The 112,625-nt window shown below is 63.6% G+C and carries 107 protein-coding genes (2 of these 107 only partly in view); 70 read left to right on the forward strand and 37 right to left on the reverse strand.

Features of this window, described 5'->3' with window-relative positions; genetic code table 11:
• The 6 genes from infC to ihfA all read left to right on the forward strand — a co-directional run.
• Window positions 1-526 carry the 3' portion of a translation initiation factor IF-3 gene (gene infC, locus A9O65_RS12320; protein WP_073292051.1) on the forward strand. It extends 14 nt beyond the left edge of the window, so the window shows 526 of its 540 coding nt (coding positions 15-540); the start codon falls outside the window, past its left edge; its stop codon occupies window positions 524-526.
• Between the two features lie 85 nt (window positions 527-611).
• Window positions 612-806, forward strand: coding sequence for a 50S ribosomal protein L35 (rpmI, locus tag A9O65_RS12325; RefSeq protein ID WP_016854829.1), 195 nt, complete (start codon window positions 612-614; stop codon window positions 804-806).
• Between the two features lie 36 nt (window positions 807-842).
• Complete coding sequence (gene rplT / locus A9O65_RS12330) at window positions 843-1,196, forward strand: 50S ribosomal protein L20 (protein WP_013332273.1); 354 nt, start codon at window positions 843-845, stop codon at window positions 1,194-1,196.
• A 173-nt stretch (window positions 1,197-1,369) separates the two neighbouring features.
• A complete protein-coding gene (gene pheS / locus A9O65_RS12335) occupies window positions 1,370-2,389 on the forward strand; it encodes a phenylalanine--tRNA ligase subunit alpha (protein ID WP_064702251.1) in 1,020 nt (339 codons plus the stop codon).
• Window positions 2,390-2,534: 145 nt separating this feature from the next.
• Window positions 2,535-4,913 (forward strand): phenylalanine--tRNA ligase subunit beta, encoded by a 2,379-nt coding sequence (pheT, locus tag A9O65_RS12340; protein ID WP_064702252.1) that lies wholly within the window; start codon window positions 2,535-2,537, stop codon window positions 4,911-4,913.
• Between the two features lie 62 nt (window positions 4,914-4,975).
• Entirely contained in the window at window positions 4,976-5,278 is a 303-nt protein-coding gene (gene ihfA / locus A9O65_RS12345) for an integration host factor subunit alpha (protein ID WP_064698640.1), read from the forward strand.
• A 78-nt stretch (window positions 5,279-5,356) separates the two neighbouring features.
• On the opposite strand, the gene A9O65_RS12350 is transcribed toward ihfA, so the two are convergent.
• A complete protein-coding gene (locus A9O65_RS12350; protein WP_064698399.1) occupies window positions 5,357-5,563 on the reverse strand; it encodes a DUF2788 domain-containing protein in 207 nt (68 codons plus the stop codon).
• A gap of 128 nt (window positions 5,564-5,691) precedes the next feature.
• On the opposite strand from A9O65_RS12350, the gene A9O65_RS12355 reads away from it, so the two are divergent.
• Together A9O65_RS12355 and A9O65_RS12360 are read left to right on the forward strand one after the other, a co-directional pair.
• Window positions 5,692-6,156: a flavodoxin domain-containing protein gene (locus A9O65_RS12355; protein ID WP_064698400.1), complete on the forward strand. Its 465-nt coding sequence runs from the start codon at window positions 5,692-5,694 to the stop codon at window positions 6,154-6,156.
• Window positions 6,157-6,158: 2 nt separating this feature from the next.
• A complete protein-coding gene (locus tag A9O65_RS12360) occupies window positions 6,159-6,530 on the forward strand; it encodes a hypothetical protein (RefSeq protein WP_064698401.1) in 372 nt (123 codons plus the stop codon).
• Between the two features lie 142 nt (window positions 6,531-6,672).
• Here the strand turns inward: A9O65_RS12360 and ppnN are convergent, their stop codons facing one another.
• Entirely contained in the window at window positions 6,673-8,034 is a 1,362-nt protein-coding gene (ppnN, locus tag A9O65_RS12365) for a nucleotide 5'-monophosphate nucleosidase PpnN (RefSeq protein WP_064702360.1), read from the reverse strand.
• A 182-nt stretch (window positions 8,035-8,216) separates the two neighbouring features.
• Here ppnN and A9O65_RS12370 point away from each other — a divergent pair, with 182 nt between their 5' ends.
• On the forward strand, window positions 8,217-9,161 hold the full coding sequence (locus A9O65_RS12370; protein WP_064698642.1) for a LysR family transcriptional regulator: 945 nt from the start codon (window positions 8,217-8,219) through the stop codon (window positions 9,159-9,161).
• Between the two features lie 75 nt (window positions 9,162-9,236).
• On the opposite strand, the gene gcvP is transcribed toward A9O65_RS12370, so the two are convergent.
• Both gcvP and gcvH read right to left on the reverse strand, forming a co-directional pair.
• The gene (gcvP, locus tag A9O65_RS12375) at window positions 9,237-12,131 is read right to left on the reverse strand and encodes an aminomethyl-transferring glycine dehydrogenase (RefSeq protein ID WP_064698402.1); all 2,895 of its coding nucleotides are present in this window, start codon (window positions 12,129-12,131) and stop codon (window positions 9,237-9,239) included.
• Between the two features lie 144 nt (window positions 12,132-12,275).
• Window positions 12,276-12,668, reverse strand: coding sequence for a glycine cleavage system protein GcvH (gcvH, locus tag A9O65_RS12380; protein WP_064698403.1), 393 nt, complete (start codon window positions 12,666-12,668; stop codon window positions 12,276-12,278).
• Between the two features lie 607 nt (window positions 12,669-13,275).
• On the opposite strand from gcvH, the gene A9O65_RS12385 reads away from it, so the two are divergent.
• On the forward strand, window positions 13,276-14,652 hold the full coding sequence (locus A9O65_RS12385; protein WP_064702253.1) for an alanine/glycine:cation symporter family protein: 1,377 nt from the start codon (window positions 13,276-13,278) through the stop codon (window positions 14,650-14,652).
• A 69-nt stretch (window positions 14,653-14,721) separates the two neighbouring features.
• Window positions 14,722-15,831 carry a glycine cleavage system aminomethyltransferase GcvT gene (gcvT, locus tag A9O65_RS12390; RefSeq protein ID WP_064702254.1) on the forward strand — a complete coding sequence of 370 codons (1,110 nt, stop codon included), beginning with the start codon at window positions 14,722-14,724 and terminating at the stop codon, window positions 15,829-15,831.
• Between the two features lie 104 nt (window positions 15,832-15,935).
• Here the strand turns inward: gcvT and A9O65_RS12395 are convergent, their stop codons facing one another.
• From A9O65_RS12395 to A9O65_RS12425, 7 genes are all read right to left on the reverse strand, one after another.
• Complete coding sequence (locus A9O65_RS12395; protein ID WP_064702255.1) at window positions 15,936-16,556, reverse strand: alpha-ketoglutarate-dependent dioxygenase AlkB family protein; 621 nt, start codon at window positions 16,554-16,556, stop codon at window positions 15,936-15,938.
• A gap of 24 nt (window positions 16,557-16,580) precedes the next feature.
• Window positions 16,581-17,123, reverse strand: coding sequence for a phosphatase PAP2 family protein (locus A9O65_RS12400; protein ID WP_064698407.1), 543 nt, complete (start codon window positions 17,121-17,123; stop codon window positions 16,581-16,583).
• Window positions 17,095-18,252, reverse strand: coding sequence for a glycosyltransferase family 4 protein (locus A9O65_RS12405; RefSeq protein WP_064698408.1), 1,158 nt, complete (start codon window positions 18,250-18,252; stop codon window positions 17,095-17,097). The genes A9O65_RS12400 and A9O65_RS12405 overlap by 29 nt, the downstream gene beginning before the upstream one ends.
• 106 nt (window positions 18,253-18,358) lie before the next feature.
• Window positions 18,359-19,270: a murein hydrolase activator EnvC family protein gene (locus tag A9O65_RS12410; protein ID WP_082919922.1), complete on the reverse strand. Its 912-nt coding sequence runs from the start codon at window positions 19,268-19,270 to the stop codon at window positions 18,359-18,361.
• A complete protein-coding gene (gene yihG / locus A9O65_RS12415; protein ID WP_064698409.1) occupies window positions 19,219-20,088 on the reverse strand; it encodes a 1-acylglycerol-3-phosphate O-acyltransferase, YihG family in 870 nt (289 codons plus the stop codon). The genes A9O65_RS12410 and yihG overlap by 52 nt, the downstream gene beginning before the upstream one ends.
• Window positions 20,089-20,174: 86 nt before the next feature.
• Window positions 20,175-22,124: an acetoacetate--CoA ligase gene (locus A9O65_RS12420; RefSeq protein WP_064702256.1), complete on the reverse strand. Its 1,950-nt coding sequence runs from the start codon at window positions 22,122-22,124 to the stop codon at window positions 20,175-20,177.
• A 100-nt stretch (window positions 22,125-22,224) separates the two neighbouring features.
• Window positions 22,225-23,139, reverse strand: a complete 915-nt coding sequence (locus A9O65_RS12425) for a LysR family transcriptional regulator (protein WP_064698411.1) — start codon at window positions 23,137-23,139, stop codon at window positions 22,225-22,227.
• A 159-nt stretch (window positions 23,140-23,298) separates the two neighbouring features.
• Between A9O65_RS12425 and A9O65_RS12430 the strand changes: the two genes are divergently transcribed.
• Both A9O65_RS12430 and A9O65_RS12435 read left to right on the forward strand, forming a co-directional pair.
• Window positions 23,299-24,000: a CoA transferase subunit A gene (locus tag A9O65_RS12430; protein WP_064698412.1), complete on the forward strand. Its 702-nt coding sequence runs from the start codon at window positions 23,299-23,301 to the stop codon at window positions 23,998-24,000.
• 147 nt (window positions 24,001-24,147) lie between these two features.
• Complete coding sequence (locus A9O65_RS12435) at window positions 24,148-24,810, forward strand: CoA transferase subunit B (RefSeq protein WP_064702257.1); 663 nt, start codon at window positions 24,148-24,150, stop codon at window positions 24,808-24,810.
• Between the two features lie 190 nt (window positions 24,811-25,000).
• On the opposite strand, the gene A9O65_RS12440 is transcribed toward A9O65_RS12435, so the two are convergent.
• From A9O65_RS12440 to A9O65_RS12450, 3 genes are all read right to left on the reverse strand, one after another.
• Entirely contained in the window at window positions 25,001-25,765 is a 765-nt protein-coding gene (locus A9O65_RS12440; RefSeq protein ID WP_064702258.1) for a VOC family protein, read from the reverse strand.
• 293 nt (window positions 25,766-26,058) lie between these two features.
• Window positions 26,059-26,331 (reverse strand): GrxA family glutaredoxin, encoded by a 273-nt coding sequence (locus A9O65_RS12445; RefSeq protein ID WP_064702259.1) that lies wholly within the window; start codon window positions 26,329-26,331, stop codon window positions 26,059-26,061.
• Between the two features lie 146 nt (window positions 26,332-26,477).
• On the reverse strand, window positions 26,478-27,299 hold the full coding sequence (locus A9O65_RS12450) for an inositol monophosphatase family protein (protein ID WP_064702260.1): 822 nt from the start codon (window positions 27,297-27,299) through the stop codon (window positions 26,478-26,480).
• 153 nt (window positions 27,300-27,452) lie between these two features.
• Between A9O65_RS12450 and A9O65_RS12455 the strand changes: the two genes are divergently transcribed.
• Entirely contained in the window at window positions 27,453-28,223 is a 771-nt protein-coding gene (locus tag A9O65_RS12455; protein WP_064698417.1) for a 3-hydroxybutyrate dehydrogenase, read from the forward strand.
• Between the two features lie 5 nt (window positions 28,224-28,228).
• Window positions 28,229-28,990, forward strand: coding sequence for a TatD family hydrolase (locus A9O65_RS12460; RefSeq protein WP_064702261.1), 762 nt, complete (start codon window positions 28,229-28,231; stop codon window positions 28,988-28,990).
• A 33-nt stretch (window positions 28,991-29,023) separates the two neighbouring features.
• Here the strand turns inward: A9O65_RS12460 and ygfZ are convergent, their stop codons facing one another.
• Entirely contained in the window at window positions 29,024-30,085 is a 1,062-nt protein-coding gene (gene ygfZ, locus A9O65_RS12465) for a CAF17-like 4Fe-4S cluster assembly/insertion protein YgfZ (protein WP_254783086.1), read from the reverse strand.
• Window positions 30,086-30,218: 133 nt separating this feature from the next.
• On the opposite strand from ygfZ, the gene A9O65_RS12470 reads away from it, so the two are divergent.
• The 6 genes from A9O65_RS12470 to A9O65_RS12495 all read left to right on the forward strand — a co-directional run bounded on the left by A9O65_RS12470 (window position 30,219) and on the right by A9O65_RS12495 (window position 37,144).
• Complete coding sequence (locus A9O65_RS12470) at window positions 30,219-30,416, forward strand: hypothetical protein (protein ID WP_064698419.1); 198 nt, start codon at window positions 30,219-30,221, stop codon at window positions 30,414-30,416.
• Window positions 30,417-30,821, forward strand: a complete 405-nt coding sequence (locus tag A9O65_RS12475; protein ID WP_064702262.1) for an OsmC family protein — start codon at window positions 30,417-30,419, stop codon at window positions 30,819-30,821.
• A gap of 42 nt (window positions 30,822-30,863) precedes the next feature.
• Window positions 30,864-32,885, forward strand: a complete 2,022-nt coding sequence (gene uvrB / locus A9O65_RS12480; protein WP_064698421.1) for an excinuclease ABC subunit UvrB — start codon at window positions 30,864-30,866, stop codon at window positions 32,883-32,885.
• Window positions 32,886-33,070: 185 nt separating this feature from the next.
• On the forward strand, window positions 33,071-34,576 hold the full coding sequence (locus A9O65_RS12485; protein ID WP_064702263.1) for a fumarate hydratase: 1,506 nt from the start codon (window positions 33,071-33,073) through the stop codon (window positions 34,574-34,576).
• Between the two features lie 129 nt (window positions 34,577-34,705).
• Window positions 34,706-36,124 (forward strand): cardiolipin synthase, encoded by a 1,419-nt coding sequence (gene cls, locus A9O65_RS12490; protein ID WP_064702362.1) that lies wholly within the window; start codon window positions 34,706-34,708, stop codon window positions 36,122-36,124.
• A gap of 102 nt (window positions 36,125-36,226) precedes the next feature.
• Entirely contained in the window at window positions 36,227-37,144 is a 918-nt protein-coding gene (locus A9O65_RS12495; RefSeq protein ID WP_064698423.1) for a LysR substrate-binding domain-containing protein, read from the forward strand.
• Between the two features lie 32 nt (window positions 37,145-37,176).
• Here A9O65_RS12495 and A9O65_RS12500 read toward each other — a convergent pair whose 3' ends face one another.
• Window positions 37,177-38,271, reverse strand: coding sequence for a bifunctional nicotinamide-nucleotide adenylyltransferase/Nudix hydroxylase (locus tag A9O65_RS12500; RefSeq protein ID WP_064698424.1), 1,095 nt, complete (start codon window positions 38,269-38,271; stop codon window positions 37,177-37,179).
• 142 nt (window positions 38,272-38,413) lie between these two features.
• Here A9O65_RS12500 and A9O65_RS12505 point away from each other — a divergent pair, with 142 nt between their 5' ends.
• Window positions 38,414-39,493: a YihY/virulence factor BrkB family protein gene (locus tag A9O65_RS12505; protein WP_244534407.1), complete on the forward strand. Its 1,080-nt coding sequence runs from the start codon at window positions 38,414-38,416 to the stop codon at window positions 39,491-39,493.
• Between the two features lie 13 nt (window positions 39,494-39,506).
• Here A9O65_RS12505 and A9O65_RS12510 read toward each other — a convergent pair whose 3' ends face one another.
• Window positions 39,507-40,544: a Glu/Leu/Phe/Val family dehydrogenase gene (locus tag A9O65_RS12510; RefSeq protein ID WP_064702264.1), complete on the reverse strand. Its 1,038-nt coding sequence runs from the start codon at window positions 40,542-40,544 to the stop codon at window positions 39,507-39,509.
• Between the two features lie 175 nt (window positions 40,545-40,719).
• Here A9O65_RS12510 and A9O65_RS12515 point away from each other — a divergent pair, with 175 nt between their 5' ends.
• Window positions 40,720-40,992 carry an acylphosphatase gene (locus A9O65_RS12515; protein WP_064698426.1) on the forward strand — a complete coding sequence of 91 codons (273 nt, stop codon included), beginning with the start codon at window positions 40,720-40,722 and terminating at the stop codon, window positions 40,990-40,992.
• Between the two features lie 53 nt (window positions 40,993-41,045).
• On the opposite strand, the gene A9O65_RS12520 is transcribed toward A9O65_RS12515, so the two are convergent.
• The 3 genes from A9O65_RS12520 to A9O65_RS12530 form a co-directional block, all read right to left on the reverse strand.
• On the reverse strand, window positions 41,046-41,987 hold the full coding sequence (locus tag A9O65_RS12520; RefSeq protein WP_064702265.1) for a nucleoside hydrolase: 942 nt from the start codon (window positions 41,985-41,987) through the stop codon (window positions 41,046-41,048).
• A gap of 176 nt (window positions 41,988-42,163) precedes the next feature.
• Window positions 42,164-43,063 carry a ribokinase gene (locus A9O65_RS12525; RefSeq protein WP_064698428.1) on the reverse strand — a complete coding sequence of 300 codons (900 nt, stop codon included), beginning with the start codon at window positions 43,061-43,063 and terminating at the stop codon, window positions 42,164-42,166.
• A 247-nt stretch (window positions 43,064-43,310) separates the two neighbouring features.
• On the reverse strand, window positions 43,311-44,243 hold the full coding sequence (locus A9O65_RS12530; protein WP_064702266.1) for a D-2-hydroxyacid dehydrogenase: 933 nt from the start codon (window positions 44,241-44,243) through the stop codon (window positions 43,311-43,313).
• A 272-nt stretch (window positions 44,244-44,515) separates the two neighbouring features.
• Here A9O65_RS12530 and A9O65_RS12535 point away from each other — a divergent pair, with 272 nt between their 5' ends.
• The 13 genes from A9O65_RS12535 (at window position 44,516) to A9O65_RS12595 (ending at window position 55,603) form a co-directional block, all read left to right on the forward strand.
• Entirely contained in the window at window positions 44,516-44,776 is a 261-nt protein-coding gene (locus A9O65_RS12535; protein ID WP_064698647.1) for an FmdB family zinc ribbon protein, read from the forward strand.
• A gap of 56 nt (window positions 44,777-44,832) precedes the next feature.
• On the forward strand, window positions 44,833-46,614 hold the full coding sequence (aspS, locus tag A9O65_RS12540; protein WP_064698430.1) for an aspartate--tRNA ligase: 1,782 nt from the start codon (window positions 44,833-44,835) through the stop codon (window positions 46,612-46,614).
• Window positions 46,615-46,715: 101 nt separating this feature from the next.
• Window positions 46,716-47,474 (forward strand): YebC/PmpR family DNA-binding transcriptional regulator, encoded by a 759-nt coding sequence (locus tag A9O65_RS12545; RefSeq protein ID WP_064702267.1) that lies wholly within the window; start codon window positions 46,716-46,718, stop codon window positions 47,472-47,474.
• 18 nt (window positions 47,475-47,492) lie between these two features.
• A complete protein-coding gene (gene ruvC / locus A9O65_RS12550; protein WP_064698432.1) occupies window positions 47,493-48,035 on the forward strand; it encodes a crossover junction endodeoxyribonuclease RuvC in 543 nt (180 codons plus the stop codon).
• Window positions 48,036-48,168: 133 nt separating this feature from the next.
• A complete protein-coding gene (gene ruvA / locus A9O65_RS12555; protein ID WP_064702268.1) occupies window positions 48,169-48,780 on the forward strand; it encodes a Holliday junction branch migration protein RuvA in 612 nt (203 codons plus the stop codon).
• A gap of 128 nt (window positions 48,781-48,908) precedes the next feature.
• On the forward strand, window positions 48,909-49,931 hold the full coding sequence (gene ruvB / locus A9O65_RS12560) for a Holliday junction branch migration DNA helicase RuvB (protein WP_064698434.1): 1,023 nt from the start codon (window positions 48,909-48,911) through the stop codon (window positions 49,929-49,931).
• Window positions 49,932-49,956: 25 nt separating this feature from the next.
• Window positions 49,957-50,646, forward strand: coding sequence for a protein TolQ (tolQ, locus tag A9O65_RS12565; protein ID WP_064698648.1), 690 nt, complete (start codon window positions 49,957-49,959; stop codon window positions 50,644-50,646).
• A 12-nt stretch (window positions 50,647-50,658) separates the two neighbouring features.
• Window positions 50,659-51,099 carry a protein TolR gene (gene tolR / locus A9O65_RS12570; protein ID WP_064702269.1) on the forward strand — a complete coding sequence of 147 codons (441 nt, stop codon included), beginning with the start codon at window positions 50,659-50,661 and terminating at the stop codon, window positions 51,097-51,099.
• A 9-nt stretch (window positions 51,100-51,108) separates the two neighbouring features.
• Complete coding sequence (gene tolA / locus A9O65_RS12575; RefSeq protein WP_064702270.1) at window positions 51,109-52,083, forward strand: cell envelope integrity protein TolA; 975 nt, start codon at window positions 51,109-51,111, stop codon at window positions 52,081-52,083.
• The gene (tolB, locus tag A9O65_RS12580) at window positions 52,083-53,372 is read left to right on the forward strand and encodes a Tol-Pal system beta propeller repeat protein TolB (protein ID WP_064702271.1); all 1,290 of its coding nucleotides are present in this window, start codon (window positions 52,083-52,085) and stop codon (window positions 53,370-53,372) included. Before tolA ends, tolB begins: the two co-directional genes overlap by 1 nt.
• A gap of 28 nt (window positions 53,373-53,400) precedes the next feature.
• Window positions 53,401-53,940 carry a peptidoglycan-associated lipoprotein Pal gene (pal, locus tag A9O65_RS12585; RefSeq protein ID WP_064702272.1) on the forward strand — a complete coding sequence of 180 codons (540 nt, stop codon included), beginning with the start codon at window positions 53,401-53,403 and terminating at the stop codon, window positions 53,938-53,940.
• Window positions 53,941-54,023: 83 nt separating this feature from the next.
• Window positions 54,024-54,821, forward strand: a complete 798-nt coding sequence (gene ybgF, locus A9O65_RS12590; RefSeq protein WP_064702273.1) for a tol-pal system protein YbgF — start codon at window positions 54,024-54,026, stop codon at window positions 54,819-54,821.
• Window positions 54,822-54,841: 20 nt separating this feature from the next.
• Window positions 54,842-55,603 carry a YciK family oxidoreductase gene (locus A9O65_RS12595; RefSeq protein WP_064702363.1) on the forward strand — a complete coding sequence of 254 codons (762 nt, stop codon included), beginning with the start codon at window positions 54,842-54,844 and terminating at the stop codon, window positions 55,601-55,603.
• Between the two features lie 57 nt (window positions 55,604-55,660).
• Here the strand turns inward: A9O65_RS12595 and A9O65_RS12600 are convergent, their stop codons facing one another.
• Complete coding sequence (locus A9O65_RS12600; RefSeq protein WP_064702274.1) at window positions 55,661-56,341, reverse strand: HAD-IA family hydrolase; 681 nt, start codon at window positions 56,339-56,341, stop codon at window positions 55,661-55,663.
• A complete protein-coding gene (gene ubiG / locus A9O65_RS12605; RefSeq protein ID WP_175473445.1) occupies window positions 56,341-57,066 on the reverse strand; it encodes a bifunctional 2-polyprenyl-6-hydroxyphenol methylase/3-demethylubiquinol 3-O-methyltransferase UbiG in 726 nt (241 codons plus the stop codon). Before ubiG ends, A9O65_RS12600 begins: the two co-directional genes overlap by 1 nt.
• A 146-nt stretch (window positions 57,067-57,212) precedes the next feature.
• Between ubiG and galU the strand changes: the two genes are divergently transcribed.
• Together galU and A9O65_RS12615 are read left to right on the forward strand one after the other, a co-directional pair.
• Window positions 57,213-58,106 carry a UTP--glucose-1-phosphate uridylyltransferase GalU gene (gene galU, locus A9O65_RS12610; RefSeq protein ID WP_064702276.1) on the forward strand — a complete coding sequence of 298 codons (894 nt, stop codon included), beginning with the start codon at window positions 57,213-57,215 and terminating at the stop codon, window positions 58,104-58,106.
• Window positions 58,107-58,109: 3 nt separating this feature from the next.
• Complete coding sequence (locus A9O65_RS12615; protein WP_064702277.1) at window positions 58,110-59,408, forward strand: UDP binding domain-containing protein; 1,299 nt, start codon at window positions 58,110-58,112, stop codon at window positions 59,406-59,408.
• Between the two features lie 177 nt (window positions 59,409-59,585).
• On the opposite strand, the gene A9O65_RS12620 is transcribed toward A9O65_RS12615, so the two are convergent.
• Window positions 59,586-60,167 (reverse strand): superoxide dismutase, encoded by a 582-nt coding sequence (locus A9O65_RS12620; RefSeq protein ID WP_064702278.1) that lies wholly within the window; start codon window positions 60,165-60,167, stop codon window positions 59,586-59,588.
• 273 nt (window positions 60,168-60,440) lie between these two features.
• Here A9O65_RS12620 and A9O65_RS12625 point away from each other — a divergent pair, with 273 nt between their 5' ends.
• The 4 genes from A9O65_RS12625 to msrA are packed head-to-tail and all read left to right on the forward strand — an operon-like array spanning window position 60,441 to window position 67,803.
• Window positions 60,441-61,229 (forward strand): hypothetical protein, encoded by a 789-nt coding sequence (locus A9O65_RS12625; RefSeq protein WP_064702279.1) that lies wholly within the window; start codon window positions 60,441-60,443, stop codon window positions 61,227-61,229.
• Between the two features lie 33 nt (window positions 61,230-61,262).
• A complete protein-coding gene (gene tamA / locus A9O65_RS12630; protein WP_064698446.1) occupies window positions 61,263-63,119 on the forward strand; it encodes an autotransporter assembly complex protein TamA in 1,857 nt (618 codons plus the stop codon).
• A gap of 11 nt (window positions 63,120-63,130) precedes the next feature.
• Window positions 63,131-67,147 (forward strand): autotransporter assembly complex protein TamB, encoded by a 4,017-nt coding sequence (tamB, locus tag A9O65_RS12635; protein WP_064702280.1) that lies wholly within the window; start codon window positions 63,131-63,133, stop codon window positions 67,145-67,147.
• Between the two features lie 41 nt (window positions 67,148-67,188).
• Window positions 67,189-67,803, forward strand: coding sequence for a peptide-methionine (S)-S-oxide reductase MsrA (msrA, locus tag A9O65_RS12640; protein WP_064702281.1), 615 nt, complete (start codon window positions 67,189-67,191; stop codon window positions 67,801-67,803).
• Here msrA and A9O65_RS12645 read toward each other — a convergent pair.
• The 8 genes from A9O65_RS12645 to can all read right to left on the reverse strand — a co-directional run bounded on the left by A9O65_RS12645 (window position 67,784) and on the right by can (window position 76,472).
• Entirely contained in the window at window positions 67,784-68,809 is a 1,026-nt protein-coding gene (locus A9O65_RS12645) for a hydrolase (RefSeq protein WP_064702282.1), read from the reverse strand. The two genes, msrA and A9O65_RS12645, sit on opposite strands and share 20 nt — an antisense overlap.
• Entirely contained in the window at window positions 68,806-69,735 is a 930-nt protein-coding gene (locus A9O65_RS12650) for a LysR family transcriptional regulator (protein ID WP_064698450.1), read from the reverse strand. Before A9O65_RS12650 ends, A9O65_RS12645 begins: the two co-directional genes overlap by 4 nt.
• A gap of 154 nt (window positions 69,736-69,889) precedes the next feature.
• A complete protein-coding gene (locus tag A9O65_RS12655; protein WP_064698451.1) occupies window positions 69,890-70,936 on the reverse strand; it encodes an ABC transporter ATP-binding protein in 1,047 nt (348 codons plus the stop codon).
• On the reverse strand, window positions 70,933-71,955 hold the full coding sequence (locus A9O65_RS12660; RefSeq protein WP_064698452.1) for an ABC transporter ATP-binding protein: 1,023 nt from the start codon (window positions 71,953-71,955) through the stop codon (window positions 70,933-70,935). Before A9O65_RS12660 ends, A9O65_RS12655 begins: the two co-directional genes overlap by 4 nt.
• Before the next feature lie 5 nt (window positions 71,956-71,960).
• On the reverse strand, window positions 71,961-72,902 hold the full coding sequence (locus A9O65_RS12665; RefSeq protein ID WP_064702283.1) for an ABC transporter permease: 942 nt from the start codon (window positions 72,900-72,902) through the stop codon (window positions 71,961-71,963).
• Window positions 72,899-73,945, reverse strand: coding sequence for an ABC transporter permease (locus A9O65_RS12670; protein ID WP_064698454.1), 1,047 nt, complete (start codon window positions 73,943-73,945; stop codon window positions 72,899-72,901). The genes A9O65_RS12665 and A9O65_RS12670 overlap by 4 nt, the downstream gene beginning before the upstream one ends.
• 129 nt (window positions 73,946-74,074) lie before the next feature.
• Window positions 74,075-75,652 carry an ABC transporter substrate-binding protein gene (locus A9O65_RS12675; RefSeq protein WP_064702364.1) on the reverse strand — a complete coding sequence of 526 codons (1,578 nt, stop codon included), beginning with the start codon at window positions 75,650-75,652 and terminating at the stop codon, window positions 74,075-74,077.
• A gap of 166 nt (window positions 75,653-75,818) precedes the next feature.
• Window positions 75,819-76,472 (reverse strand): carbonate dehydratase, encoded by a 654-nt coding sequence (gene can, locus A9O65_RS12680; RefSeq protein ID WP_064698455.1) that lies wholly within the window; start codon window positions 76,470-76,472, stop codon window positions 75,819-75,821.
• 161 nt (window positions 76,473-76,633) lie between these two features.
• On the opposite strand from can, the gene gorA reads away from it, so the two are divergent.
• The 5 genes from gorA to A9O65_RS12705 all read left to right on the forward strand — a co-directional run bounded on the left by gorA (window position 76,634) and on the right by A9O65_RS12705 (window position 81,839).
• Window positions 76,634-77,995 (forward strand): glutathione-disulfide reductase, encoded by a 1,362-nt coding sequence (gene gorA / locus A9O65_RS12685; protein WP_254783085.1) that lies wholly within the window; start codon window positions 76,634-76,636, stop codon window positions 77,993-77,995.
• Between the two features lie 261 nt (window positions 77,996-78,256).
• Window positions 78,257-78,835 carry a diaminobutyrate acetyltransferase gene (ectA, locus tag A9O65_RS12690; protein WP_013332344.1) on the forward strand — a complete coding sequence of 193 codons (579 nt, stop codon included), beginning with the start codon at window positions 78,257-78,259 and terminating at the stop codon, window positions 78,833-78,835.
• 82 nt (window positions 78,836-78,917) lie between these two features.
• Window positions 78,918-80,183, forward strand: coding sequence for a diaminobutyrate--2-oxoglutarate transaminase (ectB, locus tag A9O65_RS12695; RefSeq protein ID WP_064698457.1), 1,266 nt, complete (start codon window positions 78,918-78,920; stop codon window positions 80,181-80,183).
• Between the two features lie 94 nt (window positions 80,184-80,277).
• Window positions 80,278-80,691 carry an ectoine synthase gene (locus tag A9O65_RS12700; protein WP_013332346.1) on the forward strand — a complete coding sequence of 138 codons (414 nt, stop codon included), beginning with the start codon at window positions 80,278-80,280 and terminating at the stop codon, window positions 80,689-80,691.
• A 137-nt stretch (window positions 80,692-80,828) separates the two neighbouring features.
• A complete protein-coding gene (locus A9O65_RS12705; protein ID WP_064702285.1) occupies window positions 80,829-81,839 on the forward strand; it encodes an AraC family transcriptional regulator in 1,011 nt (336 codons plus the stop codon).
• A gap of 27 nt (window positions 81,840-81,866) precedes the next feature.
• Here the strand turns inward: A9O65_RS12705 and A9O65_RS12710 are convergent, their stop codons facing one another.
• Entirely contained in the window at window positions 81,867-82,763 is an 897-nt protein-coding gene (locus A9O65_RS12710) for a LysR family transcriptional regulator (RefSeq protein WP_064698651.1), read from the reverse strand.
• Between the two features lie 111 nt (window positions 82,764-82,874).
• On the opposite strand from A9O65_RS12710, the gene A9O65_RS12715 reads away from it, so the two are divergent.
• From A9O65_RS12715 to yidD, 10 genes are all read left to right on the forward strand, one after another.
• Complete coding sequence (locus tag A9O65_RS12715) at window positions 82,875-84,068, forward strand: MFS transporter (protein ID WP_064702286.1); 1,194 nt, start codon at window positions 82,875-82,877, stop codon at window positions 84,066-84,068.
• 108 nt (window positions 84,069-84,176) lie between these two features.
• Window positions 84,177-85,385 (forward strand): DNA glycosylase AlkZ-like family protein, encoded by a 1,209-nt coding sequence (locus A9O65_RS12720; protein WP_064702287.1) that lies wholly within the window; start codon window positions 84,177-84,179, stop codon window positions 85,383-85,385.
• Between the two features lie 53 nt (window positions 85,386-85,438).
• Entirely contained in the window at window positions 85,439-85,852 is a 414-nt protein-coding gene (locus A9O65_RS17375) for a DUF1090 domain-containing protein (protein WP_064702288.1), read from the forward strand.
• Between the two features lie 251 nt (window positions 85,853-86,103).
• Window positions 86,104-87,282, forward strand: coding sequence for an MFS transporter (locus tag A9O65_RS12730; protein WP_064702289.1), 1,179 nt, complete (start codon window positions 86,104-86,106; stop codon window positions 87,280-87,282).
• Window positions 87,283-87,599: 317 nt separating this feature from the next.
• Window positions 87,600-88,337 (forward strand): ATP-dependent zinc protease family protein, encoded by a 738-nt coding sequence (locus tag A9O65_RS12735; protein ID WP_439951527.1) that lies wholly within the window; start codon window positions 87,600-87,602, stop codon window positions 88,335-88,337.
• A 41-nt stretch (window positions 88,338-88,378) separates the two neighbouring features.
• Window positions 88,379-89,890 carry an inactive transglutaminase family protein gene (locus A9O65_RS12740; protein WP_064702291.1) on the forward strand — a complete coding sequence of 504 codons (1,512 nt, stop codon included), beginning with the start codon at window positions 88,379-88,381 and terminating at the stop codon, window positions 89,888-89,890.
• Between the two features lie 4 nt (window positions 89,891-89,894).
• On the forward strand, window positions 89,895-90,869 hold the full coding sequence (locus A9O65_RS12745; RefSeq protein ID WP_064698466.1) for an alpha-L-glutamate ligase-like protein: 975 nt from the start codon (window positions 89,895-89,897) through the stop codon (window positions 90,867-90,869).
• Window positions 90,870-90,948: 79 nt separating this feature from the next.
• A complete protein-coding gene (locus A9O65_RS12750) occupies window positions 90,949-91,401 on the forward strand; it encodes a Fur family transcriptional regulator (RefSeq protein ID WP_064698652.1) in 453 nt (150 codons plus the stop codon).
• Window positions 91,402-91,415: 14 nt separating this feature from the next.
• Window positions 91,416-91,865, forward strand: coding sequence for a phosphoribosyl-AMP cyclohydrolase (hisI, locus tag A9O65_RS12755; protein WP_064702292.1), 450 nt, complete (start codon window positions 91,416-91,418; stop codon window positions 91,863-91,865).
• A gap of 8 nt (window positions 91,866-91,873) precedes the next feature.
• Window positions 91,874-92,179, forward strand: coding sequence for a membrane protein insertion efficiency factor YidD (gene yidD, locus A9O65_RS12760; protein ID WP_064698468.1), 306 nt, complete (start codon window positions 91,874-91,876; stop codon window positions 92,177-92,179).
• 99 nt (window positions 92,180-92,278) lie between these two features.
• On the opposite strand, the gene A9O65_RS12765 is transcribed toward yidD, so the two are convergent.
• Together A9O65_RS12765 and A9O65_RS12770 are read right to left on the reverse strand one after the other, a co-directional pair.
• The gene (locus A9O65_RS12765) at window positions 92,279-92,704 is read right to left on the reverse strand and encodes a SufE family protein (protein WP_064698469.1); all 426 of its coding nucleotides are present in this window, start codon (window positions 92,702-92,704) and stop codon (window positions 92,279-92,281) included.
• 28 nt (window positions 92,705-92,732) lie between these two features.
• Window positions 92,733-93,893, reverse strand: a complete 1,161-nt coding sequence (locus A9O65_RS12770; protein WP_254783089.1) for a tyrosine-type recombinase/integrase — start codon at window positions 93,891-93,893, stop codon at window positions 92,733-92,735.
• 312 nt (window positions 93,894-94,205) lie between these two features.
• Between A9O65_RS12770 and A9O65_RS12775 the strand changes: the two genes are divergently transcribed.
• Window positions 94,206-95,249, forward strand: coding sequence for a DNA-binding protein (locus A9O65_RS12775; RefSeq protein WP_064698470.1), 1,044 nt, complete (start codon window positions 94,206-94,208; stop codon window positions 95,247-95,249).
• 289 nt (window positions 95,250-95,538) lie between these two features.
• Here the strand turns inward: A9O65_RS12775 and nfuA are convergent, their stop codons facing one another.
• A complete protein-coding gene (gene nfuA, locus A9O65_RS12780; RefSeq protein WP_064702293.1) occupies window positions 95,539-96,129 on the reverse strand; it encodes a Fe-S biogenesis protein NfuA in 591 nt (196 codons plus the stop codon).
• 298 nt (window positions 96,130-96,427) lie between these two features.
• On the opposite strand from nfuA, the gene metH reads away from it, so the two are divergent.
• The 4 genes from metH to A9O65_RS12800 all read left to right on the forward strand — a co-directional run bounded on the left by metH (window position 96,428) and on the right by A9O65_RS12800 (window position 103,832).
• Entirely contained in the window at window positions 96,428-100,129 is a 3,702-nt protein-coding gene (gene metH, locus A9O65_RS12785) for a methionine synthase (RefSeq protein WP_064702294.1), read from the forward strand.
• A 1-nt stretch (window position 100,130) separates the two neighbouring features.
• On the forward strand, window positions 100,131-101,510 hold the full coding sequence (locus tag A9O65_RS12790; protein WP_082920175.1) for an MATE family efflux transporter: 1,380 nt from the start codon (window positions 100,131-100,133) through the stop codon (window positions 101,508-101,510).
• Window positions 101,511-101,674: 164 nt separating this feature from the next.
• Window positions 101,675-103,327 carry a nitrite/sulfite reductase gene (locus A9O65_RS12795; protein WP_064702296.1) on the forward strand — a complete coding sequence of 551 codons (1,653 nt, stop codon included), beginning with the start codon at window positions 101,675-101,677 and terminating at the stop codon, window positions 103,325-103,327.
• Window positions 103,320-103,832 (forward strand): DUF934 domain-containing protein, encoded by a 513-nt coding sequence (locus A9O65_RS12800; RefSeq protein ID WP_064698474.1) that lies wholly within the window; start codon window positions 103,320-103,322, stop codon window positions 103,830-103,832. Before A9O65_RS12795 ends, A9O65_RS12800 begins: the two co-directional genes overlap by 8 nt.
• A 120-nt stretch (window positions 103,833-103,952) precedes the next feature.
• On the opposite strand, the gene smrA is transcribed toward A9O65_RS12800, so the two are convergent.
• Window positions 103,953-104,546 carry a DNA endonuclease SmrA gene (gene smrA, locus A9O65_RS12805; protein WP_064702297.1) on the reverse strand — a complete coding sequence of 198 codons (594 nt, stop codon included), beginning with the start codon at window positions 104,544-104,546 and terminating at the stop codon, window positions 103,953-103,955.
• 200 nt (window positions 104,547-104,746) lie between these two features.
• Here smrA and A9O65_RS12810 point away from each other — a divergent pair, with 200 nt between their 5' ends.
• The 6 genes from A9O65_RS12810 (at window position 104,747) to pdxH (ending at window position 107,995) form a co-directional block, all read left to right on the forward strand.
• Window positions 104,747-105,175: a gamma-glutamylcyclotransferase family protein gene (locus tag A9O65_RS12810; RefSeq protein ID WP_064698476.1), complete on the forward strand. Its 429-nt coding sequence runs from the start codon at window positions 104,747-104,749 to the stop codon at window positions 105,173-105,175.
• A 139-nt stretch (window positions 105,176-105,314) separates the two neighbouring features.
• Entirely contained in the window at window positions 105,315-105,776 is a 462-nt protein-coding gene (locus tag A9O65_RS12815; protein WP_064698477.1) for an MgtC/SapB family protein, read from the forward strand.
• Window positions 105,777-105,861: 85 nt separating this feature from the next.
• Window positions 105,862-106,203 carry an arsenate reductase family protein gene (locus tag A9O65_RS12820; RefSeq protein WP_064698478.1) on the forward strand — a complete coding sequence of 114 codons (342 nt, stop codon included), beginning with the start codon at window positions 105,862-105,864 and terminating at the stop codon, window positions 106,201-106,203.
• 35 nt (window positions 106,204-106,238) lie between these two features.
• Window positions 106,239-106,859, forward strand: a complete 621-nt coding sequence (gene wrbA, locus A9O65_RS12825) for an NAD(P)H:quinone oxidoreductase (protein ID WP_064698479.1) — start codon at window positions 106,239-106,241, stop codon at window positions 106,857-106,859.
• Window positions 106,856-107,251 (forward strand): DUF2069 domain-containing protein, encoded by a 396-nt coding sequence (locus tag A9O65_RS12830; protein ID WP_064698480.1) that lies wholly within the window; start codon window positions 106,856-106,858, stop codon window positions 107,249-107,251. The genes wrbA and A9O65_RS12830 overlap by 4 nt, the downstream gene beginning before the upstream one ends.
• Before the next feature lie 102 nt (window positions 107,252-107,353).
• Window positions 107,354-107,995, forward strand: coding sequence for a pyridoxamine 5'-phosphate oxidase (gene pdxH, locus A9O65_RS12835; protein ID WP_064698481.1), 642 nt, complete (start codon window positions 107,354-107,356; stop codon window positions 107,993-107,995).
• A 54-nt stretch (window positions 107,996-108,049) separates the two neighbouring features.
• On the opposite strand, the gene A9O65_RS12840 is transcribed toward pdxH, so the two are convergent.
• The gene (locus A9O65_RS12840) at window positions 108,050-110,797 is read right to left on the reverse strand and encodes a bifunctional acetate--CoA ligase family protein/GNAT family N-acetyltransferase (protein ID WP_064698482.1); all 2,748 of its coding nucleotides are present in this window, start codon (window positions 110,795-110,797) and stop codon (window positions 108,050-108,052) included.
• A 117-nt stretch (window positions 110,798-110,914) separates the two neighbouring features.
• On the opposite strand from A9O65_RS12840, the gene A9O65_RS12845 reads away from it, so the two are divergent.
• Window positions 110,915-111,847 (forward strand): histone deacetylase family protein, encoded by a 933-nt coding sequence (locus tag A9O65_RS12845; RefSeq protein WP_064702298.1) that lies wholly within the window; start codon window positions 110,915-110,917, stop codon window positions 111,845-111,847.
• 152 nt (window positions 111,848-111,999) lie between these two features.
• On the forward strand, window positions 112,000-112,625 hold the 5' portion of the coding sequence (locus A9O65_RS12850; RefSeq protein ID WP_064698484.1) for a helix-turn-helix domain-containing protein. Its footprint extends 7 nt past the window's final position; only the first 626 of its 633 coding nucleotides appear in the window; the start codon lies at window positions 112,000-112,002; its stop codon lies beyond the right edge, outside the window.

Consider the following 112,625-nt stretch of genomic DNA (forward strand, 5'->3'; position numbering starts at 1 on the left):
CCCCAGAGGACGCCCGCAGGAAAAGCGTCCCCCGATGAACGAGAAAATTACCGATGAGCAGGTGCGCCTGATCGACAGCGATGGCGAGCAGCTGGGCATCATGGCCACTCGCGATGCGCTGGAGCGTGCCGAGGCGGCCGGTATGGATCTCGTGCAGATTTCCAATGCCGATCCGATCGTCTGCAAGATCATGGATTACGGCAAGTTCGTCTTCGAACAGAAGAAGCAGAAGGCGGCACAGAAGAAGAAGCAGAAGCAGATCCAGGTCAAGGAAGTCAAGTTCCGGCCTGGCACCGACGAGGGTGACTATCAGGTCAAGATGAAGAACCTGACACGATTCCTCGAAGGTGGCGACAAGGGCAAGGTCACGTTGCGCTTCCGCGGTCGCGAGATGGCCCACCAGGACATCGGTCGCAAGCTGATGGAGCGCATCGCCGCCGATCTCGAGGAGATCGGTACTGTCGAATCCTTCCCCAAGATGGAAGGGCGTCAGATGATCATGATTATTGCCCCCAAGAAGAAGTGATCCGGCGGCCGGTCAAACGGGTGGCGGGCGTGATGCCCGCCATCGGCCCCGGGTTTTCTCAAAAACCTCGAGCGGAGTTCAACTCATGCCGAAGATCAAGAGCAACAGCGGCGCTGCCAAGCGCTTCAAGAAGACGGCCAACGGCTTCAAGCACAAGCAGTCGTTCCGTAGTCACATCCTGACCAAGAAGTCCACCAAGCGTAAGCGTCAGCTGCGTGGTATGAAGCAGATCCACGACGCCGACAAGCAGCTCGTGCAGCGTATGCTGCCGAACCTGTAACCCTTGGTCGCAATTCTTCAACGTCAGGAGTAAGCCATGACTCGTGTCAAGCGTGGTGTCGTCGCACGTCGCCGTCACAAGAAAATCCTCAAGCAGGCCAAGGGCTACTACGGTGCCCGTTCGCGCGTCTTTCGCGTGGCCAAGCAAGCCGTCATCAAGGCCGGTCAGTACGCCTATCGTGACCGTCGCCAGCGCAAGCGTCAGTTCCGCGCTCTGTGGATCCAGCGCATCAACGCCGGTGCCCGTCAGCATGGCCTGTCCTACAGCCGCTTCGTCGGCGGCCTGAAGAAGGCCGGGATCGAAATCGATCGCAAGGTGCTGGCCGATCTGGCCGTCAACGAGAAGGCAGCGTTTGCCGCTATCGTCGAGAAGGCCAAGGCTGCCCAGTAAAGGGGATCGAGAGGGTGCGGCGTCAGCCTGGCGCGACCGCCGCCCCGATGATCGTCGCAGGGGAAGAGCAGCCGCTCTTCCCCTGTTTTTTTGACACCCGGTCGCGTCGGCGATGCCCGCACAGCGGGATATCGGTCGGCGATGGCGGGACCAAGAATTCGGAGCATCAACGGATGGACCACCTTCCCACTCTGGTCGCCGAGGCTCGCGATGCCATCCAGGCCGCCGACAGCATGGCCGCCCTGGATGAGCTGCGTGTGCGCTATCTCGGGAAGAAGGGCGAGATCACCGCGCTGCTCAAGGGCCTGGGTCAGCTACCGGCGGACGAGCGCCCGGCCGCGGGGGAGCGTATCAACCAGGCCAAGCAGACATTGGCCGCCGAGCTCGACGAGCGCAAGCAAGCGCTCGAGAAGGCTGACCTCGAAGCCCGGCTGGCCGCGGAAACACTGGATGTCACGCTGCCCGGGCGAGGCCAGCCCAGCGGTGGCCTGCATCCGGTGACCCGGACCCTGGAGCGCATCGAGAGCCTGTTCACTCATGTTGGCTTCGATGTGGCGGTCGGGCCCGAGATCGAGGACGACTATCATAACTTCGAGGCGCTCAACATCCCTGCCCATCATCCGGCGCGGGGGATGGCCGATACCTTCTACTTCGATGCCACTCGGCTGCTGCGTACTCACACCTCCCCGGTGCAGGTGCGCACCATGAAGAGCACTGAGCCGCCGATTCGCATCGTCTGCCCGGGGCGCGTCTACCGCAGCGATTCCGACCTGACGCATACCCCGATGTTCCACCAGGTGGAGGGCCTGCTGGTCGATGAGGACGTGCGGTTTTCCGACTTGAAGGGCACGATTCAGGACTTCCTGCATGCCTTCTTCGAGCGCGACGATCTGGCCGTGCGGTTTCGCCCGTCCTATTTTCCCTTCACCGAGCCCTCGGCGGAGGTCGATATCCAGTGCGTGATGTGTGACGGGGGCGGCTGCCGAGTCTGTTCCCAGAGCGGCTGGCTGGAAGTCATGGGGTGCGGCATGGTGCATCCGGAAGTGTTCCATCACTCCGGCATCGACAGCGAACGCTATACGGGCTTTGCCTTTGGCATGGGGGCTGAGCGTCTGGCCATGCTGCGCTATGGCGTCAACGATCTGCGACTGTTCTTCGATAACGACCTGCGCTTCCTGCAGCAGTTCGCCTGATTGTCACCAGTACACACAGCCAGGGAGCATCGTCGTCAGGCTTGATACACAGGGGAGGGGGCAGCGCTCCGCGTAGGCCTGTCGACGGCCCGTCTCCGTGTCGCCGATGGCGATGCTCCCAGAGAGCACAGCGATAGGATTTGTCATGAAATTTTCCGAACAGTGGCTGCGTGAATGGGTTTCTCCGGCGTTGGCGACTCAAGCGTTGGCCGATCAGATCACCATGGCCGGCCTCGAGGTCGACGGCATCGAGCCTGTGGCGGCAGCTTTTGAAGGCGTGGTGGTCGCCGAGGTGGTCGAGCGGGCAAGACACCCCGATGCCGACAAGCTCAACGTCTGCCAGGTCGACGATGGCACTGAACGGCTGCAGGTCGTCTGCGGCGCTCCCAATGTCGAGGCCGGGCAGAAGGTGGCGTTCGCTCGGGTCGGCGCCGTGCTGCCCGGCGACTTCAAGATCAAGAAGGCCAAGCTGCGCGGTGTCGAGTCCCGCGGCATGATCTGCTCCGCCTCCGAGCTGGGACTGGAGGAGGAGTCCTCCGACGGTATCCTGGTATTGCCCGCGGAGGCACCGGTCGGCGAGGACTTCCGCGCCTACATGACGCTCGATGACAGCACCATCGAAGTGGACCTGACTCCCAACCGGGGGGATTGCCTGAGCATCCAGGGCATGGCGCGAGAGGTCGGCGTGCTCAACCGCCTCCCGGTCGAGGGACCGGGCATCGCGCCGGTGACGCCCGTGCACGATGACACCTTCCCGGTGCGTGTCGAGGACGCCGAAGGCTGCCCGCGTTATCTGGGGCGGGTGATCAAGGGCGTCAACGTCACGGCCGAGACGCCGCTATGGATGGTCGAGCGCCTGCGCCGCAGTGGTATCCGCTCCATCGATCCGGTGGTCGATGTTACCAACTACGTCATGCTCGAGCTGGGCCAACCCTTGCACGCCTTCGATCGGGCCAATCTCGATGGTGCCGTGATCGTGCGGCGTGCCCGCCAGGGCGAGCAACTGGTGCTGCTCGACGGGCAGGCCATCACGCTGAACGACGATACCCTGATCATTGCCGACGAGCGGGGCCCCTTGGCCATTGCCGGTGTCATGGGGGGAGAGCAGTCGGGCGTGAGCGCCGAGACACGTGACATCTTCCTCGAGGCGGCTCACTTCTCGCCCCTGGCAGTAGCAGGCCAGGCTCGCACCTACGGGCTGCACACCGATGCCTCGCACCGTTTCGAGCGTGGCGTCGATCCCGAGCTGGCCCGGGAGGCCGCCGAGCGCGCCACGACCCTGTTGCTGCAGATCACCGGCGGCGAAGCGGGGCCGTTGGTCGAAGTCGCCGACGCGTCGCGACTGCCTGGCGATCGGGAGGTGGTGCTGCGACGCGCGCGGCTGGATCAGGCCCTGGACAAGGTGTTGCCTGCCGAGGAAGTCAGCGAAATCCTCGAGCGCCTGGGCATGGTCGTCGAGACCAGCGACGAAGGCTGGCGAGCCAGGGTGCCGAGCTGGCGTTTCGACATTGCCATCGAGGAAGACCTCATCGAAGAGGTGGCGCGCATTCATGGCTACAACAAGCTGCCGGCGCGGCATCCTCGTGCCCATCTTGGCCCGCGTCCGGATCACGAAGCGCGTACACCGCTGGCCGCATTGCGCCACCGGATGGTCTCGCGAGGTTACTTCGAGGCGGTGACCTACAGTTTCGTGGCGCCGGAGTTGCAGGAGACCTTGTTGCCCGATGCCGTGTCACCGGTGTTGGCCAATCCTATCTCCAGCGACCTGTCGGTGATGCGTGCCAGCCTTTTCCCGGGCCTGGTGCGTGCCCTGGAGCACAACCTGAATCGCCAGCAGACTCGCGTCCGGCTGTTCGAGACGGGCCTGGTGTTCCGCGGAGAGCTCGATGACCTCGATCAGGTGCCGATGCTCGGCGCGCTGGTCTGCGGTAGCCGCGAGCCCGAAGGTTGGAGTGGCGGCAAGGAGAAGGTGGACTTCTTCGATCTCAAGGGGGATCTCGAAAGCTTGATCGAGATGGGCGGCGAGGCGGATGTCTGGCGCTTCGAACCCGGTGAACATCCTGCCTTGCATCCCGGTCAATGCGCCCGGGTGATGTACCGCGGGCAGGAAGCCGGGTGGATCGGTACGCTGCACCCGGCGGTGCGTGCTCGCCTCGGTCTCAAGGTCGATGCGTTGCTCTTCGAGGTTCGCCTGGATGCCCTGACCCATGGCCGCATACCGGCATTCCAGCCCTTGTCTCGTTTCCCCGAGGTGCGGCGTGACCTGGCCTTCCTGGTCGATGCCGAGCAGCCGGTGCAGGCCTTGCTGGATACCCTCCGGGCTCAGGCGGGGGAATGGCTGGTCGAGGCGCACCTGTTCGATGTCTATCAGGGCAAGGGCGTGCCGGAAGGGCGAAAGAGCGTCGCATTGGGCTTGACCTGGCAGCATCCTTCGCGCACGCTAAATGACGATGAAATCAATCAGTTGGTCGATGCCATCGTCGAGGAATCGCGTCTGCACCTGGGGGCCGAGTTACGCGCATGAAGGCCTCGGAGCGACACCTGGAGCAAGGGCTGGCTCGACCACCACAGCGTGAGGAAAGCGACATGGGGGCGTTGACCAAGGCCGAACTGGCCGAACACCTGCACGCCGAGCTTGGCCTCTCCAAGCGCGAGGCCAAGTCCATGGTGGAGTCCTTCTTCGAGGAGATACGCGGCTGCTTGCGCGAGAACGAGCAGGTCAAGCTGTCCGGGTTCGGCAATTTCGACCTTCGCGACAAGCGCGAGCGACCGGGACGCAATCCCAAGACGGGGGAGGAGATTCCGATTTCCGCTCGTCGGGTCGTGACCTTTCGTCCCGGCCAGAAGCTCAAGTCGCAGGTCGAGGCCTATACCGGCGACAAGAGCTGAATCGGCGCCACGGCACTGAGCGAGCCACGAGCGACGCCGCCACTTCCAGGAGAAGTGGCGGCGTCGTCATGTGTGTGGCTACAAGGCGCCGTTTTCCAGCGACCAGGTGATCACCACCTTGATCAGGTAAGCCAGCATACCGGCACCGAGTACCACGAATAGCATGATGGTGCCGAAGCGGCCCGCCCCGGACTTTCGGGCCAGATCCCAGATGACAAAACCCATGAACAGCATCAGACCACCGATCATGATGGGCGTGATCCAGGTCTCGAAGGCGTTCTGCATGTCGGCTCCTTGGCGTCGATGGCCCGGTAGTTTACGCGATCACCGGCGCCCGGGCATGGCGGCCAGCGTGCGGCATCCCGGCGCACATGTTACTATCCAACTGAATTTTTTAAGGCAAAATCCGCGACATGCCCATGCTCAAGATCTTTGTAGGAACCGTATACGGCGGCGCACTGGACGTGGCCGAACAGGTCGCGCCCCTATTCGAACAGGCTGGCTATGAGGTGTCGATCTTCGATCAGCCGACATTGGATGACCTGATCGGCTCGCCGACGGATCTGGCACTGTTCTGTACCTCGACCACCGGCAGTGGCGATTATCCGGGCAACCTCGTTGCCTTCGTGCGCGAGCTGGAAGCGAAAAGCCCGGGGCTCGTCGGTCTGAAGTACGGCATGATCGCCATGGGCGACAGCTCCTACGTGGACTCCTTCTGCGGCGCCGGTCGCAGTCTCGATGAGGTGCTGCAAGGGCAGGGCGCCGAGCGTCTCGGCGAGCGCCTCGAGGTGGATGCCATGGAAACCTTCATGCCCGACGACGCTGCCTTGCCCTGGGTCGACGAGTGGATCGAGTCCCAGCAACTCAAGGTGGCCTGAGCATGGCGGCTTCGCCTGAGCGTTGCAGCCTGCTGGTGGGGCTACTGATTCTGATGGTGGTCAGCGTGCCACGTTACCTGGCCGGTGGCCATGATACCCATCTGGCCTTGATGGCGATCGGTGGTGTCGCCGTGGCATCGTTGGCCGTCTTCCAGTGGTGGCGATTGTCTGCGGCGTTGCGTGCCGAGCTGCCCGGCCTGATGCGGCGCCTCGTGATTTGCCTGGTGGTCGGCCTGTTGGTCATGGGCATCTGGCATGCATTGTTCGGTGCCTGGAGTGGCTGGCCGCTGCTGGTGTCGCATGGTGCCACCCTGGGGTTGCTGCTGCATGCCTTGGGGTTGTGGTGGAAGCCAGCCCCGGAGAGGAAGAAGTAAGACGCGACTGATGCCGCTGGGAGGTAGAAGACAGCGGCTGACGCCGCTGGAAGAGTGAAGAACGGCGCAAAGCGCCTTAAGAGGGGGGAACTCCCTTGACGCCCCGAGCGCTGGGGCTAGCCTGCTCTTCACTCTTCACTCTTCACCCGAGGGTATAGCAGGGCACGTATTCGCCGGCGAGTTTCATGCGTCCCTGGGCGACAAAGGAGGTCAACAAATCGTCCAGGCGCGCCATCAACTGGGGCTCCGCGCTGAGGCGGAAGGGGCCATGAGCCTCGATGAGACGAATGCCTCGTTCCTTGACGTTGCCGGCGACGATGCCGGAAAAGGCCCGTCGCAGGTTGGCGGCCAGCTCATGCACCGGCTGCTGTCGATGCAAGGCCAGGGCCCCCATGGTCTCGTGATTGGGGTCGAAGGGTTCCTGGAAGTCTCGAGCCACGGTGAGCCGCCAGTTGAAGTAGAAGGCATCCTGTCTGGCACGCCGGTACTCGCCGACGTTGTCGATTCCCTTGCGCATGACGCGGGCGACCTCGACCGGATCGTCGATGATGATGCGGTACAGGTCGCGTACCGACTCGCCAAGGGTATAGACTAGGAATTCGTCGATGCGCTTGAAGTAATCGGCGGAACCGGCGGGACCGGTGAGGATGACCGGCAGTTCCATGTCGCTGTTGTCCGGATGGAGCAGAATGCCGAGAAGGTAGAGGATTTCCTCTGCCGTGCCGACCCCGCCGGGGAAGACGATGATGCCGTGACCCAGACGGACGAAGGCTTCCAGGCGCTTCTCGATGTCGGGCATCACCACTAGTTCGTTGACGATGGGGTTGGGCGCCTCGGCAGCGATGATGCCGGGTTCGGAAACGCCGAGGTAGCGACCCTCGCTGCGACGCTGCTTGGCGTGGGCAACGTTGGCTCCCTTCATCGGCCCCTTCATGGCGCCTGGACCGCAGCCGGTGCAGATGTCGAGCTCGCGCAGCCCCAGGTGGTAGCCCACGTGCTTGGTGTAGTCGTACTCTTCACGGGAGATGGAGTGACCGCCCCAGCACACCACCATGCTCGGGTCGCGGCTGGGCTTGAGGGTGCCGGCCTTGCGCAGAATATGGAAGACGGCGTTGGTGGTGCCTTCGGCGCTGTTCAGGTCGAAGCGGCGATGCGTCTGGATCTCGTTGTAGACATAGACGATGTCGCGCAGCACCGAGGAGAGGTGCTCCCGAATGCCGCGAATCATGCGGCCATCGACGAATGCCTCGGCGGGCGCGTTGGTGAGTTTCAGACGCACGCCACGGTCCTGCTGGATGACTTCGATGTCGAAATCCGGATAGGTCTCCATCAACGCTAGGCCGTCGTCGGTGGGATTCCCGGAGTTGAGGACCGCCAGGGCGCAGCTGCGCAGTAGCTCGTGCAAGCCGCTGCGTGAAGTATCGTGCAGACGGTTGACTTCCTGCTGGGAGAGTATTTCCAGGCTGCCTTCCGGCGAGATGGTGCTGGAGATGGTATCGGCCATTCGGGGCGTCCGTGTCGCGGTGATGATGAGCGGGAGTGTCTCCCGGGCCTTGCCTGTCGCGGCAACGCCGATCTGGATGTCATCGATGCTATCACGGCCTCGCGAGACGCGCAGCGCTGCGGCCGTGTCCGCCAACTGATAGAATGAAACCGCCTGTTTCCCGTACAGCGATGCGACGCGCCATGTTCAACGCCCAATACTTTCGCACTTTCATCACCCTGGTCGAGACTGGCAGTTTCACTCGGACGGCGCGTCGCCTGGAAATGACCCAGCCTGGCGTCAGCCAGCATGTCCGCAAGCTCGAGCAGTATCTCGGGCGCTCTCTGCTCGAGCGGCAGGGTCGGCGCTTCGCGCTGACCGAAGCAGGGCGGCGTGCCTACGACTACGCGCTCAAGCTGTTCGCCGAGCATGAGCAGTTCCGCCATTCCCTGGATGACGAGAGCCTCGACAGCGGCGAATGCCGGTTGGCGTCGCCCGGGAGTGTCGGCTTGATGCTCTACCCCTTCATCCTTGGTCAACAGCAGATGCATACCGGGTTGACGGTCAGTTACAGCTTTGCCTTCAATCACGAGATCGTCAGCGATGTGCTCACCGGGCGTCATGACCTGGGGATCGTCACTGAAGCTGTGCGGCATCCCGAAGTGGACTGCGAGGTCTGGCACCAGGAGCCACTGTGCCTGGTGGTGCCGGCGGATTTTGCCGGGACCGGGCTGGCGGATCTGATGGGCATCGGCTTCATCAGCTACTCGGACGGCGTCAACCATGCCGATGTCCTGTTGCGCCGCAATTTCCCGGATGAGTTCCGCTCCATGAGTCACTTCCCGCGGCAGGGCTTTACCAATGAGGTGAGCATGGTGCTGGATGCCGTGGCGCGTGGCCTGGGCTTCACCGTGGTGTCGCGTCTGGTGCTCGAGACCTCGCCCTGGCAGCGCCAGGTCAAGGAGCTATCCTTGCCGCAACCGGTGCATGAGACCCTGCATCTGGTAACCCGGCGAGGCAGTCGCATGCCGCGACGCTATACCCGGCTGCTGGATGCCTTTCGTGACCACCGGCGCCACGAGCGCTATGGGCATGGGGAGCCTTCCATGGAGGTCGGTGCCAGAGAAGGCGGCGGGGAAGCGGACTGACGACGGCAGCGAGATCCCCAAAACCAAAATGACGACGCCCCGCCATCGAGCGGGGCGTCGTGTCATGGGAACGTCTCAATCCCGGTAGGCGTCGATGCTCGGACAGGAACAGATCAGCTGTCGATCGCCCTGGACATTGTCGACCCGGTTGACGGCCGGCCAGTATTTGGCCGCCTTGACGGCCTGGGAAGGGAAGGCGCCGATTTCGCGAGAATAGGGACGTTCCCAGGCATCGTCCATCAGATCGGCCATGGTGTGCGGCGCTCTGACCAGAGGGTTGTTGTCCGCCGGCCATTCGCCGGATTCGACGCGGGCGATTTCTTCGCGAATGCTGATCATGGCATCGCAGAAGCGATCCAGCTCATAGCGCGATTCCGACTCGGTGGGTTCGATCATCAGGGTGCCGGGCACCGGGAAGGACATGGTCGGCGCATGGAAGCCGTAGTCCATCAGTCGCTTGGCGATGTCCTCTTCACCGATACCGGAGGCGGCCTTGAGCGGGCGGACGTCGAGGATGCACTCGTGGGCCACGGTGCCGTTGGACCCCTTGTAGAGAACCGGGTAGTGCTCGCCGAGGCGACGGGCGATGTAGTTGGCACCGAGAATGGCCAGCTCGGTGGCCTCGCGCAGCCCGCGGGCGCCCATCATCTTGATGTAGGCCCACGAGATGGGCAGGATCGAGGCGCTGCCGAAGGGGGCCGCCGCCACCGCACCGGCGCCGGCCTCGACGCCTTCCAACGGGCGGACGCTGTGATTGGGAACGTACGGGGCCAGGTGCGCCTTGACGCCGATTGGCCCCATGCCCGGGCCGCCTCCACCGTGCGGGATGCAGAATGTCTTGTGCAGGTTGAGGTGGGATACGTCGCCGCCGAAGTCGCCGGGCCGTGCAAGGCCTACCTGGGCATTCATGTTGGCGCCGTCGATGTAGACCTGGCCGCCGTGCTCGTGAACGATCTCGCAGGCCTCGCGCACTCCTTCCTCGAAGACGCCGTGGGTGGAAGGGTAGGTGAGCATGATGGCCGAGAGATTGTCGCTGTGTGCCTCGGACTTGGCGCGCAGATCGGCCAGGTCGATATTGCCATCCGCGTCGCACTCGACCACCACGACCTTCATGTGGGCCATGGCGGCCGAGGCCGGGTTGGTGCCATGGGCCGAGCTGGGGATCAGGCAGACATTCCGGTGGCCCTCGCCCTGGGCCGCCTGGTAGCGGCGGATGGCCACCAGGCCGGCATATTCGCCCTGAGCGCCGGAATTGGGCTGCATGGCGATGTGGTCGTAACCGGTGATCTCTTCGAGGAAGGCGGCCAGCTCGTCGATGATCTGCTTGTAGCCGGCCACCTGGTCTTTGGGCGCGAAGGGGTGGATGCGTGCCAGCTCGGGCCAGGTGATGGGCATCATCTCGGCGGTGGCGTTGAGCTTCATGGTGCACGAGCCCAACGGAATCATGGCATGTGCCAGTGACAGATCCTTGTTTTCCAGGCGCTTGAGGTAGCGCAGCATCTCGGTTTCGCTGTGGTAGCGCTGGAACGTCGGGTGAGTGAGGAAGTCGGAATCACGCTGGCAGGCCTCGGGAATGCCGCTGGTGCCCGCGGCGACGATCTCGGCGTCGAGAACCGAGACGGAAAGGCCGTGTTCCTCGCCGAGCAGCACATCGAAAAGCTGGGCCACATCGTGGGCGGTGGTGGTCTGGTCGAGGCTCAGGCCGACATCGCCACCCTCGAAATAGCGCAGGTTGACGTCCTGGGCCATGGCGCGACCATGGATCTTGCCGGCATCCACGCCGGTCAGGCGCAGGGTGTCGAACCAGCTGTCATTGGCCAGGCTGACTCCGGCACGGCGCAGTCCTTCGGCCAGGATGGTGGTCAGCCGGTGAATCCGGCCGGCGATGGTGCGCAGCCCCTCGGCACCGTGGTAGACGGCATAGAAGCCGGCGATGTTGGCCAGCAGTGCCTGGGCGGTACAGATGTTCGAGGTGGCCTTCTCGCGACGAATGTGCTGCTCGCGGGTCTGCATCGCCATGCGCAGGGCGGTCTGGCCCCGTTCGTCCCGGGAGACGCCGATGATACGGCCCGGAATCGAGCGCTTGAGCTTGTCCGAGGTGGCGAAGAAGGCGGCGTGGGGGCCGCCGAAGCCCATGGGCACGCCGAAGCGCTGGGCCGACCCGACCACCATGTCGGCGCCGAGCGCTCCCGGCTCCTTGAGCAGCACCAACGACATGATGTCTGCGGCCACGCAGGTCATGATGCCCTTTTCCTTGGCAGCGCTCAGCAGGGGAGCGAGATCGCGGACGCGGCCACTGTCGCCGGGATACTGTAGCAGGGCGCCGAAGGCATCGTGATCGGCCAACTGCTCGGCGGGCGCGACGATCAGCTCGAAACCGAAGTAGTGGGCCCGGGTGCGGACCACATCCAGCGTCTGCGGGAAGACATCCTCGGCGACGAAGAAGGCATTGGTCTTGGCTTTCTTGTTGGCGCGCCGGCAGAGCGCCATGGCTTCGGCAGCGGCGGTGGCCTCGTCGAGCAGAGAGGCATTGGCCAGGCTCATGCCGGTGAGGTCCATGATCATCTGCTGGAAGTTCAGCAGGCCTTCCAAGCGCCCCTGGGATATCTCCGGCTGATAAGGCGTGTAGGCAGTGTACCAGCCGGGATTCTCGAGCACGTTGCGCTGGATCACGGCCGGCAGCAGGGTGTCGTAATACCCTTGGCCAATATAGCTCTTGGCCACGCGGTTCTGTCGGGCCAGTCGATAGAGGTAGTCCAGCGCTTCGGCTTCGCTGCGCGGCGGATCCAGGGCCAGTTCCCGCCCGAGGCGGATGCCCGCCGGGACGGTGCGATCGATGAGACTGCCCATGCCGTCCATATCCAGCGTTTCCAGCATGGCGGCCACATCCTCGGCATCGGGGCCATTGTGGCGCTGGAGGAAGGCATCGTGGTTGGCCAGATCGGCCAGGCGGCGTTTGTCGAAAGCCATGACATACCTACTGTGACGTGGTGGCACCGGGTGCCGGATACGAAAGGAAGGGCGGAGCTCTGCCTGAAAAACGCCTGCGCTCAAGGGCGATTCGGCTTGTCAGGCAAGGTCAGGCCCGACCTCGGAGGGCCGGGCCTGGTGGCGTCACTCCTCGGCGTCGGCGATGGCCTGGTAGGCCTCGGCGTCGAGCAGATCGTCCAGGTCGGTACCATCCTCGAGGCGCACCTTCATGATCCAGGCATCCTCGTAAGGGGATTCGTTGATGGATTCGGGAGCATCTTCCAGCGACTCGTTGACCTCGATCACTTCCCCGGAGACCGGTGCATACAGGTCCGAGGCCGCCTTGACCGATTCGACCACGCCGAACTCGTCGCCCTTGGCAAGTGAGGCGCCGACTTCGGGCAATTCGACGAACACGACATCACCCAGGGATTGCTGGGCGTGGTCGGTGATACCGATGGTCACCGTCCCGTCGCCGTTATCCTGAATCCACTCGTGGCTCTCGGCATAGCGCAGATTGGGGGGGATGGAGCTCATGATGTTTTCCTATACGAAAAAGTTTTTCTGAGTTGGGTGAAATCCTAACGCCATCGAGACCGTTTGGCGAGTCCGGATGGCATCGATCTCCACGTTGCGTGGGGTATGCCCATCCCCATCTTAGAAAACCCCCGCGAAAATGCCCATGGCTACCGCTGCTCGAGGGAGGTTAATGGGTGGTTTCGATATGCGCCCCGCTGCGTGATGCCTTTCCAGCTTTCCAGGAAAGGTGGCTCATACCGGGGAGCGCAGGAGGGAGAGCTCGCGATGGGGACGGTCGGCCATACGGCGAACCGGGGCGCTGGCAAGTCAAGATGGGAGTTCAGGTGGTTTTCTTATAGGAAATTTATTTCGTAGACTGTCGATCGCTGGGGCCGGTCGACGCCATGATGGCGTCTCGCTCCGATGTGTTCGAATCGAGCGCTTCGGCGGGTCGGTGACTATACGTTGTCCTGCGGGGAGGAGAAATCCCGAGATTTTCCAATAGGAGACTGGAGCGCCAACGGAAGGATTCGCTATGGTACGGCTGTTCGTATCATCGCGGTCCAGGCCGCTCATGAACATCATGCACGTTGGTGCATAACAAGAAAACTGAGGGAGACGAAACGTGGAAACCTTGACCAATATACTGACGGCGATCGAAGGCGTCGTCTGGGGCCCCTTGATGCTGGTGCTGTTGCTGGGGGTAGGCCTCTATCTGCAGCTCGGCCTCAAGCTGCTGCCCATCCGCAAGTTGGGCATGGGCTTTCGGCTGTTGTGGGGTGGTCGCCGGACAGCGGCAGGCGACGAGGAGGACGGCGAGGTATCACCCTTCAACGCACTGATGACATCGCTGTCGGCGACCATCGGGACCGGTAACATCGCCGGGGTTGCAACGGCCATCTTCCTGGGGGGGCCCGGTGCGGTCTTCTGGATGTGGATCACGGCCCTGGTCGGCATGGCGACCAAGTTCTCCGAGGCAGTCCTGGCGGTGCGCTATCGCCAGGTCGACGAGGCCGGGGAGCATGTCGGTGGCCCGATGTACTATATCCGCAACGGACTCGGCAAGAAGTGGGCCTGGCTCGGCGGGCTCTTCGCCCTGTTCGGTGCGGTGGCCGCCTTCGGCATCGGTAACACCGTACAGTCCAACTCCGTGGCCGATGGCCTCGGCGAGTCGATTGGCCTGCCGCATTGGGTGACCGGCCTGGTGATCATGGTGCTGGCCGGTGCGGTCATCCTCGGTGGCATCAAGCGCATCGCCAAGGTGGCGGGAAAGCTGGTGCCGGTGATGGCGGTGGCGTACATCGTCTGTGGTCTGCTGGTGCTGATCATCAATGCCGATCAGATCGGCTCGGCCCTGGGCATGATCTTCACCCACGCCTTCACTCCGATTTCCGCTGCGGGCGGCTTTGCCGGTGCGGCGGTCGCCAAAGCCATCCAGTTCGGTGTGGCGCGCGGGGTGTTCTCCAACGAGGCGGGGCTCGGCAGTGCGCCCATCGCTCACGCCGCCGCCCAGACCAAGAACCCGGTGCGCCAAGGCCTGATCGCCATGCTGGGGACCTTCATCGATACCATCGTGGTCTGCTCCATCACGGCCCTGGCGATCCTCACCACTGCCTGGACGTCGGGGGAAACCGGTGCGGCGCTGACCTCCCTGTCGTTCGAGGCCGCCCTCCCGGGCATCGGGCAGTACGTGGTGTCTTTTGCCCTGGCGGTGTTTGCCTTCACGACCACCCTGGGCTGGGCATTCTACGGCGAGAAGTGCTTCGAGTACCTGTTCGGCGTGGGTGCCATCAAGTTCTACCGGGTGGTCTACATCCTGGCGATCTTTGCCGGGGCCGTGTTGCCGTTGAACTTCGTGTGGCTGCTGGCCAGCGTCTTCAACGCCATGATGGCGATCCCCAACCTGGTCGCCCTGGCACTGTTGTCGCCGGTGGTCTTCAAGCTGACGAAGGACTACTTCGGCGGCAAGGAAGTGCTGCCCGGCGAGGATCTCGACAAGTAGACCGTGGAGATATGGCCGGCTTCATGCCGGCCATTCACGATCGATTTCATGGGAAAGGTTAGCGAACCGATGAGCGAACAACACAAGACGCCACTTTTCGATCTGCATGTGGAGCTCGGGGCACGAATGGTGCCTTTTGCGGGGTATTCGATGCCCGTGCAGTACACGCTTGGCGTCAAGAAGGAACACGAGCATACCCGTCGGGCCTGCGGACTGTTCGACGTCTCCCACATGGGGCAGGTGCTGTTGCGTGGACCGAAGCCGGCCGAGGCGCTGGAGACGCTGGTGCCGGCAGATCTGGTCGGACTGCCTGTCGGCCGACAGCGTTATGGACTGTTCACGGCGGAAAGTGGCGGTATTCTCGACGATCTGATGATCGTCAATGCCGGTGATCACCTTTACCTGGTGGTGAACGCTGCCTGCAAGGAGCAGGATATCGCTCATCTGCGCCGAGGCTTGCCCGATCACGAAATCGAGGTGCTGGACCGTGGTCTGCTGGCATTGCAAGGGCCTGAAGCGGCGGCGGTGATGCAGCGCTTGTGCCCCGAGGCTTGTGAGCTGGTGTTCATGCAGCATGGCCGCTTCACCATCGAAGGCATCGAGGTATGGATCAGTCGCAGCGGCTATACCGGTGAGGACGGTTTCGAGATATCCGTGCCTGCCGAGCAGACCGAAGCTCTGGCACGACGTCTGCTGGATGAGGAGGAAGTCGAGGCGATCGGCCTGGGGGCACGTGACTCCCTGCGTCTCGAGGCTGGCTTGTGTCTCTATGGTCACGATATCGATACGACGACGACCCCGGTGGAAGGCGGCCTGATATGGGCCATCGGCAAGCCGCGTCGTCGTGATGGAGAGCGCCCGGGTGGATTCCCCGGCGCCGATCTCATCCTGCATCAGGTGGCCGAGAAGGACCACCAGCGCAAACGCGTTGGCCTGCTGGGGGAAGGGCGTGCCCCGGTCCGGGAAGGCGTCGAGCTGTATGATGGCGAAGGCAACGCGATCGGCAGCGTCTGTTCCGGTGGTTTCGGTCCCAGCATTGGGCGTCCGGTGGCCATGGGCTATGTGACCGTCGATCAGTCGGCCATCGACACCGTCGTCTATGCCGAGGTGCGTGGCAAGCGTCTGCCGATGACGGTGACCAAGCTGCCCTTCGTGCAGCCCGGCTATCATCGCGGCTGACTTTATACCGTTATCTATCTGCTGGCTTCTGAAACGTAAAACGGCCACCTTCGAGGGTGGCCGTTTTTCCTGCTCGGTCTTGTCATGGCGCTTTTGGCATGCCTTTAGTCGTTGCGGGAAAGGATCCACCGGAAGGTCAGGCTGATCCGTCGTCCAGGGTACCGCCTGGTGGGCAGGCTGTGTTCGAGTCGGGACTGCACGCCGGCGCCCATCAGCAACAGGCTGTCGTGGGGCTGATCGACGTTGAAGGCGGGGGCGTGCCGATCCTTCCAGCGGAAACGCAGAGGACGATTCATGCCCAGGCTCACGGCGGCGATCACGGGGGCTTCGCCGAGTTCCGGTTCGTTGTCGCTGTGCCATCCCATGCGCTCACTGCCATCGGCGTAACGGTTGAGCAGCACACTGTTGAAGCGAGCCTCGATGCCGACGGCGTCCAGACGCGACTGAACGATATCGCGGACCCTGAGTACCTCGGGGTGCCAGGGGACCGGCGTGAAGTCCCGACCCGAGTAGCGATAGCCGGCATCGCCCATCCAGACCTGCAGGCGGGGAATCGGGTGTTCGCGCCCATAGAGCTTGAGGGTCGGACGCTGCCAGTCGAGCTCGGCATCGAGACGATGCAGGACCGTCGTGGCGTCGGGATCGCCCAGCAGCGTCGTATAACGGATCAGCGGCGGCGTCTCCAGAAGGACCTCGCCGCCGCTGCCATGGGCAAGGAGTGACATGCCTTCAGCATGCCATGCCACTGCCTAGCCGGCCAACTGCAGGCTGCCCAGCGCAAAGGCATAGCCGATGGCCGCACCCGCGATGACATCGCTGATGTAGTGCAGTCCGAGCCCGACGCGTGACATGGCGATCAACAGCACGATCGGCAGCAACCAGGGCGCGAGCCAGGGCGTATGCATGGCGGTCAGCGTCAGGAACATCACGGCATGCATGGTGTGGCCGCTGGGAAAGCTGTAGCGGTCCCGGGCGGGTTCATTGCAGATGATGGTATGGAAGGTAATGAACGGCCGTTCACGACACAGCCGGGTCTTGACCAGCCGATAGAAGGCAATGGCGACCAGGGCCGTGACGGTGTACTGCACCATCAGGTGCCAGCCTGCCGCGCCCCGGTGCAGCAAGGGTTGCAACAGGATCAGGCCGACCCAGAGAGGCCAGTCTCCGGCTCGGCTGGCCAGCCGCAAGGTAGCCAGCCAGCGCCGGTAGATGCTGAATCCGGCCATCCATTGGCAGAGCTGCCATTCGAGCAGATCGAGCCGTTCAAACACGGCAGGGATGCGTGGTTTCATCGGACACCTCCCGAGCGAGGTTCAGTGCGGCGAGGAAGTCGTCGGTGATGGCGGGCCAGCGGTACTGCAATGCCCGCTCGCGAGCCGCTCGGCCCAGCCGGCCGTAACGCGCCGGCTGCTGGCTGAGGGTAACGGCGGCGTCACGGAAGCCGTCTTCGTCGCCGACGGGCAGGCTGACGCCGTTGATGTCGTCGTCGATCAACTCGGCCCCGGCAGCATGGCGGAAGGCGACGACAGCCAGGCCACTGGCCATGGCCTCGAGCACCACATTGCCCCAGGTTTCGGAAATCGACGGGAAGATAAAGATGTCGGCGCTGGCGTAGTGGCGTGCCAGGCCCTGAGGATCGATGAAGCCGGTGAAGCGCACATCCGGCAGGGCCTTTTCCAGACTGCTTTTGCCGGGGCCATCGCCGACCACCACGATGCTCATTTCGGGGCGGGCCGCCAGCATGGCGGCGAAGGTGTCGCGGAGCAGGTCGAGATTCTTCTCCGGTGCCAGCCGGCCGACGTAGAGCGCCACAGGGCGGTGTTCGTCACCGTCCCAGCTCGCTCTCAGCTCAGGGCTGCGATGCGCTGGCGAGAACGTCTCGCCGTCGATGCCGCGGGCCATGACGCGCACATTCTCGAATCCCTTCGACGTCAGCTCCTCGGCCTGTCGATGGGTGGGTACCAGGGTGCCGGCACAGCGATTGTGGAAATGTCGCAGGCGCCGGGTGACCAACGGCGACAGCCAGGCGATGCCATAGTCGCGGCAGTAATGGTCGAAGTTGGTGTGCCAGCCGCTGACCACGGGAATCTCGAGACGTTCGGCGGCACGCAGCGCCGACCAGCCCAGAGGTCCTTCGGTGGCCACGTAGATGACATCGGGACGCTCCGTTGCCCAGAATCGTTGCAGGCGACGACCCGCCGGCAGGCCTAGACGGACTTCGCGATAGCCGGGCATCGAGAACCCTTTGACCTGCAGTTCGGCACTCATGCCGTCGGCGCCGTGCGCCTGGCCGGCCGGGCGAGGGCGTACCAGCTGCAGGGTAAAACCCCGTTGCAACAGTTCGGTACTCAGTTGCTTCAGGGTATGGGCGACACCGTTGATATCCGGTGACCAGGTTTCGCTGACCAGGCAGATGCGCATGTCGATCCTCGTGCCATCCGGCGCCGGAATGGCGCCGTTTGACACAGACCGTGCCCGGTGTGGATGACAACCGGGCGACAGCACTGTGAAGAGACGATGACACCGACTAGCGCAGGACGTCCAAGGGATCCATCGGCTTGCCGCCATGGCGCATGTCGAACAGAAGCTCGTGGCGGCCGTTCGCGGTTTGGCCCACGACACACAGAGGCGTGCCGCGCTTCACGCGTTGTCCGCTGTCGACGAGAAGGCGCGAGCAGCGAGCATAGACGCTTTGCAGGTTGTCCGGATGATGGACGATGACGACCTGGCCGAGCTGGCGCATGCTGTCGGCGAAACGCACCTGGCCGTCGGCCACGGCCTTGGCGCGGGCTCCCTGGTCGGTGGTGAGCAGCATCGGTTGCAGGGTGCCGTGGGCGTCCTTGCCGAAACGCCTTGCCACGTCGTAATCATCGAGCGGCCAAGGCCAGCCCTTGGCATCAGCGGGCATGGTGCCAGGGTCGGGCAGGCGAGCCGGAGGCGTCGATGCCGAGCTGCTGCTGGCCGATGAGCCGCCGCCGAGCGGCACCTGGATCAGGTGACCGACCTTGAGGTCAGTGGGGGTGACATCGGGGTTCGCCGCGACCACCTGGCTGGGGTCGGCGCCGAAGCGCCGGGCCACGGAGGTGAAGGTGTCGCCGGGACGTATCTGGTAGCGGTACGGGCCTCCGGAGGGGGCGCGTTCCTGCCGGCTGGGCACCAGGATGCGCTGGCCGACGGCGAGACCTCGGGGCTCGATGCCGGGATTGAAGCGCTGCAGCCTGATCAGCGGAACCTCTGCGCGGCGAGCGATGGCGCCGAGGGTATCGCCACGGCGGATGGAGACCCAACTGCCGGCGATTCCTGCCGGCTCTCCGCTGGCGGCATCACGGGAAGTGCCAGGTGTCGAAGACTGGCTGGCACAACCGGTCAGCAGCGCGAACAGGAATATCAGAGCGAGTCGAGGGAGGCATCCTTTGCCTGCCACAGGGCGTTCAGCCATGAGTGGAAGCGTTCCTTGTAGTTCGGGTCCTGATGATAGTTGCCGTCTCGCATCCAGGCGGGGACTTGCAGATGGCGTGCCCGGAGGTGAATGAGCCCCTCCTGGCCGCACAGGAATCGCCAGAAATGCGGGGCGGGGGTGTCGTAGCTCAAGGTGACATCGAGGATGCCGCCGAGTCGGTCGCCGAGCAATCCGACGACCTGGGCGATACCGCCTGCCCGGGGTGGCAACAGGTGCCGATAAGGGCTCTGGCGAGCGGCGTGCTTGGCGGGCGTGAAGCGAGTGCCCTCGACGAAGTTGTAGATGGCGATGGGACGTTCGCGGGCATGGCGGCACATGCGCTCGGTAGCTTCCTGGTCGCGGCGCGCGAGATGCGGGTTGCGCTCGCGCTGTTCCCGGGTCAGGCGCCGGAGCATGGGAAATTCCAGGGCCCAGAAGGCGAGACCGACGACGGGGATCCAGATCAGCTGACGCTTGACGAAGAAGTGCGGCATGGGAATGCGCCGATGCAGGACCAACAGCAGCACGAAGATGTCGGTCCAGCTACGATGGTTGGAGAGCACCAGCCACCAGTCATCGCGACTCAGATTGTCGGGCAGTTCCAGGTCCAGGCGCGGTGACAGCCAGTGGCGCATCCACCAGAGGTTGATGTCCAGCCACCAGCGGGCGATGGCATTGAGCCCCGAGAGCACCCGGCGGCGCAGGGGGCGTCCCGGGGTGACGAGCTTGAGCAGGGTGAGCGCGATCAGCGGCACCGCCCAGAACAGGGTGTTGAGTGTCAGCAGCAGCAGGCTGACGATCCCTTTCAGGGTCGACATGCCGGTTTCCTCCATGATCGTCATCAGCCCGCAATGCTAATGGAGAATGTACCCGCTCGCCAGGCGCCATGGCCGAGCTGCGGGAATCATTCACGCAATTCGGGAAGATCCTCGAACAGTGACAATGCCTCGGGGTTGGCCAGGGCCTCGCGATTCTTCACCGGGCGGCCGTGTACCACGTTGCGCACTGCCAGCTCGACGAGCTTGCCCGAGAGAGTCCGGGGTAGATCCTCGACCTGAATGATGCGTGCCGGTACGTGGCGAGGCGTGGTGTTGGCACGAATGGTGGTCTTGATCTCGTCGCGCAGGGCATCATCGAGGCGCAGGCCCGACTTCAGCCGCACGAACAGCACCACGCGGACATCGTCCCCCCAGTCCTGGCCGATGCACAGGGATTCCAGCACGCCCTCGACCTTCTCGACCTGGCGATAGATCTCGGCGGTGCCGATCCTGACGCCGCCAGGATTGAGAACGGCATCGGAGCGACCGTGGATGATCAGGCCATCCTCGGGGGTGATCTCGGCGTAGTCGCCATGGGCCCAGATGCCGGGGAAGGTGGCGAAATAGGCATCGTGATAGCGTTCGCCGTCGGGATCATTCCAGAAGCCGATCGGCATCGACGGGAAGGGGCGGGTGCAGACGAGCTCGCCCTTCTCGCCGCGCAGTGGCCGGCCATCGTCGTCGAAGACCTCCACGGCCATGCCTAGGCCCCGGCATTGCAGTTGGCCTCGGTAGACGGGGCGGATCGGGCATCCCAGGGCGAAGCAGGAGACAATATCGGTACCACCGGAGATCGAGGCCAGCAGCAGGTCGTCCTTGATGTCACGGTAGACATAGTCGAAGGATTCGTGGGACAGCGCCGAGCCGGTGGAAAGGATCGCGCGCAGGGCGGCGAGATCGTGATCCTTGCCAGGGACGAGGCCTTCCTTCTCGCAGGCGGCCAGATAGCGGGCACTGGTGCCGAACACCGTGATGCCCTCGCGCTCGGCGATACGCCACAGGACCTCGGCATCAGGGGCAAAGGCGGCGCCGTCGAACAGCACCAGGGTCGCGCCGCTGGCCAGTCCGGAAACCAGCCAGTTCCACATCATCCAGCCGCAGGTGGTGTAGTAGAAGAGGGTGTCCGAGGCATCGAGGTCCGTGTGCAGGCGGTGCTCCTTGAGGTGCTGGAGCAAGGTGCCTCCGGCGCTGTGAACGATGCACTTGGGTGTGCCGGTGGTGCCCGACGAATAGAGAATATAGAGCGGGTGATCGAAGGGCTGGGCGCGGAAGTCGATTTCCTCGGCCCCGTTGTCGAGATAGTCGTCCCAGGCGACCGCCCCGGGAATTGCGTCCAGAACCGGCGCGTCATCGAGGAAGGGAAACACCACCAGGGTGTCGAGCCCATCGAGGGCGCGGGCGATCTCGGCCAGCCGGGGGCGAGTGTCGATGGGCTTGCCGTTCCAGGTGTAGCCGTCGGCGGCGATCAGCACCTTGGGGGTGATCTGGCCGAACCGGTCGAGAACGCCCTGGAAGCCGAAGTCCGGCGAGCAGGAAGACCACACGGCGCCGAGGCTGGTGGTTGCCAGCATGGCAATCACTGCGTGCTCACTGTTGGGGACGAAGCCGGCAACCCGGTCGCCCGGCTCGACGCCGTCGTCACGCAGCGCCCGGGCCAGCCTGGCCACGTGCCGGTAGAGTTCGGCATGGCTCAGCTCGCGACGGCGCCCGCGCTCGTCGTGGACGATCAGGGCCGGCGCCTCGTCTCGGCGGCGCAGCAGGTTGGCGGCGAAGTTGAGCCGGGCCTCGGGGAACCAGCGGGCGCCCGGCATAGCATCGGGCGATTCGAGCACCGGTTCGCCGCGGTGTTCGGCGACGATCTCGAAGGTGTCCCACAGCAAGGACCAGAAGCGCTCGGGGTATTCGATGCTCCAGGCATGGAGGTCGGCGTAGTCATGGAGCTGCGCGCCATGCTTGGCTTCGATGTGGCGCATCAGCGCCGCCATTTGGGTGGCGGCGGTCGTCTCGGGGGAGGGTTGCCAGAGTGGGGCCGTCATCTCGTTCCTCTCTCAAGGGCTCGGGCGTCACCGGTTTCCTTCAGCCTAGCAGCCCGAGGTCGTGGATCCTTCGTTGTTCATCGCGGGCCTGCGACCTGGTTCAGCACTGCAGCCTGGGCGTTTGCAGTGTCGGTGGCTCGACGCCATCGCGCAGCACATCCCGCAGTGCCTGGGCGGCCACCGAGAGCTCGCCGGTCTTCGGTGAGAGCACACCGACCGTGCGTTCGATGATCGGAGAGTGCAGCGGCAGGCAGCGTGCGCCAAGCTCGTGCATCTGGTCGATGCATAGCGATGGCACGGCGCTCACTCCCAGGCCATCGGCGACCATGCGTCCCACCGTGGTCAGCTGGTGGCTCTCGAAGGTCACGGCCAATGAAATGCCATCCTCATGGAGACGCCGCTCAAGCATGCGCCGCACCATGGAAGGACGTTGCAGCGTGATGAAGTCCTGCGTCAATAGCCGGTCCCAGTCGAGACTGTTCTGGTCGGCGAGGGGCGAGTCGGCAGGTACCACGGCGACGAAACGGTCCGTGAACAGCGGATCGACCCGTAGTGTGTCGCTGGCTTCGGGCTCGAAGGCGATCCCCAGTTCGACACGCCCCTGGCGCACCATGTCGATGACGTCCTCGTTGATCACGTCGTGCACGGTGACGTTGATGCCGGGATGACGTCGGCGAAAGCTGGCCAGCAACGCGGGGAGCTGGTTGCCGGCAAACGAAGGCATGGCCGCCACGGCAACGCTGCCGAGTCGCAGCGTGAAGCGCTGGCGCAGGATTTCCTCGGTATTGTCCCAGTCGGCCAGCAGGCGCTTGGCCAGGGGCAGCAAGGACTCGCCCTCGGGGGTCAGGCGCACGCTACGGGTACTACGGTTGAGCAGGCGCCCACCGAGGGTGTCCTCGAGCCCCTTGATGGTCAGGCTGAGTGCTGGCTGCGAGAGATGCAGGCGTTCACAGGCCTGAGTGAAGCTGAGGGTCTGGGCGACGGCGAGAAAGGCTCGAAGCTGCTTGACGGTCATGGCGAACGATTCATGGCGACTCAATTTATTTGTTTTTACAAAAAACCGATAAGAAAAACAAACTTAACAAATAGATGGCCTGCCCCTGACACTGCAGGACAAGGTCCCGTCATGGTGGGGCGATGACAACAATTTCCTGGCAATCACTGAGGCATCGATATGGCCGGATTCGACAAGCGTGTGGATTCCTATGAGGCGGCAATGGCCGGCCTCGAGAGCGGCATGACCGTGATCGCCGGTGGCTTCGGGCTGTGCGGTATCCCCGAGAACCTGATCAATGAAATCAAGCGGCGTGGCGTCAAGGAGCTGACCGTCTATTCCAACAACTGCGGCGTCGATGGCTTCGGCCTTGGTGTCCTGCTGGAAGACAGGCAGATCCGTACCATCCATGCCTCCTACGTGGGCGAGAATGCGCTTTTCGAACAACAGATGTTGGAAGGCGAGATCGAGGTAGTGCTCACGCCTCAAGGGACCCTGGCCGAGAAGATGCGCGCCGGGGGAGCGGGGATCCCCGCCTTCTATACCGCCACCGGCTATGGCACGCCGATCGGCGAGGGCAAGGAGGTGCGCGAGTTCAACGGACGTCCCTGCATTCTCGAGGAATCCGTGGTCGGCGACTTCGCCATCGTCAAGGGCTGGAAGGCCGACCGGTACGGCAATGTCGTCTACCGTGACACTGCCCAGAACTTCAATCCCCTGGCGGCGACTGCCGGGCGTGTCACCGTGGTCGAGGTGGAAGAGATCGTCGAGCCTGGTGAGCTGCGTCCCGACCAGATCCATACGCCGGGGATCTATGTCGACCGGATCATCCAGGGCACCTTCGAGAAGCGTATCGAGAAGCGCACCGTGCACGAAAGCTGAGCGTTTTTCTCCGTCTTCCGGACATCCGCCGTGTAGCACGAGAGGGCGTCGGTAGCGCCCAGGGAGGGGGCGTAGCGCCTCCTCGTAGATCTGCCCCGGCATTGGCCCGACGGCGTTGTTCCCTTACAAGATACAAGAGGCATCAAGATGGCACTGACTCGCGAACAGATGGCAAGGCGCGTGGCGCGCGAACTCGAGGACGGTTTCTACGTCAACCTGGGCATCGGTATCCCGACCCTGGTGGCCAACTATGTCCCCGACGACATCGATGTGATGTTGCAGTCCGAGAATGGCCTGCTCGGCATGGGGCGCTTTCCCACCGAGGAGGAACTCGACCCGGACATGATCAATGCCGGCAAGCAGACCGTCACCGCCCGGCCCGGTGCGGCGATCTTCTCATCGGCAGAGTCCTTCGCGATGATTCGCGGCGGGCATGTCGATCTCACCGTGCTTGGTGCCTTCGAGGTCGACCAGTACGGCAACATCGCCTCCTGGATGATTCCCGGCAAGCTGATCAAGGGCATGGGCGGCGCCATGGATCTGGTGGCCGGGGCCGAGAACATCATCTGCACCATGACCCATGCGTCCAAGCACGGTGAATCGAAGCTGCTCGAGCAGTGCACCCTGCCGCTGACCGGTGCCGGTTGCATCAACCGTGTGCTCACCGACCTGGCCTACCTGGAGATCGAGAATGGCGCCTTCGTGCTCAAGGAGCGTGCACCAGGCGTCAGCGTCGATGAGATTCAGGAGAAGACCGCTGGCCGCCTGGTCGTGCCCGAACATGTGCCGGAGATGACGTTCGTCGATTGAGGGAGCGGCGGACTGGTTCCGTTTCGGGGTCTCGGTGATGCGGCTGCCGAAAATCTGACCATTTCGAGTCGGGGGTGGTCGGCAGGCCGCCTGGGCGACATTTTACCGAGCCGATTCACAGTGTTATCCACAGAAATTGTGGATGGCCATGTTGCATTGCACTGACGTCGGAACGGGTGGTCATGCCGCGTCACCCCAGCTCGCAGCGTGTATGGTGCGGCAGCAGGAGTTCGGCGCAGCGCTCCTGATTGGCGTTGACCCGCTTCTGCACCAGCGCCAGCCCCCCGAGAGGAACGCGATGGAGGTCGCCATCGGCGAAGGGCAGGCGTTGAGAGTGAGTCGCGTAGAAGCGATAGTCGAGCAAGGGCGAGACGGGAAAGACGCCGTGCTGGCGATCGGCATCGCCGAAGAAGCCAGCCTGGTGCAACTGGGCGTCGAGGCGGTCGATGTCGTCGCCGATATCGTGGCAATCGAAGCCCGTGTGGTGGACGCGTGTTCCCATGACAGCGAGCCAGCCTGCCAGTGGGTGGGCCTGTGCCAGGGCCTGATAGTCGTCCCAGCTCGGCATGGGCCAGGGACGCCCTCCACAGGGTAGCGTCAGGCTGGGTCTCGCCTCGGCGCGGTCGACGAGTCGGCGCAGACGTTCCCGAGGGCCACGCGACAGGGTGCCCAGTTGCAGTTCGGCGAGAACCAGCGAGGGGGCCTGGTGATCGGCCGTGGCCAGCAGGGTGACCAGCAGGCCGCGATCCGCCATGGCATAGCGGTGGCGAGGCTGGTAGCCATGTGTCGCCAGCCGGGGCAGGAGTGCGTCCATCTCCCAGGGGCCGTGACTGAGCGTGAGCAGTGTCAGGTATTCCACCCGTGTCGTGACTGGCCAGAGACGGAGTCCGCCGATGTCAGGCTGGTGGTGAACATAATCCAGCCACAATTGCTGGATAAACGCTTCCCGTTGCATCCTTGATCCTTAATGCCGACGCCCTGTGCCGCTCGGAAAGCGCTGCGAGTCGCTCCGTCTTCCATGACGGCCGCGTTACGGGCGGCGTGGTCGGGGTCCGCTGCCGAATTCCCGCGAAACGCCGAGGCGCTTTCCTGTGCTCGAATATGAAGATTGTAAACGGCTTCGGTGTGGGCGGATTCAACGAGAGAGAAGGTTGCGCTCGGAGAGGGCCGGGCGCTCGGGGATGGCAACCAACGAAAAAACCGCCCGAGGGCGGTTTTGGCAGGACGTCCGAGATGCCGATGAACGACTCACTGGGTCGCGGTGGGTAGCAGCCCCTGTTCGGCAACGTACTGGTCGAATTCGGTGAAACCGCCGATGTGCGTCTGGTCGGCGAAGATCTGTGGCACCGTCTCCACCGGCTTGCCGATGGTCTTTTCCATGTCGGCCTTGGTGATGCCTTCCTCGTGGATATCCACGTAGCGGAAGCCCTCGATGGCGCCGGCGCTTTCCAGTCTCTCGGCGAGTTCCTTGGCGCGGACGCAGAACGGGCAGGCGGGGCGGCCGAAGATGACGACGAACATCAGCAGTCTCCTTGCATCGTGGGATGCATGAATGGAATGGGGTGGAGGAATCGGGCGACATTGTGACCGAGCCGCCACCGTTTGGCCAATAGCCAACGCCGAACGACCATCATTGGACCAGGCTATCAGGCGTTACCAGTCAGGCGTTACCAAGAGGAGAGCTCACTGGCATCGGCGCGTCGCAGCAGCTCGCTCAGCTCGTCATGCAGGCCAGGACTGCTGACCAGCAGGTTCTCGCCGTAGAGGTCTTCGGGAATGCCTCCCGGGCCGGGATACAGGTGACCGGTGCGGGCGCCGGCTTCCCGGGCGATCAAGAGGCCGGCGGCGAAGTCCCAGGGCGAGACGCTCTCGTAGTAGGCATCCAGTCGCCCGCAGGCGACATCGCAGAGGTCGAGGGCGGCCGCACCATTGCGACGAATGTCCTGGCAATGCGTCAACACGGCCATCAGGCGGCGCATCAAGGGCGGGCGGCTATCGCGCCGGTAGGGGAAGCCGGTGCCCACCAGGGCGCGCGAGAGTTGTGACGTCTGGCTGGCCTGGATCGGCTCGCCGTTGCGCCAGGCGCCCTGGCCGGCGAGGGCCGTGTAGGTCTCGTCGAGGAAGGGCGCATGGACCACTCCGAGACGCAGGTGTCCTCCGCTCGCCCAGCCAATAGAGACCGCTACGTGACGGAGCCCGTGCGCGAAATTGACGGTACCGTCGATGGGGTCGACCACCCATAATGCCTGGGGCGCCTCCAGGGCCTCGCGATCCGGCGCCAGCTCCTCGCTGAGGCGATGTTCGTCGGGGAAGTCCGTCTGGAGCCGTTTACTGATGTAGGTATCCACCTCGACGTCGGCATCGGTCACCAGTTCCTGACCATCCTTGTAGCGCTGGCCGAAATCCTGTCCCGTTCGTGCGTCGCGGATCATGCGTCCAGCTTGTCGGGCGATGTCCTCGGCGATCTCCAGTCGTTGCTCGGGGGTCATGATGGCTCCTCGGCATGAGTGTCTCGTGGCATTCAGTGTCCTGTATCACAGCCTGGCTGTCGAATGTCGATGACCGGCGTGATAGGCAGGACAACGCGCTTTGCCCTATGCTGATGGCGTTTCCTTTTCGCATTACAGCATGAGGAGTCACGCATGAATGCCAATGCCGCCACGCCCCGCGTCGCCCTGGTCACCGGTACCAGCAGTGGTATCGGAGAGGCGGTGGTCCGCCACTTCTGCGAGCTGGGGCATCAGGTCCTGGCCGTGGACTTCAATCCGGCCGGCGAGGAGGTCGCCGAACGTGCCGGCGCCGCCTTTCACCAGGCTGACCTCACGGATGGCGATGCCTGCCGGGCGGCGGTACAAGACGCGATCCGGCGCTTCGGCCGTCTCGATATCCTGGTCAACAATGCCGGCATCCAGCATGTCTCGCCCATCGAGACCTTTCCGGAAGAGAAGTGGCGCCACATCATCGACCTGATGTTGACGGCTCCCTTCCTGCTGACCCAGGCCGCCTGGCCTTCCATGCGGGAAAATGGCTGGGGACGCATCGTCAACATTGCCTCGGTGCATGCTCAGGTCGCTTCACCCGGCAAGGCGGCCTATGTCAGTGCCAAGCATGGCATGATCGGCTTGACCAGAACGGCCGCTCTCGAGGGAGGCGAACAGGGAATTACCGCCAACGCGCTCTGCCCGGCCTACGTCAAGACGCCGCTGGTCGACAACCAGATCGCCGACCAGGCGCGGATGCATGGCATGGAGGAGCAGGAGGTCATCGAGCAGGTCATGCTCAAGAACGCCGCCGTGAAGCGGTTGATCGACCCCGATGAGGTCGCCTCGCTGGTCGGCTACCTGGCGTCCGACGCCGCCGGTGCCGTTACGGGAGCGAGCTGGAACATCGATCTTGGCTGGACGGCCCAGTAATTCCCATGCTCATCGACGCGCATTGTCATCTGGACTTCCCCGAGTTCGATGTCGACCGTGACGATGTGCTGGCGCGGGCCAGGTCGTCAGGCGTCGAGCGCTTCGTGGTGCCGGGTACGACGCGGGTTCGGTGGCGCGAGGTGCTCACACTCGGCGATCGCGATGGCATTGCGGTATGTCTCGGGCTGCATCCCTGCTTCCTGGATCGGCACGCCGAGACCGACGTCGAGGCGCTGGAGGAGGCGCTCGAGGCCAATCCCACCGTCGTGGCATTGGGCGAGTGCGGTATCGACGCGCGCTTTGCCGATACCCTGAAGGCACAATGGCGGTTGTTCGATGCTCAGGTGCGACTGGCTCGACAGCGACATCTGCCCTTGGTCATTCACTGCGTGCGGGCCAATGACCAAGTAGCCAAGCGCCTGCGCCAACTGGCGCCACCGGCCGGCGGGTTGATCCATGCCTTCGCCGGCTCTCCCGAGCAGGCTCTGGCCTTTCGCAGACTGGGATTCGTCGTGGGCCTGGGCGGCGCGGTAACGCATGAACGGGCCAGTCGGCTGCGTCGCGCCGTGGCATCGCTGGACGATGATGGCTATGTACTGGAAACCGACAGCCCCGACATGCCGCTCGCCGGCCATCGAGGCGAACGCAACGAACCCGCGAGGGTGGTGGAGGTAGGCCGGGTGGTGGCCGAATTGCGTGATCAGCCATTCACCCGGGTGGCGACAAACAGTTCGGCTACGGCGACCCGGCTATTCGGCCTGGAATGAGGAGGTCCGCTGCGTTCAGGAACGCACGGAAACTCAGCGCTTCTCCGCCAATTGCTCCGGATCGAGGCGCTCGAGAGGGTAGGGGAGCTTGAGAAGCTTGAGCTGCTGTCCGGCCACGCTCAAGGCCCCGTTGGGCTCCCGGGTACTCATCACCGCCAGGATCTCGGCCTGGCCATAGGCATCCAGTTCGGCACTGAGTACCTCGCCAAGCCGCTTGTCGGCAGCGTCCAGAATGGCGCTGCCGGGCTCGGGCCGGTGACCGCCCTCGAGCTGGGCACGCATCAGGCGCTTCTTGACCTGACCGCGGAAGTGCGCCCGGGCGACGACTTCCTGGCCGGTGTAGCAGCCTTTCTTGAAACTGATGCCTCCCAGGGCTTCCCAGTTGATCATCTGTGGCAGATAGCTATCGCGCTGGCTGGCATCGAGCCAGACCAGGCCGGCCTGGATGTCGTGAAGCCGCCATGTGGCGCTATCGACCGGCGTGACCTGGGCGGCCAGTTGCCCCCAGACCGCCTCGGCGTCTGCCGTCGGTAGACAGAGCAGCATGCGTGGCACCGGGCCGGGTTGCCCCACGACCTGATGGTCGCCTCGATCGACCTGCCGCCAGGGGGGCGGAGGCGTCACGTCCAGCAGGGCTTCGGCCACGGCGGGCGCCTCGTGGCCGAACAGGCCGATCAGGGCAAGATCGTCGCGGGGCGTCAGCTCGACTCGATAGAAGGGGGCGAACTTGGCGAGGTGCTCGGACAGGGAGGCGACCAGCTCGTGATGCGTCAACAGGCGATAGTGGCCCGGTGCCACGCGCCATACCTGGACGTTGGCCAGGACGCGTCCCTTGGGGGTGCAGAAGCACCCCAGCGGCGCGAACTCGCCATCCACCAGGGAGAGCTGGGCGCTGGTCTGCCCCTGTAGGAAGCGTTCGGCGCCGTCGCCGACGACATCGAGGATGCCGAGGTGGACGAGCGGGGTCATTACAGGACCTTCCAGAGCCCGGCGAGCCGGCTCGGAGGTGTCGAAGACGACATCTGTACCGTCTTCGAGGTGACCGCCGGTTCGAGCGATCCAGTCGTTCATGTCGGGATCCTTGTCATCTGCCATGCGCGGCGTTCTTAAAAGGTACGCATGAAAGACATGCGGGCGAGGCGGCGGTAATGCAAGTGTCGCGGGCCAGCCAAGCGGGCGTCGTGCTAGACTCGAAGACCAATGTTCTAAGGTCAATGGAGCCGGATACATGGCGCAGTTGTCGCTGGGGTTCAAGGGCGTCGAGAACGCCGATCAGGTCAATCGCATCACCACTGCCCTGATGATGCTGGATGGCGTCGAGAGTGTCGAGGTGGGGCGACACGGTGCCGATGTGGATGGCAATGTGCGTCGTCAGGCCGTGATCGAGGCCATCCAGTCGCTAGGGCTGGGAATCGAGGTGTCCTGAATGAGCATATGTCTCCGCAGCGAGCGGAATGGCCGGTTACGCGAGCGGGCCACCATCGACGGATTCGAGGATCTGCTCGTCGGTGTGCCCGAGGCATTTGGTGGCGATGGCCAGGCGCCGGATCCTCACGATTATTTCGACCTTTCGCTGGGTGCCTGCAAGGCCATCACCGCCCGGATGTACGCGCAGCGCAAGGGGTGGCCTCTGGAAGGCGTCGAGGTGACGGTCAAGCGCGATGAACGCGACGAGGCGCGGGGTGTCTATCGCCTCGAGGTGGTCATGAGCTTTCATGGCGATCTGGACGAAGCGCAGCGGGAGCGACTCGAGGACATCAGCGACAAGTGCCCGATCCACCGCCTGATGACAACGTCCGACGTCGAGATCACGACGCGTCGTTCGGTATAGCCGGATATCCCGGTCGGAGAGTCAATACTGCAGGGAGAACCGATGAGCAAGCCGTTTCGTCTGGAATCGAAGTTCGAGCCCGCCGGGGATCAGCCCGCGGCCATCGATGGCCTGGTCAAGGGGCTCGAGGCCGGCCTGGCCCACCAGACGCTGCTCGGCGTGACCGGGTCGGGCAAGACCTTCACCATGGCCAACGTCGTCGAGCGACTGCAGCGCCCGACCATCGTCATGGCGCCGAACAAGACCCTGGCCGCCCAGCTCTATGGCGAGTTCAAGGCGTTCTTTCCCGAGAATGCCGTCGAATATTTCGTTTCCTACTACGACTATTATCAGCCCGAGGCCTATGTGCCTTCCTCGGATACCTTCATCGAGAAGGATGCCTCGATCAACGATCACATCGAGCAGATGCGGCTTTCCGCCACCAAGGCGTTGCTCGAGCGCCGCGATGCGTTGATCGTGGTCTCGGTCTCGGCGATCTATGGCCTCGGCGACCCCGACCAGTATCTGAAGATGCGCCTGCACTTCAATCGCGGCGAGCTCATCGACCAGCGTGCCTTCCTGCGGCGACTGGCCGAGCTGCAATACACCCGCAACGACCTGGACTTCAAGCGGGGGACCTACCGGGTACGCGGCGATGTCATCGACATCTTCCCGGCCGATGCCGAGGACGAGGCGGTACGGGTCGAGTTGTTCGACGACGAGATCGACCAGATCAGCCTGTTCGACCCGCTGACCGGTGAGGTCCGGGGCAAGGTGCCACGTATGACGATCTATCCCAAGACGCATTATGTGACGCCGCGCGAAACCATCATGGGGGCCATCGACTCGATCAAGGAGGAGCTGGCGGAGCGGCTGGCCTGGATGCGACAACACGACAAGCTGGTCGAAGCGCAGCGACTGGAGCAGCGTTCGCTCTATGACATCGAGATGATGCTGGAGCTTGGTTACTGCAACGGCATCGAGAACTATTCCCGCTATCTCTCGGGGCGGGCGCCCGGCGAGCCGCCGCCCACCTTCTTCGATTACCTGCCTGCGGATGCCCTGCTGTTCATCGACGAGTCCCACGTCAGCATTCCCCAGGTTGGGGGCATGTACAAGGGCGACCGTTCACGCAAGGAAACGCTGGTGGAATACGGCTTCCGGCTACCCTCGGCGCTGGACAATCGCCCCATGACATTCCAGGAGTGGGAGCGCATCTGCCCCCAGGCCGTGTTCGTCTCGGCCACGCCGGGCCCCTACGAGGCTGAGCACGCCGGGCAGGTCGTCGAACAGGTGGTGCGTCCTACCGGGCTTCTCGACCCCGAGATCGAAGTGCGTCCGGCCTCCACCCAGGTTGATGATCTGCTCTCGGAAGTCCGGGCGCGCAGTGCAGTGGACGAGCGTGTTCTGGTCACCACCCTGACCAAGCGCATGGCCGAGGATCTCACCGAGTACCTGGACGAACACGATGTCAGGGTGCGATACCTGCATTCCGACATCGACACCGTCGAGCGGGTGGAGATCATCCGCGACCTGCGACTCGGCAAGTTCGATGTCCTGGTGGGAATCAACCTGCTGCGCGAGGGCCTGGATATTCCCGAAGTCTCGCTCGTGGCCGTGCTCGATGCCGACAAGGAAGGCTTCTTGCGCAACGAACGTTCGCTGATTCAGACCATCGGTCGGGCGGCGCGCAATGCTCACGGCAAGGCGGTGCTTTATGGTGACCGGATCACCGACTCCATGCGGCGTGCCATCGACGAGACCGAGCGCCGGCGCGCCAAGCAGATGGCTCATAACGAGGAGCACGGCATCACGCCGGTAACGGTATCGCGTTCGGTGGCCGATATCCTCGAGTCGGCCGAGACGCCGGGGCGCAAGGGCAAGGGTCGCAAGACCGAGCGCAAGGTGGCCGAAGGGGCGGCGATCTACGATCCGGACTCACTGTCGCCGGCGGAACTGCAGAAGGAATTGACGCGACTGGAGGATGCCATGGTCGAGGCCGCGCAGAACCTCGAGTTCGAGGAAGCCGCGCGGCTGAGGGATAAGCTGCAGGCGCTCAAGGAGCGCCAGTTGGCGATAGGGTAAATGCCAAGGCAGAGGATGCAGGATTTATACCGTTATCTATCTAGTGTTGATCCGCACTATCGCCGGGTGTCAAGCTGCCGGAGAAGCGAAGGTTAGGGTATGATGAGCGCTCCTTGAAGCCCGCCGCCGGCGTTTCGGGTCGGTAAAGAAGCGGGCGCGTCGACCCACAAAGGAGCGACTTGCTCATGACCGTGATTCGCCAGGACGACCTCATCCAGAGTGTCGCCGACGCCCTGCAGTATATTTCCTACTACCATCCCAAGGATTTCATCGATGCCATGGCGGAGGCGTACGAGCGGGAGGAAAACCCCGCTGCCAAGGACGCCATCGCCCAGATTCTGATCAATTCCCGGATGTGTGCCACCGGCCATCGCCCGATCTGCCAGGATACCGGCATTGTCACTGTCTTCGTGCATGTGGGCATGAATGTGCGCTTCGAGGCGGACATGAGTCTTGATGACATGATCAACGAGGGCGTGCGCCGAGCCTATCTGTTGCCGGACAACGTCCTGCGTGCTTCGGTGCTGGCCGACCCCGACGGCAAGCGACAGAACACCCGCGACAACACCCCGGCGGTGATTCACCACAAGCTGGTGCCCGGCGACACCGTAGAGGTCCATGTGGCCGCCAAGGGCGGCGGCAGCGAGGCCAAGTCGAAGTTCGCCATGCTCAATCCCTCTGATAGCGTGGTCGACTGGGTGCTCGAGCAATTGCCGAAGATGGGCGCTGGCTGGTGCCCGCCGGGCATGCTGGGCATTGGCATCGGCGGTACCGCCGAGAAGGCCATGGAACTGGCCAAGGAATCGTTGCTGGACCCCATCGACATCCAGGAACTTCAGGCGCGCGGGGCATCGAACCGTGCCGAGGAGTTGCGCCTGGAGCTCTACGACAAGGTCAACCGGACCGGCATCGGTGCCCAGGGGCTTGGCGGTCTGACGACGGTACTGGATATCAAGGTCAAGGACTATCCGACCCATGCCGCCAACAAGCCGGTGGCGATCATTCCTAATTGTGCGGCGACGCGTCACGCGCACTTCACGCTGGATGGGTCCGGGGCGGCCGCTCTCCCGGCGCCCAAGCTCGAGGACTGGCCGGAAATCACCCGAGAGGCCGGCGACAACGTCAAGCGTGTCGATCTCGATGCGATCACCGCTGAGGAAATCCGTACCTGGCAGCCCGGCGACACCCTGCTGCTCAACGGTAAGCTGCTCACTGGCCGTGACGCCGCTCACAAGCGAATGGTCGACATGATCGCCAAGGGCGAGCCGTTGCCCGTGGACCTGAAGGGGCGCTTCATCTATTACGTGGGACCGGTGGATCCCGTCGGAGACGAGGTGGTCGGTCCGGCTGGCCCGACCACGGCCACCCGGATGGACAAGTTCACGCGGACCATGCTGGAGCAGACCGGTCTGCTGGGAATGGTCGGCAAGGCCGAGCGCGGCGAGGCGGCCATCGAAGCGATACGCGACAACCAGGCCGTCTATCTGATGGCGGTCGGCGGTTCCGCCTACCTGGTGGCCCAGGCGATCAAGCAGGCGCGTGTTGTCGGCTTCGAGGATCTCGGCATGGAAGCGATCTACGAGTTCGAGGTCGAGGACATGCCGGTGACCGTTGCCGTGGACAGCGCGGGCACCTCGGTACACCAGACCGGGCCGGCCAAGTGGAAGGAGATCATCGCCGAGCGCGCCTGAGGCGCTCTGCCCATTCGCTGCGTCGTGGATGCCTGCGACAACGGCCCCGTCGACTGGCGGGGCCGTTGTCGTAGCGCGTATGCTATTGGCCGTCGATCATCGACGTTATCCCACGGAAAGGGTATGAGCATGGCTTCCTGGCTGTTCGGCGTACTGATTCTCGCGCTTCATGTGCTTGGCATCCTGTCGGCGATCCAGGCATTGATGTCCAGCCGTACCTCTCAGGGGGCGGTCGCCTGGATCATTTCGCTGGTCGCCGTACCCTATCTGGCCGTGCCGGCTTATTGGGTGTTCGGCAGGCCGCGCTTCTATGGCTATGTGTCGGCGCGAGGCGAGCGGGATTCCGTGCTGCGCCGGGTGCTGGCGCGCTATCGCGATCTGGTCGAACCCTATCTGGCCGGGGCGAAGGAAGCCGACGTGATGGCCGTGGAGAAGCTGGCGATGATGCCGTTGACCAGCGGCAACCGCACGGAACTGCTGGTGGATGGCGAATCGACCTTCGAGAGCCTGTTCGCGGGCATCGACAGGGCCAAGCAGTATGTTCTGGTGCAGTTCTTCATCGTTCGCGATGATTCCCTGGGGCGCGATTTCAAACATCGATTGCAAGACGCCGCCGAGCGGGGCGTGCGTGTTTATTTTCTCTACGACGAGATCGGCTGCCACAAGCTGCCGGAGCGTTATCTGCGCGATCTGCGTGACGCGGGAGTGGACGTGAGCGCCTTCCATTCCTCCCGGGGTCTGCGCCATCGTTTCCAGTTGAACTTCCGCAATCACCGCAAGGTGCTGGTGGTCGACGGTCGCGAAGGCTGGGTCGGTGGGTTCAACGTCGGTGTCGAGTACCTGGGACAGAACCCACGGCATGGCCATTGGCGCGATACCCATCTGCGCCTGGTGGGGCCCAGCGTGCTGGGGCTCCAGGAAGCGTTCTGGGAGGATTGGCACTGGGCGACGGGGGAGGTGATCAGCCTGACCTGGACGCCGCAGGTTACCTGCGAGGAGAGCCAGAACGTGGTGATCGTGCCCTCGGGACCGGCGGATCCCCAGGAAACCGCCAGCCTGCTGGTGCAGCATGCCATTCACAGCGCCCACGAGCGTCTCTGGGTGACGAGCCCTTATTTCGTGCCGGATCACAGCGTCCAGGATGCCCTGCGGCTGGCCGCCATGCGTGGGGTGGACGTGCGCATCATGATGCCGGAGCGGCCGGACCACCTGCTGGTCTTCCTCTCGGCCTTTTCCTTTCTTCCCGACATGCTGCGCGCCGGTGTGAAGGTGTATCGCTACCAGCCGGGCTTTTTGCATCAGAAGGTCATTTTGATCGATGACGTGGCGGCCAGCGTGGGCACCGTGAATCTCGATAACCGTTCCTTCCGGCTCAATTTCGAGATCACGGCCGTGGTGCCGGACCGTCATTTCGCCGCCGAGGTGCACGACATGCTGGTGCGCGACTTCGTCGTCTGTCGCGAGGTCACGCTCGAGGAGATCGAGTCTCGCGCGCTGTGGCGCAAGTTGCTGTCACGAGCCGCTTATCTTCTCGCCCCCGTACAGTGATCCGCTTGGGATGGATCGGTGGCTGCGGTACATTACGCTCACGCCGAGCGTACGAACGGCTCCGGACGGGAGTCGTCCATGCATCAATGACCGGGAGTCGTGGTGAACCTCGAGACCAAGTGGCTGGAAGACTTCGTTGCCCTGGCCAATACGCGCAGCTTTTCCGCTTCGGCGCGACAGCGCCATGTCACTCAGCCGGCCTTCAGCCGGCGTATACGCTCCCTGGAACAGGCGGTAGGCGTCACGCTGGTCGACCGCTCCACCACGCCGGTGGATCTCACACCGGAAGGCCAGCTTTTCCTGGTTACCGCACGCAGCATGGTCGAACAGCTCAACGAGAGTCTTGGCCACCTGCGGGGGCTTTCCATCGCCAATGAGGCGCTGGATATCGTGGCCGCACATTCCCTGGCATTGAGTTTCTATCCGCAATGGATCTCCCGGTTGCAGAAGGGCGTCGGCGAATTGCCGACCCGGCTGGTGGCGATGAACGTGGGCGATGCCATTCATGTGCTGCGCGAGGGCAACTGCGATCTGATGCTGGCGTATTATGATCCTTATGCCAGCATGCAGCTCGATGCTGAGGTATTTCCCTCCTTTTCCATCGGTCAGGTCAAGATGTTGCCGGTCTGTCTGCCGGATGAGCGGGGACGGCCACGCTTCTCGCTCGAGAGCGGTGAGGCGATTCCCTATCTCTCCTATACCCAGGGCGCCTTCCTGGGACGCAGCGTGCGGATGCTGCTGAAGAACGACCCATTGCGCATGCGTCTGCGGACCGTCTACGAGACCGCCATGGCCGAAGGGCTCAAGGGCATGGTCATGCAGGGCGTCGGCATGGCCTGGATACCGGATTTCTGCATTCGCCAGGAGCTCAATGATGGCCGGCTCGTTCGAGCGGGCGACGAGAAGAACGACGTCCCTCTGGAGATCCGGCTGTATCGTTGCTCGCTGGTGCACAAGCCCGGCGTGGAGAAGCTCTGGCGGCAGATGATGAAGTTGCCCAGGGACTTCCTGCAGGCCTGAGCAGGGCGGTGGTCAGGTGTCAGCCCATTGGCTCATGGCTGACTGAAGTCGGCGGGTAACCCCAGGAAGTTCTGAATGATGAAGAAGTGGTCCTCGAACAGGCCATCCGGTTCGAGGTCGGCGAGTGGTACCCAACGCGCATGATCGCCGCCCTTGACCGGCTTCAGGCGGGGCAGTTGCTGGTCGGGGCGCAGGGCGAAGTAGAAGGCTTCGGCCAGGGTGCGGCCACGCCAGCTACGGTGAGGTTCGTCGAAGAGGCGCTGGCCGCGCAGCGAGCCCTTGAGAACAGGCTCGGGAACCTTGAGTCGTACCCGCTCGCGCAGTTCGCGCAGGCAGGCATCCAGCAGGCGCTCCTGTGGATTGATGAATCCCCCGGGCAGGGCGTACAGCCCCTTGCCGGGCGCGGCGGTGCGCTTGACCAGCAGGATGTGGCCGGATTGCACCACCACCGCACTGACGGTGACGAAGACCGGAGGGTAGGGAGCCTGGGCCCAGGCCTGCCGATATTGATCCAGCAGGCTCTGCTCCTCGACCAGTTGCTCGTAGGCGTCGGTCTCGAGGAATCGCCGGATACCGTCGATCACGCCGGGCGGGAGGTCGTGGGAGGCACCGGCACTGGCATAGTCGGCGGCGGCGATTGGCGAGCGGAACAGTCGCTCCCGGATCTGGCTGGCCGAAATTCCCTCGACCATCGGTACGCTGACCGATTCCCATTGGGGAAAGAGGGACAGGTAATAGCTCGATTGCCCCCGGCTGGCGCCGATCAGGCCGATGCGCGGCAGCCGGGCATGGCGGGGCGATGCGATGTCGCGGACCTTGCGCTGCACGTCGCGCACCCACACATCGTTGTTGTAGAGCGCGTCGAGCAGCGGCACGATCTCCAGACGCTCGTTGTCCTCGTCGTCGAAGGCGCTGCGCAGCATGCGGCGGCGCTCGTCGAAAAGCCAGGGGTTACGCAGCGAACGGGCCTGCCAGGCGGAGCCGATCAGGACGATGACCTGGCGAGCCCGCTTGAGGGCCTGGTGAATGACCGCCAGGTGGCCGAGATGCGTCGGTTGAAAGCGGCCGATGAAGACCAGACAGTCGAAGTCGCGATCAGGGTGTTCGGCGTCTGGCGTCGCGGTCATGGCATCGCTCCAAGGAAAACCACCATTATGGTGACCCGCCTCGGAGCACGCAATTCTCCACCGCCGGCAAGCGATTCGCCCTGCACCTCCGTGGCCGCCTTCGGTATGCTGTGACATCAGCAAGGGAATGTGAGGAACTGCCGTGATCAAGCAAAGCGTGATGACCGCCTGGACTCTGGTTCGCGATTTCGTCCGGTTCTGGTGGACCGTGGTGAGTGGTGCCGTGAAGCTCTGGCTGGAACGCAATGCCTTCAGCTATGCCGGCTCACTGGCCTTTTATACGCTGTTTTCCCTGGCGCCGACGGTCATCATCGCAGTGACCGTGATCGGTCTGGTGCTGGGAGAGGAAGCGGCCCAAGGGCAGATAGTTGCCCAGCTCGAGGGCACCATGGGCGCGAGCGCCGCCGAACTCGTGCAGAACGCCGTCTCCCAGTCACGCATCCAGGAATCCGGGATTCTGCCGACGCTGCTCGGCATCGGTGCCTTGCTGGTCGGTGCGACCACCGTGTTCGGTCAGATGCAGTTCTCGTTGAACACGCTCTGGGGCGTTACCGCGCGTCCGAGCAGCAACAGCCTGTGGATCTTCATCAAGAACCGGACCCTGTCACTGACGGTGGTACTGTCGATCGGGTTCATCCTGCTGGTGTCACTGGCCCTCGGCGTGATGGTCAAGGCGATGCTGAAAGCGGCCGATGGGCTGTTGCCCTTCGTCGGTTTCCTGACCAGTGGCGCGGAGTTTCTTGTCTCGCTGGCCCTGGTGTCGGCACTGTTCGCGACCATCTTCAAGGTCCTGCCCGATGTGGTGCTGCGTTGGCGCGACGTGCTGGTGGGCGCCGTCGTCACGGCCCTTCTGTTCGCGGTGGGACGTACGGCCATCGCCACCTACCTGGCCTACACGGCCACGGCCTCGACCTATGGCGCCGCCGGTTCGGTGGTCGTGGTGTTGCTGTGGGTCTATTACTCCTCGTTAATCCTGCTGTTCGGTGCTGCCTTCACCAAGTGCCATCTGGTGGCCAAGGGGTGTGAGATCGTGCCGCGCAACAGTGCTGTGCTGGTCAAGCATGAACTGCTCGACGAGATGCGCGAGAAACGCGGCAAGGGCCTGAAGATGCCGGCTTGGCCGCGGGGGCGGAAGCAGCGGGAACAAGCACCCGACGCCGATGAGGGGCAGGGCTCAGATGCTTGTTCGTCATCCGAGGCGACGGCCAGAGATTCCGGCTGACCCCGGGGCGGTATCAGCCGCGAAAGCGCTCCCGTGCGAGAGTTTCGGCCACGCTGGCGGGATCGTGGTTTTCTCGGCGGGCTCGCGCGAAGATCTCGTTCAGGGTGGTTTCGATGCCGGCGATGTGTGACATGACCGCTTCGCGCCGATAGTCCTGGCGTCGCTGCCAGGCGATCTCGATCACGCCTCCGGCATTGGCGACATAGTCCGGCGTATAGAGGATGCCGCGCGACTGCAGCATGTCGGCGATCTCCGGGCTGGCCAGTTGATTGTTGGCCGCGCCGCAGACCACGCGGGCCTTGAGTCGCTCGACCACAGAAGGCGACAGGGCTGCTCCCATGGCGCAGGGCGCGAAGACGTCGACATCGGCCTCGACGATGTCGTCGGGGGCGGTGATCTCCGCGTCGAGCGAGGCGGCGAGTTGCCCCAGGGCGTCCCGATCGACATCGGTCATGATCAAGTGAGCCCCGGCTTCGTGCAATTGCCGAGCCAGTTGGGCACCGACGTGGCCGACTCCCTGGATGGCCACCCGCAAGCCATCGAAATCCTCCCGGTCCAGGCCGTGACGCACGGCGCTGCGCATGGCGCAGAAAACGCCCCTGGCAGTGAAGGGGGAAGGGTCGCCGGAGGCACCTTCCCGGCCGAGGCCGCCGACATGCTCGGTGGTCTCTGCAATCACCCGCATATCGGCTTCGCTCGAACCGGAATCCTCGGCGGTGATGTAGTCGCCGTTCAGCGAATCGACCAGCCGGCCCATGGCGCGCAGCAGTTCCGGGGTCTTGTCGCGACGCGGGTCGGCGATGATCACGGCCTTGCCGCCGCCCAGCGGCAGGTCGGCCAGCGCCGACTTGTAGGTCATGCCGCGGGACAGGCGCAACACATCGGTCAATGCCTCATCGTCACTGGCGTAGGGGAAGATGCGCAGGCCGCCCAGGGCCGGGCCTAGCCGAGTATCGTGGATGGCGACAATGGCCCGCAGGCCGCTCGTGGGATCGTCGCCAAAAACGATGCGCTGGTGGTGGTCGAACTCGGGGTGAGAGAAGACCGACATGATGCAGACTCCCTTTTGAGGATGGTTGTTGTGGTGCTGTCGTCCGGGTAGGACGAGCGCTTGGCGTCGCGATGGCTTTTGGCCGGCGTCCACCTTGTGTCATCTTAAAGGGTAGTCCCTTGAGGCAGAAGCGAACTATCGCAGCAGGCGTGATGACGATCCGGGAGGAGACAGCATGGAGAGGCGTTGCGTGAGGGCCTTGGTGACCGGCAAGGTCCAGGGTGTCTGGTATCGACGCGCGACCCAGGAAAAGGCGCTGCAGGCCGGCGTGACCGGGCATGCGCGCAACCTGCCCGACGGGCGTGTCGAGGTGTTGATGTGTGGTCGTGCCGAGGCGGTGCGCGAGCTCGGCGAGTGGCTATGGAAAGGGCCACCCGATGCTCGGGTGACCCATGTCGAGCTCGAAGGCGTGGAGGTGCATGAGCCGGATTCCTTCACGACCGGCTAGGCCGTTTCCGAAAAGTGCCTATGCTCGGCGATGGACAGAAAGCTCGCACGACATCAGGCAAGGGTCTCGGTGATCCACTCGACGACGGCCTCGCCGTCAACGCCGAGACAGACATCGGTGAGCGGGGTCTGTGACCAGCGAGGCTCAATGTAGCCGCGATGTTCCGGCGCGAAGATGGTCTGCCCCTCGGCCTCGCCTTCGGTGGCAACGTTGAGGTGGCCGCGCTGGGTGGTGAAGAGGTCCGGTCGAACCAGCCAGGCCAGGGCGCAGCTATCGTGTGGGCAGCAACCGTCGATACCCAGCATTTCCCGGTAGAAGTCGCGGTAGAAGGAGTAGCTGCCGGCCAGCACCTTGCCGAGCTTGCCCTGGCTGGCTTCAATGCGCGCCATGTGAGACGGCGAGAGGACGCAACGGTGGGTCACGTCGAGGCCAACCATGACCAGCGGCCAGCCAGCCGTCAGCACCCGTGCGGCGGCGTGAGGGTCGTTGAAGATGTTGGCCTCGGCCACGGGTGTGACATTGCCGCCTTCTTTGATCGAACCGCCCATCACCACGACTTGTTTGACCTTGTCGATCAGGGTGGGATCGAGCTGGAGGGCGGCCGCCAGGTTGCCGAGTGGACCGACGGCGACCAGCGAGACTTCGCCGGGGCGCGCGTTGACAGTGTCGACGATGAATTGCGCGGCGCTGCGCGACTCGGCTTGCCCCTGTACGCTCGGCAGCTCGATGTCTCCCAGGCCGTTGGCGCCGTGGATGTGGGCGGGAGCCGGGTGGCGTGGCTTGACCAGTGGCGCGGCCGCTCCCTGGACCACGGGGATGGTCGTGTCGGCCAGTTCGGCCAGCAGCAGGGCGTTATGGGTCGCGGTGGTGACATCCACGTTGCCATAGGTCGTGGTCATGCCCAGCAGCTCGATGTCCGGGTGCGCCAGGGCGATGGCGATCGCCTGGGCATCGTCCACGCCCGGATCGGTATCGAAGATGATCGGATGTGTCATGGTGGCTCCTTGTCCGGGGTTGAGAGGCTTTCAAAGCCTAAAGGGGCTTTACGGTGACAAGCCTTCGCGAGGGCGCTGTGACCCCTTCCATGGGCGCTACCTTTGCCATCCATGGCAGGACCCTCGCGTTGCCTTATCCCCGATGCTCACTGCCACTGAAAGCTTGGAAATACATGCTAAGTGCCCTGACCAAGCAGGGTTTCGACATCGGCAAGCTCAGGGATGCTCTCGGTGGCGCCGAGGCGCTGAACGCCGATGGCGGCCGCCGTGGCAGCACGCTCGAGACAGGTCTCGGCCGGCATGCCGGCCTGTCGGGCCGCGAGGTAATAACCGATGAAGGTATCGCCGGCGGCGGTGGTGTCGCGTGGCGTGACGGGCAGGGGCGGCTGGAAAAGACGTGTCTCGCCATGTTGATACCAGGCGCCGTCACCGCCCAGGGTCAGCACCGTCTCCGTGTCGGGCAAGCGCGCGGCGAGAGCGTCGAGCAGTTCATTCGCGGCGGCGCCTTCCGGCAGCCCGGTCAGCGCCTCGGCCTCGCCACGATTGACGAACAGTAGCTGACAGAGCTCCAGGGGCAGGGCGGCCACTTCCTCGGTCATCGGGGCCGGATTGAAAGCGATCTGCATGCCTTTGGCATGAGCCCGTTCCAGTACCCATGCCAGGGCGTTGCACTCGTTCTGGGCGAGCAGCCAATCGTCGGGGGCGGCGGCTTCGATCAGTTCATCCAGCGACGCTTCACTGAAGCCATGATTGGCGCCAGGGAAGAGCAGGATGGCGTTCTCGCCCTGGTCGTCGACCTGGATGATGGCATGACCGCCAGGCTCATCGACCAGCATGATGGTCTCGGTATCCACCCCGGCTTGTTCCAGCAGTTCCTTGGCCCAGGCATCGTGCCGGCCGAGGCGTCCCCAGTGACGAACCTGCCCCCCGGCCCGGGCCATGGCCAGCGACTGGTTGGCTCCCTTGCCACCGAGACCGACGCGATAATCATGCCCAGCGAGGGTTTCCCCCGGGCGAACCAGGTGGGGGACACGGTAGAAGTGGTCGAGGTTGATCGAGCCGAAATTGTGCAGCATGCCGATTCCGAGTTGATGTCAGGAGTGGGAAGGTGGGGCATTCATGGAGCATGAGTATCCAAGTCCGAAAGAGTGCGCGCAACCTGTACACGGGATCGTATCGACTTTATACCGTTATCTAGTTGTAGCTAAACCACAAATCACACTGATCCCCCCCGAAAACACGCCGCGGTGGCCCTGGCCATCGAGCACCCTAAAGGCCTGTCATGGCGAAACTCTTGCCAGAACTTCGGGAGTCAACAGGAGATCAAGCCGAATCTGCCAGATTCTGTGCCGTCAGTTCGACGATGCGCTGACGGGCTTCGGGCGCGATCCAGGCATTATGGGGCGTCACGATCAGGTTCAGTGGCTCCGCAAGGGCATCCAGCAAAGGGTGGCCATTCCTCGGCGGTTCTTCAGGCAGCACATCGACGCCCAGGCCGCTCAGGCGACCTTCGCGTAGCGCCGTCAGGGCAGCCTCTTCGTCGATGATGCTGCCTCGGGCACAGTTGATCAGCAGACAAGCTGGCTTGAGCCGGGCAAGCATGTCGGCATCGATCAGGTGATGAGTGGCCTCGGTCAGCGGGCAGTGGAGACTGACGACATCGGCCGTGGGAGCCAGCTCGGCCAGTGAAGAGCGGCGATCACCGCCGCTGTCCGCGCCCGGCCGGGCGGCGAAGCTCACCTGCATGCCGAGCCCCTCGGCCAGTTTTCCCACTCGGCTGCCGAGCTCTCCCTGGCCGACGATCACCAGATGCTTGCCCTCGAGTTGCAAGGTTCGATGTTCCATCAGGCAGAAGAAAGGGCTCGTGTTCCAGCGCCCCTGGGCGACGTCATCCTGATAGCGCGGCAGCCGGGCAGCGAGGGCTAGGATCATCATCAGGCTGTGCTGAGCCACGCTGGCGGTGCCATAGGCGGTGACATTGCGGACTTCGACCCCCAGGCGTTCGGCGGCCGCCATGTCGATGTTGTTGGTGCCGGTGGCCAGTACGCAGATCAGGCGCAGCCGGGGCAACGCTTCCAGGGTCTCGGCGCCCAGTTTCACCTTGTTGACGATGGCCACATCGGCATCGGTCAGTCGTTCGGCGGCCTCATCGGTGGCCGTGAAGTCGTGGCATGTCAGCTGCGTGACCTGGCGTTCGATCGGCGAGAGATCGATGTCCGGACCTAGGCTGGCGGCGTCGAGAATGACGGCATGCATGGCGGAATCCTTGCTCTGGGGGTGAATGGATGAAGGACGGGGCGCAGCGACCGGGGCATTCGTCGACGAGCCTGCGACCCGCGCAGCCGAATGGCCAAGGGAATCCCCGGGGCTGGGCCTCGAGGCCTCCAACGGGCTATAATATGCGGCCTTCGCGTCAGGCTTGGATTATCCGCAGGCCGACCCTATATCGCAGAACGATGCAGTACGAGCATCACGACCGCGCACTGTCGCGGGGCTCATGGGACATCGTTACCGGGAGAATCATGACCATGCCCATCTACGAATATGAGTGCAAGGCCTGCGGCCATCGCCTGGAAAAGTTGCAGAAGCTCAGTGCCGCTCCACTGACCGACTGCCCGGCTTGCGAGCGGTCCGAACTCGGACGTCTGGTCTCGGCCGCGGGCTTCCGCCTGGCCGGTGGTGGCTGGTACGAGACCGATTTCAAGACCGGCAGCAAGAAGAACCTGGCTGGCGGCAACGAGGGTGGCAAGGCCGCCGAGACATCGAGCAAGGACGGCACGGCGGCCTGAGCCGCGCCGATTTGCCGTTTCACTCTACCCACGGAACACGATAAACAGGATACGACATGCGCAGCCATTATTGCGGCCAGTTGAACGAGACCATGGTGGACCAGACGGTCACCCTGTGCGGTTGGGTGCATCGCCGCCGTGACCACGGTGGCGTGATCTTCCTCGACATGCGCGACCGTGACGGTATCGCCCAGGTCGTGGTCGATCCCGATACCGCCGAGGCCTTCGCCAATGCTGACCGCGCTCGCAGCGAGTATGTGCTGCGCATCGTCGGCCGTATTCGCCTGCGTCCGGAAGGCACCCAGAACCCCAACATGCCGACCGGCATGATCGAGGTGCTGGCCAAGGACGTCGAGGTGCTCAATACCGCCGCGACGCCCCCCTTCCAGCTCGACGAGCATGGCAAGGTCGGCGAGGAGATCCGTCTCAAGCATCGCTACATCGATCTGCGCCGGCCGGAGATGATCGACAAGCTGCGTCTGCGCTCGCGGATCTCGCACACTGTGCGTGCCTATCTCGAGAACCAGGGCTTCCTGGATATCGAGACGCCGATCCTGACCCGGGCGACGCCGGAGGGTGCGCGGGACTATCTGGTGCCCAGCCGTACCCATGCGGGCAGCTTCTTCGCTCTACCCCAATCGCCGCAGTTGTTCAAGCAACTGCTGATGGTGTCCGGCTTCGACCGCTACTACCAGATCGCCAAGTGCTTCCGCGACGAGGACCTGCGCGCCGATCGTCAGCCGGAGTTCACCCAGATCGACCTCGAGGCCTCCTTCGTCGAGGAAGACGACATCATGGCCATCACCGAGGGGATGATTCGTCAGCTGTTCCAGGAAGTGCTGGATGTCGAATTGCCCGAATTCCCGCGCATGCCCTATGCCGAGGCCATGCGCCGCTTCGGCTCCGACAAGCCGGACCTGCGCATCCCGCTGGAACTCGTCGATGTCGACGATCTGATGAAGGACGTCGACTTCAAGGTCTTCTCCGGGCCGGCCAATGCCGATGACGGCCGTGTCGCGGCACTCAAGGTCAAGGGCGGCGCTTCGCTGTCACGCAAGGAGATCGACGATTACACCAATTTCGTCGGCATCTATGGCGCTCGCGGCCTGGCCTGGATCAAGGTCAACGACCGGGCCAGCGGCATCGAGGGACTGCAGTCGCCCATCGTCAAGTTCATGGATGGGGTCGTCGAGCCCTTGCTGGACCGCGTCGGTGCCGAGGACGGAGACATCATCTTCTTCGGTGCCGACAAGGCTCGTATCGTCAATGAGGCGCTCGGTGCGCTGCGCGTGCGCCTGGGCGAGGACCTCGATCTCTACACCGCCGAGTGGGCGCCGCTGTGGGTGGTCGACTTCCCGATGTTCGAGGAAGACGACAACGGTCGCCTGCAGGCGCTGCACCACCCGTTCACCGCGCCATCCTGCGATGTCGAGACGCTCAAGCAGCGGCCCGCCGACGCGCTTTCCCGTGCCTACGATATGGTGCTCAACGGCACCGAGCTTGGTGGCGGCTCGATTCGTATCCATGACCAGGCGATGCAGCAGACCGTGCTCGAGGTGCTGGGTATCGGCGAGGAAGAGGCTCGCGAGAAGTTCGGCTTCCTGCTCGACGCTCTCCAGTATGGCGCGCCGCCCCATGGAGGCCTGGCCTTCGGTCTCGACCGTCTGGTCATGCTGATGGGCGGGGCCCGGACGATCCGTGAAGTGATCGCCTTCCCGAAGACGCAGAGTGCGGCCTGCCTGATGACCGACGCGCCGGGCGAGGTCAGCGGCCAGCAGCTCAAGGAGCTGAACATCCGTCTGCGACAGAAGGCCAAGGCGGAGAACGGCGGCGACTGAAGGTGCCGTTGTGGCTCGTCACTTGATGCGAACCGGCGCCCGAGGGGCGCCGGTCTCGTTTCAAGCGGCATGAAATCCAGCATCTAGAATGAGGGAATGGCATGGCAGGTCACAGCAAGTGGGCCAACATCAAGCACCGCAAGGCCGCCCAGGATGCCAAGCGGGGCAAGATCTTCACCAAGCTGATTCGCGAGCTGACCGTGGCAGCACGCCACGGCGGCGCAGAGCCGGCCGACAACCCTCGACTGCGTGCGGCCATCGACAAGGCCCTGGCCAACAACATGACCAAGGACACCATCCAGCGGGCGGTGGACCGGGGGGCCGGGAACACCGATGGAGACGACATGGAAGAGGTCGTCTACGAAGGCTATGGTCCCGAAGGAGTGGCCATGATGGTCGAGGCCATGACCGACAACCGTAACCGTACCGTCTCCGAGGTACGACACGCCTTCAACAAGCATGGTGGCAATCTCGGCACGACCGGTTCGGTGGCCTTCATGTTCCATCGCCAGGGGCGCTTGACGTTGCCGGAAGGCACGAGCGAGGAAGCCGCCATGGAGGCGACGCTGGAGGCCGAGCCCGAGGAGATCGAGACGCTCGAGAATGGTCGCCTGGAAGTCGTGACCACGCCGGACAGTTTCGGAGCGGTCAAGGATGCCCTGGTCGAAGCCGGCCTCGAACCGACGGCCAGCGACGTCGGCCTGTATCCGGACAACTACGCCAGGATCGAGGATGTCGAACTGGGGCGGCGCATCATCACGCTGGTGGATCGCCTCGAGGATCTGGATGACGTGCAGAATGTTTACACCAATGCGGATTTCGCCGATGACATCATGGAGGCGCTGCACGACGATGTCTGACACTGAAGGAAGCGGGCGATGCTGATCCTGGGGATCGATCCGGGGTCGCGGATCACGGGATATGGCGTGCTGGACGTCACCACGGCCACGCCGCGCTATGTCGCCAGTGGCTGTATCCGTACCCGTGGCGACGACCTGGCCCAGCGCCTGGCCCAGGTCTATGCCGGCATAAGCGAGCTGATCGGCGTGCATGGACCCGGCGAGTTCGCCATCGAGCAGGTGTTCATGGCCAAGAATGCCGATTCTGCCCTGAAGCTCGGGCAGGCCCGAGGAACGGCCATCGTCTGTGCCGCCAACCATGGCTTGCCGGTCAGCGAATATGGACCGCGCCAGATCAAGCAGGCGGTGACCGGCAGCGGCGGGGCGGACAAGCTTCAGGTCCAGCACATGGTGACGGCCGTGCTGGGCCTGGACGGTTCTCCCCAGGCTGATGCGGCGGATGCCCTGGCGATTGCCCTGACGCATGCCCATGCGCGGTCGGGGCTGATCAACCGAGGCAGTTACGGAGGAGGACGTCGACGGGGAAAGGGAACATCCTGGCGGGATTTTCGACCTTCCTGATGTCGCGCATCGGCGACGTCCGAGGTGATGTCGAACGCCGTTCAAGCGGGCTGGCAAGCGGCCTGGGGGACCAGTATAGTGGTCGCGGCGCGTATCGCCGCGACGGATTCATGACCAAGGATTGTGACACGCCATGATCGGACGCCTGCGAGGCACTCTGCTGGAAAAACAGCCGCCCTGGTTGGTGGTGGACGTGGCCGGGGTCGGCTACGAGCTTGAAGCCTCGATGACCACGTTGCTGGCATTGCCAGGCTGCAACGAGGAGGTGTCGCTGTACACTCATCTCAGCATTCGTGACGATGCCCACCTGCTGTATGGTTTCGCCCGGGAGCAGGAGCGCTCCCTGTTCCGCGCCCTGATCAAGGTCAACGGCATCGGCCCCAAGCTGGCTCTGGCGATCCTATCGGGCATGGACGAGGATGCCTTCATCCGCTGCGTGATGGATGACGACATCAAGGCCTTGACTCGCTTGCCGGGCGTCGGCAAGAAAACCGCCGAGCGTCTGGTCATCGAAATGCGTGACCGTTTCCCGCATTGGCAGGACAGCATCGACGTTTCCACCGACGACATCGGACGGGGAGCGGCGCCCCCGTCGCCGAAGGATCCGCTGGCCGATGCCGAGGCCGCCCTGGTCAGCCTGGGCTACAAGCCGTCGGAAGCTACCCGCATGCTGTCCGGCCTCGAGGAAGAGGGCAGCACGGAAGCCATGATCAAGGCGGCGCTCGCGCGCCGGATGGCGGGCTGAGACATGATTCCGAGCATTGACCGTGGCCAAGCCGGAGCAGAACGGCATCCGTTGCCGGAGGCCGATGCGCCGTGCCGTAATCGGCATGAGCCGACATTCGAGCCGCGTTTTCCCGAGGGAGGAGTCGCATGCTGGAAACCGACCGACTGATCGGTGCCGAGACCCGGGAAGGCGAAGGGCGGCTCGATCATGCCATCCGTCCCCGACACCTGAGCGACTACATCGGTCAGACGCGGGTGCGCGAACAGCTCGACATCTTCATCAGTGCCGCTCGCGGACGGGGCGAAAGCCTGGATCATACCCTGGTGTTCGGGCCGCCCGGCCTGGGCAAGACGACGCTCGCCAACATCATCGCCACCGAGATGGACGTGGGCCTCAAGGCCACCTCGGGGCCTGTCCTGGAGAAAGCCGGCGACCTGGCGGCGATGCTCACCAATCTGCAGCCTGGCGATGTGCTCTTCATCGACGAGATTCACCGGCTTTCCGCCGTGGTGGAGGAAGTTCTGTATCCGGCCATGGAGGATTTCCAGCTGGATATCGTCATCGGCGAGGGGCCGGCGGCCCGTTCGATCAAGCTCGACCTGCCGCCCTTCACCCTGGTCGGGGCCACTACCCGGGCGGGACTACTGACCTCACCGCTGCGCGATCGCTTCGGGATCGTCCAGCGTCTGGAGTTCTATTCCGTCGAGGAACTCACCGAGATCGTGACTCGCTCGGCGAAGCTGCTCGGCGTGCAAAGCGATGCTGACGGCGCCATGGAAGTGGCGCGACGTTCCCGGGGCACGCCGCGAATCGCCAATCGCCTGTTGCGTCGGGTACGCGACTTCGCCGAGGTCCGGGGTGGTGGTCAGATCGATGCCAGGATCGCCGATCAGGCATTGAACATGCTGCATGTGGACCATCATGGCCTGGACCACATGGACCGTCGCCTGCTGCTGGCGATGATCGAGAAGTTCGATGGAGGCCCTGTTGGTGTCGACTCCCTGGCCGCGGCCATCGGCGAGGAACGCGACACCATCGAAGACGTCATTGAACCTTACCTGATTCAACAGGGACTGATGATGCGTACCGCGCGTGGACGTGTGGTGACCCGGCAGGCCTGGCAGCACTTCGGCCTGGCTCCGGACGACCAGGCGCCACGCCAAGACTGATCAGCCAAGACCGACGAGGATGCCCGTGAACGACGCCATGTCCATTCCCCACCTGATCATGAACGCCAGCGGCGTGGTCCAGGCCGTGATGCTGTTGCTGCTGATCGGCTCGCTGCTGTCCTGGGTGGTGATCTTCCAGCGTAGCTTCGTGATGCGCCGTGCGCGCAAGGCGCATCGTGAATTCGAGGACCGCTTCTGGTCCGGAGTCGACCTCAACGAACTGTATCGGGAAACGCCGGTGGAGCAAGAAACCCTGGGAACCGAACACATCTTCCGGGCCGGTTTTCGCGAGTTCAATCGACTGCTGCCCAAGACCCGGAGCCCCCAGGCGATTCTCGATGGTGTCCAGCGCAGCATGCGCGTGGCCTGGTCGCGAGAAGAGGATCGGCTCAATCTGCACCTGGTCTTTCTGGCCACCGTGGCCTCGTCCAGTCCCTATATCGGCCTGTTCGGCACCGTATGGGGCATCATGGGCTCCTTCCAGTCACTGTCCATGGCCCAGCAGGCTACGCTGACCACGGTCGCGCCCTGGATCGCCGAGGCGTTGATCGCCACCGCCATGGGGCTGTTCGCGGCCATCCCGGCGGTGATCTTCTACAATCGCCTGTCCGCCGAGTCATCTCGTCTGCTGGGCAAGTACGAGGATTTCGCCGAGGAATTCCATTCCATCCTGCACCGCAACCTGCAGGGTCGCGGCGAAACGACCGAAGGCTGAGGGAGAGACGTCATGCACGGACCCTTCAACCGCATGGATCGGCGCCGGCCGATGAACGAGATCAACGTGGTGCCGTTCATCGATGTCATGCTGGTGCTGCTGGTGATCTTCATGATCACCGCGCCGATGCTGACTCAGGGCGTCGACGTGGATTTGCCCCAGACGGTATCGGAGCCCATCGAGGACACCGAGGACCGCGATCCGATCATCGTCTCGGTGGACCGAGAAGGCCAGTATTTCGTCAGCCTGGGCGGAGACGAGACCCAGGTGAGCCTCGACGAACTCAGCGAAAGGGTGATCGTCCTGATGGAGCGCCACCCGGATACCAGGGTACTGGTACGTGGTGACCGCAATGTGTCCTACGGGCAGGTGGTGACCCTGATGGGTACCCTGCAGACCGCCGGCGTGGCCAATGTCGGGTTAATTTCCGAGCCACCGCCCGGGGAGTCCTGAGGAACCATCATGGCCAGACAGCATCGACGCGTGGGCTATGGCCTGCCGACCCTGCTCGCCATCGCCCTGCACCTGGGCATTCTGGTGGTCAGCGTGATTCGCTTCCCTTCGGCGGAGAGCGAGCCGCCGAGCCAATCCATCGTGCAGGCCACGCTGGTCAGTACCGAAACGACCACCGATCAAGCCCAGCGGGCCACCGAGCCTCAGGCGTCGTCACAGGCTGACGAGACCTCGGAAGATGAGGCTTCCCGCGAGGCCGAGGAAGCGGAAGCGCAACGTCAACGCGAGGCTGAAGAGCAGCGTCAACGCGAAGCCGAACGCCAGCGCCAGGCCGAGCAGGAACGTGCCGAGGCTCTCGAAGCGGCCCAGGCCGCCGCCGAGGAAGCCGAGCGCCGAGCGGAGGAGGCAAGGGCTCAGGCCGAACGTCGGGAACAGCAAGAAGCCGAACGTCAGCGCCAGGCGGAGGAAGAGGCACGTCGGCAGCGCGAGGCCGAAGAGCAGCGTCGACGTGAGGAAGAAGCCGAACGCCAGCGCCAGGCAGAGGAAGAGGCACGTCGGCAGCGTGAGGCCGAAGAGCAGCGTCGACGTGAGGAAGAAGCCGCGCAGCGTGCCGCCGAAGCGGCCCGGAACAGTCTCGATCGTGCCATCGCCGGTGAGGCCGAAGCGGCGGCCAATGCCGAGCAAGCCCAGCAAGCGGCCAACGGCTTCATCAATCTCGTTCGGCAGGCCGTCGAGCAGGCCTGGGTGATTCCACCCAACGTGCCCGACAATGCCAATGCCCTGGTCGCGATTCGTCTGGGGCCATCCGGTGAAGTCTTCTCTGCCAGCATCGCGCGCAGCAGCGGCAACAGCGCGTTTGATCGCGCGGCGATCCAGGCGGTGGAGTCTGCTGCACCATTTTCCGAGTTGCGTGAATTGCCCGCATCGGTCCAGCGGGACTATCGTGAGTTCAATCTCAACTTCCGTCCGGGGGACATTCGCTGATGAGAGCCTTGATGACCACTTGGCTGACGGCACTGCTGCTGTTGTGCGCGCCGCTTGCCCAAGCCGAACTGACCATCGATATTACCCGTGGCAATGAACAGGCCACGCCCATCGCGGTGGTGCCGTTCGCCAATGAAGGCGCCAGCCTGCCCGAAGACCTGGCCCAGATCGTCGCCGATGACCTCGAGCGCAGTGGCTATTTCGATCCCCTCGAGCGTGAGGCGATGTTCGAGCAGCCTTCCAGCAGCGACGAGGTGCGCTACGGTGACTGGAAGGCCCTGGATACCCGCTACATGGTGGTGGGGCGTGTCTCCCGCGAAGGAGAGGGAGTGCGCGTGCGCTACGAGCTGATGGACGTCAGCGGTGAATCCCGCATGCTGGGCGAGACCGTGACTGCCAATCCCGATCAGCTGCGGGCAGCCGCACACCGCATCAGCGACCAGGTGTTCGAAGCGATCACCGGTATTCGTGGCGCCTTTTCCACGCGCATCGCCTATGTCACCTCCGAGGGTGTCGGCGATGACATGTCGTTCAAGCTGTTCGTTGCCGACGCCGACGGCCACAACAGCCAGCAGGCGCTGAGCTCCGATGAGCCGATCATGTCACCAGCCTGGTCGCCGGACGGCCGCAAGCTGGCCTATGTGTCGTTCGAGGGTGAACGCCCGGCGATCTACGTCCAGGAAGTCAGCAGCGGTCGGCGCGTGAAGTTGACGTCCTTCGAGGGGTTGAACAGTGCACCGAGTTGGTCGCCGGACGGCCGCAAGCTGGCCATGGCGCTGTCCCGCGACGGGCAGCCGGAAATCTATACCATCGACATCGGTTCGCGTGACCTGCAGCGGATTACCAACAGCCCTAGCATCGAGACCGAGCCGTCCTGGTCGCCGGATGGCCGTAGCCTGATCTACACCTCGGATCGCAGCGGTGGCCCTCAGATCTATCGTCAGGCGCTAGGTGGCGGAGACCCCGAACGCCTGACCTACACCGGCAACTACAATGCCCGGGCAAGGTTTGCGCCGGACGGTGAGGCGATCTTCCTGATCCACAAGGGCAACAATGGCTATCAGGTCGCCCGGCAAGATCTGGACAGCGGCCGACTGGTCGAACTCAGCGATGCCCGGCAAGCCGAGTCGCCCAGTGTCGCACCGAATGGCACCATGGTAATCTTCGCCACCCAGCAGGGAAGTCGTGGTGTGCTGGGGGCCGTATCCGCGGATGGACGCGCCTCGTTCCGTCTGCCCGCGGCCCAGGGTGATGTGCGCGAACCCGCGTGGTCACCGTTTCTGAACTGATCGATCCAGTAGCGCAAGGAGTCCTACGATGCAACTCAAGCCCTATGCCCGGTCCTTGGCCGTCGCTTTCTCCCTGGCTTTCGTGGCCGGGTGCTCCAGCACCGGTGGCACTCAGGACGGCTCCATGTCCGGTAGTGGAAGTGGTAGCGGTAGTGGTGCCGGCACCAGTGGCACCGGCACCGGCCAGGTCAGCGGTAGCGGCCTGAGCGACGGTTCCGGTCAGATGGCCGACTCCCGCATTCCCGAGGTGCGGACCATCTACTTCGCCTTCGACAGCGATGCTATCCGTCCCGAGTTCCAGTCGGTACTGAATGCGCACGCCCGTTTCCTGCGCAACAACCCCGATGCCAACGTGGTCCTTCAAGGACACACCGACGAACGCGGCACCCGTGAATACAACCTCGCCCTCGGCGAGCGTCGTGCCGGTGCCGTCGAAGAGTTCCTGAGCGTGGAAGGCGTGTCCCCGTCGCAAGTGGAAGTCGTGAGCTATGGCGAGGAACGTCCCGCCGCGCGTGGCAGCAACGAGGAAGCCTACGCCCAGAATCGTCGGGTCGTCTTCGCCTACTGAGCCGACGCCGAAAAGATGCGGTGTGAAGCGCGCAAGCGCTTCCCCGCACGGCCCCGACGACATCCGCGACGAGGGGATACGCGATGAGACAAGGTCTCAAACGACTGTGCACGCTGGGCATCTTCGGACTGCCGTTGGCCGTGAGTTTGCCAGCCGTGGCCCAGCAACCGGTGGTCAGGGATCTGTCCGCCGGTAACAGCAATTTCTACGACCAGGCCGCTACTCGCGAGGAGGCCGGCGGCAGCCTGGTGCTGTTCAACCGGGTGCAACGCAATCAGGAAGAGCTGCGCCGTCTGCGAGGCCAGGTCGAGGAGCTGCGTTATCAACTGGAGCAACTGCGCAAGCAGACCCGCCAGCAATACATGGACATCGAGGATCGTCTGACGAGTGCTGAAGCCGGTGCTTCATCCTCTGCAAGCAGCGAGCCCTCGCCTGATGCATCGAGCGCACGGGATGCAGCGGCCGCCTCCTCATCATCGTCGGGTGCCAGTGCCGGCAATGATGCCGCCGGTCGCGAAGCCTATCAGGCCGCCTTTGCCAAGGTTCAGGACCGGGATTTCGGTGCTGCCAGGCAGGCCTTCGAGGACTTCATCGAGCAGTATCCTGACAGTGATCTGACCGCCAACGCCCATTACTGGCTCGGTGAGCTCCACTCCGCGGAATCCGAGCTGGATGCCGCAGCAGAGGCCTTCCGTCGTGTCATCGAGGACTTTCCCGATAGCAACAAGGTGCCGGATGCTCTCTACAAGCTGGGGCTGCTCAAGGCGCGTCAGGGCGATCCTGAGGGCAGTCGTGAGCTGCTCGACCGGGTGCAGGAAGAGTTCCCGGACAGCAGTGCCGCCAGTCTTGCCGACGATTTCCTCAGGCAATCGGGCAACTGACCCCAGCGAGGTGAGCCATGATGCCCTGCAAGATCGATTATGCGCCGGCCGATGATCTGCTCGCCGATCGTGTCATTCTCGTGACCGGCGCCGGTGATGGCATCGGACGAGCGGCTGCCCTGAGCTATGCCCGCCATGGTGCCACCGTGATCCTGCTTGGCCGAACCATTGCCAAGCTGGAGAGCGTCTACGACGAGATCGAGGCAGCGGGAGGGCCGCAGCCAGCGATCTTCCCGCTCAACTTCGAGGGGGCGACGCTCAAGGACTTCCACGACATGGCCGAGACGCTTGATGGTGAGTTCGGTCGTTTGGATGGCATCCTGCACAACGCCGGCCTGCTGGGACGCATCACGCCCTTCGAGCAGTACGACCCGGCCCTGTGGGAGCAGGTCATGCAGGTCAACGTCAACGGTCCCTTGTGGATGACCCAGGCGCTGTTGCCCCTGCTGCGTGCTTCCCGGGACGCCTCGGTGATTTTCACCTCGTCGAGTGTCGGGCGACGTGGGCGTGCCTACTGGGGAGCCTACTCGGTCTCGAAGTTCGCTACCGAGGGCTTCGTGGAGGTGCTGGCCGAGGAGGTCGAGCATCTTGGCAGCCTGCGCGTCAATAGTCTCAACCCCGGTGCGACCCGCACCGCCATGCGCAAGGCCGCCTACCCGGGCGAAGATCCCATGACCCTGCGGACTCCCGAGGACATCATGCCCACCTACCTGTGGCTGATGGGGCCGGACAGTCGCGGTCACAACGGCGAGAAATTCGACGCCCAACCGCCACGCACCTGACGATGCATCGGGTCGGAGTGGCAGGCGGCGTTCGGCTTGCCACTATTCGGTTTGCCACTATGGGTCGAGGTCGACATGACGCAGCAGATACCCGGTCAACTCCTCGGCGGTATCGACGCATAGATCCGCCGACCAGTCACGGTGATCGTTTTCCACTTCCATGTAGCCGTATCCCACCGCCACGGCGGTCATGCCGGCGGCGTGCGCGGCCTCGATGTCACGCCGATGGTCGCCGACATACCAGCAGCGTTCAGGCTCTACGCCGAGACGACGTGCCGCTTCGTGAAGTGGCGCCGGATCGGGTTTTTTTACCGGTAGATCGTCGGCACACAACAGGACGTCAGGGCGCAGGCCGAGTTCGGCCACCAAGGGAGCAGCGTAGGCTCGGGGCTTGTTGGTGACGATGCCCCAGGGGCGTCCGGCCTGTATCCAGGTGTCGAGCAAGTGCTCCAGGGGTGGAAAAACGTGGCTTTCCATGGCCACGGCCTCGCCATACCGGGCCAGCAGGAAATCCCGTGCGGCTGCGTGATCCGGGTGATCTTTCTCGAAGCCAAGCGCCAGGGTTACCAGGGCACTGCCGCCATTGGACACTTGGGAGCGGATCGCTGGATAGGGCAGGGCCGACATCCCGTGATGGGCTCTCAAGGCGTTGGTGGCCCGAGCCAGGTCCGGGGCGGTATCCACCAAGGTGCCGTCCAGGTCGAAGAGCAGGGCCTCGGGCGTCGGCAGGGACGGCATCACGACGCCTCCCGCCGACAATGCATGAGATAGTTGACCGAGACGTCGTTGGCCGACAGCCGATAGCGACGCGTCAGCGGCTGGTAGGTGAGGCCAGTCTGTTCACGGACCTCGAGTCCGGCCTCCCGGGCCCAGGCGGCAAGTTCAGACGGGCGGATGAATCTGGCGTAATCGTGGGTTCCTCGGGGGAGCATCCGCAACAGGTACTCGGCACCGATCACTGCCAGCGCATAGGCCTTGGGGTGGCGATTGATGGTCGAGAAGAAGAGGTGTCCACCCGGCTTGACCAGCTTGGCACAGGCCCGCACGACAGACGCCGGGTCGGGAACGTGTTCGAGCATTTCCAGGCAGGTGACGATATCGAACTCACCTGGGTGCTGTTCGGCCATGGCTTCGACACTGACGCATCGATAGTCGACCTCGACGCCCGATTGTTCGGCGTGGCGGCGAGCCACGGCAAGCGGCGCCTCGCCCAGATCGATGCCAGTCACACTGCCGCCTCGATGCGCCATGGCCTCGGCCAGGATGCCGCCACCGCAACCCACATCGATCACTTGTCGTCCGGCCAGCCCTGCCCGGGCGTCGATGAAATCGAGGCGTAGCGGATTGATGTCGTGCAGCGGCTTGAATTCGCCGGTGGGATCCCACCAGCGATCGGCCAGGGCCTCGAACTTGGCGATCTCCGCCGCGTCGACGTTATCCGTGCGGGACTGGCTTGCCGTCATTGTCCTCTCCATTTGGGTTTTGCCAGCTCGCCCCGGTGGCGAACTCGGTCTCATTCGGTATCATGGCGCATGATACTCGTTCCAGGGAGCGCATTCCCATGGCGCTTTTTGATTTCATTCGCCAGCGACATGACAGGGACTGATCCATGATCCGCAAGGCCGTTCTACCCGTTGCCGGTTTTGGCACCCGCTGCTTGCCCGCCTCCAAGGCGATTCCCAAGGAAATGATCACCATCGTCGACCGCCCGGTGATCCAGTACGTGGTTCAGGAAGCGGTGGACGCGGGCATTCGTGACATCGTGCTGGTCACCCACGGCAGTAAGAGCGCCATCGAGAACCACTTCGACAAGCACTTCGAACTCGAGGCGAGTCTCGAGGCCAAGGGCAAGTGGGAGCTGCTGGAAGAGCTGCGTTCCATTGTTCCCTCCGACGTCAACATCATCAGCGTGCGCCAGTCCGAGCCCCTCGGCCTGGGTCACGCGGTGCTCTGCGCCCGCCCGGTGATCGGCGATGACGCCCCCTTTGCCGTGCTGCTGCCGGATGTTCTGGTGGATGCTAACGAATTGAGCGGCGTCAACGACCTGGCCGGCATGGTGGCCTCCTTCGAGGAGCGTGGGCGCAGTCAGTTGATGGTCGAGGAAGTGCCCCACGACATGGTGCACAAGTATGGCATCGTGGCCCCCGAAGGAGAGGCGCCGGAAGCTGGAGCGGCCTGTTCACTGGCGGGGGTTGTCGAAAAGCCCAGCCGGGACGAGGCGCCCTCCGACCTGGCCGTGATCGGCCGCTATGTCCTGCCGGGACGGATCTTCCCGCTGCTGGCCGAGACGCCGCCCGGCGCCGGTGACGAGATCCAGCTCACCGATGCCATCGAGACACTGCGCCGGGAAGAGGGCGTGGATGCCTGGCGGATGCGTGGCCGCACCTACGACTGCGGCCATCAGCTCGGCTACCTGGAAGCCATCCTGGCCTACGGGCGCCGCCATGCCAGTTACGGCGCCGGCTTCCGCGAGCTGCTCACCCGTTACGCTGGCGAGGAGTGACGGATGCGTGTCGTCGTCATCGGCAGTGAATTGGCGGCCGCCACGGCGGCGGCCGCACTTTCCTGGGTGGGGCATGACGTGGTATGGCGTCCTCACATCTCGTCGGACTGGGAAACGCTTTCCACCAGTGCCTGGCTGGCCAGCGAGCCCCATCTTCGCGCCCACCTGGAAGAGGGGCGGTATCAGGGCAAGCTGAGCATTCTCCAGCCCGATGAGCCGATTCCACACTCGGCACCCTGGGACGTGCTGTGGCTGGCCCTGTCACCGGAGCAGCGTAGCGAAGCCGGAGAGCTGGTCGCCGGTGCTGCGCCTTGCCTGTCGGAATCGGCGGTGCTGGTCAATAACTCCACCTTTCCCGTTGGCGAAACCGAAGCGCTCGAGGCGCAGCTCGGCGGCAGCGGGCGGCGGAATGCTGTCGCGCTGGCTGATCTGCTCGAGGAGGGGCGTGCCTGGGAAGCCTTCACACGCCCCTCGCGCTGGTTGTTCGGTTGTGACGACGACCGTGCCGAGCATCAGGTGCGGGAACTCTTGCGCGCCTTCAATCGTCGGCGCGAGGTCTTCCAGCGCATGCCCCGTCGAGCCGCCGAGTTGAGCAAGCTCGCCATCAACGGAATGCTGGCCACCCGGATCAGTTACATGAACGAGATTGCCGGTCTGGCCGACAGCCTGGGTGTCGATGTGGAACACGTTCGCCTGGGCATGGGGGCCGATACCCGCATCGGCTACGAGTATCTCTATCCCGGATGTGGCTTTGGTGGCCCCAACTTCTCCCGCGACCTGATGCGGCTGGCCGACGTGCAATCGGCCAGTGGTCGACATTCGGCACTGCTCGACCAGGTGCTCGACATCAACGAGCACAAGAAGGAAACCCTGTTCCGCAAGCTGTGGGCCCACTACCACGGTTGCCTGGAAGGCAGGACCGTGGCCATCTGGGGAGCGGCCTTCAAACCGGGGACGGCGCGTATCGATCACGCCCCGGTATTGACACTGTTGCGCGCCCTCTGGGCTCAGGGCGTGCATGTTCGCCTGCATGATCCGGCGGCCCTCGGGGCCTTGCGCGACGCGGTCGGCGAGCATCCCCTGTTGACCTGTTTCGATAAAGATCCCTTCGAGGCGACTGAGGGCGCTGATGCCTTGATGCTGGTCACCGAATGGAAAGCGTACTGGAATCCGGACTGGCAGCGCCTGGCCTCCCAGCTTACCGGCCGCCTGTTGCTGGATGGCCGCAACATCTATGATCCCCGCTATGTGGCTTCCATGGGGCTGCATTATCGGGGAATCGGTCGCCGTGCCGACCCCTGAGTCACGCCGTGCCTGCCACGCGAGGCAGCACCGAGGTGATACGAGGCAATCGCAAGGCAAGGCCCCGCCAATGGGCGGGGCCTCGAACAGGCGTCGCCACACCTGAAGGTGCACGTATTCGGCGATGTTCGGGATGCAAGTTCCAGGTGACGAGGTCCTGAATGCCAAGCCAAGGTTCTAGGCAGCGAAGTTCTGGGCCACGAAGTCCCAGTTCATGATCTTCCAGATGTTCTCGAGATACTTGCGGCGCGCATGCCGGTAGTCGATGTAGTAAGCATGTTCCCAGACATCGACGATCAGCAGGGGAGTGTGGTCATGCGCGACAGGGCAGTCGGCATCGTCGCCGTTGATGATCGTCAGGCTGTTGTCGCCGTTTGTGGCCAGCCAGGTCCACCCGGAACCGAAGTTGTCCATGGCCATCGCGTTGAAGGCTTCCTTGAATCCTTCGAAGGAGCCGTAATCGGCGTCGATGGCCTCGGCCAGTGCGCCACTCGGCCTGCCACCCCCCTTGGGGGACAGGCAATGCCAGTAGAACGCATGGTTCCAGACCTGTGCGGCCTCGTTGAACAGCCGGCCGGAGGATGACGTGATGATCTCGCCCAGCGACTTGTCGGCATCCTCGGTGCCCTCGACCAGTTGGTTGAGACGCGTCACATAGGCCTGATGGTGCTTGCCGTAGTGATACTCGAGGGTTTCAGCCGAGAGGTAGGGTTCCAGTGCATTCTTCTCGTACGGCAGGGCGGGCAACTCGAATGCCATCGTCGGGGGCTCCTCGTCGTCACGATGATCGGGGGAAGTCGGACGGCCGACGTGTTGCGGGGCAGAGGAGTGCGGTATATCACCGCTCATTGATATTTCCCCGTTCGCTCCGCCGACAAAAAACTTTACACTATTCAGCGTGCTGTGCCTGTCCGGTCGGCGGCATCATATCACCCGCTTTCGGGTGGCCCAATTCCGGCGACCGACAACGGGGGCACCGGGCAATGCCCGTCACAGCCGTACTCGTTCGTCTCACCGCCCAAGGAGATCGTCATGGCAGAGCGCCCGGAAGACAACCGGTTCAGCCGACCGATCGTTCCGGACCCGGATGCCAGCCTGGCCGGCCATCGCACGCATGCTGTCGCCAGGGTTCGCCTGTGGCCTCTGTGGTGCCTGATCCTGTTGTTGATGCTAGTGCTGGCCGGCCTGGCCGTCGGAGGTTGGCAGCTTCATCAGGATGTCCAGCAGCGGCTGACCCGTCTCGGCGGTGAGCTTTCCAATGTTCATGCGCGCTTCGATGCCGAGGAAGGCCGCGGCGAGGCGCTGTCGTCGCTGCAACAGCGGCTGGACACGCTCGAGTCTCGCCAGCAGGCAGCCGACGAGCATATCGACGCACGTCTGGCCCAATGGGAAGAAGACGTCCTGTCTCCGCTCGAAGAGCGCCTGGAGTCTCTGTCGGAGGAAGCCGAGGTTCGCGACAAAACCCTGACCGCGGTCCGGAATTCCCTCGACGCGCTTGAGCGCGCCGGCGAGGAAGGGCGTGGCGGTCTCGGGGATCAGCTCGCCACGCTGGAAGAGGCGCTTGAAGAAGACGAATCGCGCCTCGGCGAGGTATCGGAAGGGATCGACGAGCGCTTCTCGACCCTGAAGGCCGATCTGACAACACTGGATGAGCGGATGTCCGGACTCGAGGACGAGATTGAAGCCCTCACCGGTTCGCGAGAAGATGCGCGTAACCAGGCCTCGACGCTCTCGTCGCGCCTGGAGGAAATGCAGACGGAGCTGCGTGATCTGCGCCAGACGCAACTGGCGTTGAGTGCCCAGCTGGAAGCCCTGCGGTAGTCACGAGACGTCAGCCAGGAAGCCTTCGATATTATGGATAATCGCGTGTTCACACGCCTCGGGGCCGGGGCCTTGTGTCTCGGCGTGGCAGCGCCGACCCTCGCGCTGGACGCCTCGATCGAGGGCGTCGACGACAAGCTGGCCAGTAACATCGAGATCTATCTCGATGACCTGGAGGCGTCTCAATACCACCCGGAGCGCCTGGAAGCCGAGGTGCGTCGCCTGGCTGCCGAGGCACTGCGTCCCTTCGGTTACTACGAGCCCAGCCTGACAGTACGTTTCGACGATCCCGAAGCTCCGTCCCATGTCGAGCTCGAGGTCGACAAGGGCGAGCCGGTGCGTATCGACCGCCTGAACTTCGTGCTGCAAGGTGCCGCGGCCGACGATGCGCCTTTCACCGAGGCCATCGAGGCCTATCCCCAGAAGGAAGGGGAGGTGTTGCGCCACGCGCCCTTTGACGCGTTGCGCAGCCGCCTCTCGAGTCTGGCGCTGCAGCGTGGTTATTTCGATTGGCGTTTCACCCAGCGTCGTCTCGAGGTGCGCCCCTGGGACCACAGTGCACGCTTGTCACTGGGACTGGACAGCGGTCAGCGTTACCGTTTCGGCAACGTCTATTTCCAGGGCGAGCATATCGAACCCGAGCGGCTCCAGAATCTAGTGCCCTTCGAGGAGGGTGCGCCCTATCTTGCCGGCGAGGTCGCGCGTTTCAACCAGAATCTGGGCCAGACCGAATGGTTCGGCTCGGTGAGCGTGCGCCCACGTCTCGATCAGGGAACACAGAGCCTGGCGCTGCCGGCTCGGGAGATCGGCTGGTGGCATTCCCTGGATGTCGCAGGCATTCCGGAGGCGTCATCGCCTCCTCCTCGTATCAGCTCACAAGCCCTGGGGGCCGCCGCCAAGCTGCAGGCGCCCGAGACGCCACGGGTGCCGATCGATGTGCTGGTCACCCCGGCCGACCGCCATCAGTTCGAAACCGGCATCGGCTACGCCACCGATGTGGGACCGCGAGCACGCCTCACCTGGGATCAGCCCTGGGTCAATCGCTACGGCCACAGCTGGGACCACGACCTTTATGTTTCCGGTCCCGAGCAGAAATTCAGCGGCACCTATACCATGCCGCTCGAGGATCCTCTGCGCGACAATTATGAACTGCAGTACGGGATTCGCCACAAGGACAACGATGACACCGAGTCTCTCGAAGCCAGCGTCGAATTCGGGCGCCGCTGGAAGTTCGACAACGGCTGGGAACAGTACCTCTACGTGCGCAGTACCTATGAAGACTTCACCCAGGCAGGAGAGTCCAACCAGGTTCTGCTTTTGTATCCCGGCGTGCGCTGGTCACGGACCCGGACACGCAACCCGACCTTCCCGACCTGGGGCGATCGTCAGCAGCTCACCGTCCAGTATTCCAACGAGGCCTGGGGATCGGACGCCGAGTTCCTGAGGGTCAACGGCGATACCCAGTGGATTCGCATGCTCGGTGACGACAATCGCTTCGTCGGCCGCCTCGGGGTTGGCAGTGTGAGTACCGACGATTTCGGTAATGTGCCGCCTTCGCTGCGTTTCTTCACCGGTGGCGACAACAGCGTGCGTGGCTATTCCTACGAAAGCCTTTCCCCGGAAGACGACGAGGGTCGCCTGATCGGCGGCGAGCAACGCTTCGTGGCCAGCATCGAGGCGCAACGCCGGGTGGCCGACAAATGGTGGCTTGCCTCCTTCGTGGACACCGGCGACGCCTTTACCGATTGGTGGCCGGAGGACCTCAAGACGGGCGCAGGACTGGGGGTTCGATGGATCTCGCCGGTAGGGCCGATCCGCTTCGATGTTGCCCACCCCTTCGATGACGAGGATGCCTACCGTATTCACTTTTCCATCGGACCGGAATTCTGAGAGGCCACCACGTGAGAGTACGTCGTCTGACCTGGGCCCTGGCCCGTCTGTTGATCCTGCTGCCGCTCTGGCTCATTGGCCTGCTGTCGCTGGTACTGGGCATTGCGCTTTCTCCCTGGGGCACCGGCCTGCTGATCGATCAGGGCAAGCGCATGGGCTTCTATGACGTTTCCCGTGTCGAAGGCGCCCCGCTGGATACCTTGATACTCGAGGATCTGCGTCTCGATGCCGGGCCGGCCAGCGTGGCCATCCAACGGCTGGAGCTGGCCTGGGCCGAGGACTGTCTGCTCGACGGTCGCCTTTGCCTGGATCGCTTCGATGTACAGGGCGCCCGAATACGACTTGCATCGAGCGATGCACCGCCTCCCGCAGAGGACGAGCAGGCAGAGGGCGGGGGACTGCCGGGGCCGATCGAGCTGCCGTTCCCCATCGAGCTGCGCGAATTGGCCTTGCGCGACGTGGAGGTACGCCTTGCCGACGGCACACGACTGCACTGGAAAGAGTTCACGACCGGGGCGGTGGCCGAAACGAATACCCTGCGACTGCTGCCGACTCGGCTGGAAGACACCCGTCTCACCCTGCCGCTCTCGGTGGGCCACCAGTTGGCACTCAGCGAAAGCGAGCATGAAGGAGAGATCCTGACGGCGGCCGCCATCGACGCCTCCATCTCGGCACATTCTCCCTTGCCCGCCAGCACCGCCCCCGAGGCTGCCGGCATGGCCAGTCAGTCACTCGACGAGAAGCCTCGCATTGAGCTGCCGGAAATCCATCTGCCGCTGGCCGTCGACGTTCCGGAGCTGAGGGTGGTGGATGCGGCCGTGGAAGGTGCCGTTGCCTATCAGCTCGACGAACTGGCGTTGAGTGTCACGGCACGCGACCAGGAGATCAGCATCGAGCCGTTGTCGGTGGCCAGCCCGGAGGCTGATGCCCGGTTGCAGGCACGCGTGATGCTGAGTGGCAACTACCCGCTGGATGCACAACTGAATACTGAACTCTATCTGCCCGACCGCATGCCGGCCCTGAAGGGCGAACGCATCGAACTCGGCGTCAGCGGGGACCTCGCGGATCTCCAGGTGGACCTGACGACGACAGGATCGGTGGAGACACGCTTGTCTGCCACGCTCGACGCCCTGGCGCCGACATTACCCTTCACTGCCAGCTTCCAGAGTCCTGCCCTGCAATGGCCACTGCCCGGCGCCGACAACGACACCGGCGAGGCGGCCAGCGCCGACGATGCCCAGAAGGCCGAAGGCCAGGAGACACCACCGGTCCCCTGGCGGGCCGAGAACCTGTCGCTTGAGGCCGAGGGCGACCTGACGGACTATCGCACCCGACTTTCCCTGGTCGCCGAGGGACCGCAACTGCCGCGCACCCGACTCGACCTGAGCGGACACGGCGATCTCGCCCATTTCGTCTGGGAGCCCCTGGCGCTGGCAATGGATGAGGCAAGCGTGACCACCGAGGGGCGTGTCGATTGGGCCGATGGTCTGGCCGTCGAGGCGCGCCTCGCGCTGAACGACGTGAACCCCGAACCCTTCGTCGAGGGGCTGGCGGGCCGGCTTGACGGGGATGCCGAGATTTCCTTCAACCAGGACGCCGACGGCTGGCGACTCGAGGTGCCGGCGCTGAACGTGAATGGCACCCTTGCCGATTATCCGTTGACTCTGGATGCGACGCTCGCCGGCGACAGCCGCATGAACTGGGACATCCAGACCCTCGAATTCCGCCAGGGCGACAATCGCCTCAGCGCCAGCGGTCAGGTGACGCCCGATCAACTTGGAGTGAACGCCGAGCTGGACATGCCGGCCCTGAAGAGCCTCTACCCGTCGTTGGCCGGCGCCCTGGCGGGCCACATCGAGGCATCGGGCAGCCTGGAGGCACCTCAGCTCGATCTGGACCTCACCGGCAATGGCCTGGCCTTCGCCGAGAATCGCGTGGAAGCCCTGAACCTGGCAGGCGAGGTCGCCGGTCTCGAGGACCCGAGCCTCGATCTGGCCCTGAGCGCCGAGGGTGTCGCCGCCGCCGGCCAGGTTCTCGATACCGTCGCGCTGAACCTCGATGGGCACCTTTCGGAACACCGGCTGACGCTGGACGTCGATGGTCCGGCAAAAGGGCAGTTGTCGTCGCTGAACCTGGCCCTGGAGGGCGCCATGGATCGCGAACGTCAACGCTACAGCGGTCGCCTGACACCGCTCGAGGCCGAGACCGAATACGGCCGCCTGGCCCTCGACGATGCCCTGGTTTTCGATGCCGATCTCGCCTCGAGCGCGGTGGACGTACAGCCGTTCTGCCTGCGTCGCGACGAAGGCGGTGGTCTGTGTCTCGAAGAGGCGCTGTCGGCATCACCCGAGGCCGGCCGGGCCGTGCTCGCCATCCGCGAGTTGCCCATGGACCTGATCAATGACTCGATGCCGGCCGGCTGGCATGTCGAGGGTGCCACCGAGGGCGGCTTAACGGCCGAATGGTCGCGCGGGGGTGCCGCCTGGCAAGCCGATGCACGACTCGACAGCGACGTCGAGATCGCCGGGCAAGATGCCTACGGCAAGCCCTGGTCAGTGCCCGGCACGGGCCTCGCGCTCGATCTACAGGCCGACCAGTCGCGCGCCGATGTCGACCTGGCATTGACCCTGGGCGACAGCGGGGCGGTGCGGTTGAATCTCGGCATCGACGATCCCATGGGTGTCGGTCGTCTGGATGGCAGGCTCAGCGTCGATGACATGCGCCTGAATCCCTATCGTCCCTTGGTGGCCGACGTGAAGACCCTGGAAGGCAACTTCGGGGGAAATGTCGACATCACCGGCAACCGTGATCAGCCACGACTCGACGGCCGCCTCGAACTCGCCGGCCTGCAGGCTGCCGGGCTGGGATTGCCGCTGACGGTGAAGGATGGGCGTGTGACGGTGAACCTGGCCGGCGACCGGGCCGATCTCGATGGCTTCCTGGCGAGCGAGCAGGGGCGACTGGAGATCGACGGCGATGCGGCCTGGCCTTCTGTCGATGCCTGGCAGGTTGCCCTGGACGTGCAGGGCACGGACGAACCGATACAGGCCTCGTTGCCTGGCTTCGGACAGCTTCGCCTGGCGCCGGACCTGGCGATACGGGCGAATCCCGATCGCCTGCGGGTACGTGGCGATGTCCGTATTCCCTGGGCACGGCTCGAGGTCGGGCAGGTGCCGGCATCAGCCCAGTCGGTGAGCCCGGATGAAGTGATCGTCACCCGGGAGGAAGCCGAGGCGCAGGAAGCGGCCCAGGCGGCCGGGGAATCCACTGCCGAGGCCATGTCCGAGGCCGGCATGGCCATGGACGTGCGCATCACCCTGGCCCTAGGGCCCGACATGCGCCTGTCGGCCTATGGCTTGGAGACCGGCCTGGCCGGCAATCTGGAGGTGCGCCAGGAAGGCGGGCCGGTCCAGATCTTCGGCGACGTCAATCTCGAGGACGGCCGTTTCCGTGCCTTCGCCCAGGACCTGATCATCCGCGAAGGGATTCTCTATTTCAGTGGCCCGCCCGGAGAGCCCTTGCTGGATTTCGAGGCCATTCGCAATCCCGACAGCACCGAAGATGACGTCATCGCCGGCATTCAGGTATCCGGCCCGGCCTCGAGCCCGAGCCTGGAGATCTTCTCCGAACCGGCCATGGATGAATCCCGTGCGCTGTCCTATGTACTGCGTGGCCGTGCACCGGACGCCAGCGGCGGCGCCGATGGAGCGCTGACCTCGGCGCTGATCGGCCTGAGCCTGGGACAGGCCGGCGGTACGGTGGGGGCGCTGGGCGAGGCCTTCGGCATCCAGGATCTGCGCCTGGACTCGGCCGGCAGTGGCGATGACAGCCAGGTGGTGGTGACCGGCAACCTGACCGATCGCCTGAGTGTCGGATACGGTGTGGGCGTCTTCTCGCCCATCGCCGAATTGACCCTGCGCTACAAACTGTGGCGCAACCTCTATCTGGAAGCCGTCTCCGGCGCCTCTCAGGCCGTGGACCTGATCTATACCTTCAGTCTGCCGGGCGATCCGCCCACGCTCGAATGAGCGCCGGCAACGAAGCAACAGGCAACCGACGAGGAAACGACATGAGCGCACAATCCGCAGACGCACCGGTAGGACGCGACACACCGATGGCGATTTCTGCCCTGCATACGGTCAATGGACGTCGCATGACGCCACCTTGGCCTGAAGGCCTGCAGGAGATCGTGTTGGGGCTGGGGTGCTTCTGGGGCGCCGAGCGCCTGTTCTGGCAACTGCCTGGCGTGTTTGTGACGGCCGTGGGGTATGCAGGCGGTGTCACGCCGAACCCGACCTACCAGGAAACCTGTACCGGCCGCACCGGCCATGCCGAGGTGGTCAGGGTGGTCTTCGACCCGACGGAGATCACCCTCGATACCCTGTTACGCCACTTCTGGGAGGCACACGACCCGACCCAGGGAAACCGCCAGGGCAACGACATCGGCCCCCAGTATCGCTCGATCATCCTCACGCTCGACGATGAACAACGCGCGGTGGCCGAGCGTAGCCGCGCTGCCTATGCCGAGGCGCTGGCGGCTCAGGGCAGGGGGGCGGTCACCACCGAGATCGCACCGATCGAGGTGTTCTACTACGCCGAGGAATATCACCAGCAGTATCTCGACAAGAACCCTGGCGGCTACTGCGGCCTCAAGGGGACCGGCGTCAGTTGCCCGATTGGCTGAAGGCGGGTAGCGAGACGGTAGCACGCTCTGACCATTCATCGAGCTGTCGCTCGACCCGCCGGGCGAGCCAGCTGGTGGGGTGGCCGTTTCGCCACTCCACATAGCCGACATGGCCGCCATGACGAGCGATTTCCAGGCGAATGCCGGGACCGAGTGTCAGGCCGTCATACAGCCCCGGCGGCATGAAAGGGTCGTCTTCGGCGTGCAGGATCAGCGTCGGCAGGTGAATGTCACCGAGCAGGGGCGCGGCGGCGGCGCGCTGGTAATAGTCCGCCGCATCATTGAAGCCATGAAGCGGTGCTGTGATCGCATCATCGTAGGCGCGCAGCGTGGTGCAACGCCCCAGGTCGCCGTGGCTCAGCGCCAGCGGAAGTTCGCGACGGACCAGGCGCGGGGCTACCTTGGCCTTGAGGGCACCGAGCAGGTGACGCTGATAGAGCCGTGCCGTGCCGCGTTCCAGCGTATCGGCACAGGCCGCCAGGTTCACCGGTGGTGCCACGGCAATGGCACCGGTCAGTCCCAGTGCATTGTCGGCATCCTCGGCGACCAGCTTGAGCAGCATGTTGGCACCCAGCGAAACGCCCAACGCGACCCTGGGCGCCGATGGATAGTGCCGGGCGAGACGTTCCAGTAGCCGGCGGGCATCGGCCGTGTCGCCGCTATGGTAGGCACGAGGCAGGCGGTTGGGCCATTTGCCGCAACCGCGAAAGTGCATCAGCACCGCTCGCCAGCCACGACGCTCGGCGGCCCTCAGCAGATGGCGCGCATAAGGTGAGTCCACGGACCCTTCCAGGCCATGGAACAACACCAGCACGGGGGCTTCGGCGGACAAAGTGGGCGCATCGAGCCAGGTGAGTTCGACGAAATCGCCATCGGGCAACTCAAGGATTTCGTCGACGAGAGACAACGCTGGCCGAGGCAGGATACGCGGCAGCAGGGTCTGCAGGTGTCGATTGGCGAACCCCGGCAGTGGCTGAAAGTCGGCCGGGTGGCGTCCGGCGATCATCGGTGGTCTCCCGGGGTGCCGGGGCCATCGTCGAGTGATTGCCAGATTGCGTCCACGGCCTGATGCGAGTGATGGCGACGCCGATACAGCCGAATCTCCAGCGGCACTTCCCAGCGTTCGCTCCCTGCGGGCACCAGTTTCCCGCCGGCAAGGGCTCGTGTCACGCTACGCTGCGGCAGCCAGCCCAAGCCATACCCGAGCCCGACGAGCTCGCGAATATTGCCGCTCTGGATACTCTCGTTGAGTACGCTGAACGTCGGTACATCGGGCTGTGACTCGAGATGGCGGCTAATGGCCGCATCGATCAGGCCCCGAGGATGATAGGCGATCAAGGGCAGCGAGCGGCGGCCGTTTCCCTCCAGGTCGAAGCGAGGGCGTCCCTCGGGGTCCGGCAGGGAGACAGGGACGAGGCGTTCATGCCCGAGCAGATGATACTCGAACGCCTCGGTCTCCAGCTCCAGCGGACAGTCGCCGACAGGCCAGTAACACAGTACCAGATCGCATTCATCTCTCCCCAGCGCCCGGAAGTAGTCGTTCGCCAGCCAGGCGGTGGCACGCAGGTAGGGCTTGATCGGCGGTGGGGTCGCCCAACCGTCAAGCCATTCCGGCAGGAAATTGGCCAGCAGGCTCTGGGGTGCCGCCAGGCGAACCATGCCGGCCTGACTCTCGGCGAGATGCCCAAGGCGTTGCCGAGTATTGGCCACGCGGCGCGTCACGTCCTGACACAGCGTCAGGAATTCTTCGCCTTCGGGTGTCAATGACAGGGGCAGTGTCTGCCGGTTGATCAGGGTCGCGCCCATCTCCTCCTCGAGGAGCTTGATGCGCCGCGAAAAGGTCGGCTGGGTGACGTTCTGCTCCTCGGCCGCCCGGGAGAAGTGCCGGGTACGCGCCAGGGCGATGAAATCTTCCAACCAGCGTATTTCCATATCAGCCCTCTTGCCGACGACCGGGTGAGAGGATCGCCCCCAACCAGTCATGGCTTTCACGTTTCAGATAGCGTCACGCCGCACCAGGAGAGCCCGGATCGGCGGGCTCTCGACTGGATTCGAACGCTCGTATTATGCCAGAAACGCCACGGGCTCAGCCGATACGTCCCTCTTCCACGGCATGGCAGGCCACCTGGCCACCATCGTCGGTCTCGATCAACGCAGGCACTTCCTCGCGGCAGCGAGCCTTGGCGTGGGGACAACGACCATGGAAGACGCATCCCGAAGGCAGGTGCACGGGCGTCGGCACCTCGCCCTCCAGACGAATGTGCTGTGGACGGTCGTCCTCGAGTCGTGGAATGGCCGACATCAGGGCCTGGGTATAAGGATGGCGCGGGCGCGCGAAGAGAGTAGCGGTCGGTGCCACCTCACAGACTCTTCCCAGATACATCACCGCCACCCGGGTGCCGAAATGCTCGACGACGGCGAGGTCATGCGTGATGAACAGGTAAGTGAGATTGTGACGCTGCTGAGCTTCCATCAGCAGATTGAGCACCTGGGCCTGGATGGACACATCCAGTGCCGAGATCGGCTCGTCGGCCACGATGAACTCGGGGTCGACCGCCAGGGCACGGGCAATGGCGATGCGCTGGCGTTGGCCGCCCGAGAATTCGTGGCCGTAGCGCGCTCCCCAGTCCGGGTCGATGCCGACCGACTGCATGACCTCGCCGACCTTGTCCTTGACCTGCTGGGCCGTCCAGTCGGGATGATGGAGCCGGATCGGCTCCTCCAGGGTCTGCTGAATCGTCATGCGCGGGTTCAGCGAGGCATACGGATTCTGGAAGATCATCTGCATGCGTCGGCGATAGGGCAGCAACTGCCTGGTGGAAAGGTCATCGATGCGCTGGCCGGCGTAGTGAATTTCACCGGCGGTCGGTGTGATCAAGCCCATCACGGTGCGCGCCACGGTGGATTTGCCGCAGCCTGACTCGCCTACCACACACAATGCCTCGCCGCGCTGGATTTCCAGATCGACGCCGTTGATGGCATGCACGTGCTCCTGGTGACGAACCAGCTTGCCGCCCTTGAATTGCAGCTGTTCGAGAAAGTCGCCGCAGAGAGAGAAACGCTTTTCCAGGCCACGCAACGCCAGCAAGGGTTGCGTCGTTTCCGGAACGGGGGATGTGGCGGTCGAATTCATCGGTCTTGCTCCTCGGCCGGAATGCGTTCGCTTTCGATCATTTCGGCGACCATGTGGCAGGCAGCCTGGCAGTTGCCGGACGTCACGAACTCGGGCACCTGGTCATGGCAGGCTTGGCGACGGCTGCCATCGGCACGCTCGACGAAGGCGCAGCGTGGATGGAAGGCACAGCCGCTCGGCAGGTTGGACAGCGATGGCATGCTGCCGGGGATCTGGTTGAGCCGCGAGCCGGGAGTGGCCATTTGCGGCAGGGCATTGATCAAGCCTTGGGTATAGGGATGCTGTGGATCGTTGATGATCTCGCGGGTCGGGCCCTGTTCGATGACGCGACCGGCGTACATGACCAGCATGCGCTGAGTGACCTGGCTGACCACGCCGAGATCGTGCGTGATCAGAATCAGGCCGACGTTGTGTTTCTCGCACAGTTCCAGCAGCAACGCCATGATCTCCGCTTGAATGGTGACATCCAGTGCTGTGGTCGGCTCGTCGGCAATGATGACGTCAGGATCGAGCAGCAGGGCGATGGCGATGATCACACGCTGCCGCATGCCACCGGAAAGTTCGTGGGGATACTGATCCAGTCGGGCCTCGGGCGAGGGAATCTGGACCTGCTGCAGCTTGTTCAGCGAGATGCTGCGCGCTTCCCGAGTGCTGATCCGGCGGTGCGCCTTGAGGCATTCCACCATCTGTTCACCGATGGTCAGCACCGGATTGAGGGTCATCATCGGGTCCTGGAAGATCATCGACATGCGATGACCACGCACCTTGCGAAGCTTGCGATCGCTCAGCCCGATCAGTTCCTGACCGTCGAAGCAGATGCTGCCGCCGGCGATGTAGCCTGGCTTGGCGATCAGGTTGAGCAGGCTGAAGGCGGCTACCGACTTGCCGGCGCCGGATTCGCCCACAATGCCCAACCGCTCGCCGCGATCCAGGCTGAAACAGACGTCGCGCAGTGCCCGGACATCGCCGCCACGCAGCGCGAAGCGCACGTCGAGGTGGTTAACGTCGAGTAGAGACATGAGATTCAGCCCTTGTAGAGTCGCGGATTGAGCACATCGCGCAGCCAGTCGCCGAGCAGATTGATCACCAGCACCAGCACCACCAGCACCACGCCGGGGATCAGGGTGATCCACCAGGAGCCGGACTGGAGGTAGTCGAAGCCGGACTTGATCAGCGAGCCCAGCGACGGCTGGGTCTCGGGCATGCCGAGGCCGAGGAAGGACAGTGCCGCCTCCGAGATGATGGCGTTGGCCACCTGTACGGTGGAGATGACGAAGATCGGCGACAGCGTGTTGGGCAGGATATGCCGGAACATGATGCGTCGGCTCGACAGGCCCATTACCCGTGCGGCGTCGACGTATTCCTTGCCTTTCTCGGCAAGGACCGAGGCGCGCACGGTTCGTGCGTACTGCGGCCATTCGGCCAGGCCGATGATCAGTACCAGCAAGGGGACGGCGTAGTCACTGAAGGTGCCGCCACCGAAGATCGCCTTGAACAGGGCGCCGACCACGATGGCCACCATCAGGGTGGAAAAGGACAACTGGATGTCGGCCAGTCGCATCAGGAAGGCATCGACACGACCGCCCAGGTAGCCGGCCAGCAGGCCGAAGCATACTCCCAGGGTTGCCTGCATGAGTACGGCACCGAAACCGATGATCAGTGATACGCGCGCACCGTACAGGATGGTCGACAACAGATCGCGCCCCTGGGCATCGGTTCCCATGAGGTAGGCCGGATCGCTGCCATCCACCCAGAAGGGAGGCAATTCCGAGGCAAGGATGTCGATCTGTGAAAGGTCATAGGGATTCATCGGCGCCAGCCAGGGCGCGAGAACCGCAACGGCGACCAGAGCGATGAACACCAGCAGGCTGATCTGGGCGATCAGATCGCGCTTGAAACTATAGAGCAGATAGGAATCGCAAAAGCGTTCCCAACGACTCTTGGGGCGAGACGTCAGCGTGGTCATGCGGGTTTTCCTGTCAGCTTGACGGTGGGGTTGATCAGGCCATAGATGAGATCGACCAGGGTGTTGGTGATCACGAAGATCAGCCCCACGATCATCAGGTAGGTGACGATCAGCGGTATGTCGGAACGTTCGATGGCATCGAGGAACATCAGGCCCATGCCGGGCCACTGGAACACCGTCTCGGTCAGGATGGTGTAGGCCACCAGGGTCCCGATCTGTACACCGCCCACGGTGATCACCGGCAGCATGGTGTTCTTCAGTGCATGCAGGAAGTAGATGCGACGCGGCGAGATGCCCTTGGCACGGGCGAACTTCACGTAGTCGGACTGCAGCACCTCGAGCATCTCGGCGCGGATCAGGCGGATGAACAGCGGCAGCATGATCGAAGCCAGGGAGATGGCCGGCAGAACCAGGTAGGACAGCCCCTCCAGGGAGGCGAAGTTGGTTTCCCAAGTACCGAAGACGGGCACCGGATCCCCTCGACCATAGGCCGGCATGCCGCCCTCGGTGGTGATCAGGTCATTGAGCCAGGCGCCCCAGCCGGTGTCAGCAGGGAAGGGCGTCCAGCTGACGCCGATGGCGAACAGCTGGATCAGCACGATGGCGGTGAGAAAGACCGGAATCGAGATGCCGACGATCGAGACGCCCATGAAGAAACGCGACAGCCAGGCACGTGGCTTGATGGCGCTATAGACGCCGATGGGCACGGACAGCACGATGATCAGGAAAGTGGCGGCGGCCACCAGTTCCAGGGTTGCCGGTAGATGGCGCAGCACGACGTCAGTGGTCGGCTGGTTGAAGACGTAGGAGTAGCCGAAGTCGAAATGCGCGGCATTGACGGCGAAACGCAGGTACTGGACCAGGAAGGGATCGTTGAGGCCGAGCTCTTCACGCAGTGCCTCGCGTTCGCTCTCCGGCACGGATTGGCCGACCATCTGTTGGATGGGGTCGCCCAGATTGTCTTGTATGGCGAAGGCGATCACGCTGATGACGAACATCACCAGCAGCGCATGAAAGAGGCGCTTGATCAGAAAAGCGATCATGAGTGGCGTTCCATTATCGAGAAAGGCCCGAGCACGCGGTGACACGCCCCCTGCGGGGAGCGTGTCTCGGAGCGGGGTGTCGAATCGCCGTCTCTCGCCTGACCGTGGGCGAGAGACGGCGGAAGGGTATTACTCTTCTTCTTCGACGACGAGATCCCCGAGGTAGGGGAAGTTCATCACGTTGACGATCGGCTCGAGATCGACGTTGGTATCGGCGGCCCAGGCAAGGTTCTGCCAATGTAGAGGGATGAAGGCGGCCTCGTCGTACAGCGTCTGCTCCATCTGCTGCAACATCTCGGCACGCTTCGCCTGGTCGAGCTCAAGATTGGCCTCGGAGACCAGCTTGTCGACCTCGGGGTTGCAGTAGTTGCCGGCGTTGTACTGGCCGGCGCCGGAATCGGCGTCCGGGCAGGCCGTGAGGTATTCGTGGAAGTTGGCCGAGTCTTCGGTGTCGGCATGCCAGCCGATCATCATCATGTCGGCAACCCGATCATCGTACTCGCCCCAGTATTGAGCCTTGGGCAGGGTCTTGAGATCCACCTTCACGTTGATGCGTGCCAGCATGGCCGCAACCGCCTGAGCGATCTTGGCATCGTTCACGTAGCGGTTGTTGGGCGCCATCATGGTGATCTCGAAGCCATCCTCATAACCGGCCTCGGCCATCAGCTGCTTGGCCTTCTCCAGGTCGTAGCGCGGCTCCAGTTCATCGTTGTGCCCCGCATAGCCTTCAGGCGAGAGCTGGGCCGCCGGTGTGGCGAAGCCCTTCATCAGTCGGTCGGCGATGCCTTCCTGATTGATGGCATAGGCGAAGGCCTGACGAACCCGCTTATCCTTGAAAGCCTCGACGCGTTCCTGATTCATGTGAAAGAGGATGATGCGGGTGCCGGACATGGTGACCAGCTTGGCGTCGTCGTCCTGACGGACGCGTTCCAGATCGTTGGGCGGCACCGGCGCGATGAAGTCGACATCGCCGGAGAGCAGGGCGGCCACTCGCGTGGCGTTCTCGCTGATCGGTGTCAGTTCGATCTTGTCGACGTTGCCCGGGGACTGCTCGTCCCAGTAGTCATCGTTGCGCTCGAAGACGACGCGCACGCCTTGCTGCCGTTCGGTGACCTCATAAGGACCGGTACCGGACTGATGTCGCGAGGCGTAGGAGTTGCCGTTCTTGACGATCTCGTCCTTGGGATCCCCGTCACTGTCTTCACCGGAGTAGAACTGGCTGTCCATCGGGAAGATGTAGGTCGCCAGGTTGAGCAGCAGCGGGTAGGGCTTCTTGGTCTTGATCTCGAGGGTATGCGCGTCGACCGCCGTGGCACCCTCGATGGGCGCGAAGATCGCCTTGAAATCGGGGCTGCGCTTGAGTCGATCGATGGTCCAGACCACGTCCTCGGCGGTAAAGGCATTGCCGCTGTGGAATTCGACGCCTTCACGCAGTGTCATACGTAGGGTGGTGTCGTCGACCCGTTCCCAGTCGGTGGCCAACCGCGGCTCGATCTCGAGATCCTTGGTCCAGCGCACCAGCGGGTCGAAGGTCATGTGCGAAAGCTGCAGGATCCCGCCGGACAGTTGCTCGTGGATATCCAGCGATACTGGATCGGCATCATAGGCCATGCGCAGGGTGGTGTTGGCCTGGGCGGCCGGGGCGAGGGCAGCGGAGGTCATGGCGGCGCCGATGACGCTAGCCAGCAGAGTCTTCTTGATTGTCATGTGTCGTTCCATGCCGGATGGATTGTTATCGGTATCACGGCCGACGGTCGTGATGACCATTATGCTCCATTCACCAACATAGAGAGGTTAGGGGGAAGCGCACAATCGAAATTGTGACACACCCCATGCGCCCGGCGAATAACGATGCCGGGCGCGAGGAGGGCGCTCAGTCTTCGCTGGCGGGCGTGACGCGGTCGATACGGTACAGTTGGGCGACCTGATCGAGTCCGTGGACACTGCATTCCAGGTCGGTGACGCGCCCATCGCTCAGGCCATAGACCCAGCCATGGACGGAGAGCTCCTGGCCACGTTGCCAGGCACGTTGAATGATCTTGGTACGGCACAGGTTCTTGACCTGGGCCTCGACATTGAGTTCGCACATGCGGTCGACCTGCTCATCCTGCGACAGCGAGGACAGCGAGGCACGATGCTGGCTGTAGAGGTCGCGTACCGAATGCAGCCAGTAATCGACGATACCGCACTCGCCACCGGTGACCGCCGCACGAATGCCGCCGCAACCATAGTGGCCGACGATCATGATGTGCTTGACCTTGAGCACATCCACGGCGAACTGCACCACCGAAAGGGCGTTCATGTCGTTGTGGTGGAGCAGGTTGGCGACGTTGCGATGGACGAACACCTCCCCGGGCGGCAGGTCGATGATCTGGTTGGCCGGCACGCGGCTGTCGGAACAGCCGATCCACAGGTATTCAGGCGTCTGCTGCCGTGCCAGGCGAGCGAAGAAATCGGGATCGTCGCGACACATCTGCTCCGCCCAGGCACGGTTGTTTTCCAGCAGGGTATCGATGTCATTGCTCATGGTCGGGCTCCGGCAAGGATGGGACGAAAGACGAAGGAGCCTTCTTTTACCGTCAGCGGGGATGCGGGTCAACCGCTCTCCCGGGGTGCCACCTTGGCTGGTATGATCGCGCCATTGCCCACAGGGCCTGAATGGGGCCCGACCGTTTACAGGAGAATCGCGTGTCAGATTTCGACTATGACCTGTTCGTCATCGGAGCGGGGTCCGGCGGTGTGCGTGCCGCCCGCACTGCCGCCGCCACCGGAGCTCGGGTTGCCGTCGCCGAGGACCGTTATCTCGGTGGCACCTGCGTCAATGTCGGCTGCGTGCCGAAGAAGCTGTATTCCTATGCGGCCCACTTCCATGAAGCCTTCGAGGATTCCGGTGGGTTCGGCTGGCAATTGGCCGAGGAACCGTCATTCGACTGGGCGACCCTGCGTGACAACAAGATCGGCGAGATCAAGCGCCTCAATGGCATCTATGGTCGCCTGCTGGATAATGCCGGCGTGCGCCTGATCAATGGTCGCGCCAGTGTGGTCGACGCACACCACGTCGAGGTCGGTGGTGAGACGATCAGTGCCGAGAAGATCCTGGTCGCCGTGGGCGGCTGGCCCTGGGTGCCGGATTTCCCGGGCAACGAGTTGACCCTGAACTCCAACCAGATCTTCGATCTCGACGACTTCCCGCAGCGCTTCCTGGTGCTCGGCGGCGGCTACATTGCCGTGGAGTTCGCCAGCATCTTCAATGGATTGGGCAGCGAGTCCCATCTCGTCTATCGCGGCGAGCTGTTCCTGCGCGGGTTCGACAACGAGGTGCGTGAATTCACCCGCGACGAGATGGCCAAGAAGGGCGTCAATCTGCATTTCAACACCAACATCGAAGCCATCGAAAAGGTGGCGGGCGGCCTCAAGGTTACCCTCACCGACGGTCGCGTGCTGGAAGTCGATGCCGTGCTCGCCGCCACCGGGCGTCGGCCGCATCTGGCGGGGCTTGGCCTCGACCGCCTCGATGTCGCGACCAACGACGATGGCTCCCTCAAGGTCAACGAGCGTTTCGAGACCTCGGTGCCTTCGATCCTCGCACTCGGTGATGTCACAGGTGGCCCCGAACTGACGCCGGTGGCGCTGGAAGAGGCCATGAAGCTGGTCGAGCACCACTTTGGCGACTCCACCCCCGAGTCGCTGGATTACGAACGTGTGGCGACTGCCGTGTTCTGCCATCCCAACATCGGTACCGTTGGTCTCTCGGAAGAGGCGGCCCGTGAGCGTTTCGAGGCAATTCGCGTCTACAGTGCCGACTTCCGTCCCATGAAGCACACGCTCTCCGGCAGCAGCGAGCGCAGCCTGATGAAGTTGATCGTCGACGACGCCAGCGACGTGGTGGTCGGTGCTCACATGGTGGGCGAGGAGGCCGGCGAGATCATCCAGGGCATCGCCATCGCCGTGCGCGCCGGGCTGACCAAGGCGCAGTTCGACCAGACGGTGGGCATCCATCCCACCGGCGCCGAGGAATTCGTGACCATGCGAAGCCCGACACGCCGCTGACGCTCTTCGGGCCAGCTTGTCATGGCGATGTCATTCGGACGGGCCACCCTCAAGGGTGGCCCGTCGCGTTTTGCGCATGGTCAGAACGAATGTGGGCTAAGCTACATGAATGGAAAACGGAAGGAACCGCCACAGACGCGGCCTGAGGAGTAGATCATAATTTTGTATTATGGATTTTAGCGAGCAAGATAACCTGGTTTTTGAAATGGCCATAAGTGGCTGTTATGATGCCGATCAAATTCGCTACAGCGAACCATGACAATGAACGCAACCACAGAGCCCTTTACGCCCTCCGCCGACTTGGCCAAGCCCAGCGTGGCCGATGCCGTGGTCGGCCACGAGGCCTCGCCGCTCTTCATTCGCAAGCCCAGCCCCGACGACGGCTGGGGCATCTATGAACTGGTCAAGTCCTGCCCTCCTCTCGACGTCAACTCTGCCTACGCCTATCTGTTGCTGGCCACGCAGTTTCGCGACAGTTGTGCCGTGGCCACCAACGAGGAAGGGGAGATCGTCGGTTTCGTTTCCGGCTACGTGAAGAGCAATGCGCCTGACACCTATTTCCTCTGGCAGGTCGCCGTAGGCGAGAAGGCACGCGGCACCGGCCTGGCCCGCCGCCTGGTGGAGGCCGTGATGACGCGCCCGGAAATGGCCGAGGTGCACCACCTCGAAACCACGATAACGCCTGACAACCAAGCCTCCTGGGGCCTGTTCCGTCGTCTTGCCGACCGCTGGCAGGCGCCGTTGAACAGCCGCGAATACTTCTCCACCGATCAACTCGGCGGTGAGCATGACCCGGAAAATCTCGTTCGCATCGGCCCGTTCCAGACCGACCAGATCTGAGCCGGCACGCCGCCGCGCCGGCCCGGTACGGGCCGGCTGCCCGTCTTCTCGATTCATCACTTTCATCCCACAGGAGGTCGCAATGCAGACCCAGACCCTCGAACGCATGGAGTCCGACGTCCGGACCTACTCTCGCTCCTTTCCGGTGGTCTTCACCAAGGCACGCAATGCTCGTCTGACCGACGAGGATGGTCGCGAGTACATCGACTTCCTGGCAGGCGCCGGCACCCTGAACTATGGCCACAACAACCCGCATCTCAAGCAGGCCCTGCTCGACTATCTCGACAGCGACGGCATCGTTCACGGGCTGGACTTCTGGACGGCCGCCAAGCGCGACTACCTCGAAACCCTGGAAGAGGTGATCCTCAAGCCGCGTGGTCTCGAGTACAAGGTCCACCTGCCCGGGCCGACGGGGACCAATGCCGTCGAGGCGGCCATTCGCCTGGCGCGCGTCGCCAAGGGCCGTCACAACATCGTCTCCTTCACCAACGGTTTCCACGGCGTCACCATGGGGGCGCTGGCGACGACCGGCAATCGCAAGTTCCGCGAGGCCACCGGCGGCGTGCCGACCCAGGCGGCGTCCTTCATGCCGTTCGATGGTTACCTCGGCAGCAGTGCCGATACCCTCGACTATTTCGAGAAGCTGCTTGGCGACAAGTCTGGTGGTCTGGACGTGCCGGCGGCAGTGATCGTCGAGACGGTGCAGGGCGAGGGCGGCATCAACGTCGCCGGTCTGGAGTGGCTCAAGCGGCTCGAGAGCATCTGCCGCGCCCATGACATCCTGCTGATCATCGACGACATCCAGGCGGGTTGCGGCCGGACCGGCAAGTTCTTCAGCTTCGAGCATGCCGGGATCACGCCGGACATCGTGACCAACTCCAAGTCGCTGTCCGGTTACGGCCTGCCGTTCGCTCACGTGCTGATGCGCCCCGAACTCGACAAGTGGAAGCCCGGTCAGTACAACGGCACCTTCCGTGGCTTCAACCTGGCCTTTGCCACCGCCGCTGCCGCCATGCGCAAGTACTGGAGCGACGACACCTTCGAGCGCGATGTGCAGCGCAAGGCACGTGTTGTCGAGGAGCGCTTCGGCAAGATTGCCGCCTGGCTGAACGAGCAGGGCATCGAGGCCTCCGAGCGTGGCCGTGGCCTGATGCGCGGCATCGACGTGGGTTCCGGCGATATCGCCGACAAGATCACCCATCAGGCGTTCGAGAACGGCTTGATCATCGAAACCAGCGGTCAGGATGGCGAAGTGGTCAAGTGCCTGTGCCCGCTGACCATTCCCGACGAAGACCTGGTCGAGGGGCTGGACATTCTCGAAGCCAGCACCAAGCAGGCCTTCGGCTGATCGCCTGAGGTTCGCCATGGGGCCAGCCCATGGCATCACTGTATCGGCCGGCCAGTGTGTGGCCGGCCAGTCACTGATTCACCGGAGAATCGACATGATCGTTCGCAATCTCGAAGAAGCGCGCCAGACCGACCGTCTGGTCACCGCCGAAAACGGCAACTGGGACAGCACCCGTCTGTCGCTGGCCGAGGATGGCGGCAATTGCTCCTTCCATATCACCCGCATCTTCGAGGGCACCGAGACCCACATCCACTATAAGCACCACTTCGAAGCGGTCTACTGCATCGAGGGGGAAGGTGAAGTGGAAACCCTGGCCGATGGCAAGATCTGGCCCATCAAGCCGGGTGACATCTATATTCTCGACCAGCACGACGAGCACCTGCTGCGTGCCAGCAAGACCATGCACCTGGCCTGCGTGTTCACACCGGGCCTGACCGGCAACGAAGTGCACCGTGAAGACGGTTCCTACGCACCTGCCGATGAAGCCGACGACCAGAAGCCGCTGTAAACCGGCATCGCCGTCTGCCATCTCGCACGAAGCGCCCCCGGTCATTGATCGGGGGCGCTTCGTTGGTCGCTTCGATCTCACCGGTGCGGATCGCCAGAGGCTGGACATGCCGGATTCTTCATGCCTATGATCGCGCCATGATTGACTCATCGTCCAGCTGTCGTCACTCCAGCGATGATCGGGGCGTGCCCAATGACCTGGTCAGCGAGCTTCTTCGCGGCATGCGTCTGAGCGGCATCCAATACCGCCGCATTCAAGCCGCTCCCCCCTTCGGTATCGAAGGGTTTGGCACCATCGCTGGATGGGCCCACTTTCACTTCATTGCCCGAGGACCGGTGTATCTGCGCAGCCCCGGCGGTGCCATGCATCGCCTCGAGGCCGGCAATGCGGTGCTCCTGCCGCGTGGCGGCTCTCACGCGCTGCTTTCGTCGCCGGATCAATCCGCCAGTCGTGATATCTCCAGCTGCGAGGCCGCTCCTCTCTGCAAGGCCGTCAGTGCGGTGCGCAACGGTTCTCCCGAAGCCTGTCAGGAAAACGGGGTCGTCATCTTCAGCGGTTGCATGGAGTTCGATCTCGGCGGCATGCATCCGCTCGTCGGCTTGATGCCTGAGGTGATGCGCGTCGATACGCTCCTGGAGCGCCATCCCGAGATGCTGCCGATTCTCCAGGCCATGGAACGCGAAGCCAAGGCCGAGCGGGCAGGCTTCGCGAGCATTCTGTCGCGTCTTGCCGATGTCGTCTCGGCCTTCATCGTGCGTGGTTGGGTCGAGTGTGGCTGTGGTGATGCCTCCGGTTGGGTCGAGGCCCTGCGCGATCCCAGACTAGGGCGCGTTATCGCCGCCATGCATCGCGAGCCCGGGCGTCAATGGACGGTCGCCGAGCTGGCAAAGCAGATGGGCAGCTCGCGATCGGTCTTCGCCGAGCGCTTCTTGACCGTCACCGGGCTGACTCCTCATCGCTACATGACCGAGTTGCGCATGCACCTGGCCACTCAGTGGATCGGTCGGGACGCCCAGCCCATCGACGTCGTCGCCCAACGCCTCGGCTATGGCTCTCAGGCAGCCTTCAGCCGCGCCTACAAGCGAGTGACGGGCCGCTCGCCCGGTGCAGTACGTGCTGAGGCAAGGCACGACAGGCTTCGGGCTTGAGGCAGGCGCCGCACCGGACGTGCTCGCTCAATCGGGACGTCGGCCAAGCGCTTCGGCCAGCAACCTCGCGGCGGGGCCGAATGGCGCATCGACGCGCCGGGCGAGATAGGCGTCGGAGCGGCGTCGACGACCGTGCCTGCCTCGCACTGCCAGCTCTGCCAGCCGACCTGCACGAAGATCCCGCTCGACCTGCCATACAGGGAGGTACCCCCAACCGACGCCGGCGAGGATGAGCGCGTGCTTGGTGTCCTGGGTATTCACGCGACAGGTGCGTGTCGAGATGACACCGAAGTCGCGTCCCCTGGAAGGGGGCGATGGGTCAGATTGCACGATCTGGAGGTGATCGGCGAGATGCAGGCTGTCGAGAGGTTCGTCATGGCGCGCCAATGGATGCTCCGACGCCACGACGGCGACGAGCTCCACCGGCGAGAGCGCCTCGAGTTCGACACGTGGGTCACGAAAGTGATCGCCCACCATGATGGCCAGTGCACAACGCTCGTCGAGCAATGCCTGCAGGGGACCTGCCAGGGGTTCGACGTCGACCCTGAAGGCGACGGAGGGGTAGTGGGCCAGGGTTTCGGTCATGGCCTTGCCCACTTGATGGATGGGAAACAGGGTATCGACGACTAGGGGCAACGCCAGCTCGACACCTTCGCCCAGCCCGTGGGCCCGTGCTCGCATCGCGTCGACACGCAATAATATATCCCGTGCGTTCTCCAGCAGGGCGCGTCCTTCCGGCGTCAATATCGGGCGATGGCCCGAGCGATCGAACAGCGAGACCTCCAATTGTGCCTCGAGATTGGCGATCGCCACGCTGACACCGGATTGAACGCGGGCTAGACGTGCCGCACCGGCGCGAAAACTGCCGCTGTCGGCCACAGCGACGAAGGTGCGCAGTTGGTCGAAGGTGAGGGCATCCAGCATGATCATCTCCCATGATCAATTTGATAAAAATTTTATCACTCCCCAGCATAAGGCAACGACACTATCCTGCCCCTCGATGGACGTTTCGCTTCTCCTTGATCGAGGTGTTGCATGGATACTTCCCTGACTCCCAGAACCGCATCGATCTCCACCGATTGGCATGCCGTCATGCTGATCATCGGTTCCGGCATCGCCGCCTCTTTGCAGGTCGGCAAGGTGGCGATCGCCACTCCCTTGATTCAACAGGACATGAGTGTCGGGCTGGCAGCGGCCGGCTGGCTGATGGGCATCTTTTCGTTCCTCGGCCTGCTGGGCGGCATGCCGGTCGGTACAGTGGTCGCTGCTTTCGGCCACAAGCGCATGCTGCTGGCAGGGCTGGGTTGCCTAGTGTTGGGTGCCATATTGGGCGCACTGGCACCAGGTTTCACGTTGCTGCTGGTGTCACGCGTGGTCGAAGGAGCGGGGTTTTTGATCATCATCGTGGCGGCGCCCGCGATACTTCCGTACGTCGTCGACACTCGCCATCAGGCGCTCGCGTTCGCCATGTGGAGCTGCTTCATGCCGGGAGGCATGGCGCTGGCCATGCTTGTCGGCCCCTGGTTCGAGGCCTGGCGCATCCTATGGTGGGGCAGTGCCGTGATTGCGGCGATCATGGCCTTGGGCGTCATGCTCGCGGTACCCGCTGCAGCGAGGGAAGACATTGCATGGCATGGAAAGCTCCGGGACATGCTCGACACCCTGCGCACGCCGGCTCCCCTGGTGCTCGCCGGAGTCTTCGCTTTCTATAACCTGATGTTCTTTGCGCTGTTCAGCTTTTTGCCGATCCTGCTGATGGAACGCATGGCGGTCAGCCACCAAGCCGCCGGTGCGTTGAGCGCTCTGGCCACCAGTGCCAATATCCTCGGCAACCTCGCCGCAGGAACCCTGCTTGCACGCGGAGTGGGGCGAGTTTTCTTGCTGGCGGCGGCCTCGCTGATCATGGGCGTGACCGGATTGGGAATCTTCCTGTCAATGTTACCGGCGTTGCCGACGTTCTTGCTGTGCATGCTGTTTCTGGCGGTCGGTGGCTTGATACCCGCCACCTTGCTGGCCAGTGCCCCAATCTTTGCACCAAGGACTGTCTTGACGCCTCTGGTCGTCGGACTCTTGATGCAGGGAAGCAACCTTGGGCAGGTCATCGGTCCCGTGGCCATCGGCGACGCCATCGAGTGGCATGGGTGGACGGCAGCCGGCCTCATCGTCGCTGCCGTGGCGATCCTGACCGCCATGCTGGCTCAGGCGCTGTGTCGCCCACACATGGCATGACACATGGACTGAGCCGGCTGAGGAGGGCGGCAAGCTGTTAGACTGCAAGATGCCTCGACATCAGGAGGCGGCCGGGCCGCCCGCACATCCGATTGCCAAGGACCAACGATGACTGCACAGCAACGCCTCAGCCTGGGGCTCCCCGATGCCCGGCGCCTGCTGGCCCGCCATCATGGCCGACAGGGGTCGCTGGCGACGGTGATCCAGCGGCTGGGCACCATTCAGTTCGACCCGCTTGCACCGCTCGGCACCAATCCCGATCTGGTGCTGCAATCACGCGTGCCGGGTTATCGGCAGGGCGACTGGCAAGATGCTGCCTATCGTCGCCGACTGCTGGTCGACGGGTGGGACAAGCAGGCCAGCCTGATTCCTCCCGATCAGTGGTGGGCTCAAGCTCCTTTCCATCACTGGTTCGCGCGGCGTTGGCAACAGCGCGGCGTGGACATCGACTCGCCGGAAGCCCGAAACCTTCTCGATCAGGTAACACAGCAAGGCCCCTCGACCAGCCTTGAATTGGGCGATCAACGATCCGATCCGGCCTTGCGCGGCAGCTGGTATGGCCCCAAGCGCTCACGCCATCTGCTCAAGGCACTGTGGGATTCCGGACGCTTGATGACGCATCATCGCGTCGGTGGTCGGCACGCTTATGATCTGCCCGAGCGCGTGCTGCCGAATGGTGCCTGCACGGTGGAGCGCGACGAAGATGACGCCCTGGAGCACTTGATCGTGCGTCGCGTTCAGGCTGCCGGGCTATTGCGTCCGGCGGCCGATGCCGCTGTCTGGTTGCTCCCTTGTCAACGCACCGAACGCGACCGTATCGCGTCCCGAGCGCTCGACCAGGGAAAATTGGTCGCCTTGGATGTGGCAGGCGAGTGTCACTGGGCCACTCCCGAGGCCGTTTCATGCCTGGATGATGCCGGCTCGTTCAACGACTCGGATCAAGGCATGCGTTTTCTCGCGCCACTCGATCCGCTGATGTGGGATCGACGCGGCATTTGCCGAGTCTTCGGCTTCGATTACGTCTGGGAGGTCTACAAGCCCCGGAAACAACGGCGTTGGGGTTATTACGTACTGCCGGTGCTGTGGCAGGATCGGTTCGTCGCGCGATTCGATGCCCAATGCCGAGAGGGCACCCTGACCATTCTTGCCTGGCATTGGGAAGACGATATCGTCTCGTCCCGGCTTCCCGACGGCATGGCCGAGGCGCTGCAGCAAGCCGCCCGTCGCTTTCTCGACTATCTAGGCGCCGACCGGGTCGTGTTGCCCAGAGGCCTGGGCCGCCAGGCGCGATACGCATGGCAAAGCGCGCTCAAATGACATATCGTCCGTTATTCATGCTTTCGTATGACTCCATGACAGGATACATGACCATGAAACGGACCTTTCGCAGCATCATTCCCGCGATGATTCTCGCCATGCCCATTGCCTTCGGGCAACAGGCCCTTGCCGACGAGGTGGATTCACTCTGTCAGTACAAGGTGGAAGCCATCCAGAAGCAGCTTCGTATCGCCGAGGAGTACGGCAATGAGCATCGTGTGCGAGGCCTGAAGAAGGGACTGGAAAATGTGCAGCGCCACTGCACCAATGACAGCGTCATCAAAGACGCTGAAGAAGACGTCAGCGAGAGCATGACCGAGGTTCGAGAGCGTCAGGACGAATTGTCCGAGGCCCAGCGCGAAGGCGACGAGGACGATATTCGCAAGCACAGCGAGAAACTCGAAGAAGCTGTCCAGGAGCTTCGCGAGCACCAGGACGAGCTGGAAGCCCTCCAAAGCAAGCGATAAGGAAAAGACAGCCGTCGGGAAATCGCGGTGGCCATGCCTGGCAGTGGAGCGTTCAGTTGGATTCCACACGAAGCATGGCCATGTCTTGGCATATCTAATTTAACATAATATGCATTCTGCGAAGTACTGGTTAGCTGCCAAGAATCGGATCAATGATCAAATATTCGGGAGTCTCTGGTATATACCGTCCGGCGACGGTCGCTCTATCCTGCCCAGCCAACGAGTCACTTCGGCAAGGATAGGAGTCTGCGATGAATGATGTCTCACAACGGACCCCGCCGGCATGGAGCGCGGTCTTCTCGATGACATTGGGCGTTTTCGGCTTGGTAACGGCAGAGTTCCTGCCGGTGAGCCTGTTAACCCCCATGGCTGCGGACCTGGCGATCACCGAAGGCATGGCCGGACAAGCCGTGACCGCGACCGCTGCGGTCGCACTGGTGACCAGCCTGTTGATCACGGCCGCCACTCGGCGAATCGATCGACGCTACGTGCTGTTGGCATTTTCAGGGCTTCTGGTCATTTCCAATCTGCTGGTGGCGTACGCACCGAACATGCCATCACTGCTGCTCGGCCGGGTTCTGCTGGGCGTCGCGCTGGGCGGTTTCTGGACCATGTCGGCGGCCACGGTGATGCGGTTGGTGCCCGAGGACAGCGTGCCACGAGCGCTCTCGATGATCTTCAGCGGTGTTTCGGTGGCCACCATCGTCGCCGCGCCCATGGGCAGCTTCTTCGGCGAGATCATCGGTTGGCGCAATGTCTTCTTGATTGCCGCGCTGTTCGGGGCACTGGCCTTTCTCGTGCAACTGGCCACCTTGCCACGCATGGCGACAAACGCTCGAACACGCCTGAAAACCCTGTTCGAGGTTCTACAACGCCCGATGGTCGGTCTCGGCATGCTGGCCGCCGCCATGATCTTCGCGGGACATTTCGCGTTCTTCACGTATATTCGTCCCTTCCTCGAGACCGTCACCCGCGTCGATGTGAACGGCATGTCCAGCATCCTGCTGGGCTTTGGGCTGGCCAATTTCCTGGGCACCTTCCTGGGGGGCTTCATGCTCGAACGCAACATGCGCCTCACGCAAATCGTGATGCCGGCGACGATGGGCATCCTTGGCCTGGGGCTGGCGGGCGTCGGTGGCGTCCCGCTGCTCGATGCCATGATGATTGCGCTCTGGGGCATGACATTTGGCACCGTGCCGGTGGCATGGTCCACCTGGCTGACCCGCACGGTCCCCGATGAAGCCGAAAGCGCAGGCGGTCTACTGGTAGCAGCGATTCAGTTCGCGATTGCCAGCGGTGCGGCCGTCGGAGGGCTGATCTTCGATGCCGGTGGCGCCATCGGCGTCTTTATGGTGAGTGGCTCGGTGCTACTGTTGGCGGCGCTGCTCATTCTCTTCGGCATCAAGGCTCAAACGGCCGCCGCGACCTGATGGATACCATGAGGGCGCCAACATGGCGCCCTTCCTTCGTTCATATTCTGCTAATCTCCCACGGTGATCACCCCGCGTCCGTCGGGATCACGCCCGGGCGATAATTCCCGTATCATGGCGCCCCCGGACCGTCATCGTGGACACCGGAGGGCCGGCTCCTTATCATCCCTGCAGTTCACTATCCCGTTCACGTCAGTGTAAAGGACACCCACGATATGCCGAATCGCCCAACATTGATGTTATCGCTCTTCGGCTCAATGGCATTACTCGGAGGGTGCGCCCTGCCGTCTTCGCAGCAGCAGGAACCCCCGCCGCCCGTGACGGCGACACAGTTCGAGGAAGGCATCCAGCGCCTGGAAAGCAATCTTGCCGCCCGCTGCGAGAACCAGTCGCATCTGCTGTCGTTGCAGAGGATGGAACAGAGGACACTGACGGCCGATGTGCGTGAGGTCGGCAGTCTATTGCGGGGCATGCGGGGCGACATTGCCGCCCTGGACGACAGCAAGGGCAAGGAGACGACCAAGATCGTCACCGAGTGCCAGGCAACCGATGACAGGTTGGCCAACAAGGAGCTACTCGGGCGCAGCGAGTGGATCGGCCTGCCGAACGTCGGCACCTACCTGCAGGCTCGAGTGGATTCCGGGGCTGACACCTCTTCGCTCAGTGCCAATGACATCACTAGCTTCGAACGGGATGGCGAAGACTGGGTGCGCTTCAAGCTCGGTCTCGACGACGAGGACAGCGTGGTCGAGAGCGTGAGGGACAGCTGGCTCGAAGCACCGGTAGAGCGTCGTGTACGAATTACGCAGGCATCGGGCGAGGAATCTCGGCCGGTCATCGAGTTGCTGATGACCCTCGGGCCGATCCGCGAGACGGTCGAATTTACCCTGACCGATCGTCGTCAACTCGATTATCCGGTCCTGCTCGGGCGTCGCTTCCTGATGGACATTGCCATCATCGATGTCGCCGAGGACTTCCTTCATGAGCGTCCCGAGTTCCCGCGGTCATCCGAACGTGTGGATGACGCCGGCAAGGCGGAAGACGAAACATCCTGATATACGGATATATTTTTACCTGATTCGCCAAGGAAGTTGAGATGTCCCGACTGCCCTTCTATGTCATCGTTGCCCTGTTGCTGGTTGCCGGCATCGGCTTGAGCATTCACCGCCATGTCCAGTTCGAGGTACCCTGGACGCCGGGCGAACAGCGACAAGTCTGGGAGATCGAGGCTCAGGTCAACTTCCTGGCCGATGGCGGACCCGCCAAGGTGGAGATGGCACTCCCCTCCACCCAGCAAGGATTCCGGGTCCTGACCGAGCATACGGCATCACCAGGCTACGGGCTTTCCTTCCTCGAGGAAAACGGTAGTCGTCGGGCCCTCTGGACGATACGCGATGCCACCGGCAGCCAGCAGCTCTATTACAGCAGCCGCATCCAGGTAGCCCCTCAGGCGCGCGCCTCCGAAGTCCCGCCTCCTGCTCCGACGTCAGATGTCGTCTGGGAACGCCCCTACGACACGGCGGCCTCCCAGGTCATCGACCGTGCCTGGTCACGCAGCGCTGACCCTTTCACCTTCACACGCGAGCTGATTCGTGAGTTCAGCGAAGAGCGTCAGGGGGAAAACGCCCGCCTGCTGCTGACACAGTTCGATCGCGTGCCGCTGCTGGTTCGCCTGCTCAACCAGGCCGGCATCTCGGCACGCGAGGTCAGCGGCTTGATGCTGGAAGACGGCCGTCGCCGGCAGAGCCTGACGCCCTGGATCCAGGTCTACGACGGAGAAGAGCAATCGCTCTTCGACCCGTCTACCGGCAAACAGGGACGCCCCGACAATCTTCTTCTCTGGGAGAACGCTGGACAATCGGTGCTCGAGGTCCAGGGCGGCACCAACTCCCAGGTCTATTTTTCCATGCTGTCGCGCAACCAGCCGGCCGGGGCTGCCATCCGCAGCCGCATGGCCGAGACATCCGACACCATCCTCAACTTCTCGATCCACAGCCTGCCCCTCGAGGAACAGGCACTGTTCCAGACGATCCTGCTGATTCCCATCGGAGCCCTCGTCGTCGTCCTGCTACGCGTGCTGGTCGGCATCAAGACGTCAGGCACCTTCATGCCGGTGTTGATCGCCCTGGCCTTTATCCAGACGACCCTGGCGACCGGCCTGATAGGCTTCTTGCTGGTGGTGGCCGTGGGCCTGGTGATCCGGAATTACCTTTCCTATCTCAATCTGCTATTGGTGGCGAGGGTCACGGCAGTCATCATCACGGTGATCGCCATCATTTCCCTGTTCTCGGTGCTGTCCTACCGCATCGGACTGAACGCCGGCCTGACGATCACCTTCTTCCCGATGATCATCCTCTCCTGGACCATAGAGCGCATGTCGATCCTCTGGGAAGAGGAAGGCCCCAAGGAGGTTCTGATCCAGGGGGGTGGCAGCCTGCTGACAGCAGTACTGGCTTACCTGGCCATGAATAACCCCTGGATTCGCCATATCACCTTCAACTTCCTCGGCGTGCAGCTGATCCTGATGGCACTGATCCTGATGCTCGGCAATTACACCGGCTATCGCCTGCTGGAGCTGCGTCGCTTCAAGCCGGTCACGGAGGACTGAGCCGATGTGGACGACCCCCGGCAAGCTTCGTGCCAAGGGCATCATCGGCATGAATCGGCGCAATATCCGTTATATCGGCCGCTACAACGACCGGCGGCTCTATCCGCTGGTCGACGATAAGCTGCAGACCAAGCTGCTCGCCCAGCGCTACAACATCACCACCCCCGCTCTGATCGGCACGGTGTCGACCCAGTTTGGCGTCAAGCACATCCGCGACATGCTCGACGGCCACACGGGCTTCGTTATCAAACCGGCCAAGGGCAGCGGCGGCAAGGGCATCCTGGTCGTCGAGCGGGTCGAGGGGCAGCATTACATCAAGCCCAGCGGCGCTCACTTGACGCTCAAGGATGTGGAGCGTCATGTGTCCAACATCCTCTCGGGTCTCTATTCCCTGGGGGGATCGCCGGACGTGGCGATCATCGAGGATCTGATCAACTTCGATGCCACCTTCAGCGAGTACACCTACGAAGGCGTGCCGGACATTCGTGTCATCGTCTTCAAGGGCTACCCGGTGATGGCAATGATGCGGCTCTCCACCGCCGCCTCGGACGGCAAGGCCAACCTTCACCAGGGGGCGGTGGGTGTCGGTATCGACATCGCTTCCGGTCAGGCGATACGCGGTGTGCAATTCGATCGTTCACGCCACGACCATCCGGATACCGGCCACGAACTGGCCAGCCTGCGGATCAGCGACTGGGGCACGCTGCTGCGATTGGCGGCGGGCTGCTACGAGATGACCGCACTGGGCTATCTCGGCACCGACATGGTACTGGATCGCGACCATGGCCCCATGCTGCTGGAGCTCAACGCGCGTCCCGGCCTGGCCATCCAGATGGCCAACGGCGAGGGACTCCGCAACCGGCTGGATCTCATCGAGCGTCAACCCGATGGTCTCGAGGTCGAGCAACGCGTGGCATTTGCCCAGCACCACTTCGCCCGTCGCAGCGAGCTGGACACGCTCCAGGAGGCGACGGCATGAAACGACGCGGGTCGTTGCCTGGCGATGGTCGTGTGCGGCGCGTAGAATGGGTCATCCACCCCGAGACCACATGGCCAGCATGACCGATTCCCGCGCCTTGATGGACCAGGCCGAACGACAGTGTCGTTATCGTGGCGTCCGCTTTACGCCGATTCGCCGACGTGTGCTGCAGATGATTGCCGACACGCGCGGCGGGTTGAAGGCTTATGACCTGCTCGATCGTCTCACCACCGAGCACGCCTCTGCCCGACCACCGACGGTATATCGTGCCCTGGAATTTCTCATCGATCAGGGGCTGGTGCATCGCATCGAGTCGCTCAATGCCTATGTGGCCTGCCCCTGTCCCGAGCATGCCCACGGCTTTCAACTCTTGATCTGTCGCGATTGCGGCCGGGTCGAGGAGCTGCACCTCGACGATATCAACGAACAGTTGGGGCAACGTGCCCGGGAACTGGGGTTCACGGTACAGCGTCAGACCATCGAGCTGCTCGGCCGTTGCGACGCCTGCCAGAGCGTTTCCCAGACTCCCTGATAGCCGGAGAGACCATGTCCGATGCCCTCAAGGCGCTGGAAGGCGCCGCCCTCGATACTCGCCGCCCGCTCGACGAGATCCTCGATGCCGCCCGCTTCAACGACGCCGGCCTGATGCCCGCTATCGCCCAGCAGCATGATTCCGGCGAAGTGCTGATGATGGCCTGGATGAACCGCCAGACCCTGGAAGAAACCCTGCGGACGGGGCGCGTCTGCTATTGGTCGCGCTCACGGGGCAAGCCCTGGCGCAAGGGAGAATCATCCGGACAACAGCAGCACCTTCGCGCCGCCAGCCTCGACTGCGATGGCGACACCTTGCTGCTTCAGGTCGACCAGGACGGGCCGGCTTGTCACAGCGGGCGCCGCAGCTGCTTCTACGTGGCACTGGAGAGTGACCAGGCACGCGTCACCAGCGAGCCGATGGTCGACCCTGCGGCGCTCTACGGCGACAAGTCGCCCCACTGAGACGCGCCATGCACGCCCTCGCCCGAAGCCTGCGCGCCGGGCTCGCCTTCATCATGATCGGCCTGGTGCGTCTCTACCAATGGCTGATCAGCCCTCTGCTCGGCCCACGTTGCCGCTACTGGCCCAGCTGTTCCGATTACACCGCCGAGGCCCTGCGCGTGCATGGTCCCTTGCGCGGTGGCTGGCTGGCGGCTCGACGCCTTCTGCGTTGCCATCCCGGTGCCTCGGGGGGCATCGACCCAGTGCCCGGCGGCCCCAGTGAACGGCTGTGCCAGGCAGATCCTGACCTGGATGACGACTTTCGCTGTCGATAGCTCCACCGAGGGCCTCAGGTTAGTCGGCCCGCCGGCTTCACCGACAAGATGCCCGGTCGGCACCAAGAGGCCGACCGTGCGCAAGGCGTGACGACGGCATCATGCCGCTTCCTGCTCGGCGACCCGATAGATTCGATCGAGCATGGCATGCAGGCCGTTGCTGCGAGTCGGCGACAAATGCTTGTCGAGACCGAGATCTTTCAGAAAATGCGGGCTGGTCGCCCGGATATCCGATGGATGCCGGTCGTTGTAGATGCGCATCAGCACCGCGATCAGTCCCGAGACAATGGCGGCATCCGATACGGCATCGAAATGCAGCGCCTCGCCGTCACGGCGATGATGCATCCAGACATTGGACTGGCAGCCCTGGATCTTGAGCTCCTCGACCTTCCACTCGTCGGGGAAAGCCGGTAGCTGCTTGCCCATGTCGATGATGTACTGGTAGCGGTCCATCCAGTTGTCGAACATCTCGAACTCTTCCAGCAGCGCCTGCTGGGCTTGTTCGGCGGTGGTCTCTGCGTTCATGAGGGCTCCTGACTGGCTTCTGGGCATATTATACCGGTTGCTCCCCTGGTACGTCCGCCCCTCCTGTGCCCTGGGGCGTCAGGCCGTGCCGAGCCTGCTGTCGATGCCACTCCTCGGCCTCGGTATGCAGGTAGCGGGCCGTGGTGTCGAGCCGGGAGTGGCGCGCCGTCTCGGCGAGGTAGCGAAGCTCGACACCGGCCTGGGCTTGATGCGTCAGCGCCGTATGGCGCAACCAGTGCGGCGTGGCACGTCTCAGTTGCGCCACTTCGCGTTCCGCATCGGCACCGAGCTGGTGTTTCAGGGCAATGGCCGCTTCCTCGAAGATTGCCCGAATCAATCGATACAAATGATTGTCCCCCACGCCGCGACGGCCATCGAGTCCCCGTAACAAGGGCGTCGGCTCGTCGGCCGACGGCTCCGGCGAAAGATTCAGGCAGACGCGCCAATCGGCGAGCAAGCGCATCATGTCCGGCGGCACGGGAATACGAGCCGTCTTGCCGCCCTTCCCCGTCACCCGCCACCACCAGCGCCCCTCGCGCCGGATGAAGTCATCCATGCGGGCACCGGTCATCTCGCCGATGCGTGGCGCCAATAGATAGGCGAAGCCGAATACCAGACGCCGCCGCATCCAGACGAAGCGCGCTCGGCGGGAGGCCGATGACGCCGGCGGCCGGTCCAGCCATTGCCAGAGCCACTCCCACAGCGGCCGCTCCAGATAGCGCTCGATCGCGCCCCGACGATTGTCCATTCGTCGGCGCTTGTCACGCATCAACCGGAAAGGATTGTGGTCGAGCCACCCTGCTTCGACCAACCAAGCGCACAGGCCCTGCAGGATAATCAAGCTCTGCCGTCGGCTCGAGGGCGACAAAGGGCCCCGAAACGGCCGCCAGCGCGGATCCTGGCGGGCGCGGGTCGGGCCGACCCAGCGCTCGCGTGGCGTGGGATCGCCAAGAAAGGCCTCGAAGGCATCGAGATGGTCGCGACGTAACTCGGCCAGCGACATGCCCTGCTCGCCCAGCCACAGCAGCAAGCGCTCGGCCTCACGGCGGTAAGCCCGCTGAGTGTTCGGACTGGCGCGGTACTCCTCCAGCCAGAGCGCGACGGCCTGGACGTCGTTGGTGGCCGCGATGCGTCCCGCCCCGGCTGGCGAGAGGCCGCTTGGAAGCCAGCCGTCGGTGCCATAGAGCACCGCCCCAATCTCCGAAGCCACCGGATAGGCTGCCTGCGGCACACCTGCCCCGCCCAAGGCCTTTCCTTCGGGCCATTCGTCCGGCACTTGCCCTCCTGTTTCTGTCTGCACATGGCGTACCGAGGCCTATAGTGTCACGCCGTAAGGCAAAATAATCAAGATAAGCCGCGTAATCTTGATTATAAAGCATAAAAAATAAATAAAATTACATTACACATAATACGTAATAAGCTTTATCTTCGCCTTGGAAAGCGCTATCCTTCGCCCATCAATCGGGCTGCTGCCCCGATAAACCGCGACGAGGAGACCCCCATGGCACGCACCGGTGTGCGATACGAGGATGTACAGCGCGCCATCGACACTCTGATGGCCAAGGGCGATGCCCCCAGCGTGCACAAGATTCGCGAGACGCTCGGTACGGGTAGCTTCACGACCATCAGTGAGCATCTGCGCGAGTGGCGCCGCCTGCGCGAGGAAAACCGTGACGTGCCACCGCCCCAGGGAATGCCCGTCGAGCTCCAGGAGCTGGCCGAGACGCTCTGGACTCAAGCCCAGGAAGCGGCCAATCAGGCACTGGCACACTATCGCCAAGAAGCCGACTCCCGCGTCGACGATGCCCGTCAGCAGGCTGCCGATGCCGAACGTCGCGCCGAAGATGCCGAGCAGCGCGAGACCGCCCTGTCGGCCCACCTGACCCAGATCGACCAGCGCCTCGAGCAGCGCACCTCGGAACTGGCTCAGTTGCGCACCGAGCACGAGGCCCTTCAGAAAGAGGAAGCTCGCTCGAAGGAGCGTCTCGATGAGCTGGTGCGGCGCCTGGAAGCGGCCGAGGCGGAAGTGAAACGCCGTGAGCAGGCCCACCAGCAGGCCTTGGAGGAACAGGCCGAGACGCACCGCGAGCGTCTGGCACAGGAAGAAGAACGCAATGAAACCGCCGAGGCGCGCCTGATGGGACTGCTCGATCAGGAGCGCCAGGAACGCCAGGCGGCCGAAAAGGCCCATGCCGGCCGGGAACAGCGCCTGACACGTCGACTCGAAACCCTCCAGGAACAGCAGAGCGCCCTGCAGACAGATCTCGCTGCGGCTCGCCAGGCACAGCACGACGCCGAACAAGCCCGGGACAATGCCGAGCAACGCGAGGCCGCCTTGCGCGACCAGCATGAACAACTCAAGGCACGTCTCGAGGAACAGGAACGACGTATAGCGGAGCAGACGGAACAGTGGCGCGAACGCGAACGTCAGTTCGAACAGCGGCTATGGGCCTCGCTCGAAGCCATGCGCGAAGAGTGGCGAAGCGAAAGGACTGCCTCACCCGAGAACGGAAACGACACCCCAGACACAACGAACCCCGCTTGAGCGGGGTTCGAGGAGAAGAAGGTTAGAAGTACTACTTTCAGCGCCCCTAGCCCCGGATAGCACCAGGGCATGGGGTGCGCCGTGTTACACAGACTTAAAGGAGCGCTGATTTATGTCGCGAGCGATGACAGATTTGGCTGCCGCCGGAGCACAGGAACCGGAGGTTTACGCGGTGTCAAATGAGGATTTCGAGCACCGCCGACAGCCAAGGCTAGGCCCGTTCCCGACGGGCCTTCGCACTTCCCGCATCCATGCGGGTCGTCGAGCGCAGCAATAAATCAACGCCTCCTTAGCGATAATAGGCGTTGGTGGTATCGGTGTGGTCGGTCACGTCGCGAATCCCGGAGAGCTCCGGAATGCGCTCCATCAGCGTCTTCTCGACACCATCCTTGAGAGTGATGTCAACTGCCGCGCACCCCTGGCAGCCACCGCCGAATGACAGGACAGCGACCTGTTCCTCGGTCAACTGCACCAGGCGGACTTCCCCGCCATGAGCTGCCAGACCGGGATTGATCTCGCTATACAGCACATAGTTGACCTGGTCCTCGATGGGGCTGTCGGCATTGACCTTGGGCATCTTGGCGTTGGGCGCCTTGATGGTGAGCTGCCCGCCCATGCGGTCGGCATTGAAGTCGACCACGGCCTCCTCGAGGAACGGCACGCTGTTCTTGTCCAGGTAGACGGCGATCTTCTCGAGCTCGAGACGCTCGTCGCTGGGCTCTTCCTCACCGGGGCGGCAGTAGGCCAGACAGGTCTCGGCGTAGGGCGTCCCCGGCTGAGTGATGAAGATACGCACGGCGATCCCCTCGACGTTCTGCTTGGCCAGCAGTTCGGCGAGGTAATCCTGGGCACTATCGGTGATCTGGATGCTGTCGCTCATGATGCTCTCACTGGTCTGGCCCGACCGGGGATGAGGATAACGGACGTGGCCGGGACTAATCGGTGTTTTCCCTAATGGTAAGCGAGCAATGGCGCCGAGACAATCCCGAGTGATTTGCTGGGTCTTTGATGCCCTGCCGCCGGGCGTCACCATTTGCTACCATAGGGCGCCTATCCGGCGCGCCACGCCGAACAAGGAAAAACACTGCACCATGTTGCGCGTGCAGATCGCAGCTTGCGCGGCGATCCGCTCAGCGTTTCCACGACCGATGCTTTCACGCTGGAGATCACCCCGACCCATGGCCGACGTTCCCGTATCCTCGCTTGCGACACTCACCGACAGTCTCGCCAGACGCATCCTGATGCTGGATGGCGGCATGGGGACCATGCTGCAGAATGCCGGCCTCTCCGAAGACGAGTTCCGAGGCGAACGATTCGCGGACTGGCCGACGGATCTCAAGGGCAACAACGACCTGCTGGCGCTGACCTGCCCTGACCTGGTGACGCGCATTCACCGCGACTACCTCGAGGCCGGTGCCGACATCGTCGAGACCAATACCTTCAACAGCACGCGGTTGTCCCAGTCCGACTACGGCATGGAGGACCTGGTACCAGAGTTGAATCGCGAATCCGCGCGCCTGGCCCGTACCATCTGCGATGCCGTGGCACAGGAAACCGGCGTGCCGCGCTACGTGGCGGGCGTGCTGGGGCCGACCTCTCGCACGGCCTCGCTGTCCCCGGACGTCAATGACCCGGCCATGCGCAACGTCACTTTCGACGAATTGCGCGACAACTATCGCGAAGCCGCCGAAGCCCTCGTCGAAGGTGGCAGCGACCTGATCCTGATCGAGACGATCTTTGACACCTTGAACGCCAAGGCCGCCATCTACGCGCTCGAAGAGCTGTTCGAGGCGCGCGGCGAGCGCCTGCCGGTGATGATCTCGGGGACCATCACCGATGCCTCAGGTCGCACCCTGTCGGGCCAGACCACCGAGGCCTTCTGGAACTCGGTACGCCATGCCCGGCCGCTGTCGGTGGGCCTCAACTGTGCACTGGGGGCCGAAGAGCTGCGTCCCTACGTCGAGGAGCTCTCCCACAAGGCCGATGTCTTCGTCTCCGCGCACCCCAACGCCGGGCTGCCCAACGAATTCGGCGAGTACGACCAGACGCCCGAGGAAATGGCAGCCATCGTCGCCGAGTTCGCCGAAAGCGGGCTGGTCAATATCATCGGTGGCTGCTGCGGCTCGACGCCCGAGCACATCGCCGCCATTCACCGGGCGATCCGTGACACCGCACCACGCCAGCTTCCCGAACGCCCCCTGGCCTGCCGGCTTTCCGGGCTCGAGCCGTTCAACATCGAGCACGACTCGCTGTTCGTCAACGTCGGGGAGCGCACCAACGTCACCGGATCGGCGCGCTTCAAGCGACTGATCAAGGAAGAAGATTACACCACCGCCCTGGAGGTGGCCCTCGAGCAGGTCGAGAACGGCGCCCAGGTCATCGACATCAACATGGACGAGGGCATGCTGGAATCCGAGGAGGCGATGGTACGCTTCCTCAATCTGATCGCCGGCGAACCGGATATCGCTCGGGTGCCGATCATGGTCGATTCTTCCAAGTGGGAGATCATCGAGGCCGGCCTGAAGTGCATTCAGGGCAAGGCGGTGGTCAATTCCATCTCGCTGAAGGAAGGCGAGAACGCCTTCCGCGAGCAGGCCACCAAGTGTCGCCGCTACGGCGCCGCGATCGTGGTCATGGCCTTCGACGAACAGGGCCAGGCCGATACCTTCGCGCGCAAAGCCGAGATCTGCCAGCGCGCCTATCGTCTGCTGGTCGACGACATCGATTTTCCGGCCGAAGACATCATCTTCGACCCGAACATCTTCGCCATCGCCACCGGCATCGAGGAACACAACAATTACGCCGTGGACTTCATCGAGGCGACTCGCTGGATCCGCGAGCACCTGCCCCACGCCATGGTGTCCGGCGGCGTGTCCAACGTTTCCTTCTCCTTCCGTGGCAACAACGCGGTACGCGAGGCGATCCACTCGGTCTTTCTCTACCATGCCATCCGTGCCGGCATGACTATGGGGATCGTCAACGCCGGCCAGCTGGCGGTCTATGATGATCTGCCCGAGGAGTTGCGCGAAGGTGTCGAGGACGTGGTGCTCAACCGCCGCGACGACGCCACCGAACGGCTACTCGACCTGGCCGACAAGTACAAGGACGACGGCAGCGGCGCTTCCCGCCAGGAAGACCTGGAGTGGCGTGGCTGGGAGGTCGAAAAGCGCATCGAGCACGCCCTGGTCAAGGGCATCACGGCCTATATCGAGGAAGACACCGAGCTGGCCCGGCAGCGTGCCACACGCCCCATCGAGGTCATCGAAGGCCCCTTGATGGACGGCATGAACGTAGTTGGCGACCTGTTCGGCGCCGGCAAGATGTTCCTGCCCCAGGTGGTCAAGTCGGCCCGCGTGATGAAACAGGCCGTGGCCTACCTGATTCCCTACATCGAGGCCGAGAAGAGCGAAGATGCCCAGGCCAAGGGCAAGATCGTCATGGCCACGGTCAAGGGCGACGTTCACGACATCGGCAAGAACATCGTCGGCGTCGTGTTGCAATGCAACAACTACGAGGTCATCGACCTCGGCGTGATGGTACCGGCAGAGAAGATCCTGCAGACCGCCCGCGAAGAGAACGCCGACATCATCGGCCTCTCCGGGCTGATCACGCCCTCTCTCGACGAGATGGTTCACGTCGCCAAGGAGATGCAGCGTCAGAACTTCGATATTCCGCTGCTCATCGGCGGGGCCACCACCTCCAAGGCGCACACCGCGGTCAAGATCGAACCCGGCTATGACCACCCGGTGATCTACGTCACCGATGCGTCCCGCGCCGTGGGCGTGGCCGGCAAGCTGCTCTCGCCCGGGCTCAAGGAAGCCTATGTCGCCGAAATCCGCGAGGACTACGAGAAGGTTCGCGAGCGCAATGCCAAGCGACGTCCAAAGGCCGCCGAGATCAGTTACGCCGAGGCCCGCCGACACAAGCCGGCCATCGACTGGCAGGACTATACGCCACCTCGCCCGGCGCTTTCCGGTCTCGAGGTCTTCGACAACCATGACCTGGCGCCCCTGATCGAGCGCATCGACTGGACGCCCTTTTTCATGAGCTGGCAACTGGCTGGCAAGTATCCGCGCATCCTCGATGACGAGAAGGTCGGCGAAGCGGCGCGCAACCTGTTCGATGACGCCCAGGCGATGCTCAAGCGGCTGGTCGACGACGGCCTGATCCAGGCTCGAGGCGTGATTGGCATGTGGCCGGCCAACACCGTCGACGATGACGTCATCGAAGTCTATGCCGATGAGTCGCGCACCGAGGTCGTCGAGCGGCTTCATCATATTCGCCAGCAGACCACCAAGAACCGCGAAGGCGTGTGTTATAGCCTGGCCGACTTCATTGCCCCCAAGGAAAGCGGCAAGCCGGACTGGATCGGCGGTTTCGCGGTGACCGCCGGGCATGGCGTCGAAGCACTCACCGAGCGCTACAAGGCAGCCGGCGATGATTACAACGCCATCATGGTCCAGGCCCTGGCCGACCGCCTCGCTGAGGCCTTCGCCGAGTACATGCACGAACGGGTGCGCAAGCAGTACTGGGGCTATGCGCCCGACGAGGCACTGGACAACGAGGCGCTGATCGCCGAGAAGTATCGCGGCATCCGGCCGGCCCCGGGCTATCCGGCCTGCCCCGACCATACCGAGAAGGCCACGCTGTTCCGCTTGCTCGACGCCGAGACGCATAGCGGCCTCTCGCTGACCGAGAGCTTCGCCATGTGGCCGGCGGCCGCGGTGGCCGGCTGGTACTTCGCTCACCCGCAGTCGAAGTATTTCTCCACCGGCAAGATCACCCGTGACCAGGTCGAGACACTGGCCGAACGCAAGGCGATGTCGCTGGCCGAGCTGGAGCGCTGGCTCATGCCGGTGCTGTCCTACGACCCCAGCTGACATGTCTGACCGCGTTACCCCTCATGCGCGTTCGGCTGCCGCGACGACTTCGTTGCTGCCCGGCGGCAACAGGCATCGCGTCATCCTGCGCCTCGCCCTGCCGATCATCGGCGGCATGCTCAGCCAGAGCCTGCTGAACCTGATCGACGCGGCCATGGTGGGCGCCTTGGGTGAGATTCCGCTGGCCGGCGTCGGCATAGGTGGCTATGCCATCTTCTTGATCACCGCCGTGATGTTCGGGCTGTCGTCCGGAGTACAGGCCCAGACCGCGAGGCGCCACGGCGAGCAGGCTTGGGGGCGGCGAGCCCAGGCCCTGAATGCAGGGCTCGCCATCGCCCTGGTCGTCGCCGTACCCTTGACCCTGCTCTGTCTGTGGCAGGCGCCACGGCTGATGACCTGGATCAATCAGGATCCAGCGGTGAATGCCGAGGCGGTGACCTATTTCCGCTGGCGCGTGGTATCGCTGATCCCGGTGGCCATGATCTTCTGCTTTCGCGGCTACTGGAACGGCATTCAGCGTACAGGCCTCTACCTGCGCATCATGCTGGCGATGCACCTGGTCAACGGCCTGGCCAGCGCCGGGCTGATCTTCGGTCTCGCGGGATTGCCCGCCATGGGTGCCGCTGGCGCCGGTGCCGGCACCACGCTGTCGCTGTACGTGGGGCTGGCGATCTGGGCCACCTACAGCCTGCGTCACGCCATGGCCAGTGGTTTTCTCGCCGCACGCCCTCATCTCGAGACGTTGCTGACGACCCTGCGGCTGGCCATTCCCCACTCCTTCCAGCAGATATGGTTCGCCGCCGGCTACGCGATGCTGTTCTGGATCCTCGGCCATATCGATACCGCCAGCGTGGCGGTGGGTCACGTGCTGGTGAACCTCTCGCTGCTGCTGATACTGCCCGGCGTCGGTCTGGGTATGGCGGCCATGAGCCTGGTGGGGCAATCGTTGGGTCGGCAGGACCATCGCGACGCACATCGCTGGGGCTGGGACGTGGTGCGCGTCGCCCTGCCTTGCCTGCTGCTTCTGGCCCTGCCGTTGCTGGCCTTTCCCGAGGCGGTTCTGGGGACCTTTTTGCACGATGCCGATCTCATCGCGCTCGGACGGTTCCCCTTGCAGCTCACCGCCATGATGATCGTGCTGGATGCCGCCGCCCTGGTGTTTGCCCAGGCCCTGCTTGGCGCCGGCGCCAATCGCACCGTGATGACCACAACCCTGGCCCTGCAATGGCTGGTCTTCCTGCCGCTTGCCTGGTGGGTCGGCGTCCACCAGGGCTTTGGCCTGGTCGGCATCTGGTGGGTACAACTCGGCTACCGATGCCTGAATTCCACCTGGTTCGCCGTCATCTGGCAGCGAGGCCGCTGGGCGTCACTGAGCATGTGACGAGAGGTGGGGCCGAGAGGACATGACCCGACATGCCTGTCCTTTTTCTCTATCCCTCATTCCATTTCGAATATAAACTATGCACATTTATTCTTTTCTCGTATAAAGATCACCCGGTAAGCTAGTCGCAACCGTGCCACTTCCCTATCGAAGGAAGGCGTCGAATGTATCGCTACGACAATCATGACCAAACCCTGGTGGACGAGCGCGTCGCCCAGTTCCGTGACCAGATGCGCCGTTATCTCGAGGGCAAGATCAGTGATGAGGAATTCCTGCCGCTGCGTGTGCAGAACGGTCTCTACATCCAGCGTTACGCCCCCATGCTGCGTATCGCCATCCCCTACGGGATGCTGGCCTCCTACCAGCTGCGCAAGCTCGGCGAGATTGCCGCGCGTTACGACCGAGGGTACGGTCACTTCACCACGCGCACCAATTTGCAGCTGAACTGGCCGAAGCTCGAGGACGTGCCGGACATCCTGGCCGATCTGGCCAGCGTGCAGATGCATGCCATCCAGACCAGCGGCAACGATATCCGCAACACCACCACCGACCAGTTCTCCGGCATCGCGGCCGACGAGGATGTCGACCCGCGCCCCTGGTGCGAACTGATCCGTCAGTGGTCGACCTTCCATCCGGAGTTCGCCTATCTGCCGCGCAAGTTCAAGATCGCCGTGACCGGTGCCGAAGAGGACCGTGCGGCCATCCAGGTTCACGATGTGGGCCTGCGCTTCTGGCGCGACTACGCCGGCGAAGTTCGCGTCAAGGTACTCGCCGGCGGCGGCCTGGGCCGCACACCGATGATCGGTGCCGTGATGTGCGAGGACCTGCCGTGGCGGCACCTGCTCACCTATCTGGAAGCCCTGGTGCGGGTGTACAACCAGTTCGGCCGCCGAGACAACAAGTTCAAGGCGCGCATCAAGATTCTGGTCAAGGCATTGGGCATCGACGAGTTCCGGCGCCGTGTCGAGGAAGAATGGGCCCATCTCAAGGACGGCCCCCAGACCTTGACCGAGGAAGCCGTCTCCGCCGTGGCCGCTCACTTCGTCGATCCGCCCCGCCGTGAGGTCACCCAGGACGCCATCGAGGCCTACGAGCGCCTGCGCGGGGAAAACCGTGCCTTTGCCCGCTTCGTGACCAACAACGTCACCGACCACAAGGTGGCCGGCTACAAGGCCGTGACCCTTTCGCTCAAGCGCTCCGGCCATTCACCTGGCGACGTGACCTCCGAGGACATGGCCGCAGTGGCGGATCTGGCCGACGAGTTCAGCTATGGCGAACTGCGCGTCACCCACGAGCAGAACCTGGTGCTGACCGATGTGCCCGTGGATCGCATGGAGGAGCTCTGGCAGCGTCTCGATGAACTCGGCATGGCCAACCCCACCGTGGGCACCCTGGCGGATCTGATCTGCTGCCCGGGCGGCGATTACTGCTCTCTGGCCAACGCCAAGTCGATTCCGGTCGCCCAGGCGATCCAGGAACGCTTCGAGAACCTGGACTTCCTCTACGACCTGGGGCCCCTGGAACTCAACATCTCGGGCTGCATGAACGCCTGTGGCCACCATCACGTGGGCCATATCGGTATTCTCGGCGTCGACAAGAAGGGCGAGGAGTATTATCAGATCTCGCTTGGCGGCAGCCAGGGCAACGAGTCCTCCCTGGGCAAGATTCTCGGGCCTTCCTTCTATCGCGAGGATGTGACGGACGTGATCGACAAGCTGTTGCAGGTCTACATCGGCGAGCGCACTCCCGACGAGACCTTCCTCGATACTTATCGCCGCATTGGCCTGAAACCCTTCAAGGAGCATGTCTATGCCTGAACAGCGTACCCTGATTGCCGATCGCCGCGTCCAGCAAGACGACTGGGTGCTCCTCGAGGAAGGCGCTGAGCGTCCCGCGGACGCCGGTGTCATCGTCCCTGTGGCGGAGTGGCTGGAGGCCCCGGGCAAGGATGTCGCCCCACTGCTGAGCAGCGACACCGAGCTCACCCCCGAACTCGCCGGGCAACTGCTTGATGCGCCATTGATTGCCATCGACTTTCCCAAGTTCACCGATGGCCGCGGTTACAGCATCGCACGCCTGCTGCGGGAGCGTTACGGTTACGCTGGCCAGATTCGCGCCGTGGGGGATGTGTTGATCGATCAGCTGTTCTACATGTCGCGGTGCGGCTTCAATGCCTTCCTGCTGCGCGAGGACCAGATCGTCGAAGATGCCCTGAATGCCCTGGACACCTTCAGCCTGAGCTACCAGCCCGGCACCGACACCGAGGAGCCGCTGTTCCGGCGTAGGATGCGCGAGGCCCGCCGCGAGCAGGCTGTCGCCTGACGCTGCCCTCCGCAGGTGAATCCTGTCGCCATCACGCTCGTGACGACACCTGAAGCCTGAAAAAGCCGGCCATCATTGGCCGGCTTTTGCGTTCCTTGCTCCTTCCTTTCTTAACTGTTCTCAGCCACGACGCTTCTGTTGTCGCTCGCGATTGGCGGCGCGGGCACGCTCGCTCTTGCGCAACATGACCCAGGTGGCCCCGATACCGCCATCACGCTGCCCCGCCGAGGCAAACGCCTGTACCTCGTCCAGGGTGGCGAGCCACTTGGCAAGATAGGAACGCAGCACGTTGGGCGAGCTGTCGATCTCGCGACCGCGGCCATGCACGATCAACACCGAGCGCAGGTCATGTTCGCGAGCTTCGCGAAGGAACTCGGGCAAGGCACGGCGACATTCTTCCAGTGGACGGCGCAACAGATGCAGGCTGGCCTGGGCCGGATAGCCGCCATGACGCAAGCGCTCCACCACACCCTTTTGAATGCCGTCACGACGAAATTCGAGCGGATCAAAGGGCGGCACAAGGTCAACGAAATCATCCGACAATCCCGGCGCTGCCCCGTCTTCGGCGATGGCACTTTGCCGTCGTGCCAGTTGAGCTTCGCTGGGACCGCGCCGCGAACGGCCGGGATCGGCACGGTCTGCCCCGCCACGCACGGGGCGGACCTCACCCACCAGTGCCCGGAAATCCATCTCATCATGTCGGGACTGTGTCATGGGCACCTCCTGCTCGAATGGGGAGCCTTCATCCTAGCGTCGCATGTCGGACCAGCAAAGATACGCTGATCCTCGGCCGGCCGAGGATGGCGGTGAACGTCCAACTCGCATGGGGCGAGAAATTTCACCAACCCGATGTTATCGTCGGCGCCGAGCGCTCGCCCCCCACAGGATGTGATTTGCATGGAACGAGACCAATCATGATGACGCTGCGCCGCCTGGGGCTATTGAGCCTCTGCCTTGCGCCTTTCGCCATCGCCGCCTGGTTCTGGCTGACCTGGCTCAGTCCCTGGACCTACGAACGTCCCGATTCGCTCCCGGCAATCGCCCATGGCGAACACCATCTCTTCGTCTACGGCACCCTGCGCTATGCGCCGGTTCGCTGGCTCGTCTACGGTCGGAGCGGTGATCCGCAGCCCGTGGAACTGAATGGCTACCAACGCCAGGGACTCGATCTGGTGCCATCCGAAGAGGACAGCGTCGAGGGCCTCATGCTGACGGTCGATGAAGAAGAGCTGGCACGCCTCGACCGTTACGAACGACTGGGGATTCGCTACTATCGAGAGGAAATCACGCTCTCCAATGGGCAACGAGCCTGGGTGTATCGACGCTTGCCGTCATCGGATTGAGCTGAAATTTTTCGGATTCAAGAGGTGAATATAACGGTATAAATTTCATGTTTCTTTCTCAAACCTCCGTGAGTAGACCACCCTCTATAGAGAAAAGAGCGCGCGACGTCTCGCCACGCGACATGACAAGAGGGTGACCATGGACGCTGAACTGACATTGCTGGAAATGTTCACTCGCCTATCGACAGCCGCAGGGCTGGCACTGGTACTCGGCATCGAACGAGAGTTTCGCGGCAAGCCCGCCGGATTACGCTCTCATATGCTGGTCGCCCTGGGGGCCGCCGCTTTTCTGTTGGTCGGGCTGGAAATTCTGTTTTCCTCCACCGGGAATGACCCGACAGCGCGCATCGACCCGACCCGCATTGTCGAAGGCGTGATCGGTGGCATCGGCTTCCTTGGCGCCGGCAGCATCATCCGCAGCGGTACCAGCGTACAAGGCATCACGACCGGCGCTTCCATCTGGCTGGCCGGCGCCATCGGCATCGCCGCGGGGTTCGGTGACCTGGCGCTAGCGGCCATGGTCACGGTGCTCGCGCTGATCATCATGACGGTGCTGGGCGCCATCGAGCGGGCCCTGCCCTGGCACAAGCGCGATGACTGAGTCGAACCCGCCCGATGTTGTGGGGCTCATCGGCGACAGCCTACAATGATCGAGCTATTAGATCCGACTCGACATGAGGCCTCGCATGCTGACCCTGCTGCACAATCCGCGTTGCTCGAAATCCCGTCAGGCCCTGGCGCTGCTCGAGGAGCGCGGCGCCGACATCCGGATACGCCGCTACCTGGACGACCCGCTCGACGAGAAGGAGCTTCGCGCCCTGATGTCACGCCTCGATGCCGATGGCAGCGCCCTCGTGCGCACCAATGAGGCGGAATGGAAGGCGTTGAATGCCGATATCGAGGATCCCGATCAGGTCGTGCGCGCCATCCTCGACCACCCGAAGATCCTGCAACGTCCGATCGCCGATGATGGACAGCGCGCCGTTATCGGGCGCCCGCCGGAGGACGTGCTCGGCCTGCTCGACTGACCCGCTCCCCCTTTCCTTTCGCCCCAGGAAGCCGCATGTCATCCCAACCTTACATTCTGATTCTCTACTATTCGCGTCAAGGCGCCACTCGCGCCATGGCCGAGCGCCTCGCCGCTGGCGTCGAGTCGGTTCGTGGCATCGAGGCCCGCTTGCGTACCGTCCCGCCGGTCTCCCCGACCTGCGAGGCCGTGGACCCGGAGATCCCCGCCGAAGGCGCGATCTATGCCGATCTCGATGACCTCCGCCATTGCGCCGGCCTGGCTCTCGGCAGCCCGACTCGCTTTGGCAACATGGCCGCTCCCCTGAAGTACTTCATCGACACCACCAGCGAGCTCTGGCTAGGGGGCGCCCTGATCGATCGGCCCGCCACGGCCTTCACTTCCACCTCCAGCCTGCATGGCGGCCAGGAGACGACCCTGATCTCCATGCTGCTGCCACTGCTGCACCACGGAATGGTCTATGCAGGGCTGCCCTACAGCGAAGTCGAGTTGATGGAGACGCAGGCCGGCGGCACGCCCTATGGCACCAGCCATCTGGCCGGCAAGCGCAGCGATCGCCCGCTCGATGAGCACGAACGCCGCCTGGCCTTTGCCCAGGGCAAGCGCCTGGCAAGGTTGGCACTGGCACTGGACCGCCATGACGAGGAGAACGCATGAAGCGCTGGCTGGACAATCTCGAGGCTCGCGTAGGAGTGAATGCTCTGGTGACCCGCTGCCGCCGCCTGGTCATCGGCAGTTATGCGATACTGATCCTGATGATGATCTATCGGGGCGTGGCCGTGGAAAGCGATGCCAGCCGCATCGGGCCCATGGTGGCCTTCGTGCTGCCCCTGGTGCTCTTCCTGCCCTCCATCCTGGCCAAACGCGCGAGGGGGCATGCATGGCTCGCCTTCGTCAGCCTGCTCTACTTCGCTCAGGGCGTCATGGTTGCCAGCCTGCCCGGACAGCTGGCACGAGGCAGCCTGGAGGCGCTGGTCTCGCTGGCCCTGTTCGCCGGTTGCGCGGGATATGCGCGCTTTCGCAGCCGCCAGGTCAAGACGGGCACATGAGCCGGGATCGGCCTCTTCACATGCCTGGCCGGCTCGACCCCAACATCCCTTGAGCTTGATACGCCAAGCGGCGACCATGATCGAACATTCTAGGAGAACGCCATGACACGAGATATTGCCGATATACGGCGCGACTACGAAGGCGGTCGGCTCGAGGAAGATCAGGTGCCGGACGATCCCCTGGCCCTGTTCGACGAGTGGCTGGCACTGGCACTGGAGACCGAAGGCGACGACGGCAACGTCATGACGCTGGCCACCGCCGACAGCCAAGGCATGCCTCATGCCCGGGTGGTACTGCTCAAGGACGTCAGCGAGCAAGGGCTCGTCTTCTATACCAACTACCAGAGCCACAAGGGCAGCGAGCTGGCCAATGTCCCTCATGCGGCCCTGGTCTTCTGGTGGCCCTCACTGGGTCGTCAGGTGCGCGTCGAAGGCCCCGTCGAGCAAGTCAGCGACGCGGAGTCCGACGCCTACTTCGCCAGTCGTCCCCGCGCCAGCCAGCTGGGTGCCTGGGTGGCGACCCAGAGCGTGGTCATCCCCGGCCGAAACTGGCTCGAAGAACGTGAACAGCGCTTCCAGCGAGCCTACGAAGGCCAGGAAATCGAGCGCCCTGGCCACTGGGGCGGCTATCGCGTGGTGCCGGAAATGATCGAGTTCTGGCAAGGCCAGCCCAGCCGCCTGCACGACCGCATCCGCTACGAGTGCCGAGCCAACGCCTGGCACCGATTCCGGCTCGCCCCCTGAAGCAACAAGCGGCGCATGGCCGCGCTCAGGCGCTGTCGCCTGGAACGGAGACGTTCAGTCCGTCAGCGCCTCGAGCCGATGCCGTTGCCATTCGCTGCGCGGCTCGTTGAGACGCAGCACGGCGTCCACGACCTGCTCTTCCATGTTGTAGCGCTGGCGAAACCCGAGCTGTTTCATCAGCGCTCGCATGGGATGGTTGTCGGCCATGATCTGGCCGACCATTTCCAGCGTCCCGACCCCTTTGCTGTAGCGGATCATCCTCTCCATCAACAGTTTGCCGATGCCCAGGCCTTGCAGGTCGTCGCGGATGATGATCGAGAACTCGGTGCGAATGTTGTCGGGGTCGTTCCAGACCCGCACGACCCCCAGCATTTCCTTGCTGCCATCCTCGAGCGGATGTTCGGCGATGAAGGCCATCTGGCGGTCATAGTTGATATGCGAGAGCATCGACAGGTCGCGCTGTGACAGATCGGCCTTGTTGTGAAAATACCGAAAACGAATGCTCTGCTCGGAGAGCTGAGTGTGGAAACGGGTGATCAGCGGTGCGTCCTCGGCGCGTATCGGCCGGACCTCGACATCCCAGCCATTGCCGAGCGTCACCCATTCCCGCAGTTCTTCTGGATACGGCATGATCGCAAAGCGCGCCGGCTCGCCCAGGTCCATGGCAAAATCCACGGCCACTATGCCATCGCGATTGAGCAGGACAGGGTTGAGCTCCAGTCCCTTCAAGGTCGGCAGGTCAGTGGCCATCTGCGAGAGCTTGACCAGCAGCTCGCAAATGCGCTCGATATCGCGTTCCGGATCGCTCGAATGTTCACGAATCATGCGTGCCGCATGGGTACGGCCGACCACATCCGCCGCCAAGGTCATGTTCAATGGTGGAAGAGCCACCTGGCGATCGGCCAGAATGTTCACCTTGTAGCCACCGATGCCGAACACGATCAACGGACCGAACACCGGATCCCGCGTGATGCCCGCGCACAACTGCATGGAATGCTTGCCGCGCTGCATCGCCTGAAGGCAATACTCGCGGATGGTGAAATCGGGAAACTTTTCGCGCACCTTGTCGCCCAGACGCGTCACGCCCTCGGCCACCTCCTCGGGGGTGGCCAGATCCTGCAACAATCCCGCCGAGAGCTTGTGTGGATGCCGCCGATAGCGGAAAGGCCGGCAGTTGCCATCATGGACGACCTTGAGCGCCATGGGGCCATCGAAACCTTGCGCTGCATCGTCGGCCTCCTCGGGCGTCATCAGGTAACGGCTGGGCGCCGAGGGAATACCATAGGTCTCGAGGACCCGTGACACTTCCGAGTGATCGAGACTCTCTCGCCCCTGCTCCCTGGAGCTTTCGATCAGTTCGCGACAGTGAGCCCGGATCGCCGGTGTCGTGGCGAAAGGCAAGCTCGGGGGTGTTTCCTGGAGCAGCGATTGCACTCGCTGGTAATCGACCATGTGCATGAAGGCCTTGACGGCCTTCTCCGGCGAGATATAGGTAGGAATACCGGCCTGGTTGCACTCGTGTCGAGCCGACAGCGCCTCCTCCAGGCCCATCCAACTGGTCAGCAGGTTGCGCTTGAAGCGCTTACGGGCATCGATGATGGCCCGCGCCGTCTCCAGCGATGGCGCCAGGCGGGTTGGCGCATGTACCACCAGCACGGCATCGACACCAGGGTCGGCGGCGACCCGTTCCAGGGTCTCGACGAACTGCGCCGGCGTCGCGAGACCGCCCAGATCGACGGGGTTCTCGCCAGGCTTGCTGCGATCGCGCTGCTCCTGTCGCAGGTGCTGTTGCGTCGCGGCCTCGAAGGTGGCCAGGCGGCCGCCGGCACTGATCAGCTTGTCGATGGCCAGCATCGCCGGCCCCAGGCCATTGGACACCACCGCCAGGCGGTCACCGCGCAGGGGCTTCATGCGCGAGAGGGTCTCCAGTGCGTCGAACAACGCATCGGAGTCGTCGACGCGCACCACCCCGGCACGCGCGAAAGCCGCATCGAAAACCTGATCCCGGTTGGCGATGCCCGGTGTTGCCGGCAGGTTGGAAATATCCGATTCGGCAGTGCGCCCGCTCTTGATGGCCAGCACCAACCGATGACGCGAGGCATCGCGCATCGCGGTCATGAAATGCTGGGCATCGAGGATACGCTCCAGGTGCAGCAGGATGGCCTGGGTCGGCGCATATTGATTGATGTAGTCGATCAGGTCGGGCAGCATCACATCGACGCTGTCGCCGAGGGTCAGCAAGTGCGAGAAGCCGATGCCTCGCCCCGCTGCCCAGTCGATCATGGCGTTGCCCAGCATGCCGGATTGTCCCAGATAGGCCACGCGCCCACGCTTGACCGGCTGACTGGCGTAGGAGGCATTGAGTTTGCGCCCCGGCACGATCAACCCCATGCACTCGGGCCCGAGAACGCGTATGCCGGATGTTCGCGCTGCGCTCAGCATGCGTGAGCGTATCGATTCCGTTTCGCCTCGCACCTCATCAAGATGCGCGCCTCCCGACAACACCAACGCTGCCCGCACCCCGAAGCGCCCCAGCCGATCGATCAACGCCGGCACCGTTTCCACCGGCGAGCAGATCACCGCCAGGTCCGGCACGTGCGGCAACCGGGAGACACGACTCACGCAGGGCACGCCGAACACCTGGTCATAGCCCTTGGGATTGAGTGCCCAGACTTCGCCGCCGAATCCGCCTTCGCGCAGGTTGCGCAGGACCAGTCCACCCATGGAATGGGGCTTCTCGGACGCACCGACCACCACGATGCTGCGCGGCTCGAAGAAGTGGGACAGGAAGCGGGTGCTCATCGAATACTCCGTCGGAGGACAGAAAGACCACAGGCTTGTTTCTGTGTACGACTTATTGCCAGTGTCATGCAAGGACTTCCCACCCCTATCGTAGGCGCAACCCAGCGGAGGGTACGCATGATCACGGCCTACATCACACATCCCGATCAGCCCCGGCACTACATGGGCCCCGAGCATCCCGAATCGCCCCAGCGCCTCGAGGCCATCCGGGCTCGTCTGCTGCGCTCGGGCACTCTCCAGCAGACCATGCAGTCCGAGGCCGTCGAGGCAAGCGAGGCGCAACTGCGGCGCGTCCATTCCGAGGCACACTTGCGCACTCTCGAGCGCTGCGCCCCCGAGCACGGCATCATACCGCTCGATGGCGATACCCTTATGACGCCCGACAGCCTGCGCATCGCCAGGCTAGCCGCCGGCGCGGCCATCAAGGGCGTCGACCGGGTCTACCGACATCAGGCCGACAACGCTTTCTGCGCCATGCGCCCGCCCGGCCATCATGCCGAGGCCGCCACCGCCATGGGCTTCTGCTTCTACAATAATATTGCGGTGGCCGCTGCCCACGCCCGCAGCGAACATGGCGCACGCCGGGTGGCCATCCTCGATTTCGATGTCCACCAATGCAACGGCACCATCGATATTTTCCAGAACGATCCGGGCGTATTGATCTGCACCAGCTTCCAGTATCCCTTCTACCCTTGGCGCTATCTTGACTGCCGGGCCCCCAACGTCGTCAATACGCCGTTGCCGGCCGGCACCGAGGGCCCCGCCTTCCGTCGCGCCATCGAGGCGAGCTGGCTGCCGGCCCTGCACGACTTCCAGCCCGATCTGGTACTGGTCTCGGCCGGCTTCGACGCCCATCGCGAGGATCCCCTGGCCGAGTTATGCCTGGGTGACGAAGACTTCTACTGGGTGAGCCGCCTGGCCATCGACATCGCCGAGCGCTATGCCGAGCGCCGCCTGGTGTCAGTTCTCGAAGGTGGTTACACCGGCGATGCCCTGGGACGCAGTACAGAGGCGCATCTCAAGGCACTGCTGGGCCTGCCCTTCGATTGACGAGGCGTTTCCCGGTGTCAGGAAATCTCGTCGATGGCGACGTGACGCACCCTAGATGTCGTCATCGGCCAGATACGGGTCGCCGAGACTATCTGACAGCCCTGATGGTTATGGTAATCTGGTGAAAACTCCGTTTCCGATAGTGAACTCCGATGACCGCCAGCAACGATCAGGACGCTGCCCTGCGCATTGCCTCCGGGCGCAAGCCGTTCGTCGAGCCCCTGCGGCTCGGTGAACGGCTCAAGGAGATCCGCCTGGCCAACGAATGGACGCTGGGCGACGTCAGCGAGCGTACCGGGCTGGCACGCTCCACCCTTTCCAAGATCGAGAACGACCAGATATCGCCGACCTTCACCGCGGTTCAGAAGCTGATCGGCGGCCTCGGCATTGATCTGCCCCAACTGCTCACCCAACCGCGCACCAAGCCGCGCACCATGGGACGCCGCGACCTGACACGCCGTGGCGAGGGGCAACTGCACCCGACCCCGACCTACGAGCACGAGCTGCTCAGCTGCGAACTGGCCCAGAAGCGCATGATTCCCTTCAAGACCATTGTGCGTGCACGCCGCTTCGAGGAATTCAGCGAGTGGGTCCGTCACGACGGCGAGGAATTCCTGATGATCCTCGAAGGGGCAATCCAGCTGTTCTCCGAATTCTACGAGCCACTTCACCTGGCCAAGGGCGACAGCATCTACTTCGACAGCGACATGGGCCATGCCCTGGTGTCGGTCAGCGAAGAAGACGCCGTGGTGCTTTCGGTGTGCACACCGCGGGACGG

This window comes from Halomonas caseinilytica (assembly GCF_001662305.1).
Taxonomy (GTDB): Bacteria; Pseudomonadota; Gammaproteobacteria; order Pseudomonadales; family Halomonadaceae; genus Halomonas; species Halomonas caseinilytica.

What these genes read in the sequence shown, in the direction of transcription:
- rpmI (WP_016854829.1), top strand. Translation starts at nt 612, where the DNA reads ATGCCGAAGATCAAGAGCAACAGCGGCGCTGCCAAGCGCTTCAAGAAG.
- rplT (WP_013332273.1), top strand. Translation starts at nt 843, where the DNA reads ATGACTCGTGTCAAGCGTGGTGTCGTCGCACGTCGCCGTCACAAGAAA.
- pheS (WP_064702251.1), top strand. Translation starts at nt 1,370, where the DNA reads ATGGACCACCTTCCCACTCTGGTCGCCGAGGCTCGCGATGCCATCCAG.
- pheT (WP_064702252.1), top strand. Translation starts at nt 2,535, where the DNA reads ATGAAATTTTCCGAACAGTGGCTGCGTGAATGGGTTTCTCCGGCGTTG.
- ihfA (WP_064698640.1), top strand. Translation starts at nt 4,976, where the DNA reads ATGGGGGCGTTGACCAAGGCCGAACTGGCCGAACACCTGCACGCCGAG.
- A9O65_RS12350 (WP_064698399.1), bottom strand. Translation starts at nt 5,563, where the DNA reads ATGCAGAACGCCTTCGAGACCTGGATCACGCCCATCATGATCGGTGGT.
- A9O65_RS12355 (WP_064698400.1), top strand. Translation starts at nt 5,692, where the DNA reads ATGCCCATGCTCAAGATCTTTGTAGGAACCGTATACGGCGGCGCACTG.
- A9O65_RS12360 (WP_064698401.1), top strand. Translation starts at nt 6,159, where the DNA reads ATGGCGGCTTCGCCTGAGCGTTGCAGCCTGCTGGTGGGGCTACTGATT.
- ppnN (WP_064702360.1), bottom strand. Translation starts at nt 8,034, where the DNA reads ATGGCCGATACCATCTCCAGCACCATCTCGCCGGAAGGCAGCCTGGAA.
- A9O65_RS12370 (WP_064698642.1), top strand. Translation starts at nt 8,217, where the DNA reads ATGTTCAACGCCCAATACTTTCGCACTTTCATCACCCTGGTCGAGACT.
- gcvP (WP_064698402.1), bottom strand. Translation starts at nt 12,131, where the DNA reads ATGGCTTTCGACAAACGCCGCCTGGCCGATCTGGCCAACCACGATGCC.
- gcvH (WP_064698403.1), bottom strand. Translation starts at nt 12,668, where the DNA reads ATGAGCTCCATCCCCCCCAATCTGCGCTATGCCGAGAGCCACGAGTGG.
- gcvT (WP_064702254.1), top strand. Translation starts at nt 14,722, where the DNA reads ATGAGCGAACAACACAAGACGCCACTTTTCGATCTGCATGTGGAGCTC.
- A9O65_RS12395 (WP_064702255.1), bottom strand. Translation starts at nt 16,556, where the DNA reads ATGTCACTCCTTGCCCATGGCAGCGGCGGCGAGGTCCTTCTGGAGACG.
- A9O65_RS12400 (WP_064698407.1), bottom strand. Translation starts at nt 17,123, where the DNA reads ATGAAACCACGCATCCCTGCCGTGTTTGAACGGCTCGATCTGCTCGAA.
- A9O65_RS12405 (WP_064698408.1), bottom strand. Translation starts at nt 18,252, where the DNA reads ATGCGCATCTGCCTGGTCAGCGAAACCTGGTCACCGGATATCAACGGT.
- A9O65_RS12410 (WP_082919922.1), bottom strand. Translation starts at nt 19,270, where the DNA reads ATGGCTGAACGCCCTGTGGCAGGCAAAGGATGCCTCCCTCGACTCGCT.
- yihG (WP_064698409.1), bottom strand. Translation starts at nt 20,088, where the DNA reads ATGTCGACCCTGAAAGGGATCGTCAGCCTGCTGCTGCTGACACTCAAC.
- A9O65_RS12420 (WP_064702256.1), bottom strand. Translation starts at nt 22,124, where the DNA reads ATGACGGCCCCACTCTGGCAACCCTCCCCCGAGACGACCGCCGCCACC.
- A9O65_RS12425 (WP_064698411.1), bottom strand. Translation starts at nt 23,139, where the DNA reads ATGACCGTCAAGCAGCTTCGAGCCTTTCTCGCCGTCGCCCAGACCCTC.
- A9O65_RS12430 (WP_064698412.1), top strand. Translation starts at nt 23,299, where the DNA reads ATGGCCGGATTCGACAAGCGTGTGGATTCCTATGAGGCGGCAATGGCC.
- A9O65_RS12435 (WP_064702257.1), top strand. Translation starts at nt 24,148, where the DNA reads ATGGCACTGACTCGCGAACAGATGGCAAGGCGCGTGGCGCGCGAACTC.
- A9O65_RS12440 (WP_064702258.1), bottom strand. Translation starts at nt 25,765, where the DNA reads ATGCAACGGGAAGCGTTTATCCAGCAATTGTGGCTGGATTATGTTCAC.
- A9O65_RS12445 (WP_064702259.1), bottom strand. Translation starts at nt 26,331, where the DNA reads ATGTTCGTCGTCATCTTCGGCCGCCCCGCCTGCCCGTTCTGCGTCCGC.
- A9O65_RS12450 (WP_064702260.1), bottom strand. Translation starts at nt 27,299, where the DNA reads ATGACCCCCGAGCAACGACTGGAGATCGCCGAGGACATCGCCCGACAA.
- A9O65_RS12455 (WP_064698417.1), top strand. Translation starts at nt 27,453, where the DNA reads ATGAATGCCAATGCCGCCACGCCCCGCGTCGCCCTGGTCACCGGTACC.
- A9O65_RS12460 (WP_064702261.1), top strand. Translation starts at nt 28,229, where the DNA reads ATGCTCATCGACGCGCATTGTCATCTGGACTTCCCCGAGTTCGATGTC.
- ygfZ (WP_254783086.1), bottom strand. Translation starts at nt 30,085, where the DNA reads ATGGCAGATGACAAGGATCCCGACATGAACGACTGGATCGCTCGAACC.
- A9O65_RS12470 (WP_064698419.1), top strand. Translation starts at nt 30,219, where the DNA reads ATGGCGCAGTTGTCGCTGGGGTTCAAGGGCGTCGAGAACGCCGATCAG.
- A9O65_RS12475 (WP_064702262.1), top strand. Translation starts at nt 30,417, where the DNA reads ATGAGCATATGTCTCCGCAGCGAGCGGAATGGCCGGTTACGCGAGCGG.
- uvrB (WP_064698421.1), top strand. Translation starts at nt 30,864, where the DNA reads ATGAGCAAGCCGTTTCGTCTGGAATCGAAGTTCGAGCCCGCCGGGGAT.
- A9O65_RS12485 (WP_064702263.1), top strand. Translation starts at nt 33,071, where the DNA reads ATGACCGTGATTCGCCAGGACGACCTCATCCAGAGTGTCGCCGACGCC.
- cls (WP_064702362.1), top strand. Translation starts at nt 34,706, where the DNA reads ATGGCTTCCTGGCTGTTCGGCGTACTGATTCTCGCGCTTCATGTGCTT.
- A9O65_RS12500 (WP_064698424.1), bottom strand. Translation starts at nt 38,271, where the DNA reads ATGACCGCGACGCCAGACGCCGAACACCCTGATCGCGACTTCGACTGT.
- A9O65_RS12510 (WP_064702264.1), bottom strand. Translation starts at nt 40,544, where the DNA reads ATGTCGGTCTTCTCTCACCCCGAGTTCGACCACCACCAGCGCATCGTT.
- A9O65_RS12515 (WP_064698426.1), top strand. Translation starts at nt 40,720, where the DNA reads ATGGAGAGGCGTTGCGTGAGGGCCTTGGTGACCGGCAAGGTCCAGGGT.
- A9O65_RS12520 (WP_064702265.1), bottom strand. Translation starts at nt 41,987, where the DNA reads ATGACACATCCGATCATCTTCGATACCGATCCGGGCGTGGACGATGCC.
- A9O65_RS12525 (WP_064698428.1), bottom strand. Translation starts at nt 43,063, where the DNA reads ATGCTGCACAATTTCGGCTCGATCAACCTCGACCACTTCTACCGTGTC.
- A9O65_RS12530 (WP_064702266.1), bottom strand. Translation starts at nt 44,243, where the DNA reads ATGCATGCCGTCATTCTCGACGCCGCCAGCCTAGGTCCGGACATCGAT.
- A9O65_RS12535 (WP_064698647.1), top strand. Translation starts at nt 44,516, where the DNA reads ATGCCCATCTACGAATATGAGTGCAAGGCCTGCGGCCATCGCCTGGAA.
- aspS (WP_064698430.1), top strand. Translation starts at nt 44,833, where the DNA reads ATGCGCAGCCATTATTGCGGCCAGTTGAACGAGACCATGGTGGACCAG.
- A9O65_RS12545 (WP_064702267.1), top strand. Translation starts at nt 46,716, where the DNA reads ATGGCAGGTCACAGCAAGTGGGCCAACATCAAGCACCGCAAGGCCGCC.
- ruvC (WP_064698432.1), top strand. Translation starts at nt 47,493, where the DNA reads ATGCTGATCCTGGGGATCGATCCGGGGTCGCGGATCACGGGATATGGC.
- ruvA (WP_064702268.1), top strand. Translation starts at nt 48,169, where the DNA reads ATGATCGGACGCCTGCGAGGCACTCTGCTGGAAAAACAGCCGCCCTGG.
- ruvB (WP_064698434.1), top strand. Translation starts at nt 48,909, where the DNA reads ATGCTGGAAACCGACCGACTGATCGGTGCCGAGACCCGGGAAGGCGAA.
- tolR (WP_064702269.1), top strand. Translation starts at nt 50,659, where the DNA reads ATGCACGGACCCTTCAACCGCATGGATCGGCGCCGGCCGATGAACGAG.
- tolA (WP_064702270.1), top strand. Translation starts at nt 51,109, where the DNA reads ATGGCCAGACAGCATCGACGCGTGGGCTATGGCCTGCCGACCCTGCTC.
- tolB (WP_064702271.1), top strand. Translation starts at nt 52,083, where the DNA reads ATGAGAGCCTTGATGACCACTTGGCTGACGGCACTGCTGCTGTTGTGC.
- pal (WP_064702272.1), top strand. Translation starts at nt 53,401, where the DNA reads ATGCAACTCAAGCCCTATGCCCGGTCCTTGGCCGTCGCTTTCTCCCTG.
- ybgF (WP_064702273.1), top strand. Translation starts at nt 54,024, where the DNA reads ATGAGACAAGGTCTCAAACGACTGTGCACGCTGGGCATCTTCGGACTG.
- A9O65_RS12595 (WP_064702363.1), top strand. Translation starts at nt 54,842, where the DNA reads ATGCCCTGCAAGATCGATTATGCGCCGGCCGATGATCTGCTCGCCGAT.
- A9O65_RS12600 (WP_064702274.1), bottom strand. Translation starts at nt 56,341, where the DNA reads ATGCCGTCCCTGCCGACGCCCGAGGCCCTGCTCTTCGACCTGGACGGC.
- ubiG (WP_175473445.1), bottom strand. Translation starts at nt 57,066, where the DNA reads ATGACGGCAAGCCAGTCCCGCACGGATAACGTCGACGCGGCGGAGATC.
- galU (WP_064702276.1), top strand. Translation starts at nt 57,213, where the DNA reads ATGATCCGCAAGGCCGTTCTACCCGTTGCCGGTTTTGGCACCCGCTGC.
- A9O65_RS12615 (WP_064702277.1), top strand. Translation starts at nt 58,110, where the DNA reads ATGCGTGTCGTCGTCATCGGCAGTGAATTGGCGGCCGCCACGGCGGCG.
- A9O65_RS12620 (WP_064702278.1), bottom strand. Translation starts at nt 60,167, where the DNA reads ATGGCATTCGAGTTGCCCGCCCTGCCGTACGAGAAGAATGCACTGGAA.
- A9O65_RS12625 (WP_064702279.1), top strand. Translation starts at nt 60,441, where the DNA reads ATGGCAGAGCGCCCGGAAGACAACCGGTTCAGCCGACCGATCGTTCCG.
- tamA (WP_064698446.1), top strand. Translation starts at nt 61,263, where the DNA reads ATGGATAATCGCGTGTTCACACGCCTCGGGGCCGGGGCCTTGTGTCTC.
- msrA (WP_064702281.1), top strand. Translation starts at nt 67,189, where the DNA reads ATGAGCGCACAATCCGCAGACGCACCGGTAGGACGCGACACACCGATG.
- A9O65_RS12645 (WP_064702282.1), bottom strand. Translation starts at nt 68,809, where the DNA reads ATGATCGCCGGACGCCACCCGGCCGACTTTCAGCCACTGCCGGGGTTC.
- A9O65_RS12650 (WP_064698450.1), bottom strand. Translation starts at nt 69,735, where the DNA reads ATGGAAATACGCTGGTTGGAAGATTTCATCGCCCTGGCGCGTACCCGG.
- A9O65_RS12655 (WP_064698451.1), bottom strand. Translation starts at nt 70,936, where the DNA reads ATGAATTCGACCGCCACATCCCCCGTTCCGGAAACGACGCAACCCTTG.
- A9O65_RS12660 (WP_064698452.1), bottom strand. Translation starts at nt 71,955, where the DNA reads ATGTCTCTACTCGACGTTAACCACCTCGACGTGCGCTTCGCGCTGCGT.
- A9O65_RS12665 (WP_064702283.1), bottom strand. Translation starts at nt 72,902, where the DNA reads ATGACCACGCTGACGTCTCGCCCCAAGAGTCGTTGGGAACGCTTTTGC.
- A9O65_RS12670 (WP_064698454.1), bottom strand. Translation starts at nt 73,945, where the DNA reads ATGATCGCTTTTCTGATCAAGCGCCTCTTTCATGCGCTGCTGGTGATG.
- A9O65_RS12675 (WP_064702364.1), bottom strand. Translation starts at nt 75,652, where the DNA reads ATGACAATCAAGAAGACTCTGCTGGCTAGCGTCATCGGCGCCGCCATG.
- can (WP_064698455.1), bottom strand. Translation starts at nt 76,472, where the DNA reads ATGAGCAATGACATCGATACCCTGCTGGAAAACAACCGTGCCTGGGCG.
- ectA (WP_013332344.1), top strand. Translation starts at nt 78,257, where the DNA reads ATGAACGCAACCACAGAGCCCTTTACGCCCTCCGCCGACTTGGCCAAG.
- ectB (WP_064698457.1), top strand. Translation starts at nt 78,918, where the DNA reads ATGCAGACCCAGACCCTCGAACGCATGGAGTCCGACGTCCGGACCTAC.
- A9O65_RS12700 (WP_013332346.1), top strand. Translation starts at nt 80,278, where the DNA reads ATGATCGTTCGCAATCTCGAAGAAGCGCGCCAGACCGACCGTCTGGTC.
- A9O65_RS12705 (WP_064702285.1), top strand. Translation starts at nt 80,829, where the DNA reads ATGATTGACTCATCGTCCAGCTGTCGTCACTCCAGCGATGATCGGGGC.
- A9O65_RS12710 (WP_064698651.1), bottom strand. Translation starts at nt 82,763, where the DNA reads ATGCTGGATGCCCTCACCTTCGACCAACTGCGCACCTTCGTCGCTGTG.
- A9O65_RS12715 (WP_064702286.1), top strand. Translation starts at nt 82,875, where the DNA reads ATGGATACTTCCCTGACTCCCAGAACCGCATCGATCTCCACCGATTGG.
- A9O65_RS12720 (WP_064702287.1), top strand. Translation starts at nt 84,177, where the DNA reads ATGACTGCACAGCAACGCCTCAGCCTGGGGCTCCCCGATGCCCGGCGC.
- A9O65_RS17375 (WP_064702288.1), top strand. Translation starts at nt 85,439, where the DNA reads ATGAAACGGACCTTTCGCAGCATCATTCCCGCGATGATTCTCGCCATG.
- A9O65_RS12730 (WP_064702289.1), top strand. Translation starts at nt 86,104, where the DNA reads ATGAATGATGTCTCACAACGGACCCCGCCGGCATGGAGCGCGGTCTTC.
- A9O65_RS12740 (WP_064702291.1), top strand. Translation starts at nt 88,379, where the DNA reads ATGTCCCGACTGCCCTTCTATGTCATCGTTGCCCTGTTGCTGGTTGCC.
- A9O65_RS12745 (WP_064698466.1), top strand. Translation starts at nt 89,895, where the DNA reads ATGTGGACGACCCCCGGCAAGCTTCGTGCCAAGGGCATCATCGGCATG.
- A9O65_RS12750 (WP_064698652.1), top strand. Translation starts at nt 90,949, where the DNA reads ATGACCGATTCCCGCGCCTTGATGGACCAGGCCGAACGACAGTGTCGT.
- hisI (WP_064702292.1), top strand. Translation starts at nt 91,416, where the DNA reads ATGTCCGATGCCCTCAAGGCGCTGGAAGGCGCCGCCCTCGATACTCGC.
- yidD (WP_064698468.1), top strand. Translation starts at nt 91,874, where the DNA reads ATGCACGCCCTCGCCCGAAGCCTGCGCGCCGGGCTCGCCTTCATCATG.
- A9O65_RS12765 (WP_064698469.1), bottom strand. Translation starts at nt 92,704, where the DNA reads ATGAACGCAGAGACCACCGCCGAACAAGCCCAGCAGGCGCTGCTGGAA.
- A9O65_RS12775 (WP_064698470.1), top strand. Translation starts at nt 94,206, where the DNA reads ATGGCACGCACCGGTGTGCGATACGAGGATGTACAGCGCGCCATCGAC.
- nfuA (WP_064702293.1), bottom strand. Translation starts at nt 96,129, where the DNA reads ATGAGCGACAGCATCCAGATCACCGATAGTGCCCAGGATTACCTCGCC.
- metH (WP_064702294.1), top strand. Translation starts at nt 96,428, where the DNA reads ATGGCCGACGTTCCCGTATCCTCGCTTGCGACACTCACCGACAGTCTC.
- A9O65_RS12790 (WP_082920175.1), top strand. Translation starts at nt 100,131, where the DNA reads ATGTCTGACCGCGTTACCCCTCATGCGCGTTCGGCTGCCGCGACGACT.
- A9O65_RS12795 (WP_064702296.1), top strand. Translation starts at nt 101,675, where the DNA reads ATGTATCGCTACGACAATCATGACCAAACCCTGGTGGACGAGCGCGTC.
- A9O65_RS12800 (WP_064698474.1), top strand. Translation starts at nt 103,320, where the DNA reads ATGCCTGAACAGCGTACCCTGATTGCCGATCGCCGCGTCCAGCAAGAC.
- smrA (WP_064702297.1), bottom strand. Translation starts at nt 104,546, where the DNA reads ATGACACAGTCCCGACATGATGAGATGGATTTCCGGGCACTGGTGGGT.
- A9O65_RS12810 (WP_064698476.1), top strand. Translation starts at nt 104,747, where the DNA reads ATGATGACGCTGCGCCGCCTGGGGCTATTGAGCCTCTGCCTTGCGCCT.
- A9O65_RS12815 (WP_064698477.1), top strand. Translation starts at nt 105,315, where the DNA reads ATGGACGCTGAACTGACATTGCTGGAAATGTTCACTCGCCTATCGACA.
- A9O65_RS12820 (WP_064698478.1), top strand. Translation starts at nt 105,862, where the DNA reads ATGCTGACCCTGCTGCACAATCCGCGTTGCTCGAAATCCCGTCAGGCC.
- wrbA (WP_064698479.1), top strand. Translation starts at nt 106,239, where the DNA reads ATGTCATCCCAACCTTACATTCTGATTCTCTACTATTCGCGTCAAGGC.
- A9O65_RS12830 (WP_064698480.1), top strand. Translation starts at nt 106,856, where the DNA reads ATGAAGCGCTGGCTGGACAATCTCGAGGCTCGCGTAGGAGTGAATGCT.
- pdxH (WP_064698481.1), top strand. Translation starts at nt 107,354, where the DNA reads ATGACACGAGATATTGCCGATATACGGCGCGACTACGAAGGCGGTCGG.
- A9O65_RS12840 (WP_064698482.1), bottom strand. Translation starts at nt 110,797, where the DNA reads ATGAGCACCCGCTTCCTGTCCCACTTCTTCGAGCCGCGCAGCATCGTG.
- A9O65_RS12845 (WP_064702298.1), top strand. Translation starts at nt 110,915, where the DNA reads ATGATCACGGCCTACATCACACATCCCGATCAGCCCCGGCACTACATG.